Source organism: Thalassospiraceae bacterium LMO-SO8 (assembly GCA_031655335.1).
In the GTDB taxonomy this organism is placed as follows: Bacteria; Pseudomonadota; Alphaproteobacteria; order Rhodospirillales; family Casp-alpha2; genus UBA1479.
Genome location: CP134226.1, coordinates 3481520 through 3595661 on the forward strand (window position 1 = coordinate 3481520; position 114142 = coordinate 3595661).

Annotated in this window: 112 protein-coding genes and 3 tRNA genes (1 of these 115 only partly in view); 32 read left to right on the plus strand and 83 right to left on the minus strand. The window is 64.7% G+C overall.

Annotated elements, in window-relative coordinates; all coding sequences use genetic code 11:
- The 3 genes from motA to RJ527_16785 all read left to right on the plus strand — a co-directional run.
- A protein-coding gene (gene motA, locus RJ527_16775) for a flagellar motor stator protein MotA (protein WND75673.1) crosses the window boundary here: on the plus strand, window positions 1–195 show its final stretch. It extends 666 nt beyond the left edge of the window; 195 of the gene's 861 nt are visible here — the last part of the coding sequence; the start codon falls outside the window, past its left edge; its stop codon occupies window positions 193–195.
- A gap of 91 nt (window positions 196–286) precedes the next feature.
- Entirely contained in the window at window positions 287–1438 is a 1152-nt protein-coding gene (locus RJ527_16780) for a flagellar motor protein MotB (GenBank protein ID WND75674.1), read from the plus strand.
- 52 nt (window positions 1439–1490) lie between these two features.
- Window positions 1491–2234, plus strand: coding sequence for an arginyltransferase (locus RJ527_16785; GenBank protein WND75675.1), 744 nt, complete (start codon window positions 1491–1493; stop codon window positions 2232–2234).
- A gap of 14 nt (window positions 2235–2248) precedes the next feature.
- On the opposite strand, the gene parC is transcribed toward RJ527_16785, so the two are convergent.
- The 10 genes from parC to folK form a co-directional block, all read right to left on the minus strand.
- Window positions 2249–4492 carry a DNA topoisomerase IV subunit A gene (gene parC / locus RJ527_16790; protein WND75676.1) on the minus strand — a complete coding sequence of 748 codons (2244 nt, stop codon included), beginning with the start codon at window positions 4490–4492 and terminating at the stop codon, window positions 2249–2251.
- Window positions 4493–4610: 118 nt separating this feature from the next.
- A complete protein-coding gene (gene recO, locus RJ527_16795; GenBank protein WND75677.1) occupies window positions 4611–5330 on the minus strand; it encodes a DNA repair protein RecO in 720 nt (239 codons plus the stop codon).
- 48 nt (window positions 5331–5378) lie between these two features.
- Window positions 5379–6281, minus strand: coding sequence for a GTPase Era (era, locus tag RJ527_16800; protein ID WND75678.1), 903 nt, complete (start codon window positions 6279–6281; stop codon window positions 5379–5381).
- The gene (gene rnc, locus RJ527_16805; protein ID WND75679.1) at window positions 6278–6970 is read right to left on the minus strand and encodes a ribonuclease III; all 693 of its coding nucleotides are present in this window, start codon (window positions 6968–6970) and stop codon (window positions 6278–6280) included. The genes era and rnc overlap by 4 nt, the downstream gene beginning before the upstream one ends.
- Window positions 6967–7698: a signal peptidase I gene (gene lepB, locus RJ527_16810; protein WND75680.1), complete on the minus strand. Its 732-nt coding sequence runs from the start codon at window positions 7696–7698 to the stop codon at window positions 6967–6969. The genes rnc and lepB overlap by 4 nt, the downstream gene beginning before the upstream one ends.
- A 101-nt stretch (window positions 7699–7799) precedes the next feature.
- Window positions 7800–8210, minus strand: coding sequence for a holo-ACP synthase (acpS, locus tag RJ527_16815; GenBank protein ID WND75681.1), 411 nt, complete (start codon window positions 8208–8210; stop codon window positions 7800–7802).
- Window positions 8211–8247: 37 nt separating this feature from the next.
- A complete protein-coding gene (locus RJ527_16820) occupies window positions 8248–9003 on the minus strand; it encodes a pyridoxine 5'-phosphate synthase (protein ID WND75682.1) in 756 nt (251 codons plus the stop codon).
- Between the two features lie 22 nt (window positions 9004–9025).
- Window positions 9026–11188 (minus strand): bifunctional (p)ppGpp synthetase/guanosine-3',5'-bis(diphosphate) 3'-pyrophosphohydrolase, encoded by a 2163-nt coding sequence (locus RJ527_16825; GenBank protein WND75683.1) that lies wholly within the window; start codon window positions 11186–11188, stop codon window positions 9026–9028.
- Window positions 11189–11292: 104 nt separating this feature from the next.
- Window positions 11293–11718, minus strand: a complete 426-nt coding sequence (gene rpoZ / locus RJ527_16830; protein ID WND75684.1) for a DNA-directed RNA polymerase subunit omega — start codon at window positions 11716–11718, stop codon at window positions 11293–11295.
- A 103-nt stretch (window positions 11719–11821) separates the two neighbouring features.
- Window positions 11822–12364: a 2-amino-4-hydroxy-6-hydroxymethyldihydropteridine diphosphokinase gene (gene folK, locus RJ527_16835; protein WND75685.1), complete on the minus strand. Its 543-nt coding sequence runs from the start codon at window positions 12362–12364 to the stop codon at window positions 11822–11824.
- Window positions 12365–12486: 122 nt separating this feature from the next.
- Between folK and RJ527_16840 the strand changes: the two genes are divergently transcribed.
- The 3 genes from RJ527_16840 (at window position 12487) to RJ527_16850 (ending at window position 14068) form a co-directional block, all read left to right on the plus strand.
- Window positions 12487–13107: an NYN domain-containing protein gene (locus tag RJ527_16840; GenBank protein WND75686.1), complete on the plus strand. Its 621-nt coding sequence runs from the start codon at window positions 12487–12489 to the stop codon at window positions 13105–13107.
- 5 nt (window positions 13108–13112) lie between these two features.
- A complete protein-coding gene (locus tag RJ527_16845) occupies window positions 13113–13757 on the plus strand; it encodes a uracil-DNA glycosylase (protein ID WND75687.1) in 645 nt (214 codons plus the stop codon).
- A 110-nt stretch (window positions 13758–13867) separates the two neighbouring features.
- Window positions 13868–14068, plus strand: a complete 201-nt coding sequence (locus tag RJ527_16850; GenBank protein WND75688.1) for a DUF4169 family protein — start codon at window positions 13868–13870, stop codon at window positions 14066–14068.
- A 44-nt stretch (window positions 14069–14112) separates the two neighbouring features.
- On the opposite strand, the gene RJ527_16855 is transcribed toward RJ527_16850, so the two are convergent.
- The gene (locus RJ527_16855; GenBank protein ID WND75689.1) at window positions 14113–14343 is read right to left on the minus strand and encodes a DUF4170 domain-containing protein; all 231 of its coding nucleotides are present in this window, start codon (window positions 14341–14343) and stop codon (window positions 14113–14115) included.
- Between the two features lie 226 nt (window positions 14344–14569).
- Here RJ527_16855 and RJ527_16860 point away from each other — a divergent pair, with 226 nt between their 5' ends.
- Window positions 14570–15268 carry a glutathione S-transferase N-terminal domain-containing protein gene (locus RJ527_16860; protein WND75690.1) on the plus strand — a complete coding sequence of 233 codons (699 nt, stop codon included), beginning with the start codon at window positions 14570–14572 and terminating at the stop codon, window positions 15266–15268.
- Window positions 15269–15382: 114 nt separating this feature from the next.
- Here RJ527_16860 and RJ527_16865 read toward each other — a convergent pair whose 3' ends face one another.
- From RJ527_16865 to dapA, 4 genes are all read right to left on the minus strand, one after another.
- A complete protein-coding gene (locus RJ527_16865) occupies window positions 15383–15865 on the minus strand; it encodes a 2OG-Fe(II) oxygenase (GenBank protein ID WND75691.1) in 483 nt (160 codons plus the stop codon).
- 155 nt (window positions 15866–16020) lie between these two features.
- On the minus strand, window positions 16021–16770 hold the full coding sequence (locus tag RJ527_16870) for a sulfite oxidase-like oxidoreductase (protein ID WND75692.1): 750 nt from the start codon (window positions 16768–16770) through the stop codon (window positions 16021–16023).
- 5 nt (window positions 16771–16775) lie between these two features.
- Window positions 16776–17255 (minus strand): SsrA-binding protein SmpB, encoded by a 480-nt coding sequence (gene smpB, locus RJ527_16875; protein ID WND75693.1) that lies wholly within the window; start codon window positions 17253–17255, stop codon window positions 16776–16778.
- Between the two features lie 32 nt (window positions 17256–17287).
- On the minus strand, window positions 17288–18163 hold the full coding sequence (dapA, locus tag RJ527_16880) for a 4-hydroxy-tetrahydrodipicolinate synthase (protein ID WND75694.1): 876 nt from the start codon (window positions 18161–18163) through the stop codon (window positions 17288–17290).
- 245 nt (window positions 18164–18408) lie between these two features.
- Between dapA and RJ527_16885 the strand changes: the two genes are divergently transcribed.
- From RJ527_16885 to RJ527_16900, 4 genes are all read left to right on the plus strand, one after another.
- Window positions 18409–20400, plus strand: a complete 1992-nt coding sequence (locus RJ527_16885) for a lytic transglycosylase domain-containing protein (protein WND75695.1) — start codon at window positions 18409–18411, stop codon at window positions 20398–20400.
- A 152-nt stretch (window positions 20401–20552) separates the two neighbouring features.
- Complete coding sequence (locus RJ527_16890) at window positions 20553–21242, plus strand: haloacid dehalogenase type II (protein ID WND75696.1); 690 nt, start codon at window positions 20553–20555, stop codon at window positions 21240–21242.
- 6 nt (window positions 21243–21248) lie between these two features.
- Window positions 21249–22118, plus strand: a complete 870-nt coding sequence (locus RJ527_16895) for an alpha/beta fold hydrolase (GenBank protein WND75697.1) — start codon at window positions 21249–21251, stop codon at window positions 22116–22118.
- Complete coding sequence (locus RJ527_16900) at window positions 22096–23100, plus strand: threonine/serine dehydratase (GenBank protein WND75698.1); 1005 nt, start codon at window positions 22096–22098, stop codon at window positions 23098–23100. Before RJ527_16895 ends, RJ527_16900 begins: the two co-directional genes overlap by 23 nt.
- A gap of 48 nt (window positions 23101–23148) precedes the next feature.
- Here RJ527_16900 and RJ527_16905 read toward each other — a convergent pair whose 3' ends face one another.
- Window positions 23149–23544 carry a polymer-forming cytoskeletal protein gene (locus tag RJ527_16905; GenBank protein ID WND75699.1) on the minus strand — a complete coding sequence of 132 codons (396 nt, stop codon included), beginning with the start codon at window positions 23542–23544 and terminating at the stop codon, window positions 23149–23151.
- 34 nt (window positions 23545–23578) lie between these two features.
- Complete coding sequence (locus tag RJ527_16910) at window positions 23579–24904, minus strand: peptidoglycan DD-metalloendopeptidase family protein (protein ID WND75700.1); 1326 nt, start codon at window positions 24902–24904, stop codon at window positions 23579–23581.
- 301 nt (window positions 24905–25205) lie between these two features.
- On the opposite strand from RJ527_16910, the gene RJ527_16915 reads away from it, so the two are divergent.
- The 3 genes from RJ527_16915 to RJ527_16925 all read left to right on the plus strand — a co-directional run bounded on the left by RJ527_16915 (window position 25206) and on the right by RJ527_16925 (window position 26954).
- A complete protein-coding gene (locus RJ527_16915; GenBank protein ID WND75701.1) occupies window positions 25206–25727 on the plus strand; it encodes a phosphatidylglycerophosphatase A in 522 nt (173 codons plus the stop codon).
- 2 nt (window positions 25728–25729) lie between these two features.
- Entirely contained in the window at window positions 25730–26218 is a 489-nt protein-coding gene (locus RJ527_16920) for a CinA family protein (protein ID WND75702.1), read from the plus strand.
- Window positions 26219–26390: 172 nt separating this feature from the next.
- A complete protein-coding gene (locus RJ527_16925; GenBank protein WND75703.1) occupies window positions 26391–26954 on the plus strand; it encodes a hypothetical protein in 564 nt (187 codons plus the stop codon).
- Here RJ527_16925 and RJ527_16930 read toward each other — a convergent pair.
- The 14 genes from RJ527_16930 to tpiA form a co-directional block, all read right to left on the minus strand.
- Window positions 26951–27433 (minus strand): type II toxin-antitoxin system RatA family toxin, encoded by a 483-nt coding sequence (locus tag RJ527_16930; GenBank protein ID WND75704.1) that lies wholly within the window; start codon window positions 27431–27433, stop codon window positions 26951–26953. The two genes, RJ527_16925 and RJ527_16930, sit on opposite strands and share 4 nt — an antisense overlap.
- Before the next feature lie 4 nt (window positions 27434–27437).
- Window positions 27438–28382: a lipoyl synthase gene (gene lipA, locus RJ527_16935; protein WND75705.1), complete on the minus strand. Its 945-nt coding sequence runs from the start codon at window positions 28380–28382 to the stop codon at window positions 27438–27440.
- A 3-nt stretch (window positions 28383–28385) separates the two neighbouring features.
- Window positions 28386–29807 carry a dihydrolipoyl dehydrogenase gene (gene lpdA, locus RJ527_16940; GenBank protein WND75706.1) on the minus strand — a complete coding sequence of 474 codons (1422 nt, stop codon included), beginning with the start codon at window positions 29805–29807 and terminating at the stop codon, window positions 28386–28388.
- A gap of 14 nt (window positions 29808–29821) precedes the next feature.
- Window positions 29822–31126, minus strand: a complete 1305-nt coding sequence (locus tag RJ527_16945) for a pyruvate dehydrogenase complex dihydrolipoamide acetyltransferase (protein WND75707.1) — start codon at window positions 31124–31126, stop codon at window positions 29822–29824.
- A gap of 18 nt (window positions 31127–31144) precedes the next feature.
- On the minus strand, window positions 31145–32512 hold the full coding sequence (locus RJ527_16950; protein WND75708.1) for a pyruvate dehydrogenase complex E1 component subunit beta: 1368 nt from the start codon (window positions 32510–32512) through the stop codon (window positions 31145–31147).
- Window positions 32513–32544: 32 nt separating this feature from the next.
- Entirely contained in the window at window positions 32545–33585 is a 1041-nt protein-coding gene (gene pdhA, locus RJ527_16955; protein ID WND75709.1) for a pyruvate dehydrogenase (acetyl-transferring) E1 component subunit alpha, read from the minus strand.
- Between the two features lie 203 nt (window positions 33586–33788).
- Window positions 33789–34178, minus strand: coding sequence for a hypothetical protein (locus RJ527_16960; GenBank protein ID WND75710.1), 390 nt, complete (start codon window positions 34176–34178; stop codon window positions 33789–33791).
- Window positions 34178–34582 carry a hypothetical protein gene (locus RJ527_16965; protein ID WND75711.1) on the minus strand — a complete coding sequence of 135 codons (405 nt, stop codon included), beginning with the start codon at window positions 34580–34582 and terminating at the stop codon, window positions 34178–34180. Before RJ527_16965 ends, RJ527_16960 begins: the two co-directional genes overlap by 1 nt.
- 4 nt (window positions 34583–34586) lie before the next feature.
- Entirely contained in the window at window positions 34587–34913 is a 327-nt protein-coding gene (locus RJ527_16970; GenBank protein ID WND75712.1) for a septum formation initiator family protein, read from the minus strand.
- Between the two features lie 141 nt (window positions 34914–35054).
- Window positions 35055–36329: a phosphopyruvate hydratase gene (eno, locus tag RJ527_16975; protein WND75713.1), complete on the minus strand. Its 1275-nt coding sequence runs from the start codon at window positions 36327–36329 to the stop codon at window positions 35055–35057.
- A gap of 64 nt (window positions 36330–36393) precedes the next feature.
- Window positions 36394–37230 (minus strand): 3-deoxy-8-phosphooctulonate synthase, encoded by an 837-nt coding sequence (kdsA, locus tag RJ527_16980; GenBank protein WND75714.1) that lies wholly within the window; start codon window positions 37228–37230, stop codon window positions 36394–36396.
- Window positions 37231–37268: 38 nt separating this feature from the next.
- Entirely contained in the window at window positions 37269–38897 is a 1629-nt protein-coding gene (locus RJ527_16985) for a CTP synthase (GenBank protein ID WND75715.1), read from the minus strand.
- 104 nt (window positions 38898–39001) lie between these two features.
- A complete protein-coding gene (secG, locus tag RJ527_16990) occupies window positions 39002–39328 on the minus strand; it encodes a preprotein translocase subunit SecG (protein WND75716.1) in 327 nt (108 codons plus the stop codon).
- A gap of 109 nt (window positions 39329–39437) precedes the next feature.
- The gene (tpiA, locus tag RJ527_16995; GenBank protein ID WND75717.1) at window positions 39438–40205 is read right to left on the minus strand and encodes a triose-phosphate isomerase; all 768 of its coding nucleotides are present in this window, start codon (window positions 40203–40205) and stop codon (window positions 39438–39440) included.
- Window positions 40206–40398: 193 nt separating this feature from the next.
- Between tpiA and RJ527_17000 the strand changes: the two genes are divergently transcribed.
- Window positions 40399–42327 carry a SurA N-terminal domain-containing protein gene (locus RJ527_17000; protein ID WND75718.1) on the plus strand — a complete coding sequence of 643 codons (1929 nt, stop codon included), beginning with the start codon at window positions 40399–40401 and terminating at the stop codon, window positions 42325–42327.
- Window positions 42328–42353: 26 nt separating this feature from the next.
- On the plus strand, window positions 42354–43868 hold the full coding sequence (gene trpE, locus RJ527_17005; GenBank protein WND75719.1) for an anthranilate synthase component I: 1515 nt from the start codon (window positions 42354–42356) through the stop codon (window positions 43866–43868).
- Window position 43869: 1 nt separating this feature from the next.
- On the opposite strand, the gene RJ527_17010 is transcribed toward trpE, so the two are convergent.
- Window positions 43870–45000, minus strand: coding sequence for a divergent polysaccharide deacetylase family protein (locus RJ527_17010; protein ID WND75720.1), 1131 nt, complete (start codon window positions 44998–45000; stop codon window positions 43870–43872).
- 370 nt (window positions 45001–45370) lie between these two features.
- Here RJ527_17010 and RJ527_17015 point away from each other — a divergent pair, with 370 nt between their 5' ends.
- The 6 genes from RJ527_17015 (at window position 45371) to lexA (ending at window position 50509) form a co-directional block, all read left to right on the plus strand.
- A complete protein-coding gene (locus RJ527_17015) occupies window positions 45371–45955 on the plus strand; it encodes an aminodeoxychorismate/anthranilate synthase component II (protein ID WND75721.1) in 585 nt (194 codons plus the stop codon).
- Window positions 45952–46974, plus strand: a complete 1023-nt coding sequence (gene trpD, locus RJ527_17020) for an anthranilate phosphoribosyltransferase (GenBank protein ID WND75722.1) — start codon at window positions 45952–45954, stop codon at window positions 46972–46974. Before RJ527_17015 ends, trpD begins: the two co-directional genes overlap by 4 nt.
- Window position 46975: 1 nt before the next feature.
- Entirely contained in the window at window positions 46976–47791 is an 816-nt protein-coding gene (gene trpC, locus RJ527_17025; GenBank protein ID WND75723.1) for an indole-3-glycerol phosphate synthase TrpC, read from the plus strand.
- Window positions 47792–47823: 32 nt separating this feature from the next.
- Window positions 47824–48303: a cyclic pyranopterin monophosphate synthase MoaC gene (moaC, locus tag RJ527_17030; GenBank protein ID WND75724.1), complete on the plus strand. Its 480-nt coding sequence runs from the start codon at window positions 47824–47826 to the stop codon at window positions 48301–48303.
- 20 nt (window positions 48304–48323) lie between these two features.
- Window positions 48324–49538, plus strand: coding sequence for a molybdopterin molybdotransferase MoeA (locus RJ527_17035; GenBank protein WND75725.1), 1215 nt, complete (start codon window positions 48324–48326; stop codon window positions 49536–49538).
- 248 nt (window positions 49539–49786) lie between these two features.
- The gene (gene lexA, locus RJ527_17040; GenBank protein WND75726.1) at window positions 49787–50509 is read left to right on the plus strand and encodes a transcriptional repressor LexA; all 723 of its coding nucleotides are present in this window, start codon (window positions 49787–49789) and stop codon (window positions 50507–50509) included.
- 4 nt (window positions 50510–50513) lie between these two features.
- On the opposite strand, the gene RJ527_17045 is transcribed toward lexA, so the two are convergent.
- Window positions 50514–52655 carry a ComEC/Rec2 family competence protein gene (locus RJ527_17045; protein WND75727.1) on the minus strand — a complete coding sequence of 714 codons (2142 nt, stop codon included), beginning with the start codon at window positions 52653–52655 and terminating at the stop codon, window positions 50514–50516.
- A 146-nt stretch (window positions 52656–52801) separates the two neighbouring features.
- On the opposite strand from RJ527_17045, the gene gltX reads away from it, so the two are divergent.
- Window positions 52802–54223 (plus strand): glutamate--tRNA ligase, encoded by a 1422-nt coding sequence (gene gltX / locus RJ527_17050; GenBank protein ID WND75728.1) that lies wholly within the window; start codon window positions 52802–52804, stop codon window positions 54221–54223.
- A 95-nt stretch (window positions 54224–54318) separates the two neighbouring features.
- The gene (gltA, locus tag RJ527_17055) at window positions 54319–55632 is read left to right on the plus strand and encodes a citrate synthase (protein ID WND75729.1); all 1314 of its coding nucleotides are present in this window, start codon (window positions 54319–54321) and stop codon (window positions 55630–55632) included.
- Between the two features lie 68 nt (window positions 55633–55700).
- Here the strand turns inward: gltA and lpxB are convergent, their stop codons facing one another.
- From lpxB to dnaE, 16 genes are all read right to left on the minus strand, one after another.
- Window positions 55701–56882 (minus strand): lipid-A-disaccharide synthase, encoded by a 1182-nt coding sequence (gene lpxB, locus RJ527_17060; protein WND75730.1) that lies wholly within the window; start codon window positions 56880–56882, stop codon window positions 55701–55703.
- Window positions 56879–57709 carry a UDP-2,3-diacylglucosamine diphosphatase LpxI gene (gene lpxI, locus RJ527_17065; GenBank protein WND75731.1) on the minus strand — a complete coding sequence of 277 codons (831 nt, stop codon included), beginning with the start codon at window positions 57707–57709 and terminating at the stop codon, window positions 56879–56881. The genes lpxB and lpxI overlap by 4 nt, the downstream gene beginning before the upstream one ends.
- 1 nt (window position 57710) lies before the next feature.
- Window positions 57711–58511, minus strand: coding sequence for an acyl-ACP--UDP-N-acetylglucosamine O-acyltransferase (gene lpxA / locus RJ527_17070; GenBank protein WND75732.1), 801 nt, complete (start codon window positions 58509–58511; stop codon window positions 57711–57713).
- A complete protein-coding gene (gene fabZ / locus RJ527_17075) occupies window positions 58508–58972 on the minus strand; it encodes a 3-hydroxyacyl-ACP dehydratase FabZ (GenBank protein ID WND75733.1) in 465 nt (154 codons plus the stop codon). The genes lpxA and fabZ overlap by 4 nt, the downstream gene beginning before the upstream one ends.
- A gap of 5 nt (window positions 58973–58977) precedes the next feature.
- Window positions 58978–60000, minus strand: a complete 1023-nt coding sequence (gene lpxD, locus RJ527_17080; GenBank protein ID WND75734.1) for a UDP-3-O-(3-hydroxymyristoyl)glucosamine N-acyltransferase — start codon at window positions 59998–60000, stop codon at window positions 58978–58980.
- A gap of 6 nt (window positions 60001–60006) precedes the next feature.
- The gene (locus tag RJ527_17085; protein WND75735.1) at window positions 60007–60612 is read right to left on the minus strand and encodes an OmpH family outer membrane protein; all 606 of its coding nucleotides are present in this window, start codon (window positions 60610–60612) and stop codon (window positions 60007–60009) included.
- 9 nt (window positions 60613–60621) lie between these two features.
- Window positions 60622–62898: an outer membrane protein assembly factor BamA gene (gene bamA / locus RJ527_17090; GenBank protein ID WND75736.1), complete on the minus strand. Its 2277-nt coding sequence runs from the start codon at window positions 62896–62898 to the stop codon at window positions 60622–60624.
- A gap of 72 nt (window positions 62899–62970) precedes the next feature.
- Window positions 62971–64107 (minus strand): RIP metalloprotease RseP, encoded by a 1137-nt coding sequence (gene rseP, locus RJ527_17095; protein ID WND75737.1) that lies wholly within the window; start codon window positions 64105–64107, stop codon window positions 62971–62973.
- Window positions 64108–64169: 62 nt separating this feature from the next.
- Window positions 64170–65378, minus strand: a complete 1209-nt coding sequence (locus tag RJ527_17100; protein ID WND75738.1) for a 1-deoxy-D-xylulose-5-phosphate reductoisomerase — start codon at window positions 65376–65378, stop codon at window positions 64170–64172.
- 16 nt (window positions 65379–65394) lie between these two features.
- Complete coding sequence (locus tag RJ527_17105; protein WND75739.1) at window positions 65395–66003, minus strand: phosphatidate cytidylyltransferase; 609 nt, start codon at window positions 66001–66003, stop codon at window positions 65395–65397.
- A 47-nt stretch (window positions 66004–66050) separates the two neighbouring features.
- A complete protein-coding gene (locus tag RJ527_17110; protein ID WND75740.1) occupies window positions 66051–66791 on the minus strand; it encodes an isoprenyl transferase in 741 nt (246 codons plus the stop codon).
- Between the two features lie 5 nt (window positions 66792–66796).
- Entirely contained in the window at window positions 66797–67366 is a 570-nt protein-coding gene (gene frr, locus RJ527_17115) for a ribosome recycling factor (protein ID WND75741.1), read from the minus strand.
- A 57-nt stretch (window positions 67367–67423) separates the two neighbouring features.
- Window positions 67424–68083: a UMP kinase gene (gene pyrH, locus RJ527_17120; protein ID WND78078.1), complete on the minus strand. Its 660-nt coding sequence runs from the start codon at window positions 68081–68083 to the stop codon at window positions 67424–67426.
- 211 nt (window positions 68084–68294) lie between these two features.
- Window positions 68295–69221, minus strand: coding sequence for a translation elongation factor Ts (gene tsf, locus RJ527_17125; protein WND75742.1), 927 nt, complete (start codon window positions 69219–69221; stop codon window positions 68295–68297).
- 52 nt (window positions 69222–69273) lie between these two features.
- Complete coding sequence (rpsB, locus tag RJ527_17130) at window positions 69274–70119, minus strand: 30S ribosomal protein S2 (GenBank protein ID WND75743.1); 846 nt, start codon at window positions 70117–70119, stop codon at window positions 69274–69276.
- Window positions 70120–70301: 182 nt separating this feature from the next.
- Complete coding sequence (gene dnaE, locus RJ527_17135; protein WND75744.1) at window positions 70302–73796, minus strand: DNA polymerase III subunit alpha; 3495 nt, start codon at window positions 73794–73796, stop codon at window positions 70302–70304.
- Window positions 73797–73990: 194 nt separating this feature from the next.
- On the opposite strand from dnaE, the gene nthA reads away from it, so the two are divergent.
- The 6 genes from nthA (at window position 73991) to RJ527_17165 (ending at window position 77516) form a co-directional block, all read left to right on the plus strand.
- Window positions 73991–74632 carry a nitrile hydratase subunit alpha gene (gene nthA / locus RJ527_17140; protein WND75745.1) on the plus strand — a complete coding sequence of 214 codons (642 nt, stop codon included), beginning with the start codon at window positions 73991–73993 and terminating at the stop codon, window positions 74630–74632.
- On the plus strand, window positions 74629–75291 hold the full coding sequence (nthB, locus tag RJ527_17145; GenBank protein ID WND75746.1) for a nitrile hydratase subunit beta: 663 nt from the start codon (window positions 74629–74631) through the stop codon (window positions 75289–75291). Before nthA ends, nthB begins: the two co-directional genes overlap by 4 nt.
- The gene (locus RJ527_17150; GenBank protein WND75747.1) at window positions 75288–75611 is read left to right on the plus strand and encodes a nitrile hydratase accessory protein; all 324 of its coding nucleotides are present in this window, start codon (window positions 75288–75290) and stop codon (window positions 75609–75611) included. The genes nthB and RJ527_17150 overlap by 4 nt, the downstream gene beginning before the upstream one ends.
- 123 nt (window positions 75612–75734) lie before the next feature.
- The gene (locus RJ527_17155; protein ID WND78079.1) at window positions 75735–76076 is read left to right on the plus strand and encodes a DoxX family protein; all 342 of its coding nucleotides are present in this window, start codon (window positions 75735–75737) and stop codon (window positions 76074–76076) included.
- Window positions 76077–76174: 98 nt separating this feature from the next.
- Entirely contained in the window at window positions 76175–76639 is a 465-nt protein-coding gene (locus RJ527_17160; GenBank protein WND75748.1) for a carboxymuconolactone decarboxylase family protein, read from the plus strand.
- Complete coding sequence (locus RJ527_17165; GenBank protein ID WND75749.1) at window positions 76626–77516, plus strand: sigma-70 family RNA polymerase sigma factor; 891 nt, start codon at window positions 76626–76628, stop codon at window positions 77514–77516. Before RJ527_17160 ends, RJ527_17165 begins: the two co-directional genes overlap by 14 nt.
- On the opposite strand, the gene RJ527_17170 is transcribed toward RJ527_17165, so the two are convergent.
- The 34 genes from RJ527_17170 to RJ527_17335 form a co-directional block, all read right to left on the minus strand.
- The gene (locus tag RJ527_17170) at window positions 77513–77905 is read right to left on the minus strand and encodes a RidA family protein (protein WND75750.1); all 393 of its coding nucleotides are present in this window, start codon (window positions 77903–77905) and stop codon (window positions 77513–77515) included. The genes RJ527_17165 and RJ527_17170 overlap by 4 nt on opposite strands.
- 99 nt (window positions 77906–78004) lie before the next feature.
- Entirely contained in the window at window positions 78005–78478 is a 474-nt protein-coding gene (locus tag RJ527_17175; GenBank protein ID WND75751.1) for a hypothetical protein, read from the minus strand.
- A 155-nt stretch (window positions 78479–78633) separates the two neighbouring features.
- Window positions 78634–79326 (minus strand): ABC transporter ATP-binding protein, encoded by a 693-nt coding sequence (locus tag RJ527_17180; protein WND75752.1) that lies wholly within the window; start codon window positions 79324–79326, stop codon window positions 78634–78636.
- Window positions 79319–80548, minus strand: coding sequence for a lipoprotein-releasing ABC transporter permease subunit (locus RJ527_17185; GenBank protein ID WND78080.1), 1230 nt, complete (start codon window positions 80546–80548; stop codon window positions 79319–79321). The genes RJ527_17180 and RJ527_17185 overlap by 8 nt, the downstream gene beginning before the upstream one ends.
- 124 nt (window positions 80549–80672) lie before the next feature.
- Complete coding sequence (locus RJ527_17190) at window positions 80673–81986, minus strand: proline--tRNA ligase (GenBank protein ID WND75753.1); 1314 nt, start codon at window positions 81984–81986, stop codon at window positions 80673–80675.
- Between the two features lie 466 nt (window positions 81987–82452).
- Window positions 82453–82692 (minus strand): DUF1467 family protein, encoded by a 240-nt coding sequence (locus RJ527_17195; GenBank protein WND75754.1) that lies wholly within the window; start codon window positions 82690–82692, stop codon window positions 82453–82455.
- A 5-nt stretch (window positions 82693–82697) separates the two neighbouring features.
- A complete protein-coding gene (mce, locus tag RJ527_17200; protein WND75755.1) occupies window positions 82698–83102 on the minus strand; it encodes a methylmalonyl-CoA epimerase in 405 nt (134 codons plus the stop codon).
- Between the two features lie 44 nt (window positions 83103–83146).
- Window positions 83147–84859 (minus strand): ribonuclease J, encoded by a 1713-nt coding sequence (locus RJ527_17205; protein WND75756.1) that lies wholly within the window; start codon window positions 84857–84859, stop codon window positions 83147–83149.
- Window positions 84856–85629, minus strand: a complete 774-nt coding sequence (locus tag RJ527_17210; protein WND75757.1) for a type III pantothenate kinase — start codon at window positions 85627–85629, stop codon at window positions 84856–84858. Before RJ527_17210 ends, RJ527_17205 begins: the two co-directional genes overlap by 4 nt.
- A gap of 17 nt (window positions 85630–85646) precedes the next feature.
- The gene (locus RJ527_17215) at window positions 85647–86423 is read right to left on the minus strand and encodes a biotin--[acetyl-CoA-carboxylase] ligase (protein WND75758.1); all 777 of its coding nucleotides are present in this window, start codon (window positions 86421–86423) and stop codon (window positions 85647–85649) included.
- A gap of 15 nt (window positions 86424–86438) precedes the next feature.
- Window positions 86439–87899, minus strand: coding sequence for an NADH-quinone oxidoreductase subunit NuoN (gene nuoN, locus RJ527_17220; protein ID WND75759.1), 1461 nt, complete (start codon window positions 87897–87899; stop codon window positions 86439–86441).
- A 16-nt stretch (window positions 87900–87915) separates the two neighbouring features.
- Entirely contained in the window at window positions 87916–89418 is a 1503-nt protein-coding gene (locus RJ527_17225; protein WND75760.1) for an NADH-quinone oxidoreductase subunit M, read from the minus strand.
- A gap of 7 nt (window positions 89419–89425) precedes the next feature.
- Window positions 89426–91387, minus strand: coding sequence for an NADH-quinone oxidoreductase subunit L (gene nuoL / locus RJ527_17230; protein ID WND75761.1), 1962 nt, complete (start codon window positions 91385–91387; stop codon window positions 89426–89428).
- Between the two features lie 10 nt (window positions 91388–91397).
- Window positions 91398–91709 (minus strand): NADH-quinone oxidoreductase subunit NuoK, encoded by a 312-nt coding sequence (gene nuoK / locus RJ527_17235; protein WND75762.1) that lies wholly within the window; start codon window positions 91707–91709, stop codon window positions 91398–91400.
- A 2-nt stretch (window positions 91710–91711) separates the two neighbouring features.
- Window positions 91712–92323 carry an NADH-quinone oxidoreductase subunit J gene (locus RJ527_17240; GenBank protein WND75763.1) on the minus strand — a complete coding sequence of 204 codons (612 nt, stop codon included), beginning with the start codon at window positions 92321–92323 and terminating at the stop codon, window positions 91712–91714.
- A 120-nt stretch (window positions 92324–92443) separates the two neighbouring features.
- Entirely contained in the window at window positions 92444–92932 is a 489-nt protein-coding gene (gene nuoI, locus RJ527_17245) for an NADH-quinone oxidoreductase subunit NuoI (protein ID WND75764.1), read from the minus strand.
- 17 nt (window positions 92933–92949) lie between these two features.
- Window positions 92950–93972 carry an NADH-quinone oxidoreductase subunit NuoH gene (gene nuoH, locus RJ527_17250; GenBank protein ID WND75765.1) on the minus strand — a complete coding sequence of 341 codons (1023 nt, stop codon included), beginning with the start codon at window positions 93970–93972 and terminating at the stop codon, window positions 92950–92952.
- A complete protein-coding gene (nuoG, locus tag RJ527_17255; GenBank protein WND75766.1) occupies window positions 93965–96025 on the minus strand; it encodes an NADH-quinone oxidoreductase subunit NuoG in 2061 nt (686 codons plus the stop codon). The genes nuoH and nuoG overlap by 8 nt, the downstream gene beginning before the upstream one ends.
- A 26-nt stretch (window positions 96026–96051) precedes the next feature.
- Window positions 96052–97338, minus strand: coding sequence for an NADH-quinone oxidoreductase subunit NuoF (gene nuoF / locus RJ527_17260; GenBank protein ID WND75767.1), 1287 nt, complete (start codon window positions 97336–97338; stop codon window positions 96052–96054).
- Window positions 97338–97958: an NADH-quinone oxidoreductase subunit NuoE gene (nuoE, locus tag RJ527_17265; GenBank protein WND75768.1), complete on the minus strand. Its 621-nt coding sequence runs from the start codon at window positions 97956–97958 to the stop codon at window positions 97338–97340. Before nuoE ends, nuoF begins: the two co-directional genes overlap by 1 nt.
- Window positions 97959–97963: 5 nt before the next feature.
- Window positions 97964–99145: an NADH-quinone oxidoreductase subunit D gene (locus tag RJ527_17270; protein ID WND75769.1), complete on the minus strand. Its 1182-nt coding sequence runs from the start codon at window positions 99143–99145 to the stop codon at window positions 97964–97966.
- Window positions 99146–99147: 2 nt separating this feature from the next.
- Complete coding sequence (locus tag RJ527_17275) at window positions 99148–99774, minus strand: NADH-quinone oxidoreductase subunit C (GenBank protein WND75770.1); 627 nt, start codon at window positions 99772–99774, stop codon at window positions 99148–99150.
- A 47-nt stretch (window positions 99775–99821) separates the two neighbouring features.
- A complete protein-coding gene (locus tag RJ527_17280; GenBank protein ID WND75771.1) occupies window positions 99822–100382 on the minus strand; it encodes an NADH-quinone oxidoreductase subunit B family protein in 561 nt (186 codons plus the stop codon).
- A gap of 16 nt (window positions 100383–100398) precedes the next feature.
- Window positions 100399–100950 carry an NADH-quinone oxidoreductase subunit A gene (locus RJ527_17285; protein ID WND75772.1) on the minus strand — a complete coding sequence of 184 codons (552 nt, stop codon included), beginning with the start codon at window positions 100948–100950 and terminating at the stop codon, window positions 100399–100401.
- A 32-nt stretch (window positions 100951–100982) separates the two neighbouring features.
- Window positions 100983–101059 (minus strand) — tRNA-Asp (locus RJ527_17290).
- A gap of 163 nt (window positions 101060–101222) precedes the next feature.
- Window positions 101223–101298, minus strand: a tRNA-Val gene (locus RJ527_17295).
- Window positions 101299–101470: 172 nt separating this feature from the next.
- Window positions 101471–101743 carry an HU family DNA-binding protein gene (locus tag RJ527_17300; protein ID WND78081.1) on the minus strand — a complete coding sequence of 91 codons (273 nt, stop codon included), beginning with the start codon at window positions 101741–101743 and terminating at the stop codon, window positions 101471–101473.
- Between the two features lie 332 nt (window positions 101744–102075).
- Window positions 102076–104484, minus strand: a complete 2409-nt coding sequence (gene lon, locus RJ527_17305; GenBank protein ID WND75773.1) for an endopeptidase La — start codon at window positions 104482–104484, stop codon at window positions 102076–102078.
- 138 nt (window positions 104485–104622) lie between these two features.
- A complete protein-coding gene (gene clpX, locus RJ527_17310) occupies window positions 104623–105888 on the minus strand; it encodes an ATP-dependent Clp protease ATP-binding subunit ClpX (GenBank protein ID WND75774.1) in 1266 nt (421 codons plus the stop codon).
- Between the two features lie 185 nt (window positions 105889–106073).
- Window positions 106074–106724, minus strand: a complete 651-nt coding sequence (gene clpP, locus RJ527_17315; GenBank protein WND75775.1) for an ATP-dependent Clp endopeptidase proteolytic subunit ClpP — start codon at window positions 106722–106724, stop codon at window positions 106074–106076.
- Window positions 106725–106815: 91 nt separating this feature from the next.
- Window positions 106816–108327 (minus strand): trigger factor, encoded by a 1512-nt coding sequence (gene tig, locus RJ527_17320; protein ID WND75776.1) that lies wholly within the window; start codon window positions 108325–108327, stop codon window positions 106816–106818.
- Window positions 108328–108591: 264 nt separating this feature from the next.
- Window positions 108592–108677: transfer RNA gene (locus tag RJ527_17325), tRNA-Leu, on the minus strand.
- A 99-nt stretch (window positions 108678–108776) separates the two neighbouring features.
- The gene (locus tag RJ527_17330) at window positions 108777–110204 is read right to left on the minus strand and encodes a malonyl-CoA decarboxylase (protein ID WND75777.1); all 1428 of its coding nucleotides are present in this window, start codon (window positions 110202–110204) and stop codon (window positions 108777–108779) included.
- Between the two features lie 32 nt (window positions 110205–110236).
- Window positions 110237–111787: an NAD(P)H-hydrate dehydratase gene (locus RJ527_17335; GenBank protein WND75778.1), complete on the minus strand. Its 1551-nt coding sequence runs from the start codon at window positions 111785–111787 to the stop codon at window positions 110237–110239.
- Between the two features lie 223 nt (window positions 111788–112010).
- Between RJ527_17335 and RJ527_17340 the strand changes: the two genes are divergently transcribed.
- Together RJ527_17340 and RJ527_17345 are read left to right on the plus strand one after the other, a co-directional pair.
- Complete coding sequence (locus tag RJ527_17340; GenBank protein ID WND75779.1) at window positions 112011–113282, plus strand: ATP-binding protein; 1272 nt, start codon at window positions 112011–112013, stop codon at window positions 113280–113282.
- 78 nt (window positions 113283–113360) lie between these two features.
- On the plus strand, window positions 113361–113840 hold the full coding sequence (locus tag RJ527_17345) for a CopD family protein (protein ID WND75780.1): 480 nt from the start codon (window positions 113361–113363) through the stop codon (window positions 113838–113840).
- Window positions 113841–114142: the final 302 nt, after the last annotated feature.

Genomic DNA, 114142 nt, shown 5'->3' on the forward strand with positions numbered 1-114142 from the left:
GCGGCTTCGCTGAACAACACCTACAACGCCGACGCCGCCTACCTGAACTGCATCAAGATCGCGCTGGTCGGCCACATGCAGGGTTACGCCCCGCAGGTGTCCGTGGAATTCGCGCGCAAGACGCTGGCGCATGGTCTGCGGCCGACCTTTGCCGAGGTCGAGGAAATGGTCACCAACCTGCCTGCGGCGTCGTGACGATCACCCCCCCTGCCGCCGGACGTAAGGACGTCCATGACCACGGCGGCGCGCACGGCCGAAACGGTACGGACCCCATAGGAAGGGCCTGATGGCGGACGAAGCCGCAAAACAACCGATCATCATCAAGAAGATCAAGAAGGGCGGACACGGCCATCACGGCGGCGCGTGGAAAATCGCCTACGCCGACTTCGTGACCGCCATGATGGCGTTCTTCCTGCTGCTGTGGCTGTTGAACTCGGTCACCCAGGAATCCCTCGAAGGCATTTCCAACTACTTCGCGCCGGTGTCCACGTCGCAGACGACCAGCGGATCCGGCGACATCCTGCAAGGCAAGACCATTACCGAGGAAGGCATTTCCTCGAACGCCACGGCGCGCGACAGCGTCACCGTCGATCTGCCGCCGCCCAAGGCCGGCACCGGCGGCGACCTGTCCGAGGGCGAGGCGGAATCCAAGGCCAAGCCGACCGAGGAAGACGTCGAGGCCCAGGCCGCAAAGAAGGAACAGGAAGCCTTCGAGGACGCCCAGGAAGAGTTGCAAAAGACGCTGGAAAGCGTGCCGCAGATGCGTCAGCTGAAGAACAGCCTGTTGGTCGACAACACGCCCGAAGGTCTGCGCATTCAGTTGATCGACCGAGACGGTCTGGCCATGTTCCCGTCGGGGTCTTCCAAGATGTTCCTGCATACGGAACGCCTGCTGGAACTGGTGTCCAAGGTCATCCTGTCGATGCCCCAGGACATTTCGATTTCCGGGCATACGGACGCGACCCCGTTTTCCGGCCAGGACTACGGCAACTGGGAACTGTCGTCGGACCGCGCCAATTCGGCGCGCCGCGCCCTTGAAGGATTCGGGGTGCCCGATGCACGGATCAAGCGCGTCGTCGGCAAGGCGGCGACGGACCCCCTGATCGCCGAGGACCCCAAGCACCCGTCCAACCGGCGGCTGTCGATCATTCTGCTGCGCGGCACCGGCCGTGAGGCGGAAAAGGAAAAGGCCGAAAAGGACGCCGAGGAAAAAGCCAGGAAAGAGCGTGAGAACGAAGCCCTGCCCGGCCTCAACGAGATCAAGCGTCAGCAGCGCCAAGAGGACGGCGGGGCCGCCACCCCCGCGCCGAAGCTGGCGCCCGAAGGCATCCAGTTGCCCGCGCCCGGCGGGGTCGTTCCGGCCCGGCCCGCGCAACCGGCCGCACCGGCGCTGCCTGGGATCAACCTTGAAATCCGCGGCGATATTAAGTCACAGTAGGTTCCGGACGGTCGACGCACGGGCGGCGTGACCGGAGGCACGGGGACACGAGATGCGCCACAAACCCATATCCGACACGCGGTTCTTTTTCGCGACGGCGCCCCTGCCCTGTCCGTACCTGCCGGACCGGGTCGAGCGGCGCGTGGTCACGGAACTGTTTGGGCGCGACGCGACCCGCCTGCACGATCAATTGTCCTATGCCGGCTTCCGCCGGTCCCACGGCATCGTCTATGCCCCGGCCTGTCCTGGCTGCGACGCCTGCAAGGCCGTGCGCATCGCCGTCGACGGCTTCGACCTGCGCCCGTCCATGAAGCGGATTTTGAAAGCCAACACGGACTTGTCGGCACGCATGGCGCAACCGGCCGCCAGCCAGGAACAATACCGCCTGTTCCAACGCTATCAGGCGTCGCGCCATTCCGGCGGCGACATGTCCAAGATGGATTACCTCGATTATCAGGCGTTGATCGAGGACACCCCCATCGACACCGGCCTGATCACCTACCGCGACGGTGACGGCACGCTGACGGGGGCCATGCTGGCCGACCGCCTGGGCGACGGCCTGTCCGCGGTCTACAGCTATTTCGACCCGGAACAGCCGCGCCGGGGCATGGGCACCTACATGATTCTGTGGCTGATCGACGAGGCCAAGCGCCTCGGCCTGCCCTATGTCTACCTGGGGTTCTGGATCGAGGGCTGCAACAAGATGTCCTACAAGGCGCGGTTCCGCCCGCTCGAGGTTCACACGGCGGCCGGCTGGCGGAACTTCGACGACTTCATGGCAAAATCCGACGGCTAGTCCCGTCCGCCGGTCTAGTCCCGTCCGAAAGTGCCCGAGCGCGGAAATCCCTTGGGCACGACCAGGCCCGCTTGCGCCCGCTTGCCCATCCATTGATGGTATTCCGGCTCCGTGCGCTGGCCGCCCGACCGCCAGGTCAGGCCCTCGGCCGTGCGCATGGTGGTGACGTCGGCCAGCCCGCCCTTGTTGTAGCGTTGCAGGATCACGCCCTTGCCGCGGCCCATTTCCGGCAGTTCATCGATGGGGAAGATCAAAAGCTTGCGGTTCTCGCCGACCACGGCGACGGCGTCGGCGCCCTCCATCACTTCCGCGATGGCGGCGGCCTCTTCGCCCGTGCCCAGGTTCAGGACCTGCTTGCCGTTCTTGGTCTGGGCCATCAGGTCGTCGGACGGCACGATGAAGCCGCGCCCCTTGTCCGACGCCACGACGTATTTCTTGCCGGTCTGATAGACCTGCAGCCAGATCGGATCGTGGCCGTTCGGGATATCGACCATCAGGCGCACGGGCTCGCCGTGCCCGCGCCCGCCCGGCAGCTTGTCGCCGGCCAGCGTGTAGAACCGCCCGTTGGTGGCGAACACCAGAAATTTGTCCGTGCTTTGTCCGTGGACCATGAACTTCAGGTTGTCGCCGTCCTTGAACTTGACCTCCGTGCCCGGCTCGACATGGCCCTTGAGGGCGCGGATCCAGCCTTTTTCCGACAGAACGACGGTGATCGGTTCCTTCTCGATCATGGCGTCCAGGGGCACCACGACGGCGGTCGGCGGGCCGGCGATTTCCGTGCGGCGGGCGCCGATCGCGGTTTTCTGGCCGAACGCCTTCTTGGTCTCGGCGATTTCGGCGGCGATCGCCTTCCAACGCTCGCCCTCGTCCTTCAGCAGCTTCTTGATGGCGCCGCGTTCCTTGCCCAGGTCTTCGTTCTCGCGCCGGATTTCGATCTCTTCCAATTTGCGCAACTGGCGCAGACGCATGTCGAGAATCGCGTTGGCCTGGACCTCGGTCAGATCGAACCGCTTCATCAACACGGTCTTGGGCTCGTCCTCCTCGCGGATGATCTTGATGATCTCATCCAGGTTGAGGAACGCGACCAGCAGCCCGCCCAGGACCTCCATGCGCCGCTCGATCTTCTCCAGCCGGAAGTTCTTGCGCCGGATCAGGACCTTGTGGCGATGGTCGAGGAACGCCTGCAAGACATCGCGCAGGGACATCACGCCGGGCGTGTTGTTGGCGTCCAGCACGTTCATGTTCATGTTGAAACGGATTTCCAGGTCCGTCTCGCGGAACAGGTGCTCCATCAAGGTTTCGGCGTCGACCGTGCGGCTCTTGGGCTCCAGCACGATGCGCACGTCTTCCGTCGATTCGTCGCGCACGTCCTGCAAGATCGGCAGCTTCTTGCCGATGATCAGGTCGGCGATGCGCTCGATCAGCTTGGCCTTCTGAATCTGATAGGGAATTTCCGTGATGACGATCTCGTACTGCCCGCGGCCCTGGTCCTCGACCTGCCATTTGGCGCGCAGGCGGAACGCCCCCCGGCCCGTGCGGTATGCCTCGACCACGGCGGCGTGGTCTTCGACCAGGACGCCGCCGGTCGGGAAATCGGGCCCGGGCACGAATTCGCACAGCTTGTCGAAGGTCGCATTGGGGAACTTGATCAGGTGGATCAGCGCGTCGCACAATTCGCCCGCGTTGTGCGGCGGGATGTTGGTCGCCATGCCGACGGCGATGCCGGTCGATCCGTTGGCCAGCAGGTTCGGGAAGGCTGCCGGCAGAACGATGGGCTCCGACTCCTCGCCGTCGTAGGTGGCACGGAAATCGACCGTGTCCTCGTCGATGCCGTCGAGCAGCGCCGCGGCGACCTCGGTCAGGCGCGATTCCGTGTAACGCATGGCGGCCGCGTTATCGCCGTCGATGTTGCCGAAGTTGCCCTGCCCGTCGACCAGCGGATAGCGCACGGCGAAATCCTGGGCCAGACGCACCAGGGCGTCATAGATCGCAAGGTCGCCGTGGGGGTGGTACTTGCCCATCACGTCGCCGACGACGCGCGCACATTTCTTATAGCCCGTGGCCGGGTCGAGTTTCAGTTGCCGCATGGCGTAGAGCAGCCGCCGGTGCACGGGCTTGAGCCCGTCGCGCACGTCGGGCAACGAACGCGAGACGATGGTCGACAGGGCATAAGCCAGATAACGCTCGCTCAGCGCCTGGGATAGCGGGGTGTCGCGGATGTCGCCGCCGAAGTCGCCGGGCGGGGTGATCGCGGTCATCGCAAGGATTCCTTAGATTGCAGGTTTTCCGCGCATCTGGGACGGAAGGCCGAATTCATGCACCAGATATAGTACATTCAGGGGGTGGGCGGTCAATGCACCGATGACGACAAGTCGGTTATTTTTTTGCCTGGAAGCGGTCCACCAGTCGGTCGCGGGCGGCCAGCCGCCCGGCCCGCCCTTCCAGGGCATGGTTTTCCAGGAAGTATCCGGTCAGCTTCAGGCCGTCGACCACCTCGGCCGGGGTTTCGGCGGCCCCGGGGCTGAGCAGAAACGCCGGCAGGGCCAGCAGGCGCCCATGATAGGGCTTGCCGGCGGCGGCCGAGACGGCGCGCCCGGTCTTGGGCGAGACATAGGTCAGGTTTTCCGTCTCGCCCGTGGCGGCGCAGGCGGCGAGATCGAGCCCGAACCCCAGTTCGCCGAGCACCCCCATTTCCCATTTCACGTAGGCGGACCCGACGTCGGCGTCGTCGAGCACCCCGAACAACGCCGCCAGGCCGTGGAAGATCGCGGGATGGTCCTCGCCCTCGGGCAGCAAGGCCTCGGTCACGGCACAGGCGGCGGAGAGGGCCGCCAGGCCGTCGGGGCAGTTCATCAACGCCGCCGCCGGGGTCTCCAGAACCTCCGTCGTCAGGCTGCCCAGATGTTCCGGCAGGCGGCCGCGCCAATCGAGGGTGACCAGATTGCCGACCTGCAACCCACCGCGCTTGCGCCGCCCCGCCCCGCCCCGCACCAGGCCCGTCTGGCGGCCCCGGGTTTCCGTCAGGGCGCTGACGATCAGCGCGCTTTCGCCGTGCTTGCGGGTCGCCAGGATGTAGCCTCTATCGTGCCATTCCATGGCGGAACGCCCTACCTGCGCGTTTCAGGCGCAGAAAATTGATCCTGATCAGGCATCGAAATCCAGGCCCCATTCGGCGTAGCGTTCGCGGTCGTCCTGCCATTTGCCGCGCACCTTGACGTGGATGAACAGATGCACCGGATGGCCCAGAAGATCCTGCAACTCGGCCCGTGCGGCGGCGCCGATCTGCTTGACCATGGCGCCCTGGCGGCCCAGCACGATGCCCTTCTGGCTGTCCCGCTCGACATAGATGACCTGGCGCACATGGGCCGAGCCGTCGGCCTTCTGCGTCCAGTCCTCGGTCTCGACGGTGATCTTGTAGGGCAGTTCCTGATGCAGCTTCAGGAACAGCTTCTCGCGCGTGATCTCGGCCGCCAGCAGGCGCGCCGGCATGTCGGAAATCTCGTCCTCGGGATAGAGCCACGGGCCCTCGGGCACGGCGGCGGCGAATACCTTGGCCAGGTCGGAAACGCCGTCGCCCGTGTTGGCGGAAACCATGAAGCAATCGGTGAAGACGCCTGTATCCATTAATTTTCCGGCCAGGGACAACAGCACGGGCTTGGCCACCAGATCGATCTTGTTGAGGATCAGATAGGCCTTGCGTCCGCCCAGGATCAGCTTGTCGATGATCGCCTGCGAGCGTTTGTCCACGCCGTCCTTGGCGTCGATCAGCAGCGCGATGGCGTCGGCGTCCTGGGCGCCCGACCAGGCGGCGGCGACCATGGCCCGGTCGAGCCGGCCCTTGGGCTCGAAAATGCCCGGCGTGTCGATCAGGATGACCTGCGCCGGCCCTTCGATGAAGATGCCGAGCACGCGGGTCCGCGTCGTCTGCACCTTGGGCGAGACGATGGAGACCTTGGCGCCCACCAGGCGGTTGACCAGGGTCGACTTGCCGACGTTGGGCGCGCCCAGGATGGCGATGAACCCGGCGCGGGTCTTGGTCTCGTTCATTCTGTTCCCCAGTTGTCCAGCATCGCCGTGGCGGCGGCCTGTTCGGCTTCTTGCTTGGCGTTGCCCGTCCCCGTCTGGTCCGCGCGCCCCGCGACGCTTACCGTGACGGTGAAGACCGGCGCGTGGTCCGGCCCGGTCTGGTCCGTCACCGCATAGACCGGCAGCGGCAGAGCGTTCTTCTGGCAGCGTTCCTGAAGCCGTGTCTTGGCGTCCTTCAGGGGCCCCGTATGCGCGTCGGCCAGGGGCGTCCACATGCGTTTGACGAAATCGGCGGCAACGTCGTATCCGGCGTCCAGGAACAAGGCCCCGATCACGGCCTCGCAGGCATCGGCCAGGATCGATGGGTTGTCCCGCCCGCCCGCCGCCTTTTCGCCGGGCGACAGCGCCAGACAGGACGCCAGGTCCAGATCGCGGGCCACGGCGGCCAGGGTGTCCTTGCGCACCAGGGCGGTGAAGCGGTAGCCGAGCTCGCCCTCGCTTTCCTCGGGAAAACGCTCATAAAGCAACGCCGAGACGGCCAGCCCCAGCACCCGGTCGCCGAGGAATTCCAGGCGCTCGTTGGAATTCAGGCGCTCCGTCTGCCCCGAGGCATGCTTGAAGGCCTGTGTGAGAAGGTCAGGATCGCCGAAACGGTGGCCCAGGCGGTCCTGCAGGGCCGAATGGCGCTTGGATGTGCTGCCGCCGCTCATTCAATGCCCTGGAAGATGCGCTCGAAGCGCACCGTCGACGGCCATTGCCAAGGCCGCCACAGGGAGCCTTGGGTCGAGAAGAACAGGAACTCAGCGCGGCCCACGAGGTTTTCCTTGGGAATGAACCCGACGTCGCCGTACCGCGAATCGTTGGATCGGTCGCGGTTGTCGCCCATGGCGAAGAACATGTCGGCGGGCACCTTGTAGACCCGCGTGTTGTCCATGGGGTCGTTGTCCGTTTCTTCCAGGATGAAGTGCTTCACCCCGTTCGGCAGGGTTTCGACGAAACGCGGCACGCGCCGGGTCGTGCCGAAATCGTCGGTCGAGACGAAATCCTCGACGCGCTCGCGGGTCACCGGCGTGCCGTTGATGTGCAGGATGCCGCCCGTCACCTGAATTTCGTCACCGGGCAGACCGACGATGCGCTTGATGAAATCCGTCTTGTTGTCGGACGGCAGCTTGAACACCACGACGTCGCCGCGGGCCGGCGTATCCTCAAAGATGCGCCCGGGAATCAGCGGCATGGAAAACGGCAGCGAATGTTTGGAATACCCGTAGGAAAGCTTGGACACGAACAGGTAGTCGCCGATCAGCAGGGTCGGCAGCATGGAGCCCGACGGGATGTTGAAGGGCTCGTACGCGAAGGTGCGTACGACCAGCGCGATCACGATCGCGTAGGCGACCGTTTTCAAGGTGTCCCAGAATCCGCCGGGTTTGTCGCCGCTCATATGTTGTTTTTCCGTGAAATGCCTAGGGTGGTGCCTGGAAGGAATGGCTGGGCCGCCGGATGGTTTCGGCGGGCGGATGAAACGCGGGTCGGGCGCAAAGGTCAAGCGCCTTCCTGGCCGGGGACCGCGGAAATGATCACCATGGCGTGGGCCAGGGGGTATTCGTCGGTCTGGGAAACGTGGACCTGGGCGACCAGGCCGGGCGGCGTCAGGGCGTCGAGCCGCGCCTTGGCCCCCCCGGTAATCAGCATGTAGGGCTGGCCGGTGGGCAGGTTGGCGACCACCATGTCCTTCCAGAACACGCCGAGGCGGAATCCGGTGCCGAGCGCCTTGGCGCAGGCTTCCTTGGCGGCGAAGCTTTGGGCGAAGGAGGCCGCCGGATTCTGCCGGCGGTAGGCCTTTTTCTGCTCACCTTCGGCGAACAGGCGGTCGACGAAACGGTCCCCGAACCGATCCAGCGTGCGCTCGATCCGGCGGATGTCGCACAGATCCGTGCCGATGCCGATGATCATGGGCGCGGTGTCCTGGCCTGCGGGCGGTCCGGCGGCGTCACGCGGAGCGTTCGCCCAGGGCCTCGGCCCGGGCCTGGTCCATGAGGGCGCGCATGCGCTTGATGGCGCTTTCCAGGCCGCCGAAAATCGCCTCGCCGATCAGGAAATGGCCGATGTTCAACTCGGTGATGGTGGCGATCGCCGCCACCGGCCCGACCGTGTCGAAGGTCAGGCCGTGTCCGGCATGGCACTCCAGGCCGATCGCCTCGGCATGGGCGGCCGCGTCCCTCACGCGCTGCAATTGCGCGGCCTGGGTCGCCGGGCCGGCCTCGCAATAGGCGCCGGTGTGAAGTTCGACCACGGGGGCGCCCAGGGCCTTGGCGGCGTCCAATTGCACGGGGTCCGGTTCGATGAACAGGGAAACGCGGATGCCGGCGGCGTTCAGGGCGTCGACATAGGGTTTCAGGGACCCCATGCCGCCGGCGGCGTCCAGGCCGCCTTCGGTCGTCCGTTCCTCGCGCTTTTCCGGCACGATGCAGGCGGCATGCGGCTTGTGGCGCAGCGCGATGGCCAGCATTTCCTCCGTCGCCGCCATCTCGAAGTTGAGCGGCAGGTCGATCTGCGCCACGAGACGTGCCATGTCGTCGTCGGAAATGTGGCGCCGGTCCTCGCGCAGGTGGGCGGTGATGCCGTCGGCCCCGGCCTGGGCGGCGGCGCGGGCCGCGCGCACGGGGTCCGGGTGACCGCCGCCGCGGGCGTTGCGGATGGTCGCCACATGGTCGATGTTGACGCCGAGCCTGAGATATCCGGTCATCGTCTTCAAGTCCTTGCCTGCCTTAGCCTTTCGCGCGTTCGACCGAGTTGACGGCGGGCGACGCGCGCAGCGCCGCGATGATGTCGGTCAGGTGCTTGACGTCGCGCACCTCGACATCGATCAGCATGTCGAAGAAATCGGTCGAACGGTTGATGATCTTGAGGTTGGAGATATTGCCGTCGTTCTTGGCGATCATGGTCGACAGATCGCCGAGCGATCCCGGCGCGTTGGCGACGGTGACATGGACGCGGCCGACATGCAGGTCGTGCCGCGCCTCGCCCCGGTCCCAGGCCAGGTCGAGCCAGCGTTCCGGCTCGTCCCCGTAGCCTTCCAGGGTGTCGCAGTCGATGGTGTGCACGGTGACGCCCCGGCCCGTGGTGACGATGCCGACGATGCGGTCGCCCGGCAAGGGGTGGCAGCAGCCCGCGAAATGCATGGCCATGCCCGGGATCAGGCCCTGGATCGGGACGCCGCCGCCCTCGCCCTTGTCCTTGCCGCGCTTGCGGCTGCGCGCCTCGGACAGCGGCACGACGATGTCGTCGCCTTCCTTCTTCTTGCGCTTGGCCCGGGGATAGACGGCCTCCAATACTTCGCGGCCGCTCAGATTGCCCAGGCCGACGGCGACGTAAACATCCTCGACCGATGCCTGGGTCAGCTTTTTCAGAACGCCGGTTAATCCTTTGTCCGTAAGTTCATAATCGGCTTCCTTAAAGCTGCGTTGAAGGATGGATCGGCCGAGCTTTTCGTATTCCTCGCGCTCCTGCAAGCGCACGAAACGACGGATGCGCGCCCGCGCCTTGCCGGTCACCACGAAGCGCTCCCACGTCGGGTTGGGGGTCTGCGCCTTGGAGGTCACGATCTCGACCTGGTCGCCGTTCCGCAGCTCCGTGCGCAGCGGCATCATCTTGCCGTTGATCTTGGCACCGACGCAGTGGTCGCCGACCTCGGAATGGACGGCATAGGCGAAGTCGACGGTGGTCGCCCCGCGCGGCAGGTTGATCAGGTCGCCGCGCGGCGTGAAGCAGAACACCTGGTCCTGGAACATCTCCATCTTGGAGTGCTCCAACACCTCCTCGGGATCCGAGGCATGTTCCAGAATGTCCAGCAGTTCGCGCAGCCAACGGTATTGGGTGCCGTCCTTGGCCGGGCCGCCCTGCTTGTAATTCCAATGGGCGGCGACGCCCAGTTCGGCCACTTCGTGCATCACCCGGGTGCGGATTTGCAGTTCGATGCGCTGTTGGTGCGGGCCGAACACGCCGGTATGAAGCGACTGGTAGCCGTTCGGCTTGGGCATGGAGATGTAGTCCTTGAACCGCCCCGGCACGACCCGATAGGCGTTATGCGCCACGCCAAGCGCCTTGTAGCAGTCCTCAATACTGTTCACGGTGATGCGGAAGGCCATGATGTCCGACAGCTGTTCGAACCCGACGTCGTGCTTCTGCATCTTGCGCCAGATCGAATAGGGCGACTTCTCGCGGCCGTTGACTTCGGCCTCGATGCCATTCTCCGCCAGGGTTTCCGACAGTTCGCCGATGATCTTGGGCACCAGTTCCCCACCCTGCTCGCGCAGGGTGTCCAGGCGCTTGACCACGGCGCGGCGCGCTTCCGGGTTGATCTCGGCGAAGGCCAGGTCCTCAAGCTCGGTCTTGATTTCCTGCATGCCGATGCGTTCGGCCAGCGGCGCATAGATGTCCATGGTTTCCATGGCGATGCGGCGGCGCTTTTCGTCGCTTTTGATGTAATGCAGGGTCCGCATGTTGTGCAGGCGGTCGGCCAGCTTGACCAGCAGAACGCGGATGTCCTCGGACATCGCGAGCACCAGTTTGCGGAAGTTTTCCGCCTGCTTGGCGCGGTCCGACTGGAATTCGATGCGGGTCAGCTTGGTCACGCCGTCGACCAGCTGCGCGACCTCGTTGCCGAAGTGGGAGCGGATATCCTCCAGCGTCGCCACCGTGTCCTCGATGGTGTCGTGCAGCAGGGCTGTTTCGATGGTCGCGCTGTCGACGCGGTAGGAGGTGAGAATCCCCGCGACCTCGATGGGGTGCGAGAAGTACGGGTCGCCCGAGGCGCGCTTTTGCGAACCGTGCGCCTTCATGGCGAACACGTAGGCACCGTTGATTCCGACCTCGTCCGCGTTGGGATCGTAGGCCTTGACCCGTTCAACTAGTTCGAACTGGCGGATCACGAAGGGGGCGCCTTATCCAGTTAATACCGGGACGCCGCCCTCAAATTGCCGAAACGCGCGGCACGGCCACGGTTCCGGTCGGGAATGTGTCATGGACGAGGACTTTAGTCCTCCAGCCCAATCTCCGCATCCTTGAAAACGACGTCTGCCCCCATCGTAGCAGGGTCCGCGCCGTCGTCCACGTCCAAAGTATCGTCGTCGTCCTCATCGTCCGACGCGGACGCGCCGGCATTCGCCGACATGGCGGACAACTGCATGGTTTCCGGAATGGCGGGATCCAGGTCTTCGATGGATTCCTCCATCTGCACGTACTTCTGCATGCCCTTGATCAGGGATTCCTCGAGTTCCGGCAGAGTGATGGCTTCCTCGGCGATTTCGCGCAGGGCAACGACCGGATTCTTGTCGTTGTCGCGGTCAAGGGCCAGCGGCGCGCCGGCCGAAATGTGGCGGGCACGCTGCGCCGCGAGCATGACCAGCTCGAAGCGGTTGGGGATTTTCAGAACGCAATCTTCGACCGTAACGCGGGCCATGCGGAACCTCCGGGGTCGGAATGTCAGGAATATGGGTCGCCAATCATTGGCAAGGCTGTGGGTTATATGCCCGGGCGCACGGATTTTCAAGCCTTTCGGCGAATTATTCGGGGGCCTGCCATTCCGTGCCCAGATAGCCCCCGGCGTCGGCCAAGGGGCGAATTTCCTGATCCGCCGGCAGCTCGGCGCAGAGCGCTTCGATCGTGCGGCCCAGCACGGGATGACGCCAGCCGGGTGCGACGTCGCGGATCGGCAGCAAGGCGAAGGCGCGCGCATGCAGACGCGGATGCGGCACTTCCAGGTCGCCCGTCAATACCCGGTCACCGAAGGTCAGCAGGTCGAGGTCCAGGATGCGCGCCGCGTTGCGTTCGCCGCGCCGGCGCCCGAACCGGGTTTCGATGTCCAACAGAGCCGCCATCAGGGCGTCGGGGGGCAGGTCCGTGGCCACGGCGACGGCGCCGTTGACGAACCAGGGCTGGTCGGAAACCGGCACGGGGGCGGTTTCATACCATCCGGCATGGGCCGTGATCGCGACCCCGGGATGTTGTGAAAGAACCTGCAACGCGGCCCCGCAGGTGGCGCGCGGCGGCCCGAATTCCGCGGTCGGCAGGTTGCCGCCGACGCCGATGACGATGGGCCCACTCACGCCGGAAACCCTAGGCCGGCGGGCGTTGAATCCTTGTGCTTGGGGGCAATGGGGCTTAAGTGTTTCATGATTGGCACTGTGTAAAAATTTAACACTTTGATTTCACCAAGGGATTGATGGAAATGAATTTTTATCCTGAAGAACGCGTCGCCCTGTTCATCGATGGCTCCAACCTCTACGCCGCCGCCCGGGCCCTCAACTTCGACATCGACTACAAGCGCCTGCTGGCCGTTTTCTCTGGAAAATGCCGCTTGGTGCGGGCCTTCTACTACACGGCCATGGTCGAGGACCAGGAGTATTCACCGATCCGCCCCCTCGTCGACTGGCTCGACTACAACGGCTACACCATGGTCACCAAGCCGACCAAGGAATTCACGGATTCCGCCGGACGGCGCAAGATCAAGGGCAACATGGACATCGAACTGGCCATCGACGTGATGGAAATGGCCGACAAGCTCGACCATATCGTGCTGTTCTCCGGCGACGGCGATTTCCGCCGCCTGGTCGACGCCGTGCAACGCAAGGGCTGCCGGGTCAGCGTCGTGTCCACCGTGCGCTCGCAGCCGCCCATGGTCGCCGATGAACTGCGCCGTCAGGCCGATATCTTCGTCGAACTGCAAAGCCTGCAATCGGCCATCCAGCGTGCTGGCGGTCCGTCCAACAACGCCCTGCCCGACGACGATGACGATTATGACGACGACGATTACGACGACGAAGGCGAGGCCGAGGTCGAAGTCGTCTGAGCCGCATGCCGCCCGCGTTTCAGGACCCGCCCCGCGACTGCGCGAAATGCCCGCGACTGGCCGGCTTTCGCACCGCCAACCGCGCCGCCTTTCCCGATTGGCACAATGCCCCCGTCCCCGCGTTCGGGCCGCTTGACGCGCGGCTTCTGATCGTCGGGCTGGCGCCCGGGCTGCGCGGCGCCAACCGCACGGCGCGGCCGTTCACCGGGGATTACGCCGGTGACCTGCTGTATCCCACGCTTGGCGAGTTCGGCTGGACCGAGGGCGCCTATGGCGCCGCGCCGGACGACGGGCTGCGCCTCAAGGGCTGCCGCATCACCAACGCGGTGCGCTGCGTGCCGCCGGAAAACAAGCCGACGGGGGCTGAATGCAAGGCCTGCCGTCCCTATCTCGCGGACGAAATCGCGGCCATGGAGAATTTGCGGGTGATTCTGGCCCTGGGCGGCGTCGCCCATGCCAACGTGCTGGCGACATTGGACGAGCGGAAAAAGGATTTCCCCTTCGGCCACGGCAATCGCCATGTCCTGACCTCGGGCCGGCGATTGATCGACAGCTACCATTGCTCGCGCTACAACACCAACACGGGCCGCCTGACCCCGGACATGTTCCGCGACGTGTTCGCCGCCATCGCGGGCCTGATGACGGCCTGACCCGCCATTCATCCCCCCGGAACAAGGGCTTGGCGGCAAGCGGTTGTTCGGGTTATCGTTTTTTCAGGCGCCCCGTCAGCGGGAACGCCGGTGCGAACGGAGGGACGGAGATGGCCGCGGACATCGTCAACTTACGTCAATACCGCAAGGAAAAGCAGCGCCAGGAGCGCGCGCGGATCGCGGAACAGAACCGGGCCCGGTTCGGCCGTGACAAGGCGCAGCGGCGGGAAGACGAGACGGACCGCCGACGCCGCGACCAAGACCTGGACGGCAAGCAGATCGACCCCGAAAGCGACAAGCCCGCGGGCTGAACCGCGGGCCTGATGCCACAGGTATTCGGTTTCACGTCAACCGATCAATGGCTGTGGGCCTCGTCCGGTTCCAAGAGCCGATGCAGATGAACGATCACATATTTCATGTTGGCGTCGTCCACATGGGCCTGCGACGCGCCGCGCCAGGCGGTCAGCGCCTTGGCGTAGCTGGGGTAGATGCCGACGATTTCCAGGTTCTCCGGGTCAACGAAATCCTGGCCCTGGGGGTCGGTTACCTTGCCCCCGAACACGAGATGCAGAAGCGCATTCGACATGATTAGTCCCTTTTCATTGTTTCGGCTGCCTCTGAATGTCTCCTCACGGATTGTTCATCCGCGGACCAACTGTTATTCCGCCGCATTCACTGGCGGTCGGCTGATTTTGCCCTAAACTAGGGCCAATCCCGCGGACGGGCAATACGCCCTACGTCCAGTCCCGCCGCTCCGCGTTCGCGCGCCGGGCACCGCGGCCACCGAAACCACTGAAAGGTCTGCAACGACAATGATCGACCTCTATTCCTGGCCCACGCCCAACGGGCACAAAGTCCATATCATGCTCGAGGAAACCGGGCTTGCGTACAACATCCACCCCATCAACATCCAAAAGGGCGACCAGTTCCAGCCCGAGTTCCTGAAAATCTCGCCGAACAACCGCATCCCGGCAATCGTCGATCAGGACGGCCCCGGCGGGAAGCCCTACTCCCTGTTCGAAAGCGGCGCCATTCTGATCTATCTGGCCGAGAAGACCGGCAAGTTCCTGCCGACCGACCCCACGACCAAGTACGACACCCTGCAATGGCTGATGTGGCAGATGGGCGGCATCGGTCCGATGTTCGGTCAGGCCCATCATTTCCGCGGCTATGCGCCGGTGGAAATTCCCTACGCCGTCGACCGTTACACCAAGGAAGCCGGACGGCTGTACGGCATTCTCGACAAGCGTTTGGGGGAATCGGCCTATCTCGCCGGGCCCGACTACACCATCGCCGACATCGCGACCTTCCCCTGGACCCGGTCGATCGACCGCCAGGGCCATTCCCTCGACGACTTCCCCAACGTGAAGCGCTGGTCCGCCGACATCAACGCGCGGCCAGCCGTGCAGCGCGGCTGCCAGGTGCTGGAAGATGTGCGCGGCGAGCGCAAGCCGCTGTCCGACGAGGAACGGGCGGTGATGTTCGGCGACAAGCAGTTCGCGAAACGCTGATTATCCGAATTCGGGGCCGCGCCGGGGCATGCCCGGCGCGGCCTTTCGGTTTTAAGGGGCGGGTTGCGCCTCGCGTTTATCGCGACGTCGCACCCCGCGTTGACCGCGTCAGGCTCAACTCGGTTTGACGAATTTCAAGGCGGCCGTCAGTCTCGGATGAGACCGGTAACTCGTCGCCCGGTGCCATAATTCACCATCGAATATCACCAGTCTTCCCGGCCTGGGCGGCAACCCCTGAATCAGGTTGTTGACGATGAACTGCGTCTCGCCGCCTTCATCGACGTCATATTGGGGGGTGATGTAGAACAGGCAGGTATAGACATGGCCATCCTGGTGAAAGTACGGACGGTCGTTCGGCAGGAACAGGTTGACGTAGGCGCGTTGTAATTCCAGGCCCTTCAATCGGTCGAACGCGGATGTTGCGACGCCGGCCAGGAAATTGAAAACGTCGGGGTTCTCCAGCTCAAATATCATCCCGACAGGTTCTAATTCCGGCCGGTCTCTTTCTCCGTATTCAAATTTGCTGCCATGTAAAAAGAGCTCATAAAGCTCTTTGTTCTGTTGCTCTGTGATGAGGTCGTCGTACGGAGAAATCATTTTTCCCTCAATTTAGGCTGCGCCGTGTATTGGGCTGGAATTCTGGCTTTCAAAATGGGCGGGAACGATATCTTTCCCGAAAAACTTATTCAACCGATCCCCGTCTTCCGCCGGCGCGGCCCATCCCTGCGGCCCATCCCTGCAACCAAGGGCCGTCATCCGTAACGCTGCTGTTTCCAGGGATCGCCCAGATTGTGATAGCCCCGGGTTTCCCAGTAGCCGGGGGCGTCCTTTTCCAGGAAGGTGATCTGGCGCAGCCATTTGGCGCTTTTCCAGAAATACAATGACGGCACCACGGCCCGCGCCGGGCCGCCGTGGTCGCGGGCCAACGCCTCGCCGCCCCAGGAATGGGCGATCAGGGACGCCTCGGCCAGGAAATGGTCAAGCGGCAGGTTGGTGGTATAGCCGTCGTGACTGTGCAGCACGGCGAAGGCCGCGCCCGCCCGCAGGCCCGCCGCCTCGGCCAGGGTTCTGACCGCGACGCCGCCCCAACGGTTGTCGTACTTCGACCAGGACGTGACGCAGTGGATGTCCGTGGTCAGATCGGCCTGCGGCAGGGCCAGGAACTGGGCCCAGGACAGGGTCAGGGGCCGTTCGACGGCGCCCAGGACCTTCAGTTCCCATTGATCGGTCGGCACCAGGGGCCGGTGGCCCAGATCCAACACCGGCCAGTCCTTGGCGAGATGCTGGCCCGGCGGCAAGCGCCCGCCCCCGTCCATGCGTCGGCTCTGCGGCTGGCGCTGATCCCGCGCCCATTGTTCCTTGGTCTGGGTCAATTTGGTTTCCGGCGGCGGCGCGGTCAACGAAGCGTCCTTTTCCGCCTGGGCCTTCATGTCGCCCAACAGCGAGCCCGCGCGCCCGGCGAACAGGTCCTTGAAGCGGTCGTCGTCACCACCGCCCGGCATCGGGTCTATCCCTTGTCCCGCATCAGACGCGCCTTTTGCCGGCCCCAGTCGCGGGCCTTGGTCGTTTCGCGCTTGTCGTACTGATGCTTGCCTTCGGCCAGGGCCAGTTGAACCTTGGCCAGACCGCGTTTGTTGAAATAGATGGCGAGCGGCACCAAAGCCATGCCCTTGCGGTTGACCGCACCCGACAGGCGCGCGATCTCGCGCCGGTGCAGCAGCATCTTGCGCTTGCGCTTGGGCTCGTGATTGTTGGGCCCGGCCTGCTCGTACCGGGGGATGTCGGCGTTGTAGAGGTACAATTCACCGTCCTCGTCCGCGGCATAGGCGTCGACCAGCGAACCGCGGCCGAGGCGCAGGGACTTGACCTCGGTGCCGGTCAGCATCAGGCCGGCCTCGACATCCTCAAGGATGAAGTAGTTGTGCCGCGCCTTGCGGTTCTGGGCCACCACGTTGCCGGGCGGGCCCTTTTTCTTTTTCGTGGCCATGGTGGGGAACCTTCACGCGCCCAAGGGCGCGGTCAGTTGAGCAGCCCGGCGGCGACCATGGCATCGCGCACCCTGGTCTTGCTGGTTTCCGCGATCTCGCAGATCGGCAGCCGGGTTTCCGCCGAACACTTGCCGAGCAGAGAGGCCGCGTACTTCACCGGGCCGGGGCTGGTTTCGCAGAACAGGGCGTTGTGCACGGGCGTCAGGCGATCCTGCAATTCCATCACCTTCGCCATGTCGCCTTCGCGCCAGGCGCGTTGCATGTCGGCGCACATTCGGGGGGCGATGTTGGCCGTCACGGAAATGCAGCCGTGGCCGCCCGCCGCCATGAAGGGGATCGCCGTGCCGTCCTCGCCGGACATCTGGCAGAAATCCTTCTTGATCGCGAGCCGCGTGTTGATGGGCCGCGCCAGATCCTGAGTCGCGTCCTTGACGCCGACGATGTTCGGCAGTTCCGCCAGCCGCGCCATGGTGGCGACGGACATGTCGACGATGGACCGGCCGGGAATGTTGTAGATGATGATCGGCAGGCCGCCTTCGTCGTGGATGGTCTTGTAGTGCTGGTAAAGGCCTTCCTGGGTCGGCTTGTTGTAATAGGGCGTGACGACCAGCGCCGCGTCGGCGCCGGCGGACTTGGCGTGCTTGGTCAGCTCCACCGCCTCCTTGGTCGAGTTGGAGCCGGCACCCGCGATCACGGGCACGCGGCCGTCGGCAGCCTCGATGCACCATTCGGTGACCTTCATGTGCTCCTCATGGCTGAGCGTCGGCGACTCGCCCGTCGTGCCGCAGGGCACCAGGCCGTCCGTGCCTTCGGAGATTTGCCAATCGACGAAGTTCTTGAAGGCCGATTCGTCCACCGCTCCATCCTTGAAGGGGGTAATCAGCGCAGGGAAAGAGCCCTTGAACATCGTTCACTCCTCGGTATCGTGCGGGCCTCGGGATTGTGCGGACCATAGCCCTGACCGGCTTCGTCGGCAAGCGCGGACCGCCGCCCCCGGCTCTTTCCCGGGCCAAGTTCCTGCAACGATTGCGTCGCTTGTTGCCAAGGCCCCGAAATCGTATCATCGCGGCCATGATGCGGCAGATTGCCACGCAATCCGTGATCGGGCCGCCAAGACGAGGAGGCCGAACGCCATCGGGGGTATTCCGGTGGGTGTGCGTCTTTTGCGTTCTTGTCGGGCTGACCGCCGGCGCCCAGGCGCAGGCGGCGACGAAGGCCGGCGGTGCGCCCGAGCCCGTCGATTCCCGCGACCTCGCCTTCATGACCAAGGCCTTCAAGGCCATGGACCAGGGCAAATGGTCCGAGGTCAAATCCTTGGAAGCCAAGGCCAAGGACCCTCTTGCCCGCAAGCTGATCCTGTGGGGGCGGCTGTCGTCCTACAGCGGTCCGGCGGAATTCGACGAATTGTCGGCCTTTCTCTACAGCAATCCGCAATGGCCCCGGTCCGGGCGCATGACCGCCAAGGCGGAGGCGCGCCTGTCGGCGACGGAAGCCGATGACGTGGTCCTGGCCTGGTTCACGGGCCGTCAACCGATCACGGCGCTGGGCAAGGCGCGCTATGCCGTCGCGCTGCTCAATCGTGGCGACAAGAAGGACGAGAACCGGGCCACCGCCATGCTGCGCGATGCCTGGATCAACGGCGACTTTTCCAAGGCCGACGAAAAGCACTTCATGGGCCGCCACGGCAAACGCCTGCGCACGTCGGATCATATCGCGCGCCTGGACCGCCTGTTGTGGGACGGCCGCTATTGGGCCGTGCGCCGCCATCTCTGGCGAGTCCCCAAGGCCTATCAGAAGCTTGGCCTGGCGCGCATTTCCCTGCGCCGCCAGATGGGCAATGTGGACGCCCTGGTCGATCAGGTGCCCGCCAGCCTGCAGCGTGACCCAGGCCTGATCTATGAACGGCTGCGCTGGCGGCGCAAAAAGAGCCTGGATTCCGCGATCGACCTCGTGCGTCATCTGCCGGGCGATCAGCCCCATCCGGAACTGTGGTGGGAGGAACGCTCGACCCTGGTGCGCCGGGCGCTGCGCAAGGGCTTTGTCACCGACGCCTACCGCATCGCCCGCAATCACGGACTCAGCGAAGGGGCCGATTACGCCGAGGCCGAATGGCTGGCCGGCTGGGTTGCGCTGCGCTTCCTGAACGAGCCCAAGGTGGCGCTCCAGCATTTCCAGCGCATGTACGCCCGGGTCAATTATCCCGTTTCCTTGTCGCGCGGCGCCTATTGGATTGCCCGCAGCTATGACGATCTGAAGCAGCCGCAGCGTGCCGTCGAATGGTTCGCCCGCGCCGCCCGTCACCCGACGGCCTATTATGGGCAACTGTCGCTGGCCCGCGTCGATCCGGCGGCGGTGCTGCGCCTGCCGCCCGACCCGGAACCGGATGCGGACCTGGTCCGGCAGTTCCAGTCCCACGAACTGACCCGTGCGTTCCGCGCCCTATCCGCCGCCGGGGCCGACGACACGCTGCGCGTGGTTCTGGAAACCCTGCTGGACCGGGCCGACGAGCATCCGGGCTGGCGCGTGCTGACCGCCGATCTGGCGGCGGAGGCCGAACGCCGCGACCTTGCCGTGCGGGTCGCCAAGCAGTCGTTGCGCGACGGCCTGATGCTGGCCAATCACGGCTATCCCGCGATCACCCTGCCCCGCCTGCCGGTGAAGTGGAACCTGCCGTCCCTGGAAACGGCTCTGGTGCTGGGCATGATCCGCCAGGAAAGCGCCTTTCGCGGCAACGCCGTCAGCCGCGCCAGCGCCCAGGGCCTGATGCAGCTGATGCCGGCCACGGCCAAGGTGGTGGCGACACGCCAGGGCCTGCCGTTCTCGCGCGCCCGCCTGATTACCGACGCCGGTTACAACCTGACCCTGGGCCAGACCTATCTGGCCGGGTTGATCACGGAATTCGACGGCTCCTACGTGCTGTCGGTCGCCGGGTACAACGCCGGCCCCCATCGGGTGCGCCGCTGGCTCAAGGAATACGGTGATCCCCGGCAAAAGGACGTGGACGTCATCGACTGGGTCGAGATGATCCCCTTCGACGAAACCCGCGACTACGTGCAACGGGTGATGGAAAACCTGCATGTCTACCGTTCCCGCCTGTCGGGCACGGAAGTCGCCTTCGCGCCCCACGCCGACTTGGCGCGCTGAGCCGTTGCAGGCGGAAAATCCGATCAGCCGTCTCATTCACCGGATAGTAACCCGCAATCAAGCTGCCTGTTGTTGACCCGCTTTCCGGCGCCGCCCATAACGGCAGAGCCATACAGGGAATACCGGACATGGAAACGCGGAGGATTTGAGACATGGCGCACGACCAATTGACGGATATCGGGGCCTGCGTGTTCGACGCCTACGGCACCCTGTTCGACGTCGCCGCGGCGGCGGCCCATTGCAAGGACGACCTGGGCGACAAGATGGCGCCGCTCGCCACCCTGTGGCGGGACAAACAACTGTCCTATTCCTGGCTGCGCTCGCTCATGGGCGAATACGTGGAATTCTGGCAAGTCACCCAGGACGGGCTCGACTATTCCTTGGCCGCCCTCGGCCTCGACGGCGACCCGGCGCTGCGCCAAAAGCTTCTCGACCTCTACTTCAAGCTTGACGCCTATCCCGAGGTCAAGGGCGTGCTGACCAGCTTGAAGGCCGCGGGGCTGAAGACGGCGATCCTGTCCAACGGCTCGCCCGACATGCTGGACGCCGCGGTCACCAACGCCGGGATCGGGGACGTGTTGGACGACGTGCAGTCGGTTGCCGACGTCGGCATCTTCAAGCCGCATCCCAGCGTCTACCAGATGTCCGTCGACCGCCTGGGCGTCGAGGCCGGGCGCATCTGCTTCATGTCGTCGAACGCCTGGGACGCGGCGGCGGCGGCCAACTTCGGGTTCAAGGTCGTCTGGGTCAACCGCTTCAAGCAGCCGCCGGAGCGCCTGCCGGGCAAGATCGTCACGCAGCTCGATAATTTGAGCGGCCTGCCCGGTCTGCTCGGCCTATAACCACAGATGACGGACGCGGGCTTTACCGAACATCGGTTCACGGCCCGCGACGGGCTTGAACTCTATTACCGTGACTATGCGCCCGCCGGGAGTGGCGCGGCCCAACGCCCGGCCGTGCTCTGCCTGCCCGGCCTGACCCGCAATTCCAAGGATTTCCACCAGCCGGCAGTCCGCCTGCAAGGCCTGGATTGGCGCGTCGTCTGCCCGGACATGCGCGGGCGCGGACGCTCGCCCCATGACCCAGACCCGGCCAACTACCGGGTGGAAACCTATCTGGACGACATGCGCAACCTGCTGGCCGGGCTCGGCCTGCATCGGGTGGTGGTGATCGGCACGTCCATGGGCGGCATCATGGCCATGGCGATGGCGGCGGTCATGCCGACGGTGCTGGCGGGCGTGGTGCTGAACGATGTCGGCGCCGTGGTGCCCGCCGCCCCGCTGAAACCGATCATCGACAGCATGCGGGGACGCGGCACCTTCGCGACCTGGGATCAGGCCGTGTTCGCCCTGCGCCACGGGTTCCCCGATCTTCCCGCCGACACGGACGCGGAATGGCTGGACCTGGCGCGGGCCACCTTCGTCGAAGGCCCCGACGGCCGCATCCACCGCGACTGGGATTTGGACATCGTCAAGCCGCTGCTGACCCTGCCGCCCGACGACACGGACCTGTGGCGGTATTTTCGTGCCCTCAAACGGGTGCCGACGGGGGTTGTCCGGGGGGCGAAGTCGGATATTCTGAGCGCCGAGATTCTGGCTGCGATGATCCACGAGCGCCCCGGGCTGATCCATGCCACGGTGCCGAACGTGGGCCATCCACCCAACCTTCGCGAACAACCATCCAAGGAAGTCATCGATGCCGTCCTCGCCCGCGTCTGAAGTGCTGACATTCGCCGATATCGAAAGCGCCGCCCAGGTTCTGAAAGGCATCGCCGTCGTCACCCCGGTGCTGGAAAGCCCGCTGCTCAACGCGGCGCTGGGTTTTCGGCTGCGCGTCAAGGCGGAACCGTTGCAGATCACGGGATCGTTCAAGTTCCGGGGCGCCTACAACGCCATTTCCCGCATTTCCGCCGACCGGCGCGAGGCCGGCGTGGTTGCCTTTTCGTCCGGCAACCATGCCCAGGGCGTGGCGGCGGCGGCTTCCATGCTGGGCCTGCCGTCGGTCATCCTGATGCCCAAGGACGCGCCGAAGACCAAGGTTGAACTGACCCAGGCCTGGGGCGCGGAGGTCGTGACCTTCGACCGCTTCACGGAAAGCCGCGAGGAATTGGGCGCCAAACTGCGCGAAGAACGGGGGGCGGCCTTGATCAAGCCCTATGACGACCCCCTGATCATGGCCGGTCAGGGCACCCTGGCGGCGGAGGCCGTGCGGACCTGTCTGGCCGAGGATTGGACACCCGACATCTTCATCAGCCCCTGCGGCGGCGGCGGGCTGATCGCCGGCTGCTCGACGTCGGTGCGCGCCCTGTCGCCGGAAACGGCCATCTATTCGGCCGAGCCGGCGGGCTTCGACGATACGGCGCGCTCCCTGGCGGCGCATGAGCGCCTCGCCAACGACCCGGCCGCGCGGTCCATCTGCGACGCGCTGCTGGCCCCGGAACCGGGCGAACTGACCTTTGCGGTCAACGCCGAACGCCTGACCGGCGGGCTCTGCGTCACCGACGAGGAGGCGATGACCGCCATGGCGGTCGCCTTCAAATATCTGAAATTGGTGGTGGAACCGGGGGGTGCCGTGGCCTTGGCCGCCGCGATCACCGGCAAGATCGACTGCAAGGGCAAGAACGTACTGGTCGTCTGCTCCGGCGGCAACGCGGACGCGGACGTTTACGCGGAGGCGCTTAAACGGCCTCTGCCGTTCTAAGCCCCGGAAAAAGCGGCGGTCTGCCGGGCGCGGTGCCTTGTCCGGCGCCTATTCGGCGGCGGCGGGCGCCGTTTTGGGCGCGGCGGCGGAGGCGATGGTCTGCCGGACGGCGTCGACATCTTTCTTTTCGACCAGACGCTTGCAGTGACCTTCCAGGAAGGCCCCGTTTTCGATCGCCAGGTCTTCGTGAAGAATGTCGCCGATGACGCGCGCCGAGCGCGCCAGGGTCACGGACCGGGCCTTGATCTGGCCGTTGATGGTGCCGTGGACCTGCACCCGGTCTGCGACGATTTCGCCCTTGATGTTGGCGGTTTCGCCAACAAGCAGGCTTTTTGTGCGGATATCGCCGTCGATGGTGCCGTCGATTTGGATTTCACCGTCCGAGCTCAGATCCCCGATGATGCGAAGGTCGGCCGAAATAATTGACGGACCGGCCGATTTCACCGTGGGCTGTTGGCCGCTTTGGCTGCTCGTACCCTTACTTGTCTTTGAAAACATACTTTCCTGCCCTGATGAACTTGAGCGGGTTCAACGGCTTGTTGTTGAACACCACCTCGTAATGGAGGTGTGGCCCCGTGCTTCGGCCCGTACTACCCAGAAGTCCAATCTTCTCATGAAACTTCACTTCTTGGCCAACCTTAACAAGAACCTTGCTGAGATGCGCGAACCGGGTTTTCAACCCCAGCCCGTGGTCGATCTCGATCAGGCGGCCGTAGCGTCCCTTCCAGCCGGCGTAGGTCACCTTGCCCGCCGCCGTCGAAAACACCGGGGACTTCACCGGCCCGCCCAGGTCGACGCCGTAATGGGCGGACCAGCGGTTGGTCATGGGGTCCTTGCGCTTGCCGTAGCTGGACGTGATGTAATAGGACGTCAGGGGGGCCGCGAGCGGCACGCGGGCGATGGATTCCTGAAGGGATTCAAGCCGGTTCAGATTGCGGTCCAGGTTGGCCAGTTCCAGTTTCAGATCGCCGGCCGGCAGACCGTCCGGTTCGACCGGAATGAACGGGCCGCCGACGCCCGACTTTTCCTCTTCGCTGACGCCGAGCAGCCGGTCCGGCTCCAGGCCTGTCAGTTCGATGACCTTTTCCAGGCCGGCGATCTGGTCGCCGGCGCGCTCGTTCATGCGCTGGACGACCTCGCCTTCCGTTTCCTGAAGTTCCTTCAGCCGCGAGGTCAGTTCCTCGACCCGGTTGCGCATGCGCGATGAATCGTTCTGCGCCTTGTTGCGCTCGGTCATGATCAGGTGCAGGTCGCTTTCGACCGCGTTCAGATTGTCCTTCAGCGCGAAGTTGCGGCCCGACAGAGACGTCATTTCGTTCTCAAGCGTGGCCAGCTGTTCCTTCAGGCGCTCGCGCGCGCTGATCACCTGCTGGCGTTCGGCGGCGGTGATTTCCAGCTTGCGGGACACGGAACTCAGGTTGCGCTGCAGGGCGGCGTTCTTTTCCACCAGCCCCAGCATGAGGGAATGGTTTTCCTCAAGATCCTTGGTGATCGAGGCGAACTTGCGCTGGTACTCGGCGACTTCGTTGAGCAGCGAACGGTAGGCCAGGCGCGCGCCGGCGATCTCGTCGTCCTTGGCTTGCAGGACCTGGTCGTGCATCAGGAAACTGACGGAGGTGAAGGTGCTCCACGACAGCGCCACGGCGACGACGCCGGACATCACGATCTGCACGGGTTGGGAAATCTTGAAGTAGGACACCCGCCCTTCGGTGCGCACGACGAGCTGGCGTTCCGGGAACAATCGGCCGGCAAGCGCCCGCAGGTGCTTTACGGCATTCGTTTCGAAAGCTCCCCGTCTCATCATTCCCCCGCGTTCCTTCCCTCGTACGATGGCCATTCCGGTCCCAGTTCGGCGCCGCCCGGCACTTGGCTTTCACGCCTGCGCCGGGTAGACAGTCTTTATTGTTTTTGGGCCGTCTCCAGCCCCCTATTGGCCCCGGAAACGATCTGCCTGCGTCGAAGGTATAGGGAAGGTCTAAGGCGTTCAAGTCTACATTTCCGCACGCCCCCGAAGAGATCGAAAAAAGCGTTGGATTTCCGGCCTTTTCTGAAGGTTTAAGGCGGTTAGGCCTCCGCATCGGCGGGCCGCGCAAAGGAGCAACAGATTGACTGACGACACCACCTCCGGGACCGCGCCAAGCCCCGGCCCGGATCGCCCCCCGGCCCTCAATCCCGCGATGATCGTTGCCACATGGTTCGGCTGCGGTCTGGCGCCCAAGGCGCCGGGAACCGTCGGCTCCCTTGGCGCCCTGCCCGTCGCCTGGGCGATCCTGTTCTATTTGGGATGGCCCTGGCTGGCCGTCGCGGCGGCCGCGGCGACGGTATTGGGCATTCTTGCCACGGCGGCGGTGCTCAGGCGTTCCGCCGTCAAGGATCCGTCCTTCGTGGTGATCGACGAGGTTGCGGGACAGTGGATCGCCCTGCTGCCGGCGGGCCTGGACCCGGTCCTGTTCGCCGCCGGATTTGTCGCCTTCCGCCTGTTCGACATCTGGAAGCCCTGGCCCGTCAGCTGGGCCGACCGCGAGGTTCCGGGTGCTGTCGGCGTGATGCTGGACGATCTGATCGCCGGAGGCTTTGCGGCGGTCGTGGTCTACGGATTAGGATATGCGATGGCCGGAGGAACCTAACCATGACCGATACCGCGATTGACGATCTGGCGCGCCAGGTGATCGAAACCTATGCGGCCCGGGGCCTGACCCTGGGCACCGCCGAAAGCTGTACCGGCGGCCTGATCGCCGGGGCCTTGACCGGCATCTCCGGCTCGTCGGCGGTGGTCGACCGCGGCTTCGTGACCTATTCCAACGACGCCAAGATGGACCTTCTGGACGTGGACGACGGCATCCTGCGCGACCACGGGGCCGTGTCCGAGGCAACGGCCCGCGCCATGGCCTGGGGCGTGCTGACCCATGCTCCCGTCGATTGCGCCGTCGCGGTCACCGGCGTCGCCGGGCCGACCGGCGGCACCAAGGACAAGCCCGTGGGCCTGGTCCACTTCGGCGCGGCGCGCCACGGCCGTGACATCGTCCATGAACGCCATGTGTTCGACGGCGACCGGGCGGCGGTGCGCCGGGCCACCGTGCAACGGGCGCTGGCGCTGCTCCTGGCCCTGGCCGACTGAGCGCCCTGCATACATTAATATTACCTTGAAATTACTTGTATTTTTGCCGGTTGCACGATGCCGGTTGCATCCTTATATGAAGGGAAGCGCCCGGCCTCGCGCCGGCCTTTGAACCTTCCAACCGGCACCCCGAATTTCTGGTTGGCGACCCCGCATTGCATGGGAGTCGCCCTTGAGCTTTGGCAAAAGTCTGTTGATTGCGGTGGGGGCGACCGGCACGTCCTTGACGGCGGTCGCAATCGCCGGGTTCCTCACCAATACCGGCCCCTTGGCCCTGGGGCCGGATGGTAACCGGCAGAGCGTGTCACCGCCGCCGCTTGACCCCAGCATCATCGTCATGGAGCCGGTGCCCCTGGACCCCCGGGGATACAGCCTGACAGGCCTGGAACAGAACGATCTGGTCTTCGTGTCCGTGGAAATGCTTGTGCGCACGAAGCGTGACCGCCTGCTGGTGTGCAAACTCATGCCCCGGCTGACGGCAACGATCCTGCGCGATCTGGGGCCGAGGCTGTGGTCCCAACCAACCTTGAACAATCTGGACGAGGTCGGCACGAACCTGTTCGTGCGGGACCACTTCGATCACGCCCTGGGCGCCAAGGTGATCGCCGAGGCGACCGTGCGGTTCGTCGACGACCGCCGGATGGCCCCGAAACCCAATTGCACGGAAACCCTGTATGCCGGATGGCAGAATTGGATCCGGCGGGCCCAGCGGGACCTCAGCGAGCCGGACCGTTAGCCGCCGCAGGCCGCCCGGCCCGCGCCCGACGGCGTCGGCGCGCCGCCGTACAGATCGTCCGCCCGGCTTTCGAAGGCGTTGACCATCTTGGTCACGGCTTCGTTGAACACCACCGAGATCGCCGATTGCAGCAGTTTGGAGCGGAATTCGAAATCGACGTAAAAGTCGATATCGCAGGCCTGTCCGTTCTCTGCCGGCGTGAATATCCAGTGATTTTTCAGATACTTGAACGGACCGTCCGAATAGGCGACGTCGACCCGCTTGGCTTCCCAATCGAGCGTCACCCGGGACGTGAAACGTTCGCGGAAAATCTTGAAGCCGATCACCATGTCGGCGACCAGCAGGGTGTCGGAACGCTCGCGGATGCGCGTCGCCTGACACCAGGGCAGGAATTCGGGATAGCGGCCGACATCGGCGACCAGATCGAACATCTGATCGGCCCGGTAGGGCAACCGGCGGATTTCGGCATGTGTGGGCATGGCGTTAGCCCCTGCCCGCCTGACGCGCGGCTTGCAACTTGGCGAAGTCCTCGCCGGCGTGGTGGGACGAGCGGGTCAGCGGTGAGGCCGAGACCAGCAGGAAGCCCTTGGCTTCGGCCAGGCGCCTGTATTCGGTGAACTCGTCCGGCGTGACGAAACGGTCGACGGGGGCATGGCGCGTGGTCGGCGCCAGATACTGGCCGATGGTCAGGAAATCGACGCGGGCGGAGCGCAGGTCGTCCATGACCTGCAACACTTCCGAGCGCGTCTCGCCCAGGCCGACCATGATGCCGGACTTGGTGAAGACTTCCGGGTCCAGGTCCTTGGCGCGGTCGAGCAGCTTCAGGGAATGGAAATAGCGCGCGCCCGGGCGGATCGTAGGGTAGAGCCGCGGCACGGTCTCCAGGTTGTGGTTGAACACGTCCGGCTTCGCCTGGATTACGGCTTCGAGTGCCCCTGGTTTGTCGCGGAAATCGGGGGTCAGGATCTCGATGGTCGTTTCCGGCGTGGTTTCCCTTAGACGCATGATGCACTTCACGAACTGCCCCGCCCCGCCATCGGCCAGATCGTCGCGGTCGACCGAGGTGATGACCAGATGCTTCATGCCCATTTCGCCGGCGGCGATGGCCAGGTTGTCGGGCTCCAGCGGATCGACCGTCCCCGGCTTGCCCGTGGCGACGTTACAGAAGGCGCAGGCCCGTGTGCAGATATCGCCCAGGATCATTACCGTGGCGTGCTTCTGGGCCCAGCATTCGCCGATGTTCGGGCAGGCCGCTTCCTCGCAGACCGTGGTCAGGTTGCGGTCGCGCATCAGCTTGCGGGTTTCCGCATAGGCCGGCGACGTGGGCGCCTTGACCCTAATCCACGCAGGTTTCTTCTGGTGGGGATTTTCCGGATTTTTTGCCTTTTCCGGATGACGTAGCGGACGCACGTTGTCTGTGTTTGCCATGGCTTAGAAGTGGATCACCCGCCCGTAAGCGTCAAGGACGGATTCATGCATCATTTCCGACAGGGTCGGATGCGGGAACACCGTGTGCATGAGGTCTTCCTCGGTGGTTTCCAGGCCCATGGCGATGACGAAGCCCTGGATCAGCTCGGTCACTTCGGCGCCGACCATGTGGGCACCCAGCAACTGTCCGGTCTTTTCGTCGAACACCGTCTTGACCAGGCCGTCGGGCTCGCCCAACGCAATCGCCTTGCCGTTGCCGAGGAACGGGAAGCGGCCGACCTTCACCTTGTAGCCCTGTTCCTTCGCCTTGGCCTCGGTCAGGCCGACGCTGGCGACCTGCGGATGGCAATAGGTGCAGCCCGGAATCTGGGTCTTGTCCATGGGATGGACATTAGGCAGGCCCTTGATCTTCTCGACGCAGATGACGCCCTCGTGCTCGGCCTTATGGGCCAGCATGGGCGGGCCGGCGACGTCGCCGATGGCGTAGACACCCGGTTCCGCCGTGCGGCCGTATTCGTCGATGACGATGCAGCCGCGGTCGGTCTTGACCTTGGTGTTCTCAAGCCCGATGCCTTCGATGTTGCCCTGCACGCCGACGGCGGAAATGACCCGGTCGACCTTGATTTCCTGGGTCTTGCCGTCCTTGGTCTCGACCGTGCAGGTCACGTCGTTGGCCCCTTTGGCCAGCTTCGTAACCTTGGCTTCGGTCATGATCTTGAGGCCCGATTTCTCCATTTGCTTGCGCGCGACCGCGGAAATCTCCGCGTCCTCGACGGGCATGATCTGGGACATGACCTCGACCACCGTCACGTCGGCGCCCAGCGTGTGATAGAAGCTCGCGAATTCGATGCCGATGGCGCCCGATCCGATGACCAGAAGCTTTTTCGGGAAGATGTCGGGCTTCAGCGCCTCGAAATAGGTCCAGACCAGCTTGCCGTCGGGCTCCAGCCCCGGCAATGCCCGCGGGCGCGCCCCCGTGGCGACGATGATGTGCTTGCCGGTCAAATCGGGCAGCGCCTTGCCGCCACCTTTTCCATCATCAGGGCCCGTGACGCCGACCTTGCCGCCGCCCTTGAGCACGCCGGTGCCGTCAATGACCGTCACCTTGTTCTTCTTCAACAGATGCCCGACGCCGCCGTTCAGCTGCTTGGACACGCCGCGCGAGCGGCCGATGACCTTTTCGATGTCGAAGGACACGTCCTTGGCCGACAGGCCGTAGGCGTCCGCGTGCTGCATGTAGTGATAGATCTCGGCGGAACGCAGCAGCGCCTTGGTCGGAATGCAGCCCCAGTTGAGGCAGATGCCGCCCAGGTGCTGTTTCTCGACCACGCAAGTCTTGAAGCCCAGCTGCGCCGCGCGGATCGCGGCGACGTAGCCGCCCGGCCCGCCGCCGATGATCAGGATGTCGAAAGACGTATCCGCCATGTGACCGCCCTCCTCTACAGCAGCAACTGAATGGGATCTTCGAGGATCGCCTTCAGTTCCTTGGCAAAGCCGGCCGCCGTGGCGCCGTCGATGCAGCGGTGGTCGACCGCGAGCGTCAGGGACATCACCGTGGCGACGGAAAGCGCGCCGTTCTTCACGACCGGCCGCTGTTCGCCGGCGCCGACCGACAGGATGCCGCCCTGGGGCGGGTTGATGATGGAGTTGAAGGACTTCACCCCGAACATGCCCAGGTTGGAGATGGTGAAGGTACCGCCCTGGAATTCCTCGGGCTGAAGCTTGCCGTCCCGCGCCTTGCCGGCCAGTTCCTTGGCCTTGGCGGAAATGGCGGCGAGGCCGAGCGATCCCGCGTCCTTGATGATCGGGGTGATCAACCCGCCCTCGATGGCGACGGCGACGGACACGTCGGCGCGCTTGAACTTGAGGATCGCGTCGTCCGTGTAGGACACGTTGACGTCCGGGCAGCGGCGGAGCGCCACGGCGACGGCCTTGATGACGAAGTCGTTGACGGAAATCTTGTAGTCCGCCCCGTCGCGTCCGTTCAGGTCCTTGCGCGCGGCCAGCAGCTTGTCGATCTCGACGTCGATCGAGATGTTGAAATGCGGGATGTCGCGGGCCGAGGCCGTCAGGCGCGTGGCAATGACCTTGCGCATGGAGGAATTCGGCACGGCCTCGAACTCCGGCATGTTGGCGAACACCGGATCGCCTTGGGTCGGCGTCGGCGCGGCGGCCGGGGCGCTGGCGCCCGAGGGGGCCGGTGCAGCCGCCGAAGGGGCGGCCTTGCCCGTGCCGGCGGCCAAGGCCGCCTCCACGTCGCGTTTGACCACGCGGCCGCGCGGGCCGGAGCCGCCGATGGTGGCGAGGTCGAGGCCTTCCTGGGCGGCGATGCGCTTGGCCAGCGGGCTCGCGACCACCCGGTCGCCGGATGCCGCGGCCGGGGCGGCGGCAGGTGCTGCGGGCGTTGCCGGTGCGGCTGCCGGGGCCGGCTTGGCCGCCTCCGCCGCCGGGGCCGCGGCCCCACCGGAAGTATCGGCGCCGTCGAGGGCCGAGGCGTCTTCGCCGTCTTCCAGCAGCAACGCGATCACCGCGTTCACGGCGACGTCGGCGGTGCCTTCCGGCACCACGATCTTGCCGAGGATGCCTTCGTCCACGGCTTCGACTTCCATGGTCGCCTTGTCGGTTTCGATTTCCGCGAGAACGTCGCCGCTTTCGACGGCGTCGCCTTCCTTCTTGTGCCACTTGGCCAGGTTGCCCTCGGTCATGGTCGGGCTCAGGGCCGGCATCAGGATTTTGATCGGCATGATGTCTCTCCCCGCGCTTTAAGCGTAGCAGACGGCTTTCGCCGCCTCGACCACGTTATGGGCCTTGGGCAGGGCCAACGCCTCCAGGTTCGCCGCATAGGGCATGGGCACGTCGGCGCCGGACACCCGGGTCGGCGGCGCGTCCAGGTCGTCGAAGGCATGTTCGATCATCAACTGGTTGATTTCGGCGCCGATCCCGCAGGTCGGCCAGCCTTCCTCCACCGTGACGATGCGGTTGGTCTTCTTGACGGACGCGACCAGGGTTTCGACGTCGATGGGACGCACCGTGCGCAGGTTGATGACCTCCGCGTCGATGCCTTCGGCGGCCAGCTTTTCCGCCGCTTCCATGCAGATGCCGACGGCGATGGAGAAGGCGACCAGGGTCACGTCCTTGCCGGGGCGTTCAACCTTGGCCTTGCCGATGGGCAGGGTCCAGTCTTCATCGTCCGGCACTTCGAAGCTTTGGCCGTAGAGAATTTCGTTTTCCAGGAAGATCACCGGGTTGGGATCACGGATCGCCGATTTCAACAGGCCCTTGGCATCCGCCGCCGACCACGGGGCGATGACCTTGAGGCCCGGGCAATGGGCGTACCACGACGCATAGCACTGGGAATGCTGGGCGCCGACGCGGGCCGCCGCCCCGTTGGGGCCACGGAACACGATGGGGCAGCCCATCTGGCCGCCGGACATGTACAGCGTCTTGGCGGCGGAATTGATGATCTGGTCGATCGCCTGCATGGCGAAGTTGAAGGTCATGAATTCGACCACGGGCTTCAGTTCCAGGAACGCGGAGCCCACGGCCATCCCGGCGAAGCCTTGTTCGGTGATCGGCGTGTCGATCACGCGCTTGTCGCCGAATTCGTCGAGCAGGCCCTGAGAAATCTTGTAGGCGCCCTGGTACTGGGCGACTTCCTCGCCCATCAGGTAGACGTTGCCGTCGCGGCGCATTTCCTCGGCCAGGGCGGAATTGAGCGCCTCGCGCACGGTCATGGTTTTCATGGCGCCGGTGTAATCGGGCTCGGCCGCGACCGTTGCCGCAACAGGGGCGGCGGCTGTCGCCGGCGCGGCCGGGGCCGGCGCTTCGGCCTTGGGTTCCGGGGCCTTGACGGCGGCCGGGGCATTGCCGCCTTCGGGGATGTCTTCACCCTCGTCAACGATCACCGCGATGGGCGTGTTGACGGCGACGCCGTCCGTGCCGTCGGGGACCAGGATCTTGCCCAGGATGCCCTCATCGACGGCCTCGACCTCCATGGTCGCCTTGTCGGTTTCGATTTCCAGCAACACGTCGCCGCTTGCAACCGTGTCCCCTTCCTTCTTGAGCCACTTGGCGATCTTGCCCTCGGTCATGGTCGGAGAAAGCGCCGGCAGAAGTACTTGCGTAGCCATGTTCAGATGTTCCCTTCGTGCGACGTTTTCGTTCAGGCTTCGACCAGGACGTCGGTCCACAATTCGGACGCGTCCGGTTCCGGGCTCTGTTGGGCGAACTCGGCGGCCTCGTTGGCCAGGGCCTTCACTTCCTTGTCGATGGCCTTGAGATCGTCCTCGGTGACGACCTTGGCTTCCAGAAGCTTGTGGGCGAGCGTGTCGATGGGGTCCATCTCGCGGCGCACCTTCTGGACCTCTTCCTTGGTCCGGTATTTGGCCGGGTCGGACATGGAATGGCCGCGATAGCGGTAGGTCTTCATTTCCAGAATCACCGGGCCCTTGCCTTCGCGGCAGCGCTTGAGCGCCTCGGCCGCGGCTTCCTTGACCGCCAGAACGTCCATGCCGTCGACGGCAAAGCCCTCGATGCCGTGGGCCAGGCCGCGGGTGTGCAGGTCGGCGGTCTTGGAGGTGCGTTCGATCGACGTGCCCATGCCGTACTTGTTGTTTTCGATCACATAGATCACCGGCAGGTTCCAGATCGCGGCCATGTTGAAGCTCTCATAGACCTGGCCCTGGTTGATGGCGCCGTCGCCGAAATAGGCCATGCAGACACCGCCGTCGCCCTTGTACTTATGGGCGAAGGCCAGCCCCGTGCCGAGCGGCACCTGGGCGCCGACGATGCCGTGGCCGCCGAAGAAGTTCTTTTCGCGCGAGAACATGTGCATGGAGCCGCCCTTGCCGCGCGAATAGCCGCCGCGCCGGCCGGTCAGTTCGGCCATCACGCCCTTGGGGTCCATGCCGCAGGCCAGCATGTGGCCATGGTCGCGGTAGCTGGTGATGACGGTGTCCTGCGGTTCCGACGCCGCCATCATGCCGACGACGACCGCTTCCTGACCGATATAGAGGTGGCAGAAACCGCCGATCAGGCCCATGCCGTAAAGCTGACCCGCCTTTTCCTCGAACCGGCGGATGAGCAGCATCTCGCGGTAATAATGGCGAAGCTCGTCCGGCGTGGGACCTGTTTTTGAGGATTTCGCGTTGGATGACTTGGCGGGCGTTTTTGCCTTCGCCGCCGTCTTGGGTGACCGGGCCATTGGACCTCCCTTGGCTGACTGTTTCCATCCCCAGATGGCGCGCCAAAGGTGTCCGCCTTTTCGCTCCCTCCCAGGGCCGGCGGTTACCCGCCATCACTTCAGGAGATCATAGCTGAAAAAAGGGACGAAAAACAATATAGGTCAGGAATACTGCTATTTAATTAATTCAATAACAGTTAAAAATAGATCGTTACGGTCACGGATCAGGCCTGTTTGGCCGCGTCCAGCCAGGGCCACAGGCAGCCTTCCCGCCCGTAAATCCGTGACAGCAGACCGTTGTCGCCGATCACGATCGCCGACGATTTCTTCCATTGCCGGATGTGCGCGGGAGACGCCCAATGGGTGACGGCGTATTCGCGGCCGCCGTCCATGACCTCGACGTCGTAGCCGAGATAGCCCGGGCTTTGTTCCGCCAGGGTGGCGAGCAGGCGCAGCGCCTCGGCCCATCTGGTCGGCGGGTCGCCGTCCCAGGCATCGGTGAACAGGACCGCGAAATAGGTCGGCCGGCCGTCCCCTTCGGGGGCGACGTCGAGGCACGCCGACGCCAGCAGGTCCCTGTCCTCGGCGACCGCAATGGACGCCTGGGCGGACATTATGCCGCACTCCGTTCGACCGCCGGTGCCGGCGGCGTGAAGGTGCTCATGATCTCGACGGAAAGGGGCGTCTTGCGCCCGAACAGGCGTTTGACGACGCGCGTCACCTCGATGGCGCAGGCATCCTCGATGCGCCGGTTCTTCAGGCTCACCTCTTCCATCATTTGCGCCAGCACGCGGGTTTTCCAACCCTGAATCGCCGCCGGTGTTTTCCAATAGCACACGGCGGCCCCCCGGCCGTCATCCAGGCGGCCCGTCTCAAGACCGAGAAATCCGTCGAGACGCGGCGCCAGGGAAATCAATTCATCCATGGCCAGACGGCCCGACGGGTCGATGTCGCCGCCGACCGGCGTGACGACGGCAGCGTAATAAGGCGGACGCAGGGTTTCCGCGAGCGATCCCATCGGCTCAGCCCCCCGTCTTGGTAAAGAAGATGACGTAATCGCGGTCGAAGCCGACGTTCAGCATGACGCGGGCCCGTTCCTCAAGCATGTCGAGGTCGAGGGACTGGGAACCGAGGAGTTCGACCCGGTGTTCCCACTCACTGCGCTGCGCCTTCAGGTCGTCGGCGAGGATCTGCGCCTCGGCGACCTTTTCCTGCATCAGCATCAGGGACGTCACGCCCCGGTCGCCGTGGACCGTGTGATAGGCAAAATAGGCACAGGCCAGAATGCCCAGAGACGGCCCCAGGGCCGCGGTCAGTTTTTTCTTCAGAGAGGCAAAGCGTGTCGCCATTGTTCGTATTCCCCAGTATTCCCCATGCCGGTTCCGCGAATCGGCAGGTACGAATCTAAGGAATGATGGTTAATTTTCGGTTAGGACTCGGAAAAGCCCTTTGTTTTCCAGTACTTTGGAAATCCGAAAAGGTTAACGCGATCAGCCGAACAGCGCGGCGCCGTTGTACCGCGCCGTCGGCCCCAGGTCCTCGTTGATGCGCAGAAGCTGGTTGTACTTGGCCAGCCGGTCGGAGCGCGACAGCGACCCGGTCTTGATCTGCCCGGCGTTGGTGGCGACGGCGATGTCGGCGATGGTGGTGTCCTCGGTCTCGCCGGAACGGTGGGAAATCACCGCCGTGTAGCCCGCCTTGTGGGCCATCTCGACCGTCTGCAGGGTTTCCGACAAGGTGCCGATCTGGTTGACCTTGATGAGGATCGAATTGGCGACGCCCTTCTCGATGCCGTCGGCCAGGCGCACCGGGTTGGTCACGAACAGGTCGTCGCCGACCAACTGCACCGTTCCACCGATGGCGTCGGTCAGGGCCTTCCAGCCGTCCCAGTCGTCCTCGGCCATGCCGTCCTCGATGGATTTAATGGGATAGTTGGCGCAGAGATCCTGGTAAAGCCGCGCCATCTCGTCGGCGCCGAGGGTCTTGCCGATCCCTTCCATGACGTACTTGCCGTCCCGGTAGAATTCGGTCGAGGCGCTGTCGAGGGCCAGGACCACGTCCTCGCCCGGCGCGTAGCCGGCGTCGGAAATGGCCTTCATGATGAAGTCGAGCGCTTCTTCCGAGCTGCTCAGGTTCGGCGCGAAGCCGCCTTCGTCACCCACGTTGGTGGCGTGCCCCGCCTTGGCCAGGCCCTTTTTCAGGGTATGGAACACCTCCGCCCCCATGCGCAGGGCGTCGGGGAAATCGTCCGCACCCACGGGCATGATCATGAATTCCTGGAAATCGATGGGATTGTCCGCATGCGCGCCGCCGTTGATGATGTTCATCATCGGCACCGGCAGGTCGCGGGCGAAGGCGCCGCCGACATAGCGGTACAGCGGCAGGCCCGCCTCCTCCGCCGCCGCCTTGGCGGCGGCCAGGCTGACGCCCAGGATCGCGTTGGCGCCGAGCCGCGCCTTGTTGGGCGTGCCGTCCAGCTCGATCATCACGTTGTCGATGAACAACTGATCCTCGACGTCCGCGCCGGCCAGGGCGTCGCAGATTTCGCCGTTCACGGCGTCGACGGCGGCCAGCACGCCCTTGCCCAGGTAGCGCGCATCGTCGCCGTCGCGGAGTTCCACGGCCTCATGGGCGCCGGTCGACGCCCCCGACGGCACGGCGGCGCGGCCGAGCGTGCCCGTTTCCAGGGTCACGTCCACTTCCACGGTGGGGTTGCCGCGGGAATCCAGGATTTCGCGGGCGAATACGTCGACGATGGCGGTCATGTCTTTCTCCGGTCAGGTCCGGCCAGCGGGCCGTCTGTTAGGCGTCAGGGTCAGGATCAGGGCTTTATAGGGAAACCGGGTGGGCCTTGGCCAGCCGGTCGAACGCCGCGAGCGTTTCTAGCACGCCCGGCATGTCGGTTAGATGAATCATGTTGGGGCCGTCGGACGGCGCCGTGTCCGGGTCTTCATGGGTTTCCATGAACACGGCGGCGACGCCCACGGCCACGGCGGCGCGGGCCAGCACGGGCGCGAATTCCCGCTGCCCGCCGGATGTCGTGCCCTGCCCACCCGGCTGCTGCACGGAATGGGTCGCGTCGAACACCACGGGGCAGCCGGTCTTGGCCAGCACCGGCAGGGCCCGCATGTCGGACACCAGGGTGTTGTAGCCGAAGCTAGCCCCCCGCTCACACACCATGACGCGCTGATTGCCGGTGGATTTGATCTTGTCGACCACGTTCTGCATGTCCCATGGGGCCAGGAATTGGCCCTTCTTGACGTTGATGGCGGCCCCCGTCTCGCCGGCGGCGAGCAGCAGGTCCGTCTGACGGCACAGGAAGGCCGGAATTTGCAGCACGTCGACCACGGTCGCGGCCTCGGCGCATTGCCCGGCGTCGTGCACATCGGTCAGCACGGGACAGCCGATCTGTTTCTTCACCGCCTCGAACACGGGCAAGGCCTTGTCCAGGCCCATGCCGCGCGGGCTGGTGGCGCTGGTGCGGTTGGCCTTGTCGAAGGACGTCTTGTAGATCAGCCCCATGCCCAACTTGCCGGTCATTTCCATGAGCGCGCCGGCCATGTCCAGCGCATGGTTCTGGCTTTCCATGGCGCAGGGCCCGGCGATCAGCACGAGCGGCAGGCCGTTGCCGATGTTCAGGTCGCCGACGGTGATCGAAGAGGACAAGGGCGTTTCCTTAAAAGGCCGGTTAGACCAGATGTTGTTTAAACCAATCTGGCCTGCTTGACCGCCGCGTCGATGAAGGACGTGAACAGCGGATGCGGCTCGAACGGTTTCGATTTCAGTTCCGGGTGGAACTGCACCCCGATGAACCACGGATGCTCGGGGATTTCAACGATTTCCGGCAGCAGGCCGTCGGGCGACATGCCGGTGAACATGAGGCCCGCCGCCTCCAGGCGCGCACGGTATTCCGTGTTGACCTCGTAGCGATGGCGGTGGCGCTCCGAAATGTCCTGCTGGCCGTAGATATCGCGGACGCGCGAACCGTCCTGCAATGCGCAGGGAAAGGCGCCCAGGCGCATGGTGCCGCCCAGGTTGCCGCCTTGTTTGCGCTGTTCCAATTGATTGCCGTTCATCCATTCCGTCAGCAGGCCGACCACAGGCTCCTTGGCCGGGCCGAATTCGGTCGAACTCGCCCCCTTGATGCCGGCCAGATTGCGCGCCGCCTCGACCACGGCCATCTGCATGCCGAAGCAGATGCCGAAATAGGGCACGCCGCGCTCACGCGCGAAGGTGACGGCGGAAATCTTGCCTTCCGATCCGCGCTCGCCGAAGCCGCCCGGAACCAGCACGCCGTGCACGTCCTCAAGGGTATGCAGGGCCTCGGTCTCGGTCTCGAAGATTTCCGACTCGATCCACTTGATGTTGACCTTGACGTTGTTGGCGATACCGCCGTGGGTCAGGGCCTCGATCAGCGACTTGTAGGCGTCGGGCAACACCGTGTACTTGCCGACCACGGCGATCGACACCTCGCCCTCGGGCCGGATCGCGGTCTCGGCGATGGTCTCCCAGCGGCTGAGGTCCGGCTCCCCCGTCTCGATGTTGAAATGGCGGTAGACGGAGGCATCCAGGCCTTCGGCGTGATAGGCCAGCGGCACCCGGTAGATGGTGTCCACGTCCAGGGCCGGGATGACGTCGCGTTCATCGACGTTGCAGAACAGGGAAATCTTTTTGCGCTCGCCCTCGGGCAACGGCCGGTCGGCGCGGCACAACAGCACGTCCGGCTGAATCCCGACGCTCAGCAGTTCCTTCACGGAATGCTGGGTCGGCTTGGTCTTCAACTCGCCCGCCGTCGGGATATAAGGCAGCAGCGTCAGATGCATATACATGGTGCGGTCGCGGCCCAGGTCGTTGCGCAACTGACGAATGGCCTCCAGGAACGGCAGGCCCTCGATGTCGCCGACCGTGCCGCCGATCTCGCACAGGATGAAGTCTTCGTCCTCCAGGTCCGAGGTCACGAAATTCTTGATGGCGTCGGTGACGTGGGGAATGACCTGGATGGTGGCGCCCAGATAGTCGCCGCGCCGTTCCTTGGCGATCACGTCCGAATAGATGCGGCCCGTGGTCACGTTGTCGGACTGGCGGGACGCCACGCCGGTGAAGCGCTCGTAATGGCCGAGGTCGAGATCGGTCTCCGCCCCGTCGTCGGTGACGTAGACCTCGCCGTGCTGATAGGGGCTCATGGTCCCTGGATCAACGTTGAGATAGGGATCCAGCTTGCGCAAACGGACCTTGAATCCGTTCGCCTGCAGCAAGGCCCCGAGAGCCGCCGATGCCAGTCCTTTTCCGAGGGAAGAGACCACGCCGCCGGTGATGAAGATGAACCGCGTCATGGGCCTACACAATACACTGACGGTTGATGGGGCAAAAAGAAAAGAGGCGGGAAATTCCCCGCCTCTGATCGATGTTCCGGGAGTCGCGGATTCCTGCCATTTCCCTACTTGGCGATCGGGGCTGCGGGGGCCGCGGGCACGCTCGGCGCGGGCGCGGTCTGGGCCGGCTGGTCGAGAATCGACCCCGTCGCCGCCTTGCGGTCGTGGGCGGCGATGATCGCCAGCACCAGCGAGGTGATCATGAACGCGGTCGCCAAGATCGCCGTCGTGCGGGTCAACAGGTCGGCCGTCGCGCGCCCGGTCATGAAGCCGCCCATGCCGCCACCGCCGCCACCGATGCCCAGGCCGCCGCCTTCGGAGCGCTGCAACAGCACCACACCGACCAAGCCGATGGCCAGCAGCAGGTGAATGACCAGGATCACGTTTTGCATCGAACTTCCTTCCAAACGGGCCGTGCGCCGCCGTGGCGCGCACCGACCCCAATCAGTTGGGCCGCGTTTTACTGCGTTGCAAGGCCGATTACCAGGAGGTTTTGCGCCCTCACGCCACGGCCTCGGCAATCGCCCAGAAATCGTCGGCCTTCAGCGCCGCCCCGCCGATCAGCCCGCCGTCGACATCGGCCAGGGCCAGAAGCTCCGCCGCGTTGCCGGGTTTCATCGACCCGCCATAGAGAATGCGCACCCCCGCCGCCGCATCCGCACCGAACCGGCCGGCCAGCGATGCGCGGATCGCCGCGTGCATTTCCTGGGCGTCCCCGGGCGTCGCGGTCTTGCCCGTGCCGATGGCCCAGACGGGCTCGTAGGCGATGACCAGATTATCCGGGTTCGAGCCCTCGGGGACGGAGCCCGCGACCTGACCGACCACGACCTCGGCCGCGCGGCCGGCGTCGCGTTCCGCCTCGGTCTCGCCGACGCAGACAATGGCGCACAGCCCCGCCGCCTGCGCCGCCCGGGCCTTTTCCACAACCTGGGCGTCGGTTTCGTGATGGTCCGTGCGCCGCTCGGAATGGCCGACAATGACGAAGTCGCAGCCGACCTGGGCCAGCAGGGCCGCGCTGACGTCGCCCGTATGGGCCCCCTGCTCTTTTCCATGGCAATCCTGGGCGCCCAGCGCCAACCCGCTTTCCTCGATTCGGGCGGCGATCATGGGCAACAGCGGAAACGGCGGGCACAGCGCCATGTCGAAGGCGGGTGGTGCGTCCAGCGCGGTCATGCGCCGGGCCAGTTCGCCGGCCAGGGAATCGACCTCGTCCAGCCCACCGTTCATTTTCCAGTTGCCCGCGATCAGCGGCGTCCGCCCTTGGCTCATGTCACACCTATGTATTGGATGTATCGGATGGTTTCTCTTGCTGCGCCTCCTCTAACACAGGCCCCCCGGCAAGCCAATCGGCAAGCCGCCGGAACGGCGCCGCAATCGGCGTCCAAGTGGTGTTGCGGGCGTTCCGCGCCCCCTCTATGATGCGCCGCCCCAAGGAGAAGGGCGCAACCCAGAAGGATTTTCCATGCTTCGTCAAATTCGCGAAAAGACCGGCTCACTCGTCGTCAAGATCATCCTCGGCCTGCTCGTCATCAGTTTCGGCGCCTGGGGTATCGGGGACATGGTCCAATTCCGTCCCGACGACCAGCCCGTCGCCGAAGTGGCCGGCAAGGAATTGTCGCGCCGCGACGTGGAAAACGAGGTCCGCCGCGAGATGGCGCGGCTCAATCCCCGGTTCGCCGGCCAGCTGACGCCGGAAACGGCGCGCCTTCTGGGCCTGCCGCAATCGGTTTTGGGCCAGCTGATCAACGATATCCTGCTGACCAAGGCCGCGCATGACATGGATATCGCCGTGTCCGACACCATCGTGCGCGACGCCGTGCGCGCGTCCAACGCGTTCCGCAGCAACCTGGGCGCCGGCGGCTTCGACCGTCAGAAGTTTCAGAACATGCTTTATCAGTTCGGCCTGACCGAACAGGAATTCCTGGAACGCGCGCGCCGCGAACTGGCCCGCGGACAGCTGCTCGACACGGTCGAGGCCGGCGTTGTGGCGCCCGACGTGCTGGCCGAGACCTTCTATCGCTACCGCGAGGAAACCCGCAGGGCGGAAACCCTGTTCGTGACCGACGCGGCGGCGCAGATCACGACCGAGCCGAGCGAACTTGAACTGCGCGCCTACCACAAGGCCAACCCGTCCGCCTTCACCGCCCCCGAATACCGCGCCATCACCCTGGCCGTGCTCAGCGCCAAGGGCCTGACCGACATCGCGGCGGTGACCGACGCCGATGTGGAGAAGACCTTCAAGGAACAGGCGGAAACCTTGGGCACGCCGGAAAGGCGCGCCCTGTCGCAGATGGTCCTGCCCGATCAGGCGACCGCCGACAAGGCGGCCAAGGCGCTGTCCGAAGGACGGACCTTCGTCGACGTCGCCAAGGAATTCGCCGGCATGGACGAAGCCGGCACGGACCTGGGCACGGTCGCCCGTGACGAGGTTCTGACGGAAATCGCCGACGCGGCCTTCGCGGCGCCCGCGGGCGGCGTGACGCCCCCCCTGCCCGGCCCCGGCGGCATCGGGTTCTACATCGTCAAGGTGCGCGAGATCACGCCTGCCCATGTCGCCACCCTGGACGAGGTCAAGGACAAGCTGCGGGCGACGATCGCCCATGAACGCGCCATCGATGCGCTCTACACCCAGGTCAACCGCATGGAAGACGATCTGGGCAAGGGAGCGTCCATCGAAACCGTGGCGGAGGCCATGAACATCAAGGCGATGAAGATCGCGGCCCTGGATTCCAGCGGCAACGGCCCGGACGGCAAGCCGGCGGCGGGCCTGCCGGATAACGCCCAGGCCATCGTCGCCGCCGCCTTCGAAACCGAGGAAGGGACCGATTCCACCCTTCGTGAAATGGGCGACGACGCCTTCTTCGTGCTGCGCGTGGACAAGGTGACCAAGCCGGCGGTGCGTCCCTTCGAGACGGTCAAGGATCAGGTCAAGGCCGCCGTCATGGCCGAACGCAAGCGCGACGCCGCCCTGGCCTTCGCCAAGCAGTTGGCCGAACGTCTGAAAACGGTCGAGGATGCCAAGGCCGTCGCCGCCGATGCGGGGGTCGCCTATGCGGAAACCAAGGCCCTGAAACGCTATATGGCGCGCAGCCAGTCGGACCTTCCCGGCCAGGTGCTGCAGGATATCTTCACGCTGAACACCGGCGAGGCCAAGGTGACCCGTGCCGACGGCGGCTATTTCATCGCCCGCCTGAAATCCGTCACTCAGGCCGATCCGGCCGCCGACAAGACCGGCGTCGACACGATGCGCCAAGAACTGGCGTCGGTGCTGAAGGATGATCTGGTCACGCAACTGGCGGGAGCCTTGCGCAAGGACCTGGGCGTGACCGTCCATCAGGACGTTCTGAACCAGATTCTGAACCCCGGCGCGACGCCGGCCGCGGCCAACTAGACCCGGTCGGGCGGACGCGCGGACCCATGAAGATCGAACCCGCATTTGACGGCTTCGCCGCGGCCTACGGGCGCGGGGAACCGCAGGTTCTCTGGACGTCGCTGGTCGCGGATGTGGAAACGCCCGTGTCGGCGTTCCTCAAGCTGGCGCGCGGCAAGCCCTACAGCTTCGTTCTCGAGAGCGTCGAGGGCGGCGCCGTGCGCGGCCGCTATTCGTTCATCGGACTGGAGCCGGACCTAATCTGGCGCTGCCAGGGCAATACGGCCGAGATCAACCGCGACGCCCTGGACGACCTGGAGGCCTTCGCCCCCTGCCCGGTCGCCGAGACCGAGGGGGCCATCGCGTCGCTGCGCGCGCTGGTCGCGGAATCCCGTATCGACCTGCCGGACGGCCTGCCGCCCATGAGCGCCGGGCTGGTCGGCTATGCCGCCTACGATACGGTGCGTCTGGTCGAAGACATTCCCGACGGCAACCCGGACACCCTGGGCATCCCCGACGGCGTGTTCATCCGGCCGACCGTGATGGCCGTGTTCGACACCATCAAGGACGTGATTTCCGTGTTCACGCCCGTCTGGCCCCGGGACGGCGTGGATGCGCAGAACGCCTACGGCATCGCCGTGGAGCGGCTGCGCCGCATCGTCGGTGATTTCGACACCCCCCTGCCCGAGGCCGCGCGTGCCCACCCGGAAAGCGACGTGCCGGATCTTGCCCCCGCGTCCAACATGACCCAGGGCGAATTCCACGCCATGGTGGAAAAGGGCAAGGAATACATCAAGGCCGGCGACGTGTTTCAGGTCGTCCTGTCACAGCGTTTTTCCGTGCCTTTCCCCTATCCGCCGTTCGCCCTTTACCGCGCCCTTCGGCGGCTCAACCCCTCGCCGTTCCTGTTCTTCCTGGATTTCGGCGGCTTCGCCATCGTCGGCTCGAGCCCGGAAATCCTGGTCCGCGTGCGCGAGGGCAAGGTCACCATCCGGCCGATCGCCGGCACCCGGCGGCGCGGCAAGGACGCGGCCGAGGACCAGGAACTGGCCAACGACCTTTTGACCGATCCCAAGGAACTGGCCGAACACCTGATGCTGCTGGACCTGGGCCGCAACGACGTCGGCCGGGTGGCGGAAACGGGCACGGTGACGGTGACCGAACAGTTCAATATCGAGAATTATTCCCACGTCATGCACATCGTCTCCAACGTGGAAGGCAGGCTGAAGCCGGAACTGGACGCGCTGGACGCCCTGTATGCGGGCTTTCCGGCGGGCACCGTGTCCGGCGCGCCCAAGGTCCGTGCCATGGAGATCATCGACGAGTTGGAAAACGTGCGGCGCGGGGTCTATGCCGGCTGCATCGGCTATTTCGGCGCCGACGGCGACATGGACAGCTGCATCGCGCTGCGCACGGCCGTGGTCAAGGACGACACCATGTACGTCCAGGCCGGCGGCGGCGTGGTCCATGATTCCAGCCCCGAGGGCGAATACCAGGAAAGCATCAACAAATCCCGGGCCCTGATCCGCGCCGCCGAAGAAGCCGTGAAGTTCGCGGGATAGCCTAGCCGGAGGTCCCCGGCAGGCCTGTCTGGGCCGCCGACGGCTTGTGCAGCACCCTGGACACCCCGACCAGTTCGAACCCGTCCGCCTGAACCTTGGTCAGCCAAGTCTTCAGCGCGCGCAGGGTGATGTCGCGGGGATGGGCGATGGCGATGGCGATGCCGCGCTTGCGGGCCTCCGCCTCGACCTTGGCCAACTGTTTGTGGACGAAGGCCTCGTCGTCCTTGTGGTCGATGAACACGTCGCGGGTGGCGAAGGGCACCCCGGCCTCGCGCGCGGTCCTGGCGCCGACACTGTCGCGGCTGGTCACGGAATCCAGGAAAAACAGCCCGCGCGCCTTCAATTCGCCCATGACCACGCGCATGCCCGCAAGATCGCGGGTAAAGCGGCTGCCCATGTGGTTGTTGATGCCCTGGTAGCCGGTCATCTGTTCCAGGTTCCAGCGCAGATTGGCCAGCAATTCGGCCTCCGGCGTGCCGGTCAGCAGCACGTTGGGGCCGGGATCGGCTTCCGAGCTTTCCGGCTCCATGGCGACGTGGAGCATGATCTCGTGGCCCAGGGCGGTGGCCTCGGCCGCCTGCTTCTTCAGGTCGCGGGCATAGGGCAGGAACGACAGGGTCACCTTGGCCGGCAGTTTCATGGCGCGGGCCGAACGCCGCTGATCGACGCCCATGTCGTCGATCACGATGGCGATCATCGGCTTGGCGGCAAGCGGCGGCGGTGCGGCCTTGGGCAGCGGCGTCATGGCGGCGGCATCGGGGGCTTGCGGCTGTTCGGCGGCGCCTGGCGGGGTTTCGGGAAGCGCCGGCGCGGCCGGTTCCGGCCCCTCGACCCGGGCAATGGGCAGCGTAGGATAGCTGTCCGGCACGGGCACGGTTTCTGGCGCCGCCATCTCCGGCGCCGTCGCGGATTGCGTCACATGGCGGGGGGGCGGGGCCACGATCTCCGCGACCTGGCCCTGCTGCGCGGACGGATACCGAACGGTGGCCGGCGTGTCTTTGTGGCCGCCGCCGGACAGCATGACCACGACCAACACCAGAACCGCGCCCGCCAGGGCGCCCCCCAGCGCCGCGAGACGCACCGCAGGGTCCTTGATCGCCGTCTTGAATAGTCCGCTGGGCTGTTCCGTCATGGCTTTCACTTGAAGTTACGTCACGCCCGTTCTTGATCCGTGCTGGTACTCCTCCGCCCCCCGGGCCGTCAAGGTGGCGCGCGCGCCCGGATCGCCGAAATCCGCCGGTCCCGCCCCGCCGCCCGCCGATCCCCGGGTGTCCGCGACCTAAGGTCACGCCGCTGCGCTTGGTGCGATAACCCGCATGAATTGTTGACGACGGACGCCCGTAAAAAGCCCTGGCCAGGCGGCCGAACTCTACCGATATATGCTGTTCCACGGGGGCTAATGTCCTTGACCCGCGGCGACGCCAAGGGGCATTGTGGCGCCCGATTTACGGCTCCTGTCCGGCATTCCGCCGGCATGTCAGAAACCATGTCCAAGGTGTTGAATGTTTGTCCTTATCGACAATTACGACAGCTTCACGTTCAACCTGTGGCACTACCTGGGTGAACTGGGCGCCGAGGTCACCGTTCACCGCAACGACGTGGTGACGCCGGCAGACGTTCTCGCCCTCAAGCCGCAGGGCATCGTGATCTCTCCCGGGCCCTGCGATCCCGACAAGGCGGGCATCTGCCTGGACCTGATCGCCGCCGCCGCCGGCAAGGTGCCGATCCTGGGCGTATGCCTGGGCCATCAGTGCATCGGCCAGGCGTTCGGGGCCAAGATCGTGCTGGCGCCCAAGCCCATGCACGGCAAGGTGTCGACCATCACCCATGACGGCACCGGCGTGTTCGCCGGGATCGACAGCCCGTTCACGGCGACCCGCTACCATTCCCTGACCATCGACCCGGCGACGGTGCCCGACTGCCTGCGCGTCACCGCCCGCAGCGAGGACGACGTGATCCAGGGCATCGCCCACCGCGACATGCCGATCTACGGCGTTCAGTTCCATCCGGAAAGCATCGCGTCCGAGAACGGCCACACGCTGCTGCGGAACTTCATCGGCATGACCGGCGCCAAGGCCGCGGCATGAGCGACGCGCTCAAACCTTTCCTGGCCAAGGCCGCCGACGGCACGGCGCTGACCGCCCGGGAGGCGGAGGACGCGTTCACCGTCATCATGTCGGGCGAGGCCACCTCGGCGCAGATCGCGGGGCTTCTCATGGCGCTTCGCGTGCGTGGCGAAACCGTCGACGAAATCACCGGCGCGGTGCGCGCCATGCGCGCCAAGATGCTGCCCGTCACGGCCCCCGCCGGGGCCATCGACGTGGTCGGCACGGGCGGCGACGGCTCGGGCACCTACAACGTGTCGACCGGCGCGGCCCTGGTCGTCGCCGGCTGTGGCGTGCCCGTGGCCAAGCACGGCAATCGGGCGCTGTCGTCGAAGTCCGGCGCGGCGGACGTGCTGACCACGTTGGGCGTCAACCTGGACGCGGATTTGCCGCTGGTTGAGCGGGCGATTGCGGAGGCCGGGATCGGATTCCTGATGGCGCCCCGTCACCACACGGCCATGAAACACGTCATGCCGGCGCGGGTCGAAATGGGTATCCGCACGATCTTCAACATCCTGGGCCCCCTGTCCAACCCGGCCGGGGTCAAACGCCAGTTCACCGGCGTGTTCGCCCGTCAATGGGTCGAGCCGCTCGCCCAGGTCCTGAAAAACCTGGGATCGGAAGCCTGCTGGGTGGTGCATGGCGAGGACGGCCTGGACGAGCTGACGACCACGGGACCGTCGTTCGTCGCCCAGTTGAAGGACGGCGCCGTTACGACCTTCACCGTGACGCCCGCCGACGCGGGCCTGCCGACGGCCAGGCCCGAAGACCTCAAGGGCGGCTCGCCCGCGGTTAATGCCCAGGCGATCCGCGACCTTGTCGCGGGCCAAAAGGGCCCCTACCGTGATATCGTGCTGTTCAACGCGGCGGCGGCGCTGGTCGTCGCGGGCAAGGTGGACGACCTGGCGTCGGGCGTGGCCAAGGCGGCGCAGGCCATTGACGGCGGGGCGGCGGCACAGGCCCTGGACCGATTGGTCGCCATCACAAACGGGGGGACATGAGATGGCTGAAAAACCCGTCAACGTGTTGGATAAGATCATCGCCGACAAGCGCGCCCACGTGCTCGCGCAGAAGAATAACGTCAGTCTGCAAGACCTTAAAAAACAAGCGCATGAGCAATCGGCGCCACGCCGGTTCTTGCATGCCTTGCGGCATGCGTCGCGAAGCGGTTTCGGGCTGATCGCCGAGATCAAGAAGGCCTCGCCCTCGCAGGGCGTGATCCGTGCCGATTTCGACCCGCCCGCCCTGGCCCGTGCCTACGAAGCCGGCGGGGCGACCTGCCTGTCCGTGCTGACGGACGAGCCCTATTTCCAGGGCCGGCCCGAATACCTGATGGCCGCGCGGGCGGCCTGCGCCCTGCCCGTGCTGCGCAAGGATTTCATGATCGACACCTATCAGGTGGTCGAAGCCCGGGCCATGGGGGCGGATTGCATTCTGCTGATCATGGCGGCGCTCGACGACGCGACGGCCCGGGATCTGGAACATTGCGCCTTCGACCTGGGCATGGACGTGCTGATCGAGGTTCACGACACGGCCGAGCTTGACCGGGCGCTGCGCCTGCAAAGCCCCTTGATCGGCATCAACAACCGTGACCTGACGACCCTCAAGGTGTCTCTGGAAACCACGGAACGCCTGGCCCGCGGCGTGCCCGACGACCGCGTCCTGGTCAGCGAAAGCGGGCTGAATTCCGGGGCCGATCTGAAACGCATGGCGACCGCCGGGGCGCGCTGCTTTCTGATCGGTGAATCCCTGATGCGTCAGGACGACGTCGAAAGCGCCACGCGCACCCTGCTGTCGACCGCGCGGGCGGCGGCCTGAGGCCAAGCATCAAGCATAAGGACAACGCGGGCATGGCCGACGATTTCACCCATCTGGACGCCGAGGGCAACGCCGTCATGGTCGACGTCTCGGCCAAGGACGCGACGGAACGCACCGCCACGGCCAAGGGCAGCGTCATCATGGCGCCGGAAACGCTTCAGCACATCCTCGACCGGGGCGTCAAGAAGGGCGACGTGCTGTCGGTGGCGCAATTGGCCGGCATCATGGCCGCCAAGCGCACGCCGGACCTGATTCCGCTCTGCCATCCCCTGATGCTGACCTCGGTCAAGGTCGATCTGACCTGCGACCCCGCGCGTCATGCCGTGGATATCCAGGCGACCTGCCGCCTGACCGGCCAGACGGGGGTCGAGATGGAGGCCCTGACGGCGGTCACCGTCGCGGCGCTCACGGTCTATGACATGTGCAAGGCCGTCGACCGCGGCATGCGCATCGAGGACGTGCGCCTGACCCACAAATCCGGCGGCAAGTCCGGCACCTTCGATGCTGCCTAGCCCCTAGGAACCCCGCCGCCATGCTGTCCGTCATCGACGCCCTGGAAAAAGTCTCCGCCGGATGCGGCCTGCTGCCGGCGGAACAGGTCTCGCTGGATGCCGCCCTCGGCCGGGTGCTGGCGCGGGACGTGGCCTCGACCCTGACCCATCCGCCGACCGCCGTCTCGGCCATGGACGGCTATGCCGTGCGCTGGGACGATCTGGCGGCCATTCCGGCCGATCTGACGGTGATCGGCGAGGCCGCCGCCGGGCATGTCTTCTCCGGCGCCCTCGCCCCCGGTCAGGCGGCCCGCATCTTCACCGGCGGCGCTCTGCCCGAGGGGGCCGACACCATCGTCATCCAGGAAGACACGGAACGCCACGGCGACAGCGTGCGGGTCACCGAAAAACCCGCTGAAAAGGGCGAGTTCGTGCGCCCGGCGGGGCTTGATTTCAAGGAAGGCGAGGTGCTGTTGCGCGCCGGGCAGATCGTCACCGCCCGCGGCGTCGGCCTGGCCGCCGCCATGAACGTGCCCTGGCTGATGGTGCGCCGGCGTCCCCGCGTCGCCTTCGTCGCCACCGGCGACGAGGTGGTGATGCCGGGCCAGCCCGTCGGCCCCGGCCAGATCATTTCCTCCAACAGTCTCGCCCTCGCGGCCTATGTCACCGCCATGGGCGGCGACCCCGTAAGCCTGGGCATCGCCCGCGACACCCCGGAAAGCCTGGCGGAAACGCTGGCGGGGGCGCGCGGCGCGGATTTGCTGGTGACCATGGGCGGGGCATCGGTCGGCGACCACGACCTGGTGCGCCAGGTGCTGGGCGGGCGCGGGTTCGAACTGGATTTCTACAAGATCGCCATGCGCCCGGGAAAACCGCTGATTTTCGGGCATATCGACGGCACGCCCATGCTGGGATTACCGGGCAATCCGGTGTCCACCGGCGTGACCAGCGCCCTGTTCCTGCGCGCCGCCGTCGCCAAGATGCTGGGGCTGGCGGACGAACGGACGGAATCCACCGCCGTGCTGGGCGCCGATCTGCCCGCCAACGGCAAGCGCGAGGACTACATGCGGGCCAGCCTGGACACCGCCGCCGACGGCCGCGCCGTGGCGACCGCCTTTCCCCGCCAGGACAGCGCCATGCTGGCCGCCTTCACCAAGGCCGACTGCCTGATCATCCGCGACGTCGGCGCCCCGCCCGCCAAGGCCGGGGATTTGGTGCGGATCCTGCCCCTCGGCTTCGGCGCCCTGCGCTTCTAAACGCCCCGGCATCCGCCCGCCGGGCGAAAATTCATCGACCAATCCGATTCAAAGTTGACACGATACGTGAACTAAAGTAGAACATATGGTGTATATTCAAGTTGCATCATATTGTTCGTGGTTGTATTCCCGCGAAACATTGGATGAAACAAGGCAAGGGTCTGGATGGTGTCGGCGGTCGCGGGCTTTGTTCCGCATTTGATCCCGAATGATCCCGAACCATCGGCGGCCAAAGGGGCGGAGACAGCATGCTCACCAAAAAGCAGTACCAACTTCTCGTATTCATCGACAAAAAGCTCAATGAATCCGGCGTGTCTCCGTCGTTCGAGGAGATGAAGGAAGCCCTCGACCTGCGCTCCAAGTCGGGCATTCACCGGCTCATCACGGGGTTGGAGGAGCGGGGCTTCATCCGCCGCCTGCCCCACCGCGCGCGGGCTCTCGAGGTTCTGCGTCTGCCGGAGAACATGGACAGTGGTCAACCCGCGCCCCGCCCCGCCCCGGCGCCGGCCCCCACCAACGTCATTCCCGGCCGCTTCGGCAGCGGCCCCGTGGCGCTGTCGGGCGGCGGCGACGTCGGCAAGCCCGGCGAGGCCGTGTCCCTGCCCCTTTATGGGCGCATCGCCGCCGGCACACCGATCGAGGCATTGCGCGATCATTCCAACGCGGTGGACGTGCCGCCCTCCATGCTGGGCGGCGGTGAACACTACGCGCTGGAGGTCGACGGCGATTCCATGATCGAGGCCGGCATCCACGACGGCGACACGGTCATCATCAAGCGCACCAACACGGCGGACAACGGGGCCATCGTGGTGGCGCTGGTCGAGGGCTCGGAAGTCACCCTGAAGCGGCTGCGCCGCAAGGGCGCCTCCATCGCGCTGGAGCCCGCCAACAAGGCCTATGAAACCCGCATCTTCGGCCCCGATCAGGTCGAGGTTCAGGGCTGTCTCGTCGGCCTCATGCGCAAGTACTGATCCCTCATTCCCCGTCCGCCCGTTTGCGCCGCGGGCGCACCACCCAGGGACGCGCGCCCCGCCCGTCATTGACGGCCTGAATCTCGATCGCCGGCCCCAGGGTGATGCTGTGCGCCCCCTTGGCCCGGAGATCGAACAGGTCGATCACCCGCGCGCCCGTGCCCCCCGTTCCCTCACAGGCCCGCCCGGCCGGAACCAGGGCGATCACCAGATCGGCGCGGCCGCAATCCTCGGCCAGGGCGGCGCGGGTTTCGGCGAGAACCACCCGCCAGCCGGCGCGGGTCAAAACGCAGCCGACACCGTCACAGCGCAGCCCCTCCTGCCGGGGGCGGCCATATCCCCCGTCGCGCGTCCATTGCATGGCCTCATCGGCACGGAATCCCGCATGTTCCAGCCAGTTCTCCCGGGTGAACCGGCCGTGGCGCAGGGAGGAAAACAGATATCCGTTTTCGCCGCGCACGGCGGCCAGGTCGCCCTCACCCGAAACGATGAGGTCCGGCGGCACCACCCGGGCATTGGCGGCGGCGAACAGGAGGATTCCGGCCAACCCGGCCAGACGCAGCCGTCCGCGCAGGACGCAGAGCCACAAACCGCCGAGCGCCAGCCCCGTCAACGCCCAGGCCGGGGCCGAGGGCAGGATTTCCGTGGCCTCGGGCAGGCCCGCGACCCAGTCGGCGGTGCGGATTACCTGCTCCGTGCCCCAGCCCATGGGGGTGAGCGCCAGCTTTTCCCAACCGAACGGTAGCAGCAGAAACGACAGCATGGCCGCCGGCATGACCCAAAGGGCCGTCACCGGCACGGCGATCAGATTGGCCAGGAGCCCGAACTTGGCGACTTGATTGAAGTGGTAGAGCACGAAGGGCGCCGTCGCCAGACTGGCGACCAGGGTGGTGAAGGCGACGCCCGCCGCGTAAAGGGCGATGCCCCGCCCTGCCCAGTGGGACGGATCGCCGTCCCGCCGCCAGACGCCCCGTTCGGCGGCGGCCTCGTAGGCCGCGACCAGGGCGATGGCGGCGGCGAAGGACATCTGGAAACTGGGGCCGAGCAGGCTTTCCGGCTGGATCAGCAGCACCACCGTCGCCCCCCAGGCCAACATGCGCAGCGAAATGCCCCGGCGGTCGACCATGACGGCGACCAGCACCATGGCCGCGATCAGGAAGGCCCGCTGGGTCGGCACCGTGGCGCCGGCCATCAGGGCGTATCCGAAGGCGGCAAGCAGGGCCAGAAGCGCCGCCGCCTTCTTGACCGGAAAGCGCTGGGCGAACGGCGGATACAGACTGAGCACCCGCCTGGCGCCGAAGAATACGATCCCCGCCGCCAGACCGATGTGCAGCCCGGAAATAGCCAGCAAATGGGCCAGCCCGGCATCGCGGAAGGCGTTCAGGACGGCATCCGGGATCAACGACCGATAGCCGGTGATCAATGCCGCCGCGACCGCCCCCGCGTCGCCCGGAACGGCGGCGGTCACGCGCATGGCCAGACGGACCCGCAGGTTCGACAGGTGAACGCGCCAATCGAACGGCCCCGGCGGCGGTCCGTCCAGCACCCGCGCCGCCCCCATGGAGAAGCCGACGGCACCGATGCCCGTGAAATAGGCATGGCGCTGAAAATCGAAACCGCCCGGCATCAAGGGCGGCGACGGCGCCGACAGGCGGCCACGCAGACGGATCCAGTCCCCGGCCTTGAGCGCCGGCTGCTGACCCCGCAGGCGGATGCGCACGCGTTCCGGCGTTTCCGGTTGCCCCAGGGCGGCGATGCGGACCCGGTCCAGAATCACCCGCGATCCCTGATGAAAGGGCTCGAACTCGACGATGCGGCCCTCGATCACCGTGGTGGGCGTCTCATGGGCCAGAAGCCGCCCGTCCAGGCCTTGCGTGCGCAGCGACGCGGCGGCGAAGCCGAGCGCGACGAAGGCCAGCCCCAGGGCAACGAGGAACGGCGCCCCGCCCACCCGGCGCAGCATGCCCGCGGCCAAGATCGCGCCCGCGAGAACCAGCGGCCCGGCGAACCAGACGGGCTCCTCCGCCATCTGGAAATAGGCGCCGATGCCGATCCCCATGCCGATCGGCAGGGTGAACGGCCAGCGCCCCCTGTTGGCCGCGGCGGCGGCGGCCAACTCGCTTTGAAACCAGTGTCTTAGGGACATGTCACCCTCGGCGCCCCCACGCCTGTCCATCCCCGGGTTTCGTGCCGGCACAAGGAATGCTGCGCCCGCACAGAAAGTATGCTATCCCTCCGGCGCCCCCCGTTAAAGTCCCGCATTCAGGGATACATAAGGACAAAAAGACAGCCATGACGGTCGTGACCCGCTTTGCCCCTTCTCCCACTGGTTATCTGCATATCGGCGGCGCGCGCACGGCCCTGTACAACTGGTTGTTCGCCAAGCATCACCAACGCCACGGCGACGGCGGCAAGTTCTATCTGCGGATCGAGGACACGGACCGCGCGCGTTCAACCCAGGCGGCGGTCGACGCCATCTACGCGGGCCTGGAATGGCTCGGCCTGGATTGGGACGGGGAGCCGATTTCCCAGTTCGAACGCGCGGACCAACACCGCGCCGCCGCCGAACGTCTGCTGGCCGAGGGCAAGGCCTACAAATGCTATTGCTCGCCCGAGGAACTGACCGTGATGCGCGAGATCGCGCGCAAGGAAGGCCGCCAGCGCATGTACGACGGCACCTGGCGCGACCGCGACCCGTCCGAGGCCCCCGCCGGCGTCGATCCGGTGATCCGCATGAAGGCGCCGCTGGAAGGCGAAACGGTGATCGACGACCTGGTCCAGGGCAAGGTGACCGTGGCCAACGCGCAGCTTGACGACATGGTGCTGCTGCGCGCCGACGGCACGCCGACCTACATGCTGGCCGTCGTCGTCGACGACCACGACATGGGCATCACCCATGTGATCCGCGGCGACGACCACCTGACCAACGCCTTCCGCCAGACGCAGCTGTATCTGGCGCTGGGTTGGGACATGCCGACCTTCGCCCATATTCCGCTGATCCACGGCCCGGACGGCGCCAAACTGTCCAAGCGCCATGGGGCGCTCGGCGTCGAAGCCTACCGCGACGACGGTTTCCTGCCCGAAGCCCTGCGCAACTATCTGCTGCGCCTGGGCTGGAGTCACGGCGACGACGAAATCATTTCCACGGACCAGGCAATCGAATGGTTCGGGCTGGAAAACGTCGGCAAATCGGCGGCCCGGTTCGACGTCACCAAACTGACCAGCCTGAACGGTCACTACATTCGCGAGGCCGATAACGCCCGGCTGGTTGGCCTTGTCATGGAACGTTTACAGGCCGCCCATCCGGGAAGGCTTGCTAAAGAGGCTCAGGATCGGCTATTTAAAGGCATGGCTGGTTTGAAGGAACGCGCGAAAACAATTTCAGAACTATCTGAAAACGCTACCTTTTACGCCCTTCAACGCCCCATCCCCAAAACGGAAAAAGCGCAGCAGCAACTGGGCGCGGAGGGTACCGCCCTGCTCCGCGACCTGCGCCCGGTCCTGGACGCCGCCGAAACCTGGAGCGACGAAGCTCTGATGGCCGCCGCCAAGGGGTTCGGAGAAGCCGGCGGCCTTAAGCTCGGTGCCGTCGCACAGCCTGTCCGCGCCGCCCTCACGGGCAGCACGGTTTCACCGAGCGTATTCGAGATCATGGATGTATTGGGCCGTGAGGAAACTTTGGGGCGTCTCGACGACGCCCTGGCCGGCCTTTAACCCCGGACGACGCGTTAGAACCGCTACACCCCGCGGCATGCGCGCCGAGACGAACCGGAGACCCCTGTCTCCGCCGCCCATAAGGAGGGACACGTATGAGTGACACCAGCCACGGCAAGAATGCCACATTCACCCTGACGGACAACCGTGACGGCAAGGCCTATGAACTGCCGGTCATGGACGCCAGCGTCGGCCCCTCCGTCATCGACGTGCGAAAGCTCTACGCGGAGACGGATTGCTTCACCTACGACCCCGGCTTCACCTCGACCGGCAGCTGCGAGTCCAAGATCACCTACATCGACGGTGACGCCGGCATCCTGCTGTACCGTGGCATTCCGATCCAGGAACTGGCCGAACATTCCGACTTCATGGAAGTCTGCTATCTGCTGCTCTACGGCGAACTGCCGACGGGCCAGCAGAAGGACAAGTTCGAGAAGGACATCACCTACCACACGATGCTGCATGAGCAGATCGCCAACTTCTTCCGCGGGTTCCGGCGCGACGCCCACCCGATGGCGGTGATGTGCGGCGTGGTCGGCGCCTTGTCGGCCTTCTATCACGACTCGACCGACATCAACGACCCGCACCACCGGATGATCGCGTCCTATCGCCTGATCGCCAAGATGCCGACGATCGCCGCCTGGGCCTACAAATACGCCCTCGGCCAGCCGTTCATCTATCCCCGTAACGAGCTGAGCTTCGCGGAAAACTTCCTGCACATGATGTATGCGACGCCCTGCGAGGAGTACAAGGTCAGCCCCGTGCTGTCCCGCGCCATGGACCGCATCCTGACGCTTCACGCGGACCATGAGCAGAACGCCTCGACCTCGACCGTGCGTCTGGCCGGCTCGTCCGGCGCCAATCCCTTCGCCTGCATTTCGGCCGGGATCGCGTCCCTCTGGGGCCCCGCCCACGGCGGCGCCAACGAGGCCGTGCTGACCATGCTCGGCGAGATCGGTCACAAGGACAACATCAACGAATACATCAAGAAGGCCAAGGATAAGGACGACCCGTTCCGCCTGATGGGCTTCGGCCACCGCGTGTATAAGAACATGGACCCGCGGGCCAACGTCATGCGCGACTCGTGCCACGAAGTGCTTGAGGAATTGGGCATCAAGGACGAACCGCTGCTCGACCTGGCCATGGAACTGGAGCGTATCGCGTTGGAGGACGAATATTTCGTCAGCCGCAAGTTGTTCCCCAACGTCGACTTCTATTCGGGCATCATCTTCAAGGCCATGGGCATCCCGACCAGCATGTTCACCGTGCTGTTCGCCGTCGCCCGCACGGTCGGCTGGGTCGCCCAGTGGAACGAGATGATCGAGGACCCGAGCCAGAAGATCGGCCGTCCGCGCCAGCTCTACACCGGCTACACCGAACGGCCCTACGTGCCGATCGACAAGCGCTAAACCGCTGTATCGGCTGAATTAGCCGCCACTTTCAGCGAAGGGCCGTCCCCCGTGGGGCGGCCCTTTTGCTATGTCCGGTCGATGATGCCGGCGACCACGTCGGCCGCCGCCGCGGCCGGACCGTCGGCGGGACCATGCAACATGGCCATGGCCTGCTTGAAATGGCCCCGTTGCGTGGCACGCGCCGCCTGATCGCCGAGCAGGGCCCGCAAGGCCGGAACGATGCGTTCCGCCGTGCAATCGTCCTGAATGAATTCGGGCATGACCTCTTCGCCCAGAAGAATGCTCACCAGCCCGGCATGGGGGGTCCGGATCAGACGCCGGGCGATGGCGGCGGTCACGCCGGACACCTTGTAGGCGATCACGGTCGGCACATCGGCGGCGGCCAGTTCCAGGGTTACCGTGCCAGAGGCCGCCAATGCCGCGTCAGCGGCGGCGAAGGCCCGCCATTTTTCCTCATTTCCGGTAACCACAAGTGGATCGCCCGGCCAGCCACGTACGGCGGCGGCGATCCGATCCCCGTGGCGGGTCAGGGTCGGCACCACCACGCGCCCGCGCCAGCCGCCGGCCCACAGACGCGCCAGGGTCTCGCCGAACACGGGCAGCAGGCGATCCAATTCGCCGCCGCGCGACCCCGGCAACACGGCCAGAACCTGCATGTCGCCAGGAATACCGTGGCAGGCGCGGAAGTCGGCGGCGCGGTCCTCGCCCCCGGGCTGCGCCCCCGTCGATAGGACAATGGGATGGCCGATGAAGGTCGCGGCCAGGCCCTCGCGCTCGAAATAGGGCGGCTCGAACGGATAGAGACAGAGCATGTGATCGAGGAATTGGGCCACAGCCTTGGCCCGCTTCGGCCGCCACGCCCAGACCGTGGGCGCCACGTAATGCACGATGGGCAGGTCTGGCCTGATGGCCTTCACCTTCTTGGCCACGCGGAAGCAGAAATCCGGGGCATCGATGGTCACCAGAACGGCCGGGCTTTTGGCCAGAATGTCGGCGCGGGTTTCGGTCATGCGTTTCAGCAGCTGCGGCAGGCGCGGCACGACCTCGGCCAGGCCCATGACGGCCAGATCGTCCATGGCGAACAGGCTGTCGAGCCCTTCGTCGGCCATCAAGGGGCCGCCGACGCCCACAAAGCGGACGGCGCCGCCAAGACGGGTCTTGAGCGCTGCCATCAGCGATGCTCCCAGGGCGTCGCCGGACGCCTCACCGGCGATCAGGTAGACCAGCGGTGCCTCGGACGCCGTCATGCCGCTCCTCCACCCGTGTCCGCGTCCGTGAAGCCGTGAACGGCCAAACCGGCGGCATCGGCCCGGCGGATCATCTCGTCGCGGTCCAGGATCAGCGACCGCCCGGCCTCGACGGAAATCCCGCGCAGGCCCGAGGCCACGGCCTGATCCACGGTGTCGGGGCCGACGGCGGGCAGGTCCACACGTGGTTCCTGTCCCGGTTTCATGGCCTTCACGAGAATGCCGCCCCGTGCCTCGAGCCCGGCGGCGGCGATCATGGCTTCGGTGCCTTGCGGGCCTTCCCAGGCCACCACACGGCCACCGGCGGCAATCACCGCCTGTCCGGCATCGCGGCGGCCATGGGCGCGGGCGCCGGCGATCCCGACGGCAAGGTCGCCCGCCATTTCCCGCGACAATGCCTGCACGCCCAATGTCCCGGCGGGGGTCAGCAGGTCCGGCGCCAGATCGTGCGGGGCCAGGACCCGGAACCCTTCCTGTTCCTCAAGCGCCGTCAGAATGGCCGTCAGCAGTCCGTCATCGCCCTGGCCGAGAGCCTTGGTGCGGGCCAGGAACCGCGCCGACCACAGATCCGGGATCAGGTCGGCGGCCCGGGGCCGCCGCACGGCGCCGGACAGCACGATATCGGTGATGTCCAGGGATTTCAGGCGTTTGATAATGCCGCCCACGGCGCCCAGACGGAACGTCTCGACCTCTGTGTCGGCGAACCGGCCGGCGTCACCCTGCCCCTTCAGCGCGGCCACGAACACGGGCCGGCCGGCGGCATGGCAGCGTTGCACGAGAATCTCGGGCAGCAGACCCCCGCCCGCGATGATCCCAAGACGGTGCAAGCTAGGCCGCATCCTCCACCAAAGGCTGGCAGATGGAGCGCGAGGAATCGGAGCGGATGAACTCGACGATTTCCATGATCGGCTGGTTGTCGCCGAACAGTTCGGCGACATCGTCCAGGCGCTCGGCCATTGTGCCTTCCTGGGCGAAAATCAAACGATAGGCTTGGCGCAGGGCATGGATCGTTTCGCGGTCGAAACCACGGCGTTTCAGGCCGACCAGGTTCAGGCCCTCAAGCTTGGCCCGGTTGCCGGTGACCGAGCCGTAAGGGATCACGTCCTGGGTCACGCCGGTCATGCCGCCGATCATGGCGTGGCGGCCGATGCGCACGAACTGGTGGACCGCCGACAGGCCGCCGACGATGGCCCATTCCTCGATCGATACATGCCCCGCCAGGGTGGCGTTGTTGACCAGGATCACGTTGTCGGAAATCTGGCAGTCGTGGGCGACATGGGCGCCGACCATGAACAGACAGTTGTTGCCGACCGTGGTTTCCAGGCCGCCGCCTTCGGTGCCTGGGTTCATTGTCACGTGTTCGCGGATGATGTTGTTGGCGCCGATCACCAGGCGCGAGACCTCGCCCTTGAACTTCAGGTCCTGAGGCGCATGCCCCAGGGAGGCAAAGGGGAACACGCGGCTATGGGCGCCGACGCGGGTGTGTCCCTCGACCACGACGTGGGACAGCAGTTCGACGCCGTCCTCAAGCACCGCGTCGGGCCCGACAACGCAGAACGGGCCGATCTTGGCCCCGCTGCCGATCTCGGCGTCCGGATGGATCTGGGCCGTCGCGTGAATGTCGGTCATTTCTGTCTCACGATCATGGCCGCAAACACGGCCTCCGCCTTGGTGACGCCGTCGGCAACGGCCTTGCCCTTGAATTTCCACACGTCGCCCCGGTTCTGGATGCATTCGACATGAATATGCACGCAGTCGCCGGGCACCACGGGCTTGCGGAACCGGGCGTTTTCCACGGTCATGAAATACACCAGGGCGTCCTTGGCGTCAGTCAATCCGGCCATGACCAGCACGCCGGCCGTCTGCGCCATGGCCTCGACGATCAGCACGCCGGGCATGATGGGATGGCCGGGGAAATGGCCTTGGAAGAAGGGTTCGTTGATGGTCACGTTCTTGATGCCCGTGCCGCTCGTGCCGGGGATTGCATCGATGACCTTGTCGATCAAAAGAAACGGATACCGATGCGGGATCATTTCCATGATCCGGTTGATATCGATTTCCATGGTTTCCGTTCTTGCCTCGGAATCCATTGCCCCTAGTCTCCTTTCTTCCTGGTCAACCTGGACAAGGTCGCCAATTCCTTCATCCATTCGCGCCTGTCCTTGGCGGGAGACCCGCCAATGGTCGCCCCCGGCGGCACGTCGCGCATCACCCCGCTTTGGGCCGCGATGCGCACGCCCTTGCCGACCGTCAAGTGGCCGGCGATGCCGACTTGGCCGCCGATAATAACAAAATCGTCGATATGGGTACTGCCAGAAATGCCGACGAAACTGACGAGGATGCACCCCCGTCCGATCCGCACGTTGTGGGCGATCTGCACCAGATTGTCGATCTTCGTTCCGGCGCCGATCACCGTGTCGGGCCCGGCGCCCCGGTCGATGGTCGTGTTGGCGCCGATTTCGACGTCCGATTCAATGATGACCCGGCCCAGCTGCGGCACCTTCAGATGACCCGCCGCCCCCGGCGCGAAACCGAATCCGTCCTGCCCCACGCGTACGCCCGGATGGATGATGACCCGGTCTCCGACAAGGCAATACTGCAACGTGACACCGGCCCCGATGACGCAGTCCGCGCCGATGGTAACGCCGTACTCGACCACGGCGCCCGGGCCGATCACGGTGCCCGGGCCGATCACGGCGCCATCTTGGACCACGGCGCCGGCCTCGATGCGGCTTTCGGCGGAAATTTCCGCGCCGGCGGCGACATGGGCGCCGGGGTGGATACCGGGTTCAATCGGCGGCCGCGGATAGAAATGCGCCGCCGCCATGGCGAAGGCACGGTACGGATCGTCGCTCAACAACAGGGCGGCGCCTTTTGGCGCCTGATCCGCAAGGCTGGGAACCGCCAGGATGGCGGAGGCCTTGGCCGTGCGGAACGCATCCAGATACTTGCGGTTGTCGATGAAGCTCAGGTGCCCCTCGCCCGCCGAGGACAACGGCATGACGTCGACGACCGACAGGTCGCCCGACGTGTTGGGGCCCAGGGTTGCACCCGTGACCTTGGCCAGTTGTCTCAGGGTGAAGGGCCCGGCCCTCGTGAAAAATCGGGGGTCGGCCATCGGCGTCTATTTTTGCGGCGGTGTGACTTTGACCGCCGGCAGACGCTTGTCGAGGCGGGCCAGAACTTCCGGCGTCACTTCGATGGGCGGATGAACGACGATGGTCGCGCTTTTGCGGAAGATCAGGCCGTAAGACCGTTCGTTCGCCAGTTCGAGAACGATGGCGTTATAGACCTTCTGGACTTCGATGACGGCCTCGGCGTTGGCGCGGTCGAGCTGCTGGTTGCGCGACTGCACCAGACGCTGCACCTCGGCCACTTTCTGGTCGAACTTGCGGCGTTCCTCGTCAAAGGCGTCGGGCGACAGGATGGTGCGCTTGCGGCGCAGTTCTTCGTTGGCCGTGCGCAGGTCGCCCTGCATTTTCTCGATCTCTTCCTGATAGCTTTTGCGCAGCTGCGACACCTGATCGCGAATGTTCTTCATCGCCTTCGCTTCGCGCAGGATGCGCTGAACATCCAGCACGGCGACCTTGGCGGCGCGCGCATTAATATCTTCTGCCGTCGCCGCCTGCCCGGTCTTGGGCTCCTGCTGGGCCTGGGCGGCGGCGGGAACGGTAAGGCACAGGGCCAACATCAGGCCGCGCCAAACAACGGACTTTGTGACGTAATACAAAAGAGCCTCCTAAAATCGCGTGCCGAAGTTCACGCGGACAATCTCGGTTTCATCAAACGATTCCTTGAGCACCGGAATACCGAGGTCGAGACCGAGAGGACCGAACGGCGATTTCCAGGTCACACCAAAGCCGACAGAGGCACGCAATGAACCCGTATCCTCGATACCTGTGCGGGTGGTCGCGATTTCTCCAGCGCTACCAAAATCGGTGAACAAACGGCCGGCGACACCCAATTCAGCCGGCAGGCCCAGGGGGAAGCCAAGCTCCAGCGTGCCGGAATACATCCATTCGCCCCCCAGCGAGTCATCCGTCGAAACGTCGCGTGGGCCGACGCCGCCGACGGCAAACCCGCGCAGGTCGCGGCCGCCGACGAAGAACCGCTCGGACAGCAGGACATCGTCCTGCAATGCATAGACGAAGCCGGCCCTGCCGCCAAGGGTGAGAAGGAATCCTTCGGTGGGCGTCCAATGATAGGCGCCAGACGCGACGTTCTTCACGCTGTAGACATCGCCCCCAATACCCGAAAGGTTGGTCGCGAGCTTGGTGAAATAGCCCTTGGTCGGCGTCAGGCGGTTGTCGCGCGTGTCGTAAGTGATGCCGTGTTCGACGGACGAGAACATGTTGGTTCCCGCCGCATCCTGAACCACCAGCGACGCGCTGGAATCAACATCCAGAATGGATTCCCGCCGCAGTTCATAGGCCCAGTTCTGGGTCAGCAGCTCGGTGATGTGATAGCCGGCGCGCAGCCGGAAACCCGTCCGTTTCTTGTCGAAGGAACCGTAATCCTGAAGATCCTCGGTGATGCGGAAAACATCGAAACCGGCTGCGATGTCGCGGTTCAGGAAGAACGGTTCCGTGAATTTCAGATCGATTTCGCTGCGCCGCGCGGCCAGGATGAAGCGCAGCGACAAATCCCGGCCGGTGCCGAGCAGATTACGCTCGCGCAGCCCGAAATCGCCCAGCACGCCCTGGTCGGTCGAGAACCCGGCGCCGATGGAAATGGACCCCGTGGATTTTTCCGCCACGGTCACATTGATGACCGCCTTATCAGGGGCGCTGCCGGGCACCGGCTCCATTTCAACGGTTTCGAAGAAGTCCAGGTTCTGGATGCGGGTGCGTGACCGGCGCAGCTTGGCGGCGTTGAAGGCGTCGCCTTCGACGAGGCGGAATTCACGGCGGATCACATCATCCTGCGTGCGCGCGTTGCCCACGATGTTGATGCGTTCGACGAACACACGCGGCCCTTCGTTGACCTCGAAGACCACATCGATCGTCCGCTTGTCGCGGTCGCGGTCCAGGCGCGGGCGCACTTCGACGAAGGCAAAGCCCTTCTCGCCGACCGCTTCGGTGATGGAATCGATGGTCTTGTCGACCAGGCTTGCGTCGTACCAGTCGCCGGGATCGATATCGACGACCTTGCGAAGAGATTCGACATCAAGATTACGGATGGTCGTGACCACGTCGACCTTGCCGAAGCGGTAACGCTTTCCTTCCTGGACGCTGAAGGTAATGAAGAAGTTCTTGCGGTCGCGGGTCAGTTCGGCGACGGCGGACTGCACGCGGAAATCGGCGAAGCCGTTGCGCAGATAGAAGCGGCGCAGAAGCTCGCGATCGAGGGTCAGACGGTCGGGGTCATAGGTGTCGTCGCTCGACAGGAACCGATACCAAACGGACTCCTTCGTTTGAACATTCTCGCGCAGATCGTCGTCATCAAAGAATTCGTTGCCGATGAACGAGATGCGGGCGACCTTGGTCGGCTCGCCCTCGTTGATTTCGAACACCAGATCGATGCGGTTCTGCGGCAGACGGATGACCTTCGGTTCCACCGTCGCGCCGAACCGTCCGGTCGAACGGTAGACGGCCAGAATGCGTTGCAGGTCGGTCTGAACCTTGGCGCGGGTGAAGATGACGCGGGGGCGCAGCGTGACTTCGCCCTCAAGCGTCGAATCCTCGACCTTCTTGTTCCCTTCGAAGGCGACGCGGTTGATGATCGGGTTTTCAACCACGTTGACGATCAGCCGCGTGCCGTCCTGCCGCATGGTGACGTCGGCGAACAGGCCGGTCGCGAACAGGCTTTTCAGGGAACGGTTGATGCGAACGGGGTCGGCGGCCTCGCCTTCCTTGATCAGAAGGTAGGACCGAATGGTGCCCGGCTCGATACGCTGGGCACCCTCGACGACGATCTCGCTGATCGTGCCGCGGCCCTGCGCCGATGCATCCGCCGCCGCCGTCCAGATGGCGGTGATCAGCGCAAAACCGAGAAGGAGACGTGATAGGCGCTCCAATTTCTTCCCCCGAACGTACATGCCAAGGCCCCAGGTGTTACGCCCTTATGAGCCTAAATCATTGGCAATCCGTTAAATTAACCCCTTGAACCATGCGAACACGCGGTCCCACGGCATCTGGGTTATATCATTCCATGTGACGAACACGACCAGAAACAGCACCAGCGCCAAGCCCAGGCGCATGCCGTATTCCTCGATCTTGGGCGCCACCGGCCGGCCCCGCAACCCTTCCGCCGCGTAAAACACCAACCGCCCGCCGTCCAGAACCGGGATCGGAAACAGGTTGATGAGGCCCAGGTTGACCGACAAGGCGGCCATGAACATGACCAGTTCCTTGAATCCCAGCTGCGCGATATCGCCGGACAGCTGTGCGATACGCAACGGCCCACCCAGTTCCTCCGCCGAACGGTGACCGGAAATCATCTCGCCGAGCACGCCGAAGATACGGGTCACCATTTGCACCGTATACCCGACCCCCGTGGAAACCGCCTCGACCGGGCCCTGGCGCTCGTACTCGACCGCCTGGGGGTCGAACCGCACGCCGAGCAGACCGATCGGCGCTTCCTGCCCTTCGACGGCGCGCGATTGAGGGGTGACGCTCAGGGTCAGGGTTTCCGTGCCACGCACGACGTCCATGCGCAACGTCACGCCCGGTTGCGTGGAAACCGTCTGGCGCAGATCCTCGAACCATTTGATCGGCTGGCCGTCGATGGCGGTGATGCGGTCCCCCGGCAGCAACTGCGCCACTTCGGCGGCGCTGCCCGGCTGAACCTCGCCGACCGCGGCCAGGGGGCGCGCCGTGCCGACGATCCCGGCCAGCAGCGCCACCAGAACGGCGGCGAAAATGAAATTGGCAAGCGGCCCGCCGGCGACGATGGCCGAGCGCTGCCACAGCTTTTTATGATGGAACGACACCGCCTTCTCTTCGGCCGGCAGAGGTTCGGACTCCTCCTCTTCCTCCCAGCCCAGGTCGGCCTCGCCGAACATCTTGACGTAGCCGCCGAGCGGAATGGCGCTGATCTTCCACCGGGTGTCGTGTTTGTCGGTCCAGCCGAAGATTTCCGGCCCGAACCCGATGGAAAACACTTCGACCCTGACTCCGCAGCGGCGCGCGATCCAGTAGTGCCCCCATTCGTGGACGAACACCAGGATCGTCAGCACGACCAGGAAAACCACGACATAATTGAAGGCGAAGTCGACGATATTCATGTGGGGTCCTTATTTCAGGCCTGTCGGAAACCCATGCCGGTGAAATACCCGAAAATCGGGAATTAACCAACTGATTTCGAAGCAATTTCCTCCGCGACACGGCGGGCTTCGGCATCCGCGGCGAAGACGTCGTCGAGAGAGTCGAGCGGCCGGACGGTCACCCGTTCCAGCACTTGTTCGACGACCTCCGTGATCTTGAGAAAGCCCAGTCCCCTTTCCAGGAACCAAGCCACGGCGACCTCGTTGGCGGCATTCAGTAAGGTAGGCGCGCTGTTGCCCGCCCGCAATGCCTCGCGCGCCAGACGCAGCGCCGGAAAACGCACGGGATCGGGTGCCTCGAAGGTCAGCGTGCCGATGTCCTCGAGCGCCAGGCGCGCCGCCGGGGTTTCCACCCGCTTCGGCCAGGCCAGGGCAAAGGCGATGGGCGTGCGCATGTCCGGCGTGCCCAACTGCGCCAGCACGGAGCCGTCGACGTAATCGACCATGGAATGGATGACCGATTGGGGATGCACCAGGATCTCGATCCGCTCTTCCGGCACCGGGAACAGGTGAAAGGCCTCAATCAGTTCCAGCCCCTTGTTCATCATGGTGGCGCTGTCGACGGAAATCTTGGCCCCCATGTCCCAATTGGGATGGGCAACGGCCTGGGCCGGGGTGACCGCGGCCAATTCATCGCGCGGCTTGGTGCGGAACGGGCCGCCCGACGCCGTCAGCACGATGCGCCGGACCTTGTCCGGCTGATCGAAATCGAAGACCTGAAAGATCGCGCTGTGTTCGGAATCGACCGGCAGCAGCGTGGCGCCGTGGGTGGCGACCTCACGCACCATCAGGTCGCCGGCTGATACCAGGCATTCCTTGTTGGCGAAGGCCACGGTGGCGCCCCGGCGAACCGCCTTGAGCACCGGCGGCAAGCCCGCCGCGCCGACGATTGCCGCGACCACGATGTCGGTCGGCTGGTCGCCGGCTTCGGAAATGGCTTCAGCCCCGGCGGCCGCCTCGACCGGCGTGCCCGCCAAGGCCGATTTCAGGGCGGCGTACTTACTGTCATCGCCGATCACCGCGCGTCTGGCGCCCAGCCGCACGGCCTGTTCCGCCAAAAGATCGACGTTGCGATGCGCGGTCAGCACCTCGGCCTGAAAAGCGCCCGGATGGCGGGCCAGGATATCGACCGTGTTGCAGCCGACCGATCCGGTCGCCCCCAGAACGGTGACGCTGCGCGGGGCTGCGTCCTCGGCTTGGGCCGTCGCATCCGGTTGTAAGGCCAAATCCATTCCTAAAGTCCCTGCCTCAACGCCAAATTCCCGTGCCTGCAACCGCCAGGGCCGCCGCCAAAAGGCCGTCGACCCGATCAAGCACACCACCGTGACCGGGGATCAGATGCCCCGAATCCTTGACCCCGAAATGGCGCTTAGCCGCCGATTCCAGAAGGTCACCGACCTGACAGGCGATACTGCCGACGATGGCGGCGATGGCGATCTGTCCGTCGATCACCCCGCCGGTCAGGTACCATACCAGGATACCGGCCCCGACCCCAGCCAGCAAACCGCCGACGGCCCCGGAAATCGTCTTTGACGGGCTGATCCGTGGCGCCAGTTTCGGGCCGCCGAGGGTCCGCCCGGTCAAATAGGCGCCGGTATCCGTCATCCAGGTGACGACGAACAGGAACAGGATCAGGCTGCGCCCCGCGTCACCGTCGCCCCGCATGAGGAACAGAACATAGGCGGCGCCCAGGATGTAGGCCGAACCCAGGGCCAGCCAGAGCACCTGCGTGCGGGCCATGACAAGCCATTCCCACATCATGGCGGCGGTGAACAGGACGACCAGGATCGTGTACCAGGGCGGCCCTGCATAAACGGCGGCGACCACGGGCGGCAGCAAGACCGCAGCAGACAGCACCCGCTTGTAAAATTCCGAAAGGGCCAAAGTTCAATCCGCCAAGAGACTTAAGAGCTCGTGACGCCGCCGAAACGGCGTTCCCTGCCGCGGAAATCACCCAGCGCCTCGGCAAGCTGTTCGTGACCGAAGTCGGGCCACAGAACGTCGGTAAACACGAATTCCGCATAGGCGACCTGCCACAGCAGAAAGTTGCTGATGCGCTGCTCACCGCTGGTCCGGATCAACAGGTCCGGCTCCGGCAGGCCGGCGGTGAAAAGCGCGCTCTCAAACCGGGTTTCGTCGATGTCTTCCGGGGCGATCTCGCCGCGCAGAACCTGTTCCGCCAGGGCCCGGGCCGCGCCCAGGATTTCCTGCCGCCCGCCGTAGCTGAGCGCGATCGTCAGGTTGAGTTGCGTGTTGCCCCGGGTGCGCTCCTCGGCGTTGGCGATCAGGCGCTGGATGTCTTCGTCGAACCGCGCGCGCTCGCCGATGATGCGAAGGCGCACGCCCTCGCGGTCAAGTTCGCCGATTTCCTTGCGCAGATAAAGCCGCAGCAAACCCATCAGGTCGCCGATTTCGCCGACCGGCCGATTCCAGTTTTCCGACGAAAACCCGAACAGGGTCAGGTAGGGCACGCCTAGACTGACCGCCGCCTTCACCGTCCGTCGCACGGCTTCGGCGCCGGCCTTGTGTCCGGCGGTGCGCGGCAATCCCCTGCCCTTCGCCCAACGCCCGTTGCCGTCCATGATGACGGCGACGTGAACCGGATTTGCCGGTACGTCGGTGACTTGAAGAGGGACGGTCGGCATCTGCGTCAAACCTGCATGATTTCGATTTCTTTGTTGGCGACGATCTCGTCGATCTTGGAGACGTGTTCGTCTGTCAGCTTCTGCACCTCGTCCGTATAGCCGTGAAAGGCGTCTTCCGAGATGTCGCCCGCCTTTTCCGCGTTCTTCAGTTCGTCCATGGCGTGGCGGCGCACGTTGCGCACGGAAATGCGCGCCTCTTCGGCATATTTATGGGCGACCTTGCCCAGTTCGGTGCGGCGTTCCTCGGTCAGGGCCGGGATCGGCACGCGCACGAGTTGGCCGTCGGCCGCCGGGTTGAGCCCCAGGCCGGAATCGCGGATGGCCTTTTCAACGGCCCCGACAAGGCCCCGGTCCCAGACCTGCACGGTCAGCATGCGGGGTTCCGGCACGCCGATGGTGCCGACCTGGTTCATCGGCATTTCGGAGCCGTAAGCCTGCACGTTCACCGGTTCCAGCAGGCTGGTGGACGCCCGCCCGGTGCGCAGACCGCCCAATTCGCGATGCAAGGCGTCAATGGCCCCTTCCATGCGCCGTGCGATGTCCGCCTTCAGATTTGAAATATTGAATTCCGCCATAATTTCCTCCCTATGCGGCCGCGTCGGTACGGTCCCGGAGGGCCGGCCGGCGCCCGGTCAATCGACCAGAGTGAACCGCCCCTCCCCGTTGATAACCTTGGAGAATTCTCCGGGATTGTGAATTGAAAACACGAGGATGGGAACCCGGTTGTCACGCGCCAGCGCGATCGCCGAGGTATCCATGACCTTGAGGTCGCGGGCCAGCACATCCTGGTATTTCAGATTGTCGTAGCGCACGGCGTCCGGGTTGGTCTTGGGGTCGGAATCATAGATGCCGTCGACCTGCGTGCCTTTCAAAAGCGCGTCGCAGCCCATCTCCACCGCGCGTAGCGCCGCCGCCGTATCGGTGGTGAAGAACGGGTTGCCCGTGCCGGCGGCGAAGATCACCACCCGCCCCTTTTCCATATGGCGCACGGCGCGCCGCCGGATATAGGGCTCGCACACGGTCTGCATGGGAATGGCGGACTGCACCCGCGTGTCCACGCCCTTCGATTCCAGGACGCTTTGCACCGCCAGCGCGTTCATCACCGTCGCCAGCATGCCCATGTAGTCGGCGCTGGTGCGTTCGATGCCCTCGGCCGACGACGACATGCCGCGGAAGATGTTGCCCGCACCAATGACGAGACAAACCTGAACGCCCATGTCATGGACGGTGGCGACCTCGTCGCAGATGCGCCCGACCATGTCCGGGTCCAGGCCGTAATCGCGCTGGCCCATCAGGGCCTCGCCCGACAGTTTCAACAACACGCGCCGGTATTTCGGTTCCTCGGACACTGGGGACACTCGCGCTCTTCCATCAAAATCCGCCGCCGGCCCATTTGGTGGGAAACCGGCGGCGGGAATGAGTTCCGGGTGACAGTCTACATCACCCGTCGGACGGCGTCTTGCCCGGCGCCCGGAAAAGCCGCCGGGACGCCGCGTCGAAGGATCAGGACCCGGCCGCGGCCGCGACCTCGGCGGCGAAGTCGCCGGCTTCCTTCTCGATGCCTTCGCCAAGAACGAACATCTTGAAACCATTGATGGAAATGGCGCCACCGGCATCCTTCCCGGCGGCCTCAACGGCCTTCGAAACCTGGGTTTCGCCATCGATCACGAAGGTCTGATCAAGCAGGCAGACCTCTTCGTAGAACTTGCGCAGACGGCCCTCGACCATCTTGCCGATGATCTCTTCCGGCTTGCCCGATTCGCGGGCCTGTTCCGACAGCACGACGCGTTCGCGCTCGAGAATTTCCGGGTCCAGTTCGTCACGCGACACGGACTGCGGCTTGGCCGCCGCGACGTGCATGGCGATCTGCTTGCCGAAGGCTTCCAGCTTGCCCTTGTCGCCGGTCGATTCCAGGCCGACCAGGACGGCGATCTTGCCGATGCCGTCGGCCATGGCGTTATGGACATAGGTCGACAGGACACCGTTGCCGACGGACATCACGTCACAGCGGCGGATGGTCATGTTCTCGCCGATGGTGGCGATCATGTGGGTCAGCTGATCGGCGACCGTGCGGCCGGTCCCCGGGTAATCGGCGGCCAAAAGCTTGTCCAAATCGCCGTCGGCGGCCAGCGCCAGGGACGCAACGCCACGGACGAACTCCTGGAACTGCTCGTTGCGCGACACGAAGTCGGTTTCCGAGTTCACTTCGACGACCGCACCCTTGTTGCCGTCGACGGCAACGGCCACCAGACCTTCGGCGGCGACGCGGCCGGATTTCTTGGCGGCGGCGGACAGCCCCTTGGTGCGCAGCCAGTCGACGGCCTGGTCCAGGTCGCCGCCGGTTTCGGCCAACGCCTTCTTGCAATCCATCATGCCGGCGCCGGTTTGTTCGCGAAGCTCCTTGACGAGAGCCGCAGTGATTTCTGCCATGGTTCTACCTTCTCTTCAGATCGTGTCTTCGGCCCGTGCCCGTAAAGGCGGGTCAGGAAGCCGGCTGGGCTTCCTCGCCTTCGGCGGGGGTTTCGGGCGTCGCGGCCGCTTCGGGAGCCGCTTCCACGGCAGCCTCTTCGGCAACCGCCGGTTCGATGGCGCCACCGGCGTTCTCGTCGGCGCCCAGATCAACACCCTTGGCGGTCAGCGACGCGGACAGGCCGTCCAACACGGAATCGGCGACCAGGTTGCAGTACATGGAGATCGCGCGGATCGCGTCGTCGTTGCCCGGGATCGGATAGGTGATGCCGGCCGGATTGCTGTTGGAATCGATGACGCCGACGACCGGAATGCCCAGCTTGTTGGCTTCGGCGACGGCGATGTCTTCCTTATTGGTGTCGATCACGAAAATGATGTCCGGCAGGCCGCCCATTTCCTTGATGCCGCCCAGCGCGCGCTCAAGCTTTTCCTGCTCGCGGGTCAGGCCGAGCTGTTCGCGCTTGGTCAGGCCCTGAACTTCCTGGCCGCCCAGCTTGCTGTCCAGCTCGCGCAGGCGGGCGATGGACTTGGAGATGGTCTGCCAGTTGGTCAGCATGCCGCCGAGCCAGCGGTGGTTGACGTAATACTGCCCGCACTTCTTGGCGGCTTCGGCGACCCGCGGCGAGGCCGCGCGCTTGGTGCCGACGAACAGGATGCGGCCGTTGGACGCGACGACGTCGCGCACGGCGGCAAGGGCCTGGTGAAGCAAGGGAACGGTCTGCTGCAGGTCGATGATGTGGATGCCGTTGCGGTCGCCGTACAGGTACGACGCCATTTTCGGGTTCCAACGACGGGTGCTGTGACCAAAGTGAACGCCGGCTTCCAACAGCTGACGCATGGTGAACGACGGAATCGCCATGATAATCTCTTCTCCGGTTATGCCTCCGCAGGGTGTCATTCGGTCCCATGACCGAACACCGGAGCGGCAAATCCCGTGAATTTGCACGGGCGCCGCGTCCCCGCGTGCGATATGGGCGTGGGTTTACAGGGGCAGCACGGCCCGATCAAGGGAAAAAAGCGTGACGTTCCGGCGAAGGACGCTCAGCCCTCGACGACCTCAAGCACGCCCTGGACCGACTTGATCGCCTGGATCACGGCCGGCGACACGGCGTAGCGGTCGTTCAGCGACAACACGACCTCGCGGTTGTCCTCCAGCCGGGGCACGACATAGACCGGCACCTGTCCCCTGCCCTGGCTTTCCAGCACCTCGCGCAGCGGCGCCAGCGGGCTTGCCCCGCCGATCACTACTGTGACGGAGCCGACGGCGTTCAACGCCGCACTTTCCAGCGGGCGCAGGCCCTGGACCATGAACCGGGGGGCTTCGGCCTCGATCTGCACTTCCATCTCGATCAGGAACGAATTGCCTTCGGTCAGATGTTCGCGGGCGGCGGACAGGACTTCCGAGAACATGATCGCCTCGAACGTGCCCGTGGTGTCCGAGAAACTGACGAAGGCATAGCGCGAGCCCTTGGCCGAGGTGCGTTCCTTCATCGCGACCAGGGTGCCGGCCATGCGCCGGTGGCCGGGCCGGGCGGCGGTCAGAATTTCGACGTAACTCATGACCTTGTGCTTTTCCAGCATGCTTTCGTAGGTCGCGAGCGGGTGCGACGACAGATAGAAGCCGACGGCGTCGAATTCTTCCTTGAGCCGGTCCATGGGCGTCCAGTCGGCGATGTTGTCGAGGCGGATGTCCGGCACCTCGGGGGCGTCGCTGCCCCCGCCCCCGCCGAACAGGCCCATCTGGTCGGAGGTGCGGTCCTGATGGGCGCTGACCGCTTCCTTCAGAATGCGTTCCAGCCCCGTGAACAATTGACGGCGGTTGGGATTGAGGCTGTCCAGCGCGCCGGCGCGGATCAGGTTTTCCATCTGCCGCTTGTTGATGACCTTGGGGTCCAGGCGGTGGGCGAAGTCGGCGACGTCCTTGAACGGCCCACCTTCCTTGCGCGCCTCGACCAACGACGCCATGGCGCCCTCGCCCACGTTCTTGATGGCGGCGAGCGCATAGCGGATGGCGCTGCCGCCGTTTTCGCGCTCGACCGAGAACTTGACCTGCGATTTGTTGACGTCAGGCGACAGCAGGTCCACGCCCATGCGGTCCAGTTCCTGCTTGAACACGTTGAGCTTGTCCGTGTTGTGCTGGTCGAGGGTCATGGAGGCGGCGAGGAATTCGACCGGGTGGTTGGCCTTCAGATAGGCCGTCTGATAGGCAACCAGGGCATAGGCGGCGGCGTGCGACTTGTTGAAGCCGTAGCCCGCGAACTTGGCGACCTGATCGAAAATGTCCGACGCCTTGCGGCCGTCGACGTCGCGCTGCACGGCGCCGTCGACGAACAATTGGCGCTGCTGGTCCATCTCCTCCTTGATCTTCTTGCCCATGGCGCGGCGCAGAAGGTCGGCGCCGCCGAGGGTGTAGCCGGACAGCAACTGCGCCGCCTGCATGACCTGTTCCTGGTAGATCATGATGCCGAAGGTTTCCGTCAGGATCGGCTCCAGGATCGGGTGCAGGTAGTCGGGCACCTCGTCGCCCTTCTTGCGGGCGATGTAGCTTGGGATGTTGTCCATGGGGCCCGGGCGGTACAGCGCCACGACGGCGATGATGTCCTCGAAGGTGTCGGCCTTCATCTGGCGCAAAACGTCGCGCATGCCCTGGCTTTCCAACTGGAACACCCCGGTCGTCTCGCCGCGGCCGATCATCTCGAAGGTTGCCGTGTCGTCCAGCGGGATGGTCGTGAGGTCGATCTCGACCCCCTTTTCGCGGCACAGATCCACGGCCGTCGACAGCACCGTCAGGGTCTTGAGGCCCAAAAAGTCGAACTTCACCAGCCCGGCGCTTTCCACGAACTTCATGTTGAAGCCCGTGACCGGCAGGTCGGAACGCGGATCGCGGTACAGCGGGATCAGTTCCTGCAACGGCCGGTCGCCGATGACCACGCCGGCGGCGTGGGTCGAGGCATGGCGGAACAGCCCCTCCAGCTTCATGGCCAGGTCGACCAGATGCTGGACCTGGGGGTCTTCCTTCATCATCTGGCGGATCTGCGGCTCGCCCTCGACGGCCTCGCCCAGGGTCACCGGATTGGCCGGGTTGTTGGGCACCAGCTTGCAGATTTTATCGATATAACCATAGGGCATCTGCAACACGCGGCCGACGTCGCGCAGCACGGCGCGGGCCTGTAGCTTTCCGAAGGTGATGATCTGCGCGACGTGGTCGTCGCCGTATTTTTTCTGGACGTAGCGGATGACCTCGTCCCGCCGGTCCTGGCAGAAGTCGATGTCGAAGTCGGGCATGGACACGCGTTCCGGGTTGAGGAAGCGTTCGAACAGCAGGCCGAAGCGCAGCGGGTCCAGATCGGTGATCAACAAGGACCAGGCGACGACGGACCCGGCGCCGGAGCCGCGGCCCGGGCCGACGGGAATACCCTTGTCCTTGGCCCAGCCGATGAAGTCGGCGACGATCAGGAAGTATCCCGGAAAGCCCATCTCGTTAATGACGCCGAGCTCGTAATCCAGGCGCTCGCGGTAGGGCTTGGCCGCCGCGTCCCGCGCGGCGTCGTCCATGCCTTCGGTGAACACATGGGTGACGAGGCGCTTTTCCAGCCCGGCCAGGGCCTGGGCGCGCAGTTCGTCCTCTTCCGTGCGGCCCTCGCCGCAGTCGAAGGGCGGCAGGATCGGCGCGATCTTTTCGACCATGAAGGCGCAGCGCCTGGCGATGACCAGGGTGTTGTCGACCGCTTCGGGCAGGTCCTCGAACACCCGGCGCATGTCGGCGGCACCCTTGAACCAATGTTCCGGGGTCAGGCGGCGGCGTTCGGTTTCCGAGACATAGGCGCTCTCCGCGATGCAGATCAGGGCGTCATGGGCCTCGAACATGTCAGGCGTCGGGTAAAAACACTCGTTGGTCGCGACCAGCGGCAGGTCCAGGCTGTAGGCCAGGTCGAGGAACGCCCCTTCGGTCTGTTCCTCCGCCGTCATGCCGTGGCGCAGGATTTCCACGTAGGTGCGCCCATCGTAGGCGGCGGCGAGCCGCGTCAGCAGGTCGCGCGCGGCGTCGCCCTTGCCCTGTTGCAGCAACCGCCCGACCGGCCCGCCGGGCCCGCCGGTCAGCAGGATCAGGCCGGCGTTGTGTCGCAACAGGGTCTCCAGCGAGATCGCCGTCTCCTCAGCGTCGTCGCCGTCCAGATAGGCGACCTTCAGCATCTGCAACAGGTTGCGGTAGCCTTCCGGGTTCTGGACCAGCAGAACCACCGAGGGCGCGCGCTCGCGACGCCCGCCGCCGTTGGATTGCCCCAAGGCATGACCGTTGCCTTCTTCGGCCTCCATCTGCACGGATATCTGGCAGCCGATGATCGGCTGGATACCCTTGTCCGTGGCCGCCAGGGAGAATTCCAGGGCCCCGAACAGGTTGTTGGTGTCGGTCACGGCGACCGCCGGCATGTCCATGGACCGGCACATCTTGGCCAGGTCCTTCAGACGGATGGCGCCTTCGGACAGGGAATAGGCGGAATGGACCCGCAGGTGGACGAAATCGGCGTGGGACATGGGAAGAATAATTCCACACTTCGGCGGGCGCGCGGAAACCGATTGCGCCCAGTTGTCCACCGTCGGAAAGATTGCCGTGGATAACCCCGGGGATTCCGGGCCAAAGCAGGTTCTCCGGCATTGTTGAACGCGCACCTCAGGCTGTATCATCCCCCCGCCCGCATCCTTGGGCGCAGACAAATTGGGAGAATCGCATGCCGCATGACGGACACGACCACGATCACGACCATACGGAGCCGCCATCGGACATCGAACTCCGCGTGAAGTCCCTGGAAAGCCTTCTGGTGGAAAAGGGTCTGGTCGACCCCGCCACCCTGGACGCCCTGGTCGATCGCTACGAACACCACGTCGGCCCGCAGAACGGCAAGAAGGTCGTGGCCCGCGCCTGGACCGATCCCGCCTACCGCCAGTGGCTGCAAGACGACGCCAGCGCCGCCATCGGCGACTTCGGCTTCAAGGGTCGCCAGGGCGAACACATGGTCTGCGTGGAAAACGGTCCCAAGGTGCATAACCTGGTCGTCTGCACGCTGTGCTCCTGCTATCCCTGGACCGTCCTGGGCCTGCCGCCCGTGTGGTACAAATCCGCCCCCTATCGGTCCCGCGCCGTGGCGGACCCGCGCGGGGTCTTGGCCGAATTCGGCACCACGCTGGCCCCCGACGTGGACGTCCGGGTGTGGGATTCGACGTCGGAAATGCGCTACCTCGTCATCCCCGAACGCCCCGCCGGCACCGACGGCTGGACCGCGGAACAACTGGAACAGCTGGTCACCCGCAATTCCATGATCGGGGTTGAGCAAGCCAGATCGCCCGAGGAACTGAAGGGAGCGGCGGAATGAACAGCGGCCACGATCTCGGCGGGATGCACGGCCTCGGCCCCATCAACCCGGAGCCCCAGGACGAGGAACCCGTGTTCCACGCCGATTGGGAGCGCAAGGCGTTCTCTCTGACCCTGGCGACGGCCCTGCTCGGCCGCTGGAACATCGACATGGGCCGCCATTCGCGCGAACGCCAGCACCCGGCCCGCTATCTGATGAACACCTACTATGAAAACTGGCTGACCGGCACGGAAGTCCTGCTGAAGGAATCGGGTCTGGTCACGGCCGAGGAAATGGCGACGGGCAAGCCGCAGGGACCGGCCCCGAATTCCATCCATGTACCCGGCCCGGACGAAGCCCTGAACGCCGTCAAGGCCGGCGGGCCGGCGGATATCGACGCGCCGGTTCAGGCGCAATACGCCGTCGGCGATGCCGTGCGTGTCAGAAACTTCCATCCCAAAGGGCATACCCGGGCCCCCCGCTACACCCGGGGGCGGGTCGGCGTGATCCAGCGCCTGCACGGCATCCACGTCTATCCCGACACGCATACGCCGGATGTTACGGAGGGCTATCCGCTTTATTCCGTGCGGTTCGAGGGCGACGAGCTTTGGGGCCCCGACGGCGACGCCAAATCGTCCGTCTATGCCGATCTTTGGGAACCTTACCTGGAGCCGGCATGACCGCCCTGAAACAGGAAGACGGTCCCGCGTTCTGCGAACCCTGGCAGGCCCAGGCCTTCGCCCTTGCCAACGCGTTGATCGACAAAGGTATTTTTACCGCCGACGAATGGGCCAATACGCTGGGTGCCGAGATCAAGCGCGCCCAGGCGGCGGGCGACCCGGACACGGGCGAGACCTATTACAACCACTGGCTGGCGGCGCTGGAACGGCTGTGCGCCGACAAGGGCCTGGCCTTGGGTGACGAGGTCGCCACCCGCGCGGACGAATGGCGCGACGCCTATCTGGCGACGCCGCACGGCCAGCCGGTCGCCCTGAAATAACCGCCACGCACGCAACGACGATGATGCGCCCGCGGCTCTGCGAAACATCGCGTTCCAACCAAGGAGGCCGCCGTGAAATTCCTGAACCCCTTCAAGGACCACCTTTACAGTCTTCTCCGTCTCATGACGGGCTTGTTGTTCCTGCAACACGGCACCACGAAATTCCTGAGCTTCCCGGTCACGAAATACAGCGGCGTCGATCCCTTTTCCCTGATCGGCGCCGCCGGGATGGTCGAACTGGTCGGCGGCGCCCTGGTCGCGATCGGTCTGTTCACCCGGCCGGCCGCCTTCATCTGTTCCGGGACCATGGCCGTGGCGTATTTCCACGAACATTTCCCGATCAGCTTCTTCCCCATCTTGAACTGGGGCGAACTGGCGGTGCTGTACTGCTTCGCGTTCCTCTACATCGCGGCCGCCGGCGGCGGGAAATGGAGCTTCGACGCCCTGCGGTCGCGGGCACCCTGACGGGCCCTACGCCGAAACTTTTTTCCGCCGCATGTCACAATCGCCGCCGCCATCTCGTCATCCGGGCATATCCCCCCTTTTTGACGATGGAGACGACCATGACACCGCGCCTGAACGACCCCTACAAACTGGCCCAAGCCCCCATCAAGGCGATGATGGCGCTGGAAGCCGCCCTTGCCGCCAGCGGGCTCGACCATAACCTTCTGGAACTGGTCAAGCTGCGCGCGTCGCAGATCAACGGCTGCGCCTTCTGCATCCACATGCACACGACCGACCTGCGCAAGCACGGTGAAAGCGAAATGCGCCTGTACATGTTGAACGCCTGGCGGGAATCCACGCTGTACAGCCCGCGCGAACGGGCGGCCCTGGCCTGGACCGAGGCCCTGACCCGGCTCGCGGAAACGGGGGCCCCGGACGTGGACTACGACCTGGTGAAGGCCGAGTTCACCGAGGCCGAACAGGTCAACCTGACCCTGGCGGTCGGCGCCATCAACGTATGGAACCGCCTACAGGTCGGCTTCCGCGCGGCGCATCCGCTGGAGGACATCGGTGACGCGGCCTGACGGCGACACCCATGTGTTTGAGGCGCACCGCCCCCGGCTGGTGCGCCTCGCCTACCGCATGCTGGGCTCGATGCTGGAGGCCGAGGACATCGTGCAGGAGGCCTGGCTGCGCTGGCGGCGGGCCGACCGGGACACGGTCGCCACGCCGGGTGCCTACCTGACCCGCATCGTCACGCGGCTGTGCCTGGACGTTCTGAAGTCCGCCCGGGCGCGGCGGGAAACCTATATCGGGCCCTGGCTGCCAGAACCCGTTGTCGAACCGGACGACGACGCCCTGCGGGCGGACGAGGTGACCCTGACCCTGATGCTGGCCCTGGAGCGGTTGTCGCCGCTGGAGCGCGCGGCCTTTCTGCTGCACGACGTGTTCGATGTGCCGCTGGGAGAGGTCGCGGCGACGCTCGACCGGGACCCCGCCGCCGTGCGCCAACTGGCCGCCCGCGCCCGCAAGCATGTGCGCGGCGGCCGCCCACGCTATCAGGTCAGTCGCGAAGAGGGCGCGCGCATCGCCCAGGCCTTCTTTACCGCCTCGACCAAGGGCGACATCGACGATCTGCGCGGCCTGCTGGCGGAAAACGTGGTGATTCTGTCGGACGGCGGCGGCAAGGTACTGGCCTTCCGCAACCCCATCGTCGGTCTGGAGCGGGCGCTGCGCCTGTTCGCGGGCCTCAGCCGCAAGTTCGCCGACAAAATGCCCAGCGACATCCGGCCGGTGTGGATCGACGGCCTGCCCGGCTACATCAGCCAAGGGCGCGGCGACGTCTTGCAGACCACGGCGCTGGAGATCGAGGAGGGTCAAATCGTGGCGATCTACATCACCCGCAATCCGGACAAGCTCACCCACGCCGCCCGTCTCGTGGGCGGTGCGGCGACGCCCTAGGCCGCCTTGGCGGCGATGGCCTCGATCTCGACCTCAATGCCCGGGCGCGGAAAAGGACCGACCACCAGGAAAGTGGCCGGCGGGTTATGTTCGCCCAGGAAAGCGCGGCGCACCTCGATATAGTCGTCCAGGATCGCCTTGTCGGTGACGTAGACCGAGAACTTGACGACGTCCCCGAACGTCATGCCGGCGGCCTCCAGGATGATCTGTATACGCTCGAAGATCACCCGAACCTGCCCGGCCGGGCTGTCCGGCACGGTGCCGTCGAGGCGCGCGCCGACCTGACCGTTGCAGAACAAAAGCCGCGCGTTCGGCGGCACTTCGGTCGCATGGCCGGCATTGTCGCGGTGGGCGCAAATCCGGTCGCTGAGGGTATGAACGGTCAACATGGCAGGCCTTGCTCCTTGGGAATGATCAGGTTTGATTGATTGAATGTAACACCGAACACATACGGTCACGGACGACCGCCGGTCATCGGCGGCGGATGATCAGACTTTCGACCAGTGTCCGAAAGTCGCGACCTTGGTCACATTGATTCCATCGTCGGACAAGGGAACCCGGACCTGCGTCTGCTCGATATTCACGCGCTTTCCGTATTGCTCCCGGTAGACGGTGTCCCGCGAGGCAATGGGCCGTTTTTCCTGCACGACGCGCAGGTATTCTTCCCAGCCGACCGGGCCTCTGAATTGAGGGAAATCCCTGGTTCGTTTGCCGGTCTTGTCGGCGCCCTTCCACTCTGTCTGGCCCGTTCCCCAAAAGCGGATGACGAAATCGATCACCTCGCGTCCCGAAGGGTCGTATACGGCGTCGGCGACAATGACGTAGGGCACCAACTTGGGGTTCAACCTGGAAAGGTTGAACTGCTTCCAGGACGGCGCGAATCTCTCTCCCTTCACCGATGCCCAATAGTCGACGAATTCATGGATTTCGGGATCGGTGATTTCAGACAGGTCGACAATCATCAGCGATTATCCGCGCATGGTACCTTGATGCGCCAAATGCTTCCGGCACCCGGCAATCGTTGACGTTGGCCCGCCCCCAAGCAAGCTACCGATCATACCCCGATATGGCAAAAGCATCGTGCGGATTTTGGTCCCGAAAATATGCTGGGTGCGGTTTATTCCGGGAACAGAAACCCGTCGGTCAGCCGCAACGTGCGGTCCATCTGCGCCGCGAGTCGCGGGTTATGAGTCGCGATCAGGGCCGCCAGACCAGCCCCCCGGGCCAGACGCAGCAGGATCGAGAACACCTCGTCCGCCGTATGCGGGTCCAGGTTGCCCGTGGGTTCGTCGGCAAGCAGCACCTTGGGTGCTGTCGACAGCGCCCGAGCGATGGCGACGCGCTGCTGCTCGCCGCCGGACAGCCGCGCCGGACGATGGGTCAGGCGTTCCGACAGCCCCATCCAGTTGAGGATTTCCTTGGCCCGGTCCTTGGCGTCCTTATGGGGGATGCCGGAAATGATCTGCGGGATGATGACGTTTTCAAGCGCCGTGAATTCCGGCAGCAGGTGGTGATGTTGATAGACGAAACCCAGGTTGTAGCGCCGCATCAGGGTGCGTTCCTCGTCGCCCATGGCGGAACAGTCCTGGCCGTTGACCTCGATCGTGCCGGCATCGGGGGATTCCAACAGGCCCGCGATGTGCAGCAAGGTCGATTTCCCCGCCCCCGACGGGCCGACCAGGGCCACGACCTCGCCCGGGCGCACGGTCAGGTCGATGCCCTTGAGGATTTCCAATTCCGACCGCCCCTGGCGGAAGGTGCGCCGGATGCCGCGCAGCGCCAGGGCGGGCACCATCCCCGTCTCACTCATAGCGCAGCGCCTCGGCCGGGTCCGTGCGGGCGGCACGCCAGGACGGATAGATGGTCGCCAGGAACGACAGGCCCAGCGCCATGCCGATCACGGCGATGACCTCGCTCCAGTCGATGACGGCGGGCAGTTGCGACAGGAAATAAATTTCGGCGGCGAACAGGTCGGTGCCGGTCAGGCCCTGAATCCACTGGCGCACGCCCTCGATGTTGTCGGCGAAGGCGATGCCCAGGACGGCGCCCGCGACGGTGCCGATCACGCCGACGCTGGCGCCGGCGATCAGGAATACCCGCATCACCATGCCGCGGGTCGCCCCCATGGTCCGCAGGATGGCGATGTCCCTGCCCTTGTCCTTCACCAGCATGATCATGGACGAGATGATGTTGAACGCCGCGACCAGGATGATCAGCGTCAGAATCAGGAACATCACGTTGCGTTCGACCTGGATGGCGTTGAAGAAGCTGGCGTTGGCCTGCTGCCAGTCATGGATGCGCCCGATCCCGGGCACGGCGCCGGCGATGCGGGTCTTGACCTCCAGCGCCTGATCCGGGTCACGGATGAAGACTTCGAGCGACGAGACGGCTTCCTTGGGAAACTTGAAGTAGACCTGGGCATCGGCCAGGTCCATGAACACGAAGCTGGAATCGTATTCGTACATGCCGACCTCGAAGGTCGCCGCGATGCGGTAGGCCGCCGCGCGCGGCACCGTGCCGAAGGCGGTGGCGCTGCCCTTGGGTGAAATCAGCGTAATCTTATCGCCGACCCGGACCCCCATTTTCTGCGCCAGGCGGTCGCCGATCACGACGCTTTGCCCGCCGTCCTTGAAATCGTCGAGGGAGCCGCGGGCGATGTTGTCGGCGATCAGCTTGCGCCGCGCCAGATCGGCATGGCGGATGCCGCGTACCAGGGCCCCCTGCGCCGCCCCGTTGGCGGTGGCCATGACCTGGCCTTCGATCAAGGGGGTCACGCTGACCACCCCCCTGAGATCACGAATGCGCTGCCCGATGGGGTCGAAATCCTTGAGGTCGCGGAACTGGCCCTGCACGCTGAGATGCCCGTTGAGCCCCAGGATGCGGGTCAACAGTTCCTGACGGAAACCGTTCATCACCGACATGACGATGATCAGGGTGGCGACGCCGAGCGCGATACCGAGCAGCGAAAACCAGGCGATGACGGAGATGAACCCCTCCTGCCGGCGGGCGCGTAGATAGCGCAGCGCCATCATCCATTCAAATCGGCTGAACACGAGGGGCGCTATCCTTCCTTGTGGGATCGGCGGCGGGTTGGGCTAAGGGCAAGCAAGTGATCTTTAATCCGCATTCCGTCGGTTTTCCAGGCCATGACGGCCCTCATCCTTGCGTCAGACGCGCGAGGGCCGATTCTCGGCTGATTTCCACGCGTTCGCCGGTCGCCCGGTTCTTCAGTTCGACCATGCCCTTTTCCAGGCCGCGCGGCCCGGCGATGAGCTGCCACGGCAGGCCGATCAGGTCCATGTCGGCGAACTTGCCGCCGGCCCGTTCGTCGCGGTCGTCGTAGAGAACGTCCTGCCCGGCGCCCAAAAGCTGTTCGTACATGTCCTGGCAGGCCGCGTCGCAGGCCGCGTCGCCCGAACGCAGGTTGATCAGACCGATACGGAACGGGGCCACCGCTTCGGGCCAGATGATGCCCGCATCGTCATGGGACGCCTCGATAATGGCGCCGACAAGGCGCGACACGCCGATGCCGTAGGACCCCATCTCGCAGACGATTTCCTGGCCGTCGGGGCCGGTGACCTTGGCGCCCATGGGCTCGGAATATTTCTTGCCGAAATAGAAGATGTGCCCGACCTCGATCCCCCGGGCGGTGATCAGGTCGTCGCCCAAGGCCGCTTCGGCCGCCGGGTCGCGCTTTTCATCCGTCGCGGCGTACTTGCCGGTGAAGGTCTCGACCACACTGCTCAGGTCGCCGTCGAAATCGACGCCGTCGAGCCAGTTGTTGTCGAGGAAATCCTTGTGGCAGGCGATCTCGCTTTCGCCCGTATCGGCCAGGATCAGGAACTCGTGGCTCATGTCGCCGCCGATCGGCCCGGTGTCCGCCGCCATGGGAATGGCCTTCAACCCCATCCGCGCATAGGTCTTCAAGTAAGACACAAAATGTTTCTGATAAGACTTTCTGGCACCTTCATAATCCAGGTCGAAGGAATAGGCGTCCTTCATCAGGAATTCGCGCCCGCGCATGACCCCGAAGCGGGGCCGCACTTCGTCGCGGAACTTCCACTGGATGTGATAGAGCATCTTCGGCAGGTCGCGGTAGGAGCGCACGGCGTCGGCGAAGATCTGGGTGATCTGCTCCTCGTTGGTCGGCCCGTAGAGCATGTCCCGCTCGTGGCGGTCGGTGATGCGCAGCATCTCAGGCCCGTAGGCGTCGTAACGTCCCGACTGCCGCCACAGTTCCGCCGGCTGGATGGTCGGCATCAGAACCTGCTGGCAGCCGATCGCATCCTGTTCCTCCTCGACGATGCGGGTGATGTTCTTGAGTACCCGATAGCCCAGCGGCAGCCAGGAATAGATCCCCGCCGAAGACTGGCGCACCATGCCCGCGCGCAGCATCAGGCGATGCGACGCGATCTGGGCGTCGGCGGGCGTTTCCTTCATGGTCGGCATGAAAAAGCGGGAAAGGCGCATGCGGGCCGGGATCCTTCCGTTAACTTATGGTCTCTGCGGGATGGCAGTCGAGGCGGTTTGCGGCACCGGGCCCCAAGGCCCGGCAACGGGTTCAAGAACAAGGGAAGGTCATACCTTGTCCACGGGGGCTTTGTCCACGGGCCCATGTATCGGGCGGCGTCATCGACCAGTCTACGTATGGAGGTATGTTTGGCCCTGTGCAATCAGCAGGTTAACGAAGAAACTTAGGCGCATCCCTGAGAAAAAGGGTGACCCGACTGGGGGCTCCGGGTAAGATGCCCTCGCTCGCAATGACGAGCACCTGCCGGTCAGACTGGGCCCGGGTTTTGGGAGGAAAAAAGCAAGAAGCAATAATTAAGCGGCAGCCTTCAAACGGCGCGAAGCTTTAGAGAATTCAGGACTTCAGTGGGGCAAGACCGAAAGGTCTTGCCTTAATTTTTTGCCCGATCGGGATGGACCGTTCCCGCTATTGACGGAAGCTGACCAGCCCGGATTCGTGCAGCCAGTAGAAGCCCGCGAAGATGATTCCGGCAAGCACCGAGGTGGCGGCGAACTTCAACAGGATTCGCGGCTTGGCCGGCGATCCCGGGTCCTCGCCCGGGTTGAGGTCCGCCGGATCGACCCGGCGCACGCCCCAGGGCAGCACCGCGAACAGCGCGATCCACCAAATCACGAAATAGACGGCAAGGCCGGTTTGCCAGCTCATAATGGTTAGGCCTGTTCCAGTTCGATGAGGGTGCCGTTGAAATCCTTGGGATGCAGGAACAGAACCGGCTTGCCATGGGCGCCGATCTTGGGTTCGCCGCCGCCCAGCACGCGGGCCCCCTGCTCCTTCAAATGGTCGCGGGAGGCCAGAATGTCATCGACCTCGTAACACACGTGATGAATGCCCCCCGACGGGTTCTTGTCGAGGAAGCCCTGGATGGGCGAGCCTTCGCCCAGGGGATGCAGCAGTTCGATCTTGGTGTTGTCCAGCTCGACGAACACCACGGTGACGCCGTGGTCGGGCTCCGGCTGTGGTGGCGAGACCTTGGCGCCCAGGGTATCGCGGTAGGTCGCGGTCGCGGCGGCCAGATCGGGCACGGCGATGGCCACGTGGTTCAGTTTTCCGATCATGTCGCAGAATTCTCCGTCACGGTTGTCCCTGCCCCTCGTCTTTATCAGATACGCACCAAATGCACCGTTGTCACGGGCTTCATGTCCAATTGTCCGCGGAACGTCCGCCGCACGGCCAGGCGCACGGCCTCGATGACGGCCGCGTCGTCGGCCAGCTTGCGCGGCGGCAGGGACCGCACGGCGTTGATCGCGGCCTCGCGGGCGGCATCGACCACCGGGTCGTTGTCCTCGTCCTCGGAAATGCCGAGCGTGGTGATCTGCGGCTCCTCGGCCAGACCGCCGTCGTCGACGGCCACCGTCACCGTGACCACGCCATGCCACACGCCGCGGATGCGTTCCTTGATGAGATTGCCTTCCATGGGCACCAGCCGGCCGCCGATCAGGGCCAGGCGGCCCGTCGGCACATGATCGACGACGTCGAGCGGCCCCGGCGCCAGGCGGGTCATGGTGCCGTTGGGGGCGACGATCGCCGCCTCGACCTGGCATTCGCGGGCCAGGCGCGCGTGTTCGTGCAGGTGGCGCAATTCGCCATGCACCGGCACCGCATAGCGCGGCCGCACCAGTTGGTACATATGCGATAATTCGTCCCGGTTGGGGTGGCCCGAGACATGAACGAAGGCGTCGCGCGAGGTGATGATCCGCACGCCGCGCGCCACCAGATCGTTCTGCAAGCGGGCAATCGAGGTCTCGTTGCCGGGAATTTCCCGGGATGAGAAGATCACCCAGTCCCCTTCGCCCAAGGAAATGCGCGGATGATCGCCGGAAGCGATGCGGGACAGGGCGGCCCGGGGCTCCCCCTGGCTGCCCGTGCAGATGATCAGGACCTTGTCGTCGGGCAGGCTGTCGGCGTCGCCTTCGTCGAGAAACGCCGGCACATCGGCCAGGTATCCGTTCTCGCGGGCTGCACTCTGGATGCGCCACAGGGAACGCCCGGCCAGGACGACCTGGCGGCCCGTTTCCTGGGCCGCGCGGGCGATGGTTTCCAGCCGCGCCACGTTGGTCGCGAAGCAGGCCACGGCGACCCGGCCCGGACAGCCGGCGATGACCTCAGTCATGCTGTCCAAAATCTCGCCCTCGGACCCGGACTGTCCCGGTGAAAACACGTTGGTGGAATCGCAGACCATGGCCAGCACGCCGTCGTCGCCCAGGGCGCGCAGGGCCGCCTGGTCCGATACGTCGCCGATCACCGGGTCGGGGTCGAACTTCCAGTCGCCCGTGTGCAGCACGGTGCCCAAGGGCGTGCGCACGACCACGGCGTTGGGTTCGGGGATGGAATGGGTCAGCGTGATCAGTTCCAGTTCGAACGGCCCGACCGAGAACGTGCCCTGCAACGGCACGACGGTAACGTCGGCGTCGTCCTCCCAGCCCGGTTCGGCCAGCTTGCGGGCCAGGATATGGGCCGTGAACGGCGTCGCGAAGATCGGACACTTGAAACGGTCCCACAGGTACTGCACGGCGCCCAGGTGATCTTCGTGGGCATGCGTCAGCACCAGACCGTCGAGCTGATCCGCGCGCTCCTCGATGAACGACGGATCGGCCATGATGACGTCCACCCCCGGCGGCCAGCCGTCGGAAAAGGTCACCCCCAGGTCGAGCATGATCCAGCGCTCCTCCCCTGGCGGGCCGTAGCCGTAAAGGTTCAGGTTCATGCCGATCTCGCCGGCGCCGCCCAGGGCGACGAACACCAGTTCGTTGCCGTTCGGGGTCGATTTGGCCGTTTTCGATTTCGCCTTCTTCGGCTTTGCCGGCCCGGTCATGCCGTGTTGTTCCGGTGGATCATGTACAGCCCGTCCAGGGTCAATGTGCCGTCCACCAGTTCGATGGCCTGGGTCGCGTCAAGGAACAGGGGGGCCAGACCGCCGGTCGCGATCACGCGGGCGTCGGCCCCCGTTTCCAGCTGGATACGCCGCACGATGCCTTCGATCAGGCCGACATAGCCCCAGAACACGCCCGACTGCATGGCGGTGACGGTGTCGCGGCCGATCACCCTGTCCGGCCGCTCGATACTGATCAGCGGCAGCTTGGCCGCCGCCTGATGCAGGGCTTCCAGGGACAGGTTGATGCCGGGCGATATGACGCCGCCCATGTAACTGCCCTGCCCGTCGATCACATCGAACGTCGTCGCCGTGCCGAAATCGACGATGATCAGCGGCCCGCCGTATTTGGCATGGGCGGCCACCGTGTTGACCAAACGGTCGGCCCCGACCTGTTCGGGACGGTCGACCAGCACCTTGATGCCGAGATCGACATTCGCGTCGCCGACCACCAGGGGGTCGATCCCGAAATAGTCGCGGCACAGCCCGACCAGGGGAAAGCGGTTGTTGGGCACCACCGTGGCCAGGATGGCGTGAGTTATCCCGTCGGGGTCGATGCCGTTCATTTCCATGAGCGGGCGCAGCCAGACGGCGTGTTCGTCCTTGGTGCGCTCCAGCTTGGAATTGGCGCGCCAGGAGCCCTTCATCGCGCCGTCGTCGCCGAACACGGCGAAGACGATGTTGGTGTTTCCGGAATCGATTGCCAGCAGCATGATGCCCCGTCCCGCCCTTAGGCGTCCTGGCTTTGCGGGAAAAAGACGTCGCCGGCGGTGATCGTGCGCGGGCCCGAGGGCGTTTCCAGGATCAACGCGCCGCTGTCGTCCAGGTCCTTGAAGGTGCCTGTCAGGGTTTCGTTGGCAAGCCGCACTTCGACCTCCTTGCCGACCTGGTCGCAGCGCCACAGCCAGTTCTTGCGCAGGCGCTCAAACCCCTCGTCGACCCAGATGCGGGTCCAGGCCAGGAAGTGCCGCCCGAAGCTTTCAAGAAATTCTGGCACCAGAACGGTCGCCCCCTCGTCCAACATGGACGTCGCGGGGAACTCCACATCCTCAGGGAAGCTGCGCAGGTTGACGCCGACGCCGACGATGACGAAATCGGGCTTCGCGTCGGCGGACGCGGCGCCCTGGGCCTCCAGCAGAATGCCCGCGACCTTGCGCCCGGAAATCAGGACGTCGTTGGGCCATTTGGTATGGGCTTCCGTGCCCGGCTGGGCCAGGCTGCCGATGGCGTCAAACACGGCGAGCGAGGCGACGAAACCGAACTGCGCCGCATCCCGAAGCGGCACGTCCGGGCGCAAAATGATGGAAGCGTAGAAATTACCCTTGGGGCTGACCCAGGTGCGGCCCCGGCGGCCCCGTCCGGCGGTCTGCTCGGCGGCCCAGATCAGGGTGCCCTCGGGCGCGGATTCGGCCCCCTGCTCGGCCCGGCGTCGGGCTTCCGCATTGGTGCTGTCGACCGTGTCGAGTTCGACAAGGGTGAACAGTGACGGGAGTCTTGGCGCGTCCATGACGGACTTCACTCTCTACCCTGCAAGGAGGGCTTTCGCCGCCGCCGCCGCGGGTTCCAGAATCAGATTCGGCTGGATGAAGAAGAAACAGATGATGAAGGCGGTGACGCCGATCAGGATCTTCAATTCACGGCTGACGCCGGCGTCCAGCGGGTCCTCGGCATCCTCGAAGTACATCACCCGCACGATGCGCAGGTAATAGAACGCGCCGATGACGCTGGTCAGAACGCCGATGATCGCGACCGCCATCAGGCCGGCATCAACGGCCGCCCAGAAGATGTAAAGCTTGGCGAAGAAGCCCGCCAACGGCGGCACACCGGCCATGGAAAACATGAAGACCAGGAACGCGAAGGCGATGGTCGGATGGGTCTTGGACATGCCCGCCAGATCGGAAATCTGTTCGACCATGCGGTCGCCCCGCTTCATGCACAGAATGCAGGCGAAGGCGCCGACGTTCATCACCAGATAGATCGCGAGATAGACCAGGATGCCGCGCACGCCCGTCTCGTTGGCGACGCACAGCCCGATCAGGGCATAGCCGACATGGCCGATGGAGCTGTAGGCCATCAGGCGCTTGATGTTCTTCTGCGCCACGGCGGCGACCGCGCCCAGGATCATCGAGGCGACGGAGATGAAGATGATGACCTGACGCCAACTGTCGGCGGCCTCGCCGAAGGGCTCCATCATCACCCGGGTGAACAGCGCCAGGGCGGCGATCTTGGGCGCCACGGCGAAGAAGGCCGTGACCGGCGTCGGCGCCCCTTCGTAGACGTCGGGCGTCCACATGTGGAACGGCACGGCCGAAACCTTGAAGGCCAGCCCCGCGACCACGAAGACGATGCCGACGACTAGGCCGACCGAGGGCGTCCCGCCCTTCAACAGATCGGCGAGGACCGAGAAATTGGTGGTGCCGGAGAACCCGTAGACCATGGAGGCGCCGTACAGCAGCATGCCCGACGCCAGGGCGCCGAGAACGAAGTACTTCAAGCCCGCTTCCGTCGACCGCTGATCGTCGCGCTGGAACGAGGCGATGACGTAGAGCGACAGCGACTGCATCTCCAGCCCCATGTAGAGCGAGATCAGGTCGTTGGCCGAGATCATCATCATCATGCCGAGGGTCGCGAACACGACCAGCACGGCGTATTCGAACCGCGCCACGCCGTTGCGTTCCATATAGCCCGCCGACAGCACGATGGCGCAGCCGGACGCGATCAGCACCAGGACCTTGGCATAGGTCGCGAAGCCGTCGACGACGAACATGTTGTTGAAGGCCATCAACTGGCGGTCGGCCAGCATCACGACCAGCAGGATGGTCAGGCCCAGCACGCCCACGGAAAGCCCGGAAATCAGGCGGAAGCTTTTCACGTCCTGATCGGCGAGCGCGCCCTTTTGGAACACGCCCAGCATCAGCAGCGCCATGATCATGCAGGCGACGAAGATTTCGGGCAGGGCCGGAATGATTTGATCGATCGACATCTCGTCCGGTTCTCCCTTAGCGCCCGGCCAGATTGGAATGGCCGGCCGCGGCCAATGCCGTTTCAACATGCTTCAGCAGGTTTTCGACGGACACATGCATGACGTCAAGGAACGATGACGGATAAATCCCCATCCACAGGGTAACGACGACAAGCGGCGCGAACACCGCGATCTCGCGCTTGTCCATGTCGAGGATTTTGCTCAGGTGTTCTTTGGTCAGCTTGCCGAAGATGATCCGGCGGTAGAGGTACAGCATATAGACGGCCCCCAGGATGACGCCCGTGGCGGCCAGCGCCGCGACCCAGGAATTGGCCTGGAAGGCGCCCAAAAGGACCAGGAATTCGCCGACGAACCCACCCGTGCCCGGCAAGCCGACGGAGGCCAGCATGAACAGCATGAAGGTGATGCCGTAGACCGGCATGCGTTCGACCAGTCCGCCGTAATGGGTGATCTCACGCGAATGCTCACGGTCGTAGACGACGCCGACGATCAGGAACAGGGCCGCCGACACGACGCCGTGGCTGAGCATCTGGTAGATCGCGCCCTCGACCCCCTGCACCGTCATGGTGAAGGCGCCGATGGTCACGAAGCCCATGTGGGCGACCGACGAATAGGCGATCAGCTTCTTCATGTCTTCCTGCGCCAGGGCGACCAGGGAGGTGTAGATCACCGCGATGATCGACAGGGTGTAGATCAGCGGCGTGAACATGACGCTGGCTTCGGGGAACATGGGCAGGGAGAAGCGCAGGAAACCGTAGCCGCCGAACTTCAGCAGCACGCCGGCCAGGATGACCGAGCCCGCCGTGGGGGCTTCGACGTGGGCATCGGGCAGCCAGGTATGCACCGGCCACATCGGCATCTTGATCGCGAAGGACGCGAAGAAGGCCAGCCACAGCCAGGGTTCGAGCGCGGACGGGAAGTCATGCACCAACAACTTGGTGATGTCCGTGGTGCCGGCGTCGAAGTACATGGCCAGCATGGCCAGCAGCATCAGCACCGAGCCCAGCAGCGTGTAGAGAAACATCTTGAACGAGGCGTAGATGCGCCTGGGGCCGCCCCACACGCCGATGATGATGAACATCGGGATCAGGACCGCTTCGAAGAAGATGTAGAACAGGAACAGGTCGAGCGCGACGAACATGCCGACCATGAAGGTTTCCAGGATCAGGAAGGCGATCATGTATTCCTTCACACGGACCTTGATCGATTCCCAGCTGGCCAGGATGCAAAGCGGCGTCAACAGCGTGGTCAGCAGCACGAACAGCATGGAAATGCCGTCGATGCCGACGCGGTAGGAAATGCCGGCGATGGGCATCCAGGCCGCTTCCTCGACGAACTGCATGGCCGCCGTGGTGCGGTCGAAGTTGAACCAGATCAACAGCGACACGACGAACGTGCCGCCCGACACCCACAACGCCACGCGCCGCGAATTTTCCGGGTTGTCCGCCGGAATAAACGCAATCAGCGCCACGCCGACAAGCGGAAGGAAGGTGACCAGCGATAGAATGGGCCAATCCATGGTCGTCTCACCCCGCCTTCGTCAATAGATACCAGGTCACCAGCACCACGATGCCCGCCAGCATGGCGAAGGCGTAATGGTAGAGGTAGCCGGTTTGCAGCGCCGACGCGCGGCGTGCGATGTGCTTCACGGCGGCCGACACGCCGTCGGGGCCGAGCCCGTCGATCAACGTGCCGTCACCCGTTTTCCAGAGATTGCGCCCCAGGTAGAAGGACGGCTTCACGAAAATCTTGTCGTACAGCTCGTCGAAATACCATTTGTTGAGCAGGAACTGGTAGACGCCCTGGAACCTGGCGGCGATCGCCCCCGGAATGCCCGGCGCGAACATGTAGAACACATAGGCCATGGCGATCCCGGCGACGCCGACGACAAGCGGCAGCAGCTTCACCCAAAGCGGCACATGATGGGCGTTTTCCAAAGCCTTGTGGTGCTCCAGCACGACGATCGACTTGCCCCAGAATTCCGCCATGTGGTGGCCGACCATCAGGTCGTAGGCCAGCACCCCGGCAAGGCACGCCCCGCCCGCCAGCACGACCAGCGGCAGGACCATGACCATCGGACTTTCATGGACATGGGCCATGGTGGTCTCGTCGGCGCGCGGCTTGCCGTGGAACGTCATGATCAGCAGGCGCCAGGAATAGAACGCCGTCAGGAAGGCGGCGGTGATGCCAAGCCAGAACGCGTACTGGCCGACGCCCGTATGGGCACCCCAGGCGGCTTCAAGCACGATGTCCTTGGAATAGAACCCGGCGAAGGGCGGAATGCCGGCCAGCGCCAGAGAGCCGATCCACATCAGGATGTAGGTCACCTTGATGTGCTTCCAGATGCCGCCCATCTTGCGCATGTCCTGTTCGTCGGACATGGCGTGGATGACCGAACCGGCGCCCAGGAACAACAGCGCCTTGAAGAAGCCGTGGGTCATCAGGTGGAAGATACCCGCCGAATAGGCCGACACGCCGCAGGCGAAGAACATGTAGCCGAGCTGCGAACAGGTCGAATAGGCGATCACCCGCTTGATGTCGTTCTGCACGCAACCGATGGTCGCCGCGAAAATACAGGTCGAGGCGCCGACGATGGTGACGACGGTCAGCGCCACTTCGGAATATTCGAACATCGGCGACAGACGCGCGACCATGAAGATGCCGGCCGTGACCATGGTCGCCGCATGGATCAGCGCCGACACGGGCGTCGGACCTTCCATGGCGTCCGGCAGCCAGGTATGCAGGCCCAACTGCGCCGATTTGCCCATGGCGCCCACGAACAAGAGCAGGCAGCACACGGTCAGCGCATGGAATTCGCCGCCGAACACGTTCAGCGTGGCGTCGGCCTTGCCGGGCACGGCCTGGAAGATGGTGTCCAGGTTGACCGTGTCGAACAGCATGAAGGTCGCGAAAATGCCCAGCGCGAAGCCGAAATCGCCGACCCGGTTGACCACGAAGGCCTTGATCGCCGCCGCGTTGGCCGACGGCCGGTCGTACCAGAAGCCGATCAGCAGGTAGGACGCGAGCCCGACCCCTTCCCAGCCGAAGAACAGCTGCACCAGGTTGTCCGAGGTGATGAGCATCAGCATGAAGTAGGTGAACAGGCTGAGATAGCTCATGAACCGGGGGATCGACTTGTCGTGGTGCATGTAGCCGCAGGAATAGATGTGCACCATGGCCGACACGCCGGTCACGACGATCATCATGACCGCAGTCAATTGATCGACCCGCAATGCCCAGGAAACCTCCAGGCTGCCGGAATCGATCCAGGTGAACAGTTCCGTCACCCGGGCGTTGCCGTCGAGCGCGACGTCCTTGAACAGAATGATCGCGCAGATGGCCGACAGTACCAGACCCGTGCAGGTGATCCACTGCGCCAGGGTGTCCATGGTGTGCTGCTTGTGTTTGTCCGCCTGCGGCATGAACACGATCACACCGGCCAGGGCCGCGCCGACGAGCGGCAGGAAGACAGCGAGAATTTCGATCATGAGCCGCTCCCTAGCCCTTCATCATGTTGATGTCTTCGACATCGATGGACCCGCGGTTGCGGAAGTACACGACCAGAATGGCGAGACCGATGGCCGCCTCGGCGGCGGCGACGGTCAGCACGAACAGCGCGAACACCTGGCCGACCAGATCGCCTAGATGGGACGAGAACGCGACCAGGTTGATGTTCACCGCCAACAGCATCAGTTCGATCGACATCAGGATGATGATGACGTTCTTGCGGTTCAGGAAAATTCCGAAGATGCCCAGCGTGAACAGGATCGCCGCGACGGTCAGGTAATGGGACAGGCCGATTTCAAACATGCTCAGATCCCCTTCCCGACTTCGACCTTGCGGACCTCGACCGTGTCCGTGCCGCGCGCGTTCTGATCGGCGATGCGCTGGCGCTTGACGCCCGTGCGCCGCCGGTGGGTCAGCACGATGGCGCCGATCATGGCGACCAGCAGGATCAGGCCCGCGGCCTGGAACAGGTAGACGTAGTGCGTGTAGACGATCTCACCCAGGGCATGGGTGTTGGTCGTGCCCTTGACGATGGGGGCCGCCGCCTCGGCCAGCTTGGCGCCGCCGGCGATGGACTGCCAACCGCCGGCCACGACGACCATTTCCGCCAGCAGGATCAGGCCGACCAGCCCGCCCAGCGGCAGGTATTGCAGAAAGCCCGAGCGCAGTTCCGTGAAATTGATGTCCAGCATCATGACCACGAACATGAACAGCACGGCAACGGCGCCGACATAGACGACGACCAGGATCATGGCCAGGAACTCGGCCCCCAGCAGCACGAACAGCCCGGCCGAATTGAAGAACGCCAGAATCAGGAACAGCACCGAATGAACGGGGTTCTTGGAGGAAATGACCAGCACGCCCGCGGCCACGGCGATGAAGGCGAACATGTAGAACGCCAGGGCTTCGACGATCATCTGCCGCCTCCCTTCACGTTCCCTGTCCGCGCCATGGCGCGGCCTTTGTCCTCAATTCCCCTCATACTTTCCTCGTCAGTCCTTAAATCTTCTTGTTTCAGCCCCGATCAGGGGGAATGGTCAGCGGTAGGGCGCGTCGGCGCGCAGCCGCTCGGCCAGTTCCGTTTCCCAACGGTCGCCGTTGGCCAACAGCTTGGTCTTGTCGTACAACAGTTCTTCGCGGGTTTCCGTGGCGTATTCGAAGTTCGGGCCCTCGACGATGGCGTCGACCGGGCAGGCTTCCTCGCAATAACCGCAATAGATGCACTTCACCATGTCGATGTCGTAGCGCGTGGTGCGGCGCGAGCCGTCGTCGCGGGGTTCGGCCTCGATGGTGATGGCCTGAGCCGGGCAGATCGCCTCGCACAGCTTGCAGGCGATGCAGCGTTCCTCGCCGTTGGGATAACGGCGCAGCGCGTGTTCGCCGCGGAACCGCGGGCTCAACGGGCCTTTTTCATAGGGGTAGTTCAAGGTCACCTTGGGCTTGGTGAAGTACTTGAGCGTCAGCGCCATGCCGGCGACAAGTTCCTTCAGGAACAGGGCCTTGGCGCTTTGTCCGATGAAGCTCATGGAACTCTCCTAAACCCTTAACCGGCGACCGGGGTGGGAACCCAGCCGAAGGCCAGCAACACACCGGCCACGGCCGCGACGGCGAACAGCGAAATCGGCAGGAACACTTTCCAGCCGAGGCGCATCAACTGGTCGTAGCGATAACGCGGGAAGGTCGCGCGCACCCAGATGAAGATGAACAGACAGAAGGCGATCTTGGCCGCGAACCAGATCGGCCCCGGAATCCAGTTCAGGGGCTCGATGTCGATCGGCGGCAACCAGCCCCCAAGGAACAGGATCGTGGTCATCCCCGACATCAGGATCATGTTGGCGTATTCGCCCAGGAAGAACAGGGCGAAGGCCATGCCGGAATATTCGACGTTGTAGCCGGCGACCAGTTCGGCCTCGGCCTCCGGCAGATCGAAGGGATGGCGGTTGGTCTCGGCCAGGGTCGAGATGAAGAACACCACCGCCATGGGGAACAGCGGAATGACGAACCACATGTCGCGCTGGGCCTCGACGATGGCGGACAGGTTCAGCGAACCGACGCACAGCAGCACGGTGATGATGACGAAGCCCATGGAGACTTCATAGGACACCATCTGCGCGGCGCTGCGGAGCGCGCCCAGGAAGGCATAGCGCGAGTTGGACGCCCAGCCGGCCATCAGGATGCCGTAGACGCCGAGGGACGAGATCGCGAACAGATACAGGATGCCGACGTTGATGTCGGCCAGCACCAGGCCCTCGCCGAAGGGAATCACCGCCCAGGCCATGAGAGCCAACGCGAAAGTCACGCAAGGCGCCAGGATGAACACCCCCGGATTGGCGCCCGACGGGATGATCATTTCCTTGAGGAACAGCTTGGCGCCGTCGGCCAGCGGCTGGAACAGACCGAAGGGGCCGACCACGTTCGGGCCCTTGCGCAGCTGCATGGCGCCGATGACCTTGCGTTCGAACAGGGTCAGATAGGCGACCGAAAGCAGAATCGGCACCACGATCACAAGGATTTTCAGGACGATCCAGACCGTCGGCCAGATCCAGCTGTTCCAGGCCTCAACCATCGGTGCCGGTCTTCCCTTCCCCGCCGCCGAGAATTTCGTCCGTGCATTCAGCCATGGTGGCGGACGCACGGCTGATCGGATCGGTCATGTAGAAATTGGCGATCGGATAGGTGAACGCGCCGGACACCTCGCCCGACCCGCCGAAGTCGCCCCAGGTTGCCGCCTGGATGTCGTCGATGCCCTGGAACACGGGATTGGCCTTGACCAGGCCCCGGCGCACGTCGGCCAGGGTCGTATAAGGCAGCGTGGCGTTCAGGGCGTCCGACAGGGCGCGGATGATCTTCCAGTCCTCGCGGGCGTCGCCCGGCGGATAGACGGCCAACTGGCCGCGCTGAACGCGGCCTTCCAGGTTCACGTAGGTCGCGTCCTTTTCCGTATAGGCCGCCCCCGGCAGGATCACGTCGGCGACATGGGCGCCCGCGTCGCCGTGATGGCCCTGGTAGATCACGAAGGGCTTGTCCAGGTCCTTGGTGTCGATCTCGTCGGCGCCCAGAAGATAGATCACCTTGATGTCGCCGGTCGCGGCACCATCCAGGATGCGGCCCGTGTCCAGGCCGCCCTCGCCCGGCACGAAGCCCAGGTCCAGGCCGCCGACGCGCGACGACGCGCGCTGCAGCACGTTGAAGCCGTTCCAGTCCGCCGTCACCGCACCGGCCGCGTCCGCGACTTGGCGCGCCAGACCCAGCACCACCGCGCCGTCGGGGCGCGCCACGGCGCCCGAGCCGACGATGATCATGGGCCGTTCGGCCGTCTTCAGGACCTCGGCAAAGGGATGGCTGCCGGCGGCAATCTGCGCCAGCACATTGGCATCCTCACCCAGCCAGTCCACGGGATAGCTCAGGTCGATGGCCGGGCCGACGGCGGCGATCGGGAAGTTGCCCATCAGATACCGCTTGCGGATGCGGGCGTTGAGCACGGGTGCTTCCCAGCGCGGGTTGGCCCCCACGATCAGCAACGCGTCCGCGTCCTCGATCCCGGCGATGGTCGAATTGAAGATGTAGGATGCGCGCACGGCCGGGTCGACCTTCGATCCGTCCTGGCGGCAATCCATGTTGGCCGATCCCAGGCCGACCATCAGTTCCTTCAACAGCAGCATGCTTTCGCAATCAGCCTGATCGCCCGCGATGGCGGCGATCTCGTTGCCCGGCTTGCCCTTGACGGCCTTGGCCACGGCGGCGAAGGCTTCCGGCCAGGTCGCCGGCTGCAACTTGCCCTTCACGCGCACATAGGGCCGGTCCAGGCGCTGGCGCTTCAGGCCGTCGACGCAATAGCGCGCCTTGTCGGAAATCCATTCCTCGTTGACGTCCTCATTGAGGCGCGGCAACACGCGCATCACCTCGGGCCCCCGGCTATCGACGCGGATGGCGCAGCCCTGGGCATCGGACACGTCGATGCTTTCGGTCTTCTTCAATTCCCACGGGCGGGCCGCGAAGGCATAGGGCTTGGACGTGAGCGCCCCCACCGGGCACAGATCGATGACGTTGCCCGACAGTTCGGAACTGACGGCCTGGTCCAGGTAGGTGACGATTTCGGCGCTCTCGCCGCGCCCGATCAGCCCCATGTCGGTGACGCCCGCGACCTCGGTCGAGAACCGAACGCAACGCGTGCAATGGATGCAGCGGGTCATGATCGTCTTGATCAGCGGGCCCATGTGCTTGTCTTCGACGGCGCGCTTGTTTTCCTTGTAGCGCCCGTGATCCATGCCATAGGCCATGGCCTGGTCCTGCAAGTCGCATTCGCCGCCCTGGTCGCAGATCGGACAGTCCAGCGGATGGTTGATAAGCAGGAACTCCATCACCCCCTGGCGCATCTTCTTGACCTCGGGCGTGTCCGTGTAGACGACCATGCCGTCGGCCACGGGCATGGCGCAGGACGCCACCGGCTTGGGCGAGCGTTCCATCTGCACCAGGCACATGCGGCAGTTGCCGGCGATGGACAGACGGTCGTGATAGCAGAAACGCGGCACTTCCTTGCCGGCCTGCTCGCAGGCCTGCAGGATCGTCATGCCGGCTTCGACCTCGTGTTCCGTGCCGTCGATGGTGATCTTTGGCATCTAGCTCAAGCCCCTAGTAAACCTGTCTATTCCGCCGCCGACCGGCGCGCGATGTTGTCGAGGATCCGTTTTTCCATTTCCGGGCGGAAATGGCGGATCAATCCCTGGATCGGCCAGGCGGCGGCATCGCCGAGGGCGCAGATCGTGTGCCCTTCGACCTGACGGGTGACCTCTTCCAGCGTGTCGATCTCGTCGATATGGGCGTCGCCCGAAACCATGCGCTGCATGACCCGCGCCATCCAGCCCGTGCCCTCGCGGCAGGGCGTGCACTGGCCGCAGCTTTCATGCTTGTAGAACGCCGACAGGCGCGCGATCGCCTTGATCACGTCCGTCGACTTGTCCATGACCATGACCGCCGCCGTGCCCAGGCCCGACCGCTGCTCGCGCAAGCTGTCGAAATCCATCAGCACGTCGTCGCAGATGTTCTTGGGCAGCACCGGCACCGACGCCCCGCCGGGAATGACGCACAGCAGGTTGTCCCAGCCGCCGCGCACCCCGCCCGCGTGCCGTTCGATGAGTTCCTTGAGCGGAATGCCCATTTCCTCTTCGACCGTGCAGGGTTGGTTCACATGACCGGAAATGTTGAACAGCTTGGTGCCCACGTTATTGGGCCGGCCGATGCCGGCGAACCAATCGGCGCCCCGGCGCAGGATGGTCGGCGCCACGGCGATGGATTCCACGTTGTTGACCGTCGTCGGGCAGCCCCACACGCCGACGCCGGCCGGGAACGGCGGTTTCAGGCGCGGCTGGCCCTTCTTGCCTTCCAGGCTTTCGATCAGCGAGGTTTCCTCGCCGCAGATATAGGCCCCGGCGCCGGAATGGACGTAGAAATCGAACTTCCAGCCCGTGCCGCAGGCGTCGTCGCCGATCAGGCCCGCTTCGTAGGCTTCGTCGACGGCGCGTTGCAGGCAATCGATCTCGTGATGGAACTCGCCACGCACGTAGCAATAGGCCGCATGCGCGCCCATGGCGAAGGACGCGACCAAGGCTCCTTCGATGAGCTTATGCGGCTCGGAGCGCATGATTTCGCGGTCCTTGCAGGTGCCCGGCTCGCCCTCGTCCGCGTTGATGACCAGGTAATGGGGCCGGGAGCCGATTTCCTTGGGCATGAAGGACCACTTCACGCCCGTGGGGAAGCCGGCGCCGCCGCGCCCGCGCAGGCCCGATTCCTTCATCTCGTCGATGATCTTGTCGCGGCCCAACTCAATCAGCTTCTTGGTGCCGTCCCAGTCGCCGCGCGCGCGCGCGGCGTCCAGCCAGGGGCTGTCGAAGCCGTAGATATTGGTGAAGATGCGGTCCTTGTCGGCAAGCATCAGTCGTCGCCTCCCGCCTTGGCGGCCCGGTCCGGGTAACGGTCGGTCAGGGTCGTGATCCCCCCGGCGGGCTCGCAGGTATGGCGCCCCGACTGGGAGCCGACCTTCGGCTTCTGTCCCGCCTTGAGCGCCGTCAGAACCTCTTCGGCCGTGACCGAATCCAGGTCTTCGTAATAATCGTCGCCGATCTGCATCATCGGCGCGTTGACGCAGGCACCCAGGCATTCGACCTCGAGCACCGTGAATTCGCCGTCGGCGGAGGTTTCACCGTTCGAACACCCGGTCACCTTCTTGCAGGCGGCCATGATCTGGTCCGAACCGCGCAGCCAGCACGGCAGGTTGGTGCAGACCTGGACGAAGTGCCTGCCGACCGGCTTCAGATTGTACATGGTGTAGAAGGTCGCGACCTCGTAGACCCGGATCGACGCCATATCGAGCATGTCGGCGATGACCTCGATCGCCGCCTGGGGAATCCAGCCGCCGTTCTGCCGCTGCGCCAGATCCAGCAGCGGCATCACCGCGCTCTGCTGGCGGCCCGCCGGATACTTGGCGATGTGCCATTTGGCCTTTTCGAGGTTCTCCGCCGTAAAGGCGAAGCTCGACGGTTGCTGTGTATTCATTCCGGTCACCGGTCGATTTCGCCGAACACGACGTCGATGGAGCCGATGTTCGCGACCACGTCCGCGAGCATATGCCCCTTCGACAGGAATTCCGTCGCTTCCAGATGGGCGAATCCCGGCGCCCGGATCTTGCAGCGATAGGGTTTGTTGGAGCCGTCGGCCACCAGATAGACGCCGAATTCGCCCTTGGGCGCCTCGACGGCCGTATAGGTTTCGCCAGCCGGCACGTGGAAGCCCTCGGTAAACAGTTTGAAGTGGTGGATCAAGGCTTCCATGGATTGCTTCATGTCGCCGCGGGTCGGCGGCGTGACCTTCTTGTTGGTCGACTTGACCGGCCCGCCGGGCATGTTTTCAACGCATTGGCGGATGATCTTCAGGGATTCGCGCATTTCCAGCATGCGCACCAGATAGCGGTCGTAGCAGTCGCCCATCTTGCCCACGGGAATGTCGAAATCCATTTCCGCATAGGCGTCATAGGGCTGCGCCTTGCGCAGATCCCAGGCAACCCCGGAGGCGCGCAGATTCGGGCCCGTGAAGCCCCAGTCGAAGCATTGTTCGGCATCGATGACGCCGATATCGACCGTGCGCTGCTTGAAGATGCGGTTTTCCGTGAGCAGGCTTTCCAGATCGTCGAGGAAGGCCGGGAACTCTTCATCGGCCCATTTGGCGATGTCTTCCAGCAACCCTGCCGGCAGGTCCTGGGCGACGCCGCCGACGCGGAAATAGTTCATGTGCAGGCGCGCACCCGAGGCGGATTCACAGAACTCCATCAGGCGTTCGCGAATCTCGAAGCCCCACAACATCGGCGTCATGGCGCCCACATCCATGGCGAAGGCCGTGATGTTCAGGATGTGGTTGAGAATGCGGCCGATTTCGCAATAGAGCACGCGGATGTACTGGCCCCGCTTGGGAATTTCGATGCCCAGCAGCTTTTCCGCCGCCAGCACGAAGGCGTGTTCCTGGTTCTGCGGCGCGACATAGTCCAGGCGGTCGAAGTACGGCACGGCCTGGGCGTAGGTCTTGTATTCGATAAGCTTTTCCGTGCCCCGGTGCAGCAGGCCGATGTGCGGATCGGCGCGCTCCACGACCTCGCCGTCCATTTCCAGGACCAGGCGCAGCACCCCGTGGGCCGCCGGATGCTGCGGCCCGAAGTTGAGGTTGAAATTCTTGATCTGGGTTTCGGCCATGGTCAGGACGCCTCGGTTTCCGGTTCCGCCTCGGCCTTCTCGTCGCCCGGCAGGACGACGCGTTCCATGCCTTCCCAGGGGCTTTCGAAGTCGAAGTTGCGGAATTCCTGGGTCAGCTTCACGGGCTCGTAGACCACGCGTTTCTGTTCGTCGTCGTAACGCACCTCGACATAGCCCGTCAGCGGGAAGTCCTTGCGCAGGGGATGCCCCTCGAACCCGTAATCGGTGAGCAGGCGGCGCAGGTCGGGATGGTCGGAGAAGAACACGCCGTACATGTCCCAGATTTCGCGCTCGAACCAGTTGGCGGTCGAGAACACCCCGGCGACGGACGGCACGGGGTCGTCCTCGTCCGTGCGCAGCTTGACGCGGATGCGCGTGTTATGGGTCATGGACAGAAGGTTGTAGACGATCTCGAAGCGCGGGCTTTCATCCGCGTAGTCGACGCCGCAGATGTCCATCAGCTGATGGAACCGGCAGTTCGAATCGTCACGCAGGGACTTCAGCACCGCGACGATGGCGTCCCGCCTGACGGTGATCATCAATTCGCCGAGACGCACCTCGTCGGCCAACAGCTTATCGCCAAGCTGGTCGCGGAGGTGTTCGGCAAGTTCCTTGAGGGCCTGATCCATGGTCTTCTTGGTTCTTTTAGTGATCGGTCTCGGTTCGTCCGGTCGCGTCAGCGCCACAGGGCGCCGGTACGGCGGATTTTCTTCTGCAATTGGAGAATGCCATACACCAGCGCCTCGGCCGTCGGCGGGCAGCCGGGCACATAGACGTCGACGGGCACGACACGGTCGCAGCCGCGCACGATGGCATAGGAATAATGGTAATAGCCGCCGCCGTTGGCGCAGGATCCCATGGAGATCACATAACGCGGTTCCGCCATCTGGTCGTAGACCTTACGGAACGCGGGGGCCATCTTGTTGGTCAGGGTGCCGGCGACGATCATCACGTCGGACTGGCGCGGGCTCGGCCGCGGCACCACGCCGAAGCGGTCCAGGTCATAGCGGCTCATGTAGGCGTGGATCATCTCGACCGCGCAGCAGGCCAGACCGAAGGTCATGGGCCACAACGACCCCGTGCGCGCCCAGTTGACCAGCTTGTCCACATTGGCAAGGACGAAGCCCTTGTCCTGTAGCTCCTGGGTCACGCGGGCGAGAATCTCGTCCTGCTCGGCGCCGGGCCCTAAGGGCTGGCCGAGGTCGGGGGCGGTTCCGGGCTGCGTCACGACGGACATTCGGTCACTCCCTCTATTATTCCCATTCGAGGGCGCCTTTGCGCCACTCGTAGATAAATCCAATGGTCAGCACGGACAGGAATACCATCATCGACCAGAAACCGAAGACACCGATCTTGCCCAGCGTCACCGCCCAGGGAAACAGGAAGGCCACTTCGAGATCGAAAATGATGAACAGGATGGCCACCAGATAAAACCGAACGTCGAACCGGCCGCGCGAATCGTCGAAGGCTTCGAAGCCGCATTCATAGGCCGAGTTCTTTTCCACGTCGGGGTTCTGCTGGGCGATCACGAAGGACGCCAACATGATCGCGCCGGCAAGGCCGACGGCAATCCCGATGAAGATCAGGATGGGGAGATATTCCAATAGCAAATCGTTCACGCCGAACTCCCTGTCCCCGGCTTCCTGCCTTGGTCCCCCCGAATGCATTCTAAGGAATGCCGCGATGCGGCCACGTCGATGACTTAATGAGGCCATGTCGGTGACTACCGGGGGAAAGTGACCGATAACCGGATAAATTTCAAAGGTTTTATCGCCGCGCGGGCGCAAAAAACCGACGCCCGGCAACAGACGTGAAGGAAACCTGGAATTGGGGGAAATGGCGGGAGTGACGGGACTCGAACCCGCGGCCTCCGGCGTGACAGGCCGGCGCTCTAACCAACTGAGCTACACCCCCTTCTGAAGGGTCTTTCCGCCTGGGGCATGGGCCCCGGTGCGCGAAAGAGGGCACCATGTACTCCAGCGCCGGAAGCAGTGTCAAGGACGATCGGCGGGAAAAGTCCCCTAACCTCTCTTGCCTTGAAAATCGCAGGCTTGCGGCATCCTCCCCTTGCGGCGGATGGTGGGCGGTGAGGGGTTCGAACCCCCGACCTTCTGGGTGTAAACCAGACGCTCTCCCAACTGAGCTAACCGCCCGTCCGCAGAGGGCTCTATTTAAGGGCTGAGGCCGGCCGGCACAAGCGCGCAAGCCCCTCCCCTGCCCCGTGCCGTCGGCGATCGCGCCCCAAGGCATCCGGTCAAACGAAACCGGCCGCCGAATATTTCGGCGGCCGGTCTGTAGGCGTTATGTGTGGCTGAGACGCCGGTCTTAGTTGACCGCGTCCTTCAGACCCTTGCCAGCCTTGAACTTGGGCTGGTTGGACGCCGGAATCTGGATGCTTTCGCCGGTCCGCGGGTTACGGCCCGTGGTCGCGGCGCGCTTGGTCACACTGAAGGTGCCGAAGCCGACCAGGCGGACTTCGTCACCGCCCTTCAAAGCGCCAGCGATCGCGTCGAAAACGCTGTCAACTGCGCTTGCGGAATCGGATTTGGACAAGCCGGTGCTGTTGGCAACGGCTGCGATCAGATCATTCTTGTTCAATTGAAAGGCCCCCTCTTGCTGAAAGGTATCGGGTTGGGACAAATAGATTATTATCGTGATCGGGTGTTTAGCCACCCACTCGACCAGGTGTTTCGCCACCCGTTCGAATCGCCAAGAGTGTATGTGCGCACCCATGGGGCGTCAATCTTCATGCCCCAGTTTTCCCCAGATTTTTGCGGGTTTCGACGAATTTTCCAGCATTCGTTCCGGGCTCGGAAGAATGCCCTCGCAGCCCGCGGACGGGCGGATTTCCGCCATCTTCATGAAAACGGGCCACCGGATGATCCGGCGGCCCGCTGAAAAGTCTATATAATGGAAAGAGTTAGAGGGTTTTAGTGGGTCACCACGCCGCCGACATCGTCGTCGTCGGCGCTGCCCGACCGGAGGGCGCGGGCCTCCAATTCAGCCTTTTCCTCGTCCCATTCGACCGGGGTCACCGGACTGGCGAGCGCATGCGAAAGCACCTCGTCAACGGTCGTCACGGGCACGATTTCCAGCCCACGCTTCACGTTTTCGGGAATCTCCGACAAATCCTTCTCGTTGTCCTTGGGAATCAGGACCTTCTTGATCCCGCCGCGCAGCGCCGCAAGCAGCTTTTCCTTGAGCCCGCCGATCGGCAGAACGCGCCCGCGAAGGGTCACTTCGCCGGTCATGGCGACGTCCTTCCGGACCGGAATGCCGGTCAACACGGACACGATCGAAGTCACCATGCCGACGCCGGCCGACGGGCCGTCCTTCGGCGTCGCCCCTTCCGGCACGTGGACGTGGATGTCGCGCTTGTTGAACAGCGGCGGCAGGATGCCGAGCGAGGCCGAGCGCGACTGCACATAGGATTTGGCCGCCTGGATGGATTCCTGCATGACGTCGCCGAGCTTGCCGGTGATGGTCATCTTGCCCTTGCCCGGCACCATGACGGCTTCGATGTTGAGAAGCTCGCCGCCGACTTCGGTCCAGGCCAAGCCGGTGACCACGCCGACCATGTCCTCGGCTTCGATTTCGCCGAACCGGTACTTGCGCACGCCGCCGTATTTTTCCAGGTTCTTGGACGTGACCTTGATGGTCTTGGACGCCCCGATCATGATCTCCTTGACCGCCTTGCGGGCCAGGTTGGCCAACTCGCGTTCCAGGTTACGAACCCCGGATTCCCGCGTGTAATAGCGAATCACGTCGCGCAGGGCACCATCGGAAATCGACCATTCGCCCTTCTTCAGGCCGTGCGCCTTGATCTGCTTGGGCAGCAGGTGGCGGTTGGCGATCTCGACCTTCTCGTCCTCGGTGTAACCGGACAGGCGGATGATCTCCATGCGGTCCAGCAACGGGCCCGGCATGTTCATGGTGTTGGCGGTGGTCACGAACATCACGTCCGACAGGTCGTAATCGACCTCCAGATAATGGTCGTTGAAGGTGGAATTCTGTTCCGGATCAAGCACTTCCAAAAGCGCCGAGGCCGGGTCGCCGCGCCAGTCCTGGCCCATCTTGTCGACTTCGTCGAGCAGGAACAGCGGGTTGGACGACTTGGCCTTCTTCATGCCCTGGACGACCTTACCCGGCATGGAGCCGATATAGGTGCGCCGGTGGCCGCGGATTTCCGATTCGTCCCGCACGCCGCCCAGCGACATGCGTACGAAATTGCGGCCCGTCGCCTTGGCGATGGATTTACCGAGGGACGTCTTGCCCACGCCCGGAGGGCCCACGAGACATAAGATCGGTCCGGTGACCTTATTCGTGCGGTGCTGGACGGCCAGGTATTCGAGGATCCGTTCCTTCACCTTTTCCAGCCCGTAGTGATCCTCGTTGAGGACTTCCTCGGCCTTCAACAGATCCTTCTTCACCCGGGTGCGCTTCTTCCACGGAATGGACAGCATCCAGTCCAGGTAGTTGCGCACCACCGTGGCTTCGGCGGACATCGGGCTCATGGAGCGCAGCTTCTTCAGCTCCGCCTCGGCCTTTTCCTTGGCTTCCTTGGTCAGCCGGGTCTTGGCGATCTTTTCCTCGATCTCCGCGACCTCGTCCTTGCCTTCGTCGGTTTCGCCCAGTTCCTTCTGAATGGCCTTCAACTGCTCGTTCAGATAGTACTCGCGCTGGGTCTTCTCCATCTGGCGCTTGACCCGGTTGCGGATCTTCTTCTCGACCTGCAAGACGCCGATTTCCGATTCCATGTGGGAATAGACGCGCTCCAGGCGTTCGGCCGCGGATTCGATCTCCAGCAACTCCTGCTTTTCGGAAATCTTCAGCGCCAGATGCGAGGCGACGGTGTCCGCCAGCTTATTGGCTTCGTCAATTTGATTAATTGAAACAAGAACTTCGGGCGGAATTTTCTTGTTCAACTTGATGTATTGCTCAAACTGGCCGATGACCGAACGGGACAGCGCCTCAAGCTCGTTCTCATCCCCTTCCTCGTCGGGGATCAGCTCCGCCTCGACCTCGAAGAACGAGGGGTTGTCGACGAACTCGGTGACCTTCGCGCGCTGCACGCCTTCGACCAGCACCTTCACCGTGCCGTCCGGCAGCTTCAGAAGCTGCAACACCGTCGACACCGTGCCGACGGTGTAGATGTCGTCGGCGGTCGGGTCGTCCTGGGCCGCGTTCTTCTGCGCCACCAGCAGGATCTGCTTGTCGTCCTGCATGACGTCTTCGAGCGCCCGCACGGATTTGTCGCGGCCGACGAACAGCGGCACGATCATGTGCGGGAACACGACGATGTCGCGCAACGGCAGGACGGGGAATTGCTGGGACTTCATACCTGGGAACATCTGGCCTCAACACGGGAAGACCGCGCCACAAGGGCAACGGCGGGTTGGAATTGCTTCACAACAAAGGTGGGGGATGGAACGCTGCGGCGCAAGCCCAGACCGTGGATAACAGCGGAAAGGCGCAAATTACGCGCTGGTTTCCACTTCTTCGGCCTTTTCGCCATAGATGAACAGCGGATTGGCACTTTCTTCCACCACCTCTCCATTGATGACGACCTCTTCCACACCTTCCATGCCGGGAAGGTCGAACATGGTGTCGAGGAGAATGTTTTCCATGATCGACCGCAGGCCCCGGGCGCCGGTCTTGCGCTCAACGGCCTTGACGGCGATGGACCGAAGCGCGGCTTCGGAGAACGTCAGCTTGGTGTCTTCCATCTCGAACAGGCGCTGGTACTGCTTGACCAGGGCGTTCTTCGGCTTGGTCAGGATTTCCACCAGCGCCTCTTCGTCCAGGTCCTCCAGCGTCGCGACCACCGGCAGGCGGCCGACGAATTCGGGGATCAGGCCGAACTTCAACAGGTCTTCCGGCTCCACCTCGCGCAGGATTTCGCCGGTCTGGCGTTCCTCGGGCGCCCGCACGTCGGCGCCGAAGCCGATGCTGGATCCCTTGCCGCGGGCGGAGATGATCTTGTCCAGCCCGGCGAAGGCGCCGCCGCAGATGAACAGGATGTTGGTGGTGTCGACCTGCAGGAACTCCTGCTGCGGGTGCTTGCGCCCGCCCTGCGGCGGCACGCTGGCGACCGTGCCTTCCATGATCTTCAGCAGCGCCTGCTGCACGCCCTCGCCCGAGACGTCGCGGGTGATCGACGGATTGTCGGACTTGCGGCTGATCTTGTCGACTTCGTCGATGTAGACGATGCCGCGCTGCGCGCGCTCGACGTTGTAGTCGGCGGACTGCAGCAGCTTGAGAATGATGTTTTCGACGTCCTCGCCGACATAGCCGGCCTCGGTCAGGGTCGTCGCGTCGGCCATGGTGAAGGGCACATCCAGGATGCGCGCCAGGGTCTGCGCCAACAGGGTCTTGCCGCACCCCGTCGGGCCGACCAGCAGAATGTTCGACTTGGCCAGTTCGACGTCGTTGTTCTTGGCGCCGTGATTCAGGCGTTTGTAGTGGTTATGCACGGCGACCGACAGCACACGCTTGGCGTTGCTCTGGCCGATCACGTAGTCATCGAGGACGGCGCAAATGTCCATCGGCGTCGGCACGCCGTCGCCCGACTTCACAAGGTTCGTCTTGTGCTCTTCGCGGATGATGTCCATGCACAGCTCGACGCATTCGTCGCAGATGAACACGGTCGGACCCGCAATCAGCTTGCGCACCTCGTGCTGACTTTTGCCGCAGAACGAGCAGTAAAGGGTGTTCTTGGAGTCGCTGCCGGTGGTTTTCGTCATTGTTTATCCTGTTGGTCCCGCGCCGCCTCCCGGATCAAGACCATGTTAGCCGGACCCTTGTGCAACACTCAATCACAATCACGCCCATGGAGCTATGCCAAAAGACGTAACGGCGGAGAGACGTCCCGTGGTGTTTGCGCCGCCGCCCAAGACCGGGGAGCGGCCATTCAGGCGGATGCCGTGGCTCAATTCTTGCCGGACTTGCCGCCGTCGTCGTCGCCGGTCGTCGGCCGGTTAGCGACGACTTCGTCGATCAGACCGAACGCCTTGGCGTCTTCCGGAGTCATGAATTTGTCACGCTCCATCGCATTTTCAATGGTTTCCATCGATTGGCCGGTGTGTTCGACGTAGATCTCGTTAAGCCGCTTGCGCAGCGCGATGATCTCGCGGGCGTGGATTTCGATGTCCGACGCCTGCCCCTGGAAGCCGCCCGACGGCTGGTGAACCATGATCCGCGAATTGGGCAACGAATAGCGCTTTCCGGGGGCACCCGCGGCCAGCAGAAGCGAGCCCATGGACGCCGCCTGACCGATGCAAACCGTCGACACATCCGGCTTGATGTAGCGAATCGTGTCATAGATCGCGAGGCCGGAGGTCACGACGCCGCCCGGCGAGTTGATGTAAAACGAGATGTCCTTGGACGGGTTTTCCGATTCCAGGAACAACAACTGCGCGCAGACCAGGCTCGAAACATGATCCTCGACCCCACCGGTCAGGAAGATGATGCGCTCCTTCAACAGCCGCGAATAGATGTCGTAGGCGCGCTCACCCCGGTTGGTGGTCTCGACGACCATGGGCACCAGGGTATTCATGTAGATGTCGTGGGGATCGGTCATGCCGCGGTCCTTATGATACGTGCTGCTCGGGATGACGGGTCCGGGGATGGCGGGCCGCCTATGCTCTGATAGCGCCCCGGTTCCGCCGCCGCTACTCCTTTTTCGCCGCCGGCTTCTTTGCCGCGGGCTTCTTCTTGGCCGGCTCCTTGCCGTCCGCCGCGTCGTCCTTGGCCGCGGCCTTCTTCGGGGCGGCCTTCTTCTTGGCGGCGGGCTTCTTGGCTTCCTTGGCTTCGTCTTCCGCCTCGAGAACCTTGATCAGGTCTTCGAAGGACGCCGGCTTTTCCGTCACCTGGGCCAGTTCGATGATGTAGTCGATGACCTTTTCCTCGAACACGGGAGCCTTGATCTGCTCCTGCGCCTGGGGATTGGAGCGGAAGAATTCCAGCACCTGCTGCTCCTGGCCCGGGTATTTCTGGGCTTCCTGGATCATGGCGCGGTTGACGTCTTCCGGCGACACCTGGATGGCGTTGGCGCGGCCGACCTCGGACAGCAGCAGGCCCAGTTTGACCCGCCGTTCGGCGATGTCACGGAACTCGGCCTTGTGCTCCTCGTCCGACATGTCGTCGTGATCGTGAGCATGGTCGTGGTCATGGTCATGATCGTGGTCGTGATCATGTTCGTGGGCGTGTTCCTGCTTACGCTGTTCCTCGAACTGGGCCCAGATGTTGTCGAACTCCATCTCCACCATCTTGGGCGGCATCTCGAAGTCGTGGTTGTCGGCCAGCTGGTCCAGCAGCACGCGCTTCACCTGCATGCGCGCCATCTGGTCGAACTCGCGGCGTTGGCCCTCGACGATGCGGTCCTTCAGGGCGTCCAGGCTTTCCAGGCCGGCCTTCTTGGCCAGATCGTCGTCGATCGGCGCCGGCGTGGCCTCGCGGATTTCGTGGACCTTGACGTCGAACACGGCTTCCTTGCCGGCCAGATCCTTGGCCGCGTATTCGGCGGGGAAGTTGACCTTGACCTCGACATCGGCGCCGACCTCGACACCGATCAGCTGTTCCTCGAAGCCCGGAATGAACGAGCCGGAGCCCAATTCCAGGTGGTACCCATCGGCCTTGCCGCCGGCGAATTCGACGCCGTCCAGCTTGCCCACGAAGTCGATGACGCAGACGTCGCCCGACTTGGTCTTGCGCTTGGCGGTGATCGGCTCGGACGTCTTATGGGCGTTGGCCAGATTCTCGAGGGTTTCCTGGACCTGCTTCTCATCCGGCTTCAGGACCAGTTTCTCAAGCTTCAGCTTGGAAAAGTCCATCGGCGTGATCTCGGGCAGGATGTCCACGGCCAGCGTGTATTCCAGGTCCTTGCCTTCATCGAACGAGGTGATCTCGACCTGCGGCTGGGTCGCGGCACGGATGCCCTTCTCGGCCAGCGCCTGCTGCGATGAATCGTTCACCGCCTGGTCCAGGATCTCGCCCAGGATGGACGGCCCGAAGCGCTTGCGCAGCAGGCCCACGGGCACCTTGCCGGGCCGGAAACCGGGCAGCGAGGCCGATTGTGCGACTTCCTGAAGACGCAGGTTGATTTTCTCTTCAATGTCCTTGGCGGCCACGGTGACTTTCATCTCGCGGCTCAGGCCTTCGGATTTTGTCTCGACGACTTGCATGGAACTCCCGTTTCGGAAATCTGCGGCGAAGCGCCCAAATCGGCGCCGCCTGTAAAACACACTAGGATTAAGCCCTCAACTCCCGGGCGGATATATAGGCCGCCGCCCCGGACCCGGCAACGATAAACGGCTGGTCGGAACAATCCCGCACTAGATACGGCCTCCCTCCGCACGCATTCGCGCGCTTCGGGGGGCGCCTATGCCTGAGCGCCTTCGGTCGGCGGTCCAGCAAGTGGCCCGCCACCCGAAACCGAAAGCGTAGGATGGTGCGGGCGGAGGGACTTGAACCCCCACGGCCAAAGGCCACCAGGACCTAAACCTGACGCGTCTACCAATTCCGCCACGCCCGCCGACGCCGCCGGGATGCCCGACCAGCGAGCGGCGCGACTTTATCCATTCTGACCACGATTACAACCGGGAAATCGGCACCGCACCGGCGCCCCGCGGGCTCACCCCCGCAGGTGCGCCTTCACGCCCGAGGACATATCGACGCTGCCGGCGGAAGTATAGGCCTCGTGGTTGCCTTCGATGCGGCCCAGGTCATAGAGGTAGTTGACCATCAGCCCCGCCGACTGGGCCAGGCCCTTGTCCGAGGTATCGCCGAGCCAGTTGAGGCGTTCGAGCCGCGCCCCATTGGACAGGTGAAAATGCGCCACCGGATCGCGCGCGCGCCCTCCCCGGCCCTTTTCCTTGGCCAGGTAGCGCGCCGCCAGGCGCGTCAGCGGCCCTTGCAGGGCGGCAACCATGACGTCGTCCTTGATCCAGGCCGGGGTGTCGAGAACCGAAATCAGCGACCCCTTGGCCCCGCCCTTGCGCCCCGTGGCCGCGTTCAGGGCCTTGCGTTCCTCGGCCGAGAACAACTTGGGCTCGCCCTCCGCCAAAAGCTCGTTGAGCCAGTGGCGGAAACCGGGAATCGGCGACAGGGTCGCGAAAGTCTTGAGGTTCGGGAATTCCTGGGACAACTGCTGCGCCACCCGCTTGATCAGGAAGTTGCCGAAGCTGATTCCCGCAAGGCCCTTCTGCGCGTTGGAGATGGAATAGAAGATCGCCGTGTCGGCGGCGGCCGGGTCGGTCGCCGGGGCGTTGGTGTCGAGCAGCGCCTGCACGTTGGCCGCCATGCCGTGGACCAGGGCGACCTCGACGAAGATCAGGGGCTCGTCGGGCATGCGCGGATGGAAGAAGGCATAGCAACGGCGGTCGGAATCAAGCCGATTCTTGAGGTCCTCCCAGCCCTTGATGGCATGCACGGCCTCGTAGGCGATCAGTTTTTCCAACAACGACGCCGAAGACGTATCCCAGGCGATCCGCCGCAATTCCAGGAAATCGACATCGAACCAGCTGGCCAGAAGATCCCGCAGGTCGTGTTCCATGGCCTTCAGGCCCGCGTCCGACTTGGCCAGCGGCAGCAGCTCCGCGCGCAGATCGACCAGGAACTTGACCCCATCGGGCAGCGCGTTGAACTGGGTCAGCAGCCGGCGCCAGGGCGCCTGCAGGCTGTTCTTGATCGCAAGTTGCGCGTCCAGGCGCGCGGCATCGGTGTCCGCAGCCTGGAACTTGCCGATGGCCGTCTCGACAGCCTTGGCGTCGGTGCCGAAATTACCGGCCATCAGGCGCAGAAACTTCTCGCGACCGCCCTTGTCCAGGGCCAGGTAGACCCGGCCGAGGGCCGCCGCCTTGGTCCGCGCCGAAACCTCGCCGCCCTTGTTGTCGAGGCACTCCTGCATCTGTTCCAGGATGCGCCCGGCGTCCTCATCCGGCAGGTTGGGGCGCGTGCTCGCGGCGTCCTCGTCGTATGACGATCCGGCGATGGACTGCCAGCCCCGGCGCAGATTGGCCAGGGTTCGGTCGAGAAAACTGCTCGGTTTATGCTCGGTCATCAAAACCCTTTCAAAGGTACGCGGACATCCCGTTAAACCTGTTCGCTTTTGCCGGCCGGTTCAAGAGGCAAATGGGTGAAAATATGCCCGGGCACACCTTCCGCCACGGCGCCCGGCAAGGCACGCACGATGCCCGGCATAAGGCCGGGAATATCCTCGGCGATCAGGCCGTGGCCAATACATTGCGCCGCCGCCGCGTGCAGCCAGACCGCCGCGCAGGCCGCCGGAAACGGCGCCATGCCCTGGGCCAGAAGCCCCGCCGTGATACCGGCCAGAACGTCGCCGGTGCCCGCGGTGGCCAGATGGGGGGAGCCGTTGGCGTTGATCACGGCGCGGCCGTCGGGGGCCGCGATGACCGTGTCGAACCCCTTCAGCAGGACCACCGCGCCCGATTTCCGGGCAGCCTGACGCGCGCGGCTCAGCCGGTCGCCCTCCTGCGGAAAGATGCGGGCGAATTCACCGCCATGGGGGGTGATCACGCAGGTGCCGTGCAGGGCCGCGATCAGGGTGTCGGGATCATCGGCGAAGGCGGAAATGCCGTCGGCGTCCAGCACCACGGGCTGGCCCGTGGCCAACGCCGCCAAAGCCCGCGCGCGGGTATCCGGTCCCGGCCCGTTGCCGGGGCCGACGACCAGGGTCTTGTTGCCGTCCTGGACATAGGTTTCATAGATGGCCACGTCGTCCATGGGCCGGACCAGAACGCCGGGGGCGCCGGCGCGGAACACGCCGACATCATCGGCCCGGCAGGCGATGGAAACGATCCCCGCCCCGGCCCGCCGGGCGCCGTCGGCGGCCAGACGCGGGGCGCCGGGCATGGCCGCCGCGCCCCAGATCACGACATGGCCCCGCGTGTACTTGTGGTCGTCCGGCCCCGGATGGGGGAAATCCGGCCACCAGATGTCGGCGCTGTTGACCCAGGTATCGGGCGCCTGAGCCGCGACCACGGCGTCCGGGATGCCGATGTCGGCGACCCGCACGGCACCACAGAAATCCCGCCCCGGACGCAGGAAATGGCCGGGCTTGCAGCGGCAGAACGTCATCGTTTCCCGGGCCTTTATGGCCGCTCCGGCGACGGCCCCCGTGTCGCCCATGACGCCCGACGGGATATCCACGGCCAAGACATCGGCCGATGCCCCGTTGAGGGTTTCCGCCACGGCCGCCGCGACGCCGTCGAGCGGACGCGCGAGGCCCGCCCCGAACAAGGCATCGACGACCCCTGCCCCCGCCGGGTCGAAGCCTGCCGTTAACTCTTCCACCGCGCCGGTCCAGCGGTCCGCCGCCAGGGCGGCATCACCCCGCAATCCGTCCCGCGCGCCCAGCAGGTAAAGCCGCACCTCGGCCCCCTGGTCCGTCAGGCGTCGCGCCGCCACGAAGCCGTCGCCACCGTTGTTGCCCGGGCCGCACAAAACAACCACCGGCCGTCCGTTGAACAAGGTCAGGGCGCGGTCGGCGACGGCGGCTCCCGCCGTTTCCATCAGATCGATACCGGGGGTGCCGCCCGCGATGGCCGCGGCATCGGCCTGCGCCATCTGACCGACCCGGAGCAATGCCGCCGGCAACCAGGCCGTGTTTTCCATCGTCATTTCATGCTCCGACAATTCACGATCTTCACGTTATACTCCGGAAAAGGGCGAAACGGCGGGAGAATCCCGGAGTCCGACAGACCTCATTGATCGGTTTGGGTCCGACGATAGGCCTGCATGCTCCGTTATAATTTACATGAAAAAATACACATACTACATTGTTTTTACGTTTCTTTTTGTCATTTTATGGGAAACGTTCGGGGCGCCGAGATTGCTTCCCGAGATGGGCATCGACACATGGCGCCCGCTGATCACGGCCCTGGTCGCCGCCCTCGCCGCCGCCGCCGCCTTTGCCTTGTCACGTCAGATCGCGTCGCGCCGGTCTCCGCCGCCGGAACTGGCCGGCCCGCTGGTCGGCAACTTGAACGACGACGATTGGTGGCGCTTCATCTTCGCCGCCGCCGATTGGTTCTGGGAAACGGACACCGAACATCGTTTCACCTTCATTTCTGATCGGTTGTTGAGCACTTACGGCCTGTCACCGGAGAGCCTGATCGGCCAAACGCGCGAGGCCATCGCCGTGATCCGGGGCCCCGCACAGCGCATCGCCTTCGACCAGCACCGGGCGGATCTGGCCGAACGGCGGCCGTTCCGGGACTTCGAATACGGCCTGATCGACGGCAAGGGCAACCTCCGCTATGCACGGATCAGCGGCGCCCCCGTGTTCGCCGACGACGGTGCGTTTGTCGGCTACCGGGGCTTCGCCCGCGACGTCACCCGCGAATGGCAGTCGGATCAGGCGCTGCGCACGGCCAAGGAAGAAGCGGAACTGGCCAACCGGGCGAAGACCGAATTTCTCGCCAACATGAGTCACGAACTGCGTACGCCGTTGAATTCCATCATCGGGTTTTCCGACATTCTGGTGAACGAGACCTTCGGCACCATGAACGTGCCCCAGTACAAGGAATACGCCGGCGACATCAACGACGCCGGCAAACATCTGCTGCAACTGATCAACGACCTTCTGGATTTGGCCCGCATCGAACGCGGCCAGATGAGCCTGAACGAACAGCGCCTTGACCTGAGGTTGGTCTTCAATTCCTGTCATCGCCTGGTGCGTGAGCGCGCGCTCGAGGCCGGGGTCTCGCTGATGATTGACTGCCCCGCCGACCTGCCGCCCCTGATGGCCGACGAACTGCGGGTCAAACAGGCGCTGGTCAACCTGCTGTCCAACGCCATCAAGTTCACGGAACAAGGGGGGGCGGTCTCCGTCGTGGCGCGCCGGCAGGAAGACGGCGCCATCCGGCTGACCGTGTCGGACACGGGGATCGGTATTTCGCCCGAGGACATGGCCGTGGCGCTGTCCGAATTCGGGCAGGTCGACGGGTCCCTGACCCGCAAGCACGAAGGCACGGGCCTGGGCCTAACCCTGTCGCGCAAACTGATCGAACTGCACGGCGGTGTGCTGAAAATGGAAAGCGAGGTCGGCCAGGGAACATCGGCCCATCTCGTGTTTCCGGTGGCGCGCAGCCTGCTCCCGCCCGACGCCTCCTAATAAAGGCCCAAGCCGCCGTTTCCGTCCCCTCAAGGCCGCGCTACACTCCCCCACCATCGACACAGCCGGAAGACCGCCATGACCAGCGCCGCCGCCACCGCCCTTCACGCCCTTGCCGCCGTCGTCTGGGTCGGCGGCATGTTCTTCGCCTATCTGGTGCTTCGCCCCGCCGTGGGCGGCATCGCCCCACCGCCGGAGCGCCTGAAACTGTGGGATCGCGTGTTCGGCCGGTTCTTTCTCTGGGTCTGGGCCGCCGTGTTGATCCTGCCGGTATCCGGCTATGCCGTGATCGCCTTGCAATACGGGACCTGCGCCGCCGCCCCCATCCATGTTCATTGGATGCACGGTATCGGCTGGGTCATGAACGCGTTGTTCATCTATCTGTTCTTCGCCCCGTACCGCACCTTCCAGGGTGCCGTCGCGGCCCAGGACTGGCCGACGGGGGCCGCCAGCCTGAACGTCATCCGACGCATCGTCGCGATCAACCTGGTGCTCGGCCTGATCACGGCGGCCTTGGGGGCTTCGGGCCGCTACTGGGCCTGGGTGCCCGGCGGCTGACACGGCTCATGAAAAAGGCCGCCGGGGGGAATCCGGCGGCCCTGTTCATCGGTCAGGCGGCCGTGAGGGCGGCCGCCGCCTCCGAAATTACTTCTTCTTCGCAGGCGCCGCCGGCTTGGCGGCAGGCTTGCTGACGGCGGGTTTCGCGGCCGGCTTGGCGGCGGCGGAGGTCGCGGGTTTGGTGCGGGAAAACATGCTCATTTTCCTCAAAAATCGCCGGGATGCCCCGGCGCGGTGACCGGCTCATTGCCGGCAGGGGAATAAATACCTGATATCAACGGGCCGAAATAACGAATTCTTTT

Coding starts and splice junctions, on each gene's coding strand:
- RJ527_16970 (WND75712.1), bottom strand. CDS start 34,913: ATGGCGACACGCTTTGCCTCTCTGAAGAAAAAACTGACCGCGGCCCTG.
- RJ527_17000 (WND75718.1), top strand. CDS start 40,399: ATGCTTCGTCAAATTCGCGAAAAGACCGGCTCACTCGTCGTCAAGATC.
- RJ527_17010 (WND75720.1), bottom strand. CDS start 45,000: ATGACGGAACAGCCCAGCGGACTATTCAAGACGGCGATCAAGGACCCT.
- RJ527_17175 (WND75751.1), bottom strand. CDS start 78,478: ATGATTGTCGACCTGTCTGAAATCACCGATCCCGAAATCCATGAATTC.
- nuoH (WND75765.1), bottom strand. CDS start 93,972: ATGGTTGAGGCCTGGAACAGCTGGATCTGGCCGACGGTCTGGATCGTC.
- RJ527_17240 (WND75763.1), bottom strand. CDS start 92,323: ATGATCGTCGAAGCCCTGGCGTTCTACATGTTCGCCTTCATCGCCGTG.
- lpxD (WND75734.1), bottom strand. CDS start 60,000: ATGGCCGACCCCCGATTTTTCACGAGGGCCGGGCCCTTCACCCTGAGA.
- RJ527_16785 (WND75675.1), top strand. CDS start 1,491: ATGCGCCACAAACCCATATCCGACACGCGGTTCTTTTTCGCGACGGCG.
- rpoZ (WND75684.1), bottom strand. CDS start 11,718: ATGGCCCGCGTTACGGTCGAAGATTGCGTTCTGAAAATCCCCAACCGC.
- RJ527_17045 (WND75727.1), bottom strand. CDS start 52,655: ATGTCCCTAAGACACTGGTTTCAAAGCGAGTTGGCCGCCGCCGCCGCG.
- RJ527_16945 (WND75707.1), bottom strand. CDS start 31,126: ATGCCGATCAAAATCCTGATGCCGGCCCTGAGCCCGACCATGACCGAG.
- RJ527_17270 (WND75769.1), bottom strand. CDS start 99,145: ATGGCCGAAACCCAGATCAAGAATTTCAACCTCAACTTCGGGCCGCAG.
- trpC (WND75723.1), top strand. CDS start 46,976: ATGGCTGAAAAACCCGTCAACGTGTTGGATAAGATCATCGCCGACAAG.
- RJ527_17345 (WND75780.1), top strand. CDS start 113,361: ATGACCAGCGCCGCCGCCACCGCCCTTCACGCCCTTGCCGCCGTCGTC.
- rnc (WND75679.1), bottom strand. CDS start 6,970: ATGAGCGGCGGCAGCACATCCAAGCGCCATTCGGCCCTGCAGGACCGC.
- moaC (WND75724.1), top strand. CDS start 47,824: ATGGCCGACGATTTCACCCATCTGGACGCCGAGGGCAACGCCGTCATG.
- RJ527_17195 (WND75754.1), bottom strand. CDS start 82,692: ATGAGCTGGCAAACCGGCCTTGCCGTCTATTTCGTGATTTGGTGGATC.
- dnaE (WND75744.1), bottom strand. CDS start 73,796: ATGTCCCACGCCGATTTCGTCCACCTGCGGGTCCATTCCGCCTATTCC.
- lpxA (WND75732.1), bottom strand. CDS start 58,511: ATGACCGACATTCACGCGACGGCCCAGATCCATCCGGACGCCGAGATC.
- lpdA (WND75706.1), bottom strand. CDS start 29,807: ATGGCGGATACGTCTTTCGACATCCTGATCATCGGCGGCGGGCCGGGC.
- acpS (WND75681.1), bottom strand. CDS start 8,210: ATGATCATCGGCATCGGCACGGATCTGTGCGACATCCGCCGGATCGAG.
- gltA (WND75729.1), top strand. CDS start 54,319: ATGAGTGACACCAGCCACGGCAAGAATGCCACATTCACCCTGACGGAC.
- tsf (WND75742.1), bottom strand. CDS start 69,221: ATGGCAGAAATCACTGCGGCTCTCGTCAAGGAGCTTCGCGAACAAACC.
- smpB (WND75693.1), bottom strand. CDS start 17,255: ATGGCCACGAAAAAGAAAAAGGGCCCGCCCGGCAACGTGGTGGCCCAG.
- clpP (WND75775.1), bottom strand. CDS start 106,724: ATGACCGATCCCCACGACATCTACATGAATACCCTGGTGCCCATGGTC.
- nuoN (WND75759.1), bottom strand. CDS start 87,899: ATGTCGATCGATCAAATCATTCCGGCCCTGCCCGAAATCTTCGTCGCC.
- RJ527_16855 (WND75689.1), bottom strand. CDS start 14,343: ATGTCGAATGCGCTTCTGCATCTCGTGTTCGGGGGCAAGGTAACCGAC.
- nthA (WND75745.1), top strand. CDS start 73,991: ATGCCGCATGACGGACACGACCACGATCACGACCATACGGAGCCGCCA.
- trpD (WND75722.1), top strand. CDS start 45,952: ATGAGCGACGCGCTCAAACCTTTCCTGGCCAAGGCCGCCGACGGCACG.
- tpiA (WND75717.1), bottom strand. CDS start 40,205: ATGAGCCAAGGGCGGACGCCGCTGATCGCGGGCAACTGGAAAATGAAC.
- RJ527_17210 (WND75757.1), bottom strand. CDS start 85,629: ATGCTGCTGGCAATCGATTCCGGAAACACCAACATCGTCTTCGCCGTG.
- RJ527_17160 (WND75748.1), top strand. CDS start 76,175: ATGACACCGCGCCTGAACGACCCCTACAAACTGGCCCAAGCCCCCATC.
- RJ527_17015 (WND75721.1), top strand. CDS start 45,371: ATGTTTGTCCTTATCGACAATTACGACAGCTTCACGTTCAACCTGTGG.
- RJ527_17180 (WND75752.1), bottom strand. CDS start 79,326: ATGAGTGAGACGGGGATGGTGCCCGCCCTGGCGCTGCGCGGCATCCGG.
- RJ527_16840 (WND75686.1), top strand. CDS start 12,487: ATGAATTTTTATCCTGAAGAACGCGTCGCCCTGTTCATCGATGGCTCC.
- RJ527_17340 (WND75779.1), top strand. CDS start 112,011: ATGGGCATCGACACATGGCGCCCGCTGATCACGGCCCTGGTCGCCGCC.
- secG (WND75716.1), bottom strand. CDS start 39,328: ATGCAAAACGTGATCCTGGTCATTCACCTGCTGCTGGCCATCGGCTTG.
- clpX (WND75774.1), bottom strand. CDS start 105,888: ATGACGAAAACCACCGGCAGCGACTCCAAGAACACCCTTTACTGCTCG.
- era (WND75678.1), bottom strand. CDS start 6,281: ATGAACGAGACCAAGACCCGCGCCGGGTTCATCGCCATCCTGGGCGCG.
- pdhA (WND75709.1), bottom strand. CDS start 33,585: ATGGCCCGGTCACCCAAGACGGCGGCGAAGGCAAAAACGCCCGCCAAG.
- nuoI (WND75764.1), bottom strand. CDS start 92,932: ATGAGCTTCATCGGACAAAGCGCCAAGGCCCTGTTCCTGAAGGAACTT.
- nuoE (WND75768.1), bottom strand. CDS start 97,958: ATGAATACACAGCAACCGTCGAGCTTCGCCTTTACGGCGGAGAACCTC.
- RJ527_16780 (WND75674.1), top strand. CDS start 287: ATGGCGGACGAAGCCGCAAAACAACCGATCATCATCAAGAAGATCAAG.
- RJ527_17155 (WND78079.1), top strand. CDS start 75,735: ATGACGGGCTTGTTGTTCCTGCAACACGGCACCACGAAATTCCTGAGC.
- gltX (WND75728.1), top strand. CDS start 52,802: ATGACGGTCGTGACCCGCTTTGCCCCTTCTCCCACTGGTTATCTGCAT.
- RJ527_16985 (WND75715.1), bottom strand. CDS start 38,897: ATGACGCGGTTCATCTTCATCACCGGCGGCGTGGTCTCTTCCCTCGGA.
- nuoL (WND75761.1), bottom strand. CDS start 91,387: ATGATCGAAATTCTCGCTGTCTTCCTGCCGCTCGTCGGCGCGGCCCTG.
- RJ527_17035 (WND75725.1), top strand. CDS start 48,324: ATGCTGTCCGTCATCGACGCCCTGGAAAAAGTCTCCGCCGGATGCGGC.
- RJ527_16865 (WND75691.1), bottom strand. CDS start 15,865: ATGATTTCTCCGTACGACGACCTCATCACAGAGCAACAGAACAAAGAG.
- RJ527_17100 (WND75738.1), bottom strand. CDS start 65,378: ATGGATTTGGCCTTACAACCGGATGCGACGGCCCAAGCCGAGGACGCA.
- trpE (WND75719.1), top strand. CDS start 42,354: ATGAAGATCGAACCCGCATTTGACGGCTTCGCCGCGGCCTACGGGCGC.
- RJ527_16820 (WND75682.1), bottom strand. CDS start 9,003: ATGACCGGATATCTCAGGCTCGGCGTCAACATCGACCATGTGGCGACC.
- RJ527_17150 (WND75747.1), top strand. CDS start 75,288: ATGACCGCCCTGAAACAGGAAGACGGTCCCGCGTTCTGCGAACCCTGG.
- RJ527_17110 (WND75740.1), bottom strand. CDS start 66,791: ATGCCGACCGTCCCTCTTCAAGTCACCGACGTACCGGCAAATCCGGTT.
- RJ527_16950 (WND75708.1), bottom strand. CDS start 32,512: ATGGCTACGCAAGTACTTCTGCCGGCGCTTTCTCCGACCATGACCGAG.
- dapA (WND75694.1), bottom strand. CDS start 18,163: ATGTTCAAGGGCTCTTTCCCTGCGCTGATTACCCCCTTCAAGGATGGA.
- nuoK (WND75762.1), bottom strand. CDS start 91,709: ATGTTTGAAATCGGCCTGTCCCATTACCTGACCGTCGCGGCGATCCTG.
- RJ527_16895 (WND75697.1), top strand. CDS start 21,249: ATGACGGACGCGGGCTTTACCGAACATCGGTTCACGGCCCGCGACGGG.
- RJ527_16850 (WND75688.1), top strand. CDS start 13,868: ATGGCCGCGGACATCGTCAACTTACGTCAATACCGCAAGGAAAAGCAG.
- RJ527_16890 (WND75696.1), top strand. CDS start 20,553: ATGGCGCACGACCAATTGACGGATATCGGGGCCTGCGTGTTCGACGCC.
- pyrH (WND78078.1), bottom strand. CDS start 68,083: ATGGGCCAGCGCGATTACGGCCTGGACCCGGACATGGTCGGGCGCATC.
- RJ527_16960 (WND75710.1), bottom strand. CDS start 34,178: ATGTCCGCCCAGGCGTCCATTGCGGTCGCCGAGGACAGGGACCTGCTG.
- RJ527_16845 (WND75687.1), top strand. CDS start 13,113: ATGCCGCCCGCGTTTCAGGACCCGCCCCGCGACTGCGCGAAATGCCCG.
- RJ527_17330 (WND75777.1), bottom strand. CDS start 110,204: ATGACCGAGCATAAACCGAGCAGTTTTCTCGACCGAACCCTGGCCAAT.
- parC (WND75676.1), bottom strand. CDS start 4,492: ATGACCGCGATCACCCCGCCCGGCGACTTCGGCGGCGACATCCGCGAC.
- lexA (WND75726.1), top strand. CDS start 49,787: ATGCTCACCAAAAAGCAGTACCAACTTCTCGTATTCATCGACAAAAAG.
- RJ527_17190 (WND75753.1), bottom strand. CDS start 81,986: ATGCGCCTTTCCCGCTTTTTCATGCCGACCATGAAGGAAACGCCCGCC.
- rseP (WND75737.1), bottom strand. CDS start 64,107: ATGAATATCGTCGACTTCGCCTTCAATTATGTCGTGGTTTTCCTGGTC.
- fabZ (WND75733.1), bottom strand. CDS start 58,972: ATGGATTCCGAGGCAAGAACGGAAACCATGGAAATCGATATCAACCGG.
- RJ527_16965 (WND75711.1), bottom strand. CDS start 34,582: ATGGGATCGCTCGCGGAAACCCTGCGTCCGCCTTATTACGCTGCCGTC.
- RJ527_16900 (WND75698.1), top strand. CDS start 22,096: ATGCCGTCCTCGCCCGCGTCTGAAGTGCTGACATTCGCCGATATCGAA.
- RJ527_16860 (WND75690.1), top strand. CDS start 14,570: ATGATCGACCTCTATTCCTGGCCCACGCCCAACGGGCACAAAGTCCAT.
- RJ527_17215 (WND75758.1), bottom strand. CDS start 86,423: ATGGACGCGCCAAGACTCCCGTCACTGTTCACCCTTGTCGAACTCGAC.
- nuoF (WND75767.1), bottom strand. CDS start 97,338: ATGCTTGCCGACAAGGACCGCATCTTCACCAATATCTACGGCTTCGAC.
- rpsB (WND75743.1), bottom strand. CDS start 70,119: ATGGCGATTCCGTCGTTCACCATGCGTCAGCTGTTGGAAGCCGGCGTT.
- RJ527_17170 (WND75750.1), bottom strand. CDS start 77,905: ATGTTGACCGTTCATACCCTCAGCGACCGGATTTGCGCCCACCGCGAC.
- lpxB (WND75730.1), bottom strand. CDS start 56,882: ATGACGGCGTCCGAGGCACCGCTGGTCTACCTGATCGCCGGTGAGGCG.
- frr (WND75741.1), bottom strand. CDS start 67,366: ATGGCGGAATTCAATATTTCAAATCTGAAGGCGGACATCGCACGGCGC.
- lon (WND75773.1), bottom strand. CDS start 104,484: ATGAAGTCCCAGCAATTCCCCGTCCTGCCGTTGCGCGACATCGTCGTG.
- RJ527_16920 (WND75702.1), top strand. CDS start 25,730: ATGACCGATACCGCGATTGACGATCTGGCGCGCCAGGTGATCGAAACC.
- RJ527_17205 (WND75756.1), bottom strand. CDS start 84,859: ATGACCGGGCCGGCAAAGCCGAAGAAGGCGAAATCGAAAACGGCCAAA.
- tig (WND75776.1), bottom strand. CDS start 108,327: ATGCAAGTCGTCGAGACAAAATCCGAAGGCCTGAGCCGCGAGATGAAA.
- RJ527_17280 (WND75771.1), bottom strand. CDS start 100,382: ATGTCCGTCGTGACGCAGCCCGGAACCGCCCCCGACCTCGGCCAGCCC.
- mce (WND75755.1), bottom strand. CDS start 83,102: ATGATCGGAAAACTGAACCACGTGGCCATCGCCGTGCCCGATCTGGCC.
- lipA (WND75705.1), bottom strand. CDS start 28,382: ATGGCAAACACAGACAACGTGCGTCCGCTACGTCATCCGGAAAAGGCA.
- RJ527_17225 (WND75760.1), bottom strand. CDS start 89,418: ATGGATTGGCCCATTCTATCGCTGGTCACCTTCCTTCCGCTTGTCGGC.
- nuoG (WND75766.1), bottom strand. CDS start 96,025: ATGCCAAAGATCACCATCGACGGCACGGAACACGAGGTCGAAGCCGGC.
- nthB (WND75746.1), top strand. CDS start 74,629: ATGAACAGCGGCCACGATCTCGGCGGGATGCACGGCCTCGGCCCCATC.
- eno (WND75713.1), bottom strand. CDS start 36,329: ATGACCGCCATCGTCGACGTATTCGCCCGCGAAATCCTGGATTCCCGC.
- RJ527_16910 (WND75700.1), bottom strand. CDS start 24,904: ATGATGAGACGGGGAGCTTTCGAAACGAATGCCGTAAAGCACCTGCGG.
- RJ527_16870 (WND75692.1), bottom strand. CDS start 16,770: ATGCCGGGCGGTGGTGACGACGACCGCTTCAAGGACCTGTTCGCCGGG.
- RJ527_16930 (WND75704.1), bottom strand. CDS start 27,433: ATGCCCACACATGCCGAAATCCGCCGGTTGCCCTACCGGGCCGATCAG.
- recO (WND75677.1), bottom strand. CDS start 5,330: ATGGAATGGCACGATAGAGGCTACATCCTGGCGACCCGCAAGCACGGC.
- lepB (WND75680.1), bottom strand. CDS start 7,698: ATGAGCGGCGACAAACCCGGCGGATTCTGGGACACCTTGAAAACGGTC.
- RJ527_17335 (WND75778.1), bottom strand. CDS start 111,787: ATGACGATGGAAAACACGGCCTGGTTGCCGGCGGCATTGCTCCGGGTC.
- RJ527_17275 (WND75770.1), bottom strand. CDS start 99,774: ATGGATCAGGCCCTCAAGGAACTTGCCGAACACCTCCGCGACCAGCTT.
- RJ527_17185 (WND78080.1), bottom strand. CDS start 80,548: ATGATGGCGCTGCGCTATCTACGCGCCCGCCGGCAGGAGGGGTTCATC.